Below are 111007 nucleotides of genomic sequence, written 5' to 3' on the forward strand. Positions count from 1 at the left end.
CCGCCGACAGCACGATCGCGATGCCCGACCCGAGCAGCACCGCGAGGGTGCCCTCGTCGGCCACGTCGGGGAGCCCGGCGAACGCGAGCTCGTTCATGAGCAGCGAGACCGTGAAGCCGATGCCGCCGAGCGCGGACACCACCACCAGGTCGCCGAACGTGAGGGGCGTGGTGCCCGGCTTCGGGCGGGCGATGAGTCCGCCGATGAGCCCGGCGAGGGTGATGCCCACGACCTTGCCGACCGGAAGGCCCACCAGGATGCCCCAGAACGCCGGGTCGAGCTCGCTCGGCGACACCTGCGGCACCGGCACCATCGCCGCGGTGAAGGCGAACAGCGGCAGGATCACTCCGTTCGACCAGGGCTCGAGCGCGTGCGCCGCGCGCCCGGCCGGACGCCGGGCCATGACGAGGCCGAGCGCCACGCCCGCGATCGTCGCGTGCACGCCCGACTGGTACACGAAGTACCAGGCGAGCACGCCCAGCACGATGAGCAGCGCCATGATCGGCCACTGCGGCCGACGCGAGAGGATCCAGCCCGACCTCGGCTTCATGAGCCTCGAGACCATGCCGAACAGGGTGATGGCGATGACGCCGAAGCCCAGTGCAGCCAGGTTGGCGTCGGTCGTGAAGAAGAACGCGATGATGAGGATCGCGATGAGGTCGTCGAGCACGGCGAGCGCGAGCAGGAACACCCGCACGCGGGTGGGCAGGAACCGTCCGAAGACGGCGAGCACGCCGAGCGCGAACGCGATGTCGGTCGCGGTCGGGATCGGCCAGCCGTCGACCGTCGGGGTGCCCGCCGTGAAGGCGAGGAAGATGCCGGCCGGAACGACCACGCCACCGACGGCGGCGATCGCGGGCAGCAGCGCCTTCGACAGCGAGTTCAGCTCGCCGATGACGAGCTCGCGCTTGAGCTCGACGGCGACGATGAAGAAGAAGATCGCGAGCAGCCCGTCGCTGACCCAGTGGCCCGTCGACAGGTCGAGTCGGAGCCACGGGATCTCGAGGTGCGCGTTCTTCAGGTCGACCGCGGCGGGGCCGATCGGGAGATTGGCGATGACGAGGCCGAGCACGGCCGCCACGAGGAGCAGCGCGGCGGCGAATCGTTCGGAGCGGAGGACGTTCATGCGACTCCCTGTCGGTGAAGTCTCGGTGCCACGGCGGTGCAGTACGTGCGGTACGACTTGCCGGGCGCGGAAGGGGGCGACGACGTTCGACGTCGGCCGACCAGCCTTCCCGGCACTCCGCCGCCAATCCTATCGAGGCGCCCTCTCGCAGCGCCTAGCATGGCGGAGACGGCGCGTCGGGGATTCGGCGGCCGCCGGAGGGAGCGAGCGTGGGCGACATCCGCAACGGGCCGCAGGCCGTCACACCCGAACCGATGCGAGCCGGGCCGGCGGATGCCTCGGCGCTCGACGAGCTCATCCGCACCGTCGCACTGCTGCGCGCCCCCGGCGGCTGCCCGTGGGACGCCGACCAGACGCACGAGAGCCTCGTGCAGTACCTCGTCGAGGAGAGCTGGGAGCTCATCGACGCGATCGAGTCGGGCGACCGCGACGAGATGATCGAGGAGCTCGGCGACGTGCTCTACCAGGTGCTGTTCCACGCCGACATCGCCGCGCACACGCCCGGCGAGGACTTCGACATCGAGGACGTCGCGGCGCACATGACCGCGAAGATGGTGTCGCGGCATCCGCACGTCTTCGGCGGCGACCGCACCGCCGAGACGGCCGACGACGTGGTGTCGTTCTGGGAGGACCTCAAGGCCGACGAGAAGCCGCACCGCACGAGCGTGCTCGACGGGATCCCACGCGGCATGCCCGCACTGGCCCTGGCGCAGAAGGTGATCGGCAAGGCCGAGAAGGCCGGGGTGGTCGTCGAGCCGGTTCCGGATGCCGCGGCGCCCGTCGCGCCCGCCACGGAGGACGAGCTGGGTCGCCTGCTGTTCTCGCTCGTGGCATCCGCTCGCTCGCAGGGACTCGACGCCGAGCGGGCCCTACGGCACGCCGTGCGCGGGTTCGAGGGGGAGGTGCGTGCGGCCGAGCGCGCCGCGGCCGACGCCGACCGCGCCGCGGCCGAAGCTGACCGCGCCGAGGCCGACGCCGACCGCTGAGTCGCGTTCAGTCGAGCCCGAGCCCGTCGCGCCACGTCGGGTGCGACGGCGTCCAGCCGAGCGAGCGCGCGAGGCGGTTGTCGGCGGCACGCCCCGGGGCGCCGGCCACCAGTTCGAGCGCGTCACTCGTGTAGCCGCCCCGCTCGGCGAGCACCGGACCCCAGTCGGCCAGTCGGGAGGGGTCGTCGTCGACCACGTTCACCGCGCCGGCCGGCCAGTCGAGGGCGAGCACGGTCGCCGCCACGGCGTCGTCGACGTGGATCCAGCTCGTGTGATCGGTCGTCGCCACCACGCGGCCCGCTCCCGCCTCGCGCGTGAGCATGCCGTCGGGCGCGTACCAGGTGCCCGCCCCGTAGAGGAGCCCGTATCGCAGCACGGTGCCGTGCGGCATCCGCGCGAGGTCCCGGTCGAGCGACTCGACGGGCGCGTAGACGGGGCCGCCCGTGACCGGGTCGACGGCTGCCGGCTCGTCCTCGGTCGCGGGTCGTTCGCCCGGCTCGTACCGCCAGGAGACGCTCTCGGCGATCATCCGGTCCACGCCGGCCTCGAGTGCGCCGTCGACGAGGTTCGCGGTGCCCTCCACGCGGAGGCGCGCGTTGCCCGCCCAGTCGCGACCCGACAGGTCGGTGAGCAGGTGCACGATCGCGTCGGGACGCGCCGCGGCGATGGCCTCGGCGACGGAGGCGGGATCGAGTGCGTCCATGGCGACCGGTTCGCCGCCGGCGTCGAGGATCGCGCGGCGCCGATCGGCGTGCCGGGTCGTGCCGACCACCGTATGGCCCGCCGAGACGAGGGCGGGGAGCAGTCGGGAGCCGAGGACGCCGGTCGCGCCGGCGATGAGCACGCGCACGATCGCGAGCCTAGGCGGGGCCGCGACGGTCGACAAGGGCAGCGCGGTGACGCGGCATCCGGCCTGCGACAGGCCGCCTGCACCGAAGCAACCGCTGCGGCATCCGCCATCGGAGGGGTCGCGCACAGCACCGCGGTCGGCGTACCGTCGGCTCAACGGATGGGGAGGCGCCATGGGGATCGAGGAGGAGCGGCTCGCCGAGTACTTCGACGAGTACGCCGCCGCGCTTCGGGAGTTCGACGCGGACGCCACCGCCGAGCTGTGGGGGCTGCCGGGGATGATCGTCACCGACGACTTCGCAGGCGCGCTCGAGAGCCGCGCCGACCTGTCGGCCGCGTTCGAGGCGTCGTACCCGCTCTATCGGCGCCTCGGCCTCGAGTCGGCGGTGCCCGAGATCCGCTCCATGACCGCGCTCACCGAGCTCATCACGATGGTGCGCGTGCGCTGGAGCTACCTCGACGGCGACGACGACGTGATCGTCACGACCGACTTCGAGTACCTCGTGCGCGACGACGCCGACGGGCTGCACGTGTACGTCGCCGTCGGCATCGACGAGGCCGACGCGCTGCAGCGGGCGGCGCGGACGCGCGGGGTCGACCTCGACCTGTTCGGGTGAGACACTCGGCCGAGCGCTCGCGCCGATCGGCCACGGCCGGCGGCCGCGTGCTGGAAGAATGGTCGGCATGGCCGCATCCGTCACCCCTCCGCGCGGCATGCGCGACTTCCTCCCCGCCGAGAAGGCCCGGCGTGAGCATGCGCTCGGCGTGATCCGCGGCGTGTACTCGGCGCACGGCTTCGACGAGATCGAGACGCCCGTCATGGAGGACTCCTCGCGGCTGCACGCCGGCCTCGGCGGCGACAACGAGAAGCTCGCGTTCGCCGTGATGAAGCGCGGCCTGACGCCCGACGACCTCGCTGCGGCCGCGGCATCCGGCGACGCGCTCTCGCTCGCCGACCTGGGCCTGCGCTACGACCTCACGGTGCCGCTCGCACGGTTCTACGCCACGCACCGCGCTGCGCTGCCGCCGGTGTTCCGGTCGATCCAGATCGCGCCGGTCTGGCGCGCCGAGCGCCCGCAGAAGGGCCGCTACCGCCAGTTCGTGCAGTGCGACATCGACATCATCGGCGAGGCCGGCCCGCTCGCCGAGCTGGAGCTGCTCACCGCGACCCTCGCCACGCTCGACGCCCTCGGCCTCGGCGGCTGCACGATCCGCATCAACGACCGGCGCATCCTGGCGGGCATCCTCGGCTCGTGGGGCGTGCCCGACGAGCTCCGCGAGCGGGCGCTCATCACGATCGACAAGCTCGACAAGATCGGGGTCGGGGGAGTGGCCGCGGAGCTCGCCGCGCTCGGCGTCATCGACGACCGCACGGATGTCGCGGCCGAGCTCGAGGCGCTGACCTCGGCCGACTGGCACCTGCACGACGGGGTCGTCCGGCCGCCCGCCTGGCTCGACCTCGACGCGTACCGCGACCTGCTCGCGCTGCGCGAGGCGCTGCCCGACGCGGCGATCGAGTTCGACCCCACGCTCGTGCGCGGCATGGGCTACTACACGGGCACGATCTTCGAGATCGCCCACCCCGATCTGGGCTACTCGCTCGGCGGCGGAGGACGCTACGACCACATGATCGGGCGCTTCCTCGGCCAGGAGGTGGCCGCGTGCGGCTTCTCGATCGGCTTCGAGCGCATCGTCGACCTGCTCGCGGTGCGCGACGAGGCGCGTCCCCGCGCGGTCGTGCTCGTGTACGACGCCGAGGTCGAGCCGGCGGCGCTCCTCGCGCTGAAGCACGAGCTCGTGGCATCCGGTGCCCGCGTGCGGTTCGAGCGCCGCGTGAAGAACCTGCGCGCGCTGCTCGACCGGGTGACCGCCGACGGCTTCGACGCGTTCGCCACGGTGACGACCGAGACGACGGATGCCTCGTCGCTCGCGTTCCGCGACCTCGGCGCGTAGCCGCCCCCGTCCCGCCCCGGCGCCACTCCCGCTCCGCCACCCCGCCGGCCGCTCGCCGCCCGCTTCGCACACCCGACACCGCTCGCTCCCATCCCCCATCTCCTCCGCGAGTGGGCGATGTTGGCGCTGTCGCGCGAGCGTGGTCGCCAACATCGCCCACTCGCGAGGGCTCACGCCGCGGAACGCGCGCTGCGCGCGCGGCGGATGCGTTCGACGACCACGTCGGGGTCGCCGACGAGCGCCCGATGCGTGACCCGGATGACGCGCCAGCCCGCATGCTCGAGGAGTTCACGCCGTTCGATGTCGCGCTCCCATCGCCCGGCTTCACGATGGCCATCGCCTTCGTACTCGATGGCGATGCGAAGTTCGGGATAGGCGAGGTCGGGATGCAGCGTGAGGCGACCTCCGGCGACCTCGACCGGGGGCGCGATCGCCGGTTCCGGCAGGCCCGCGGCGAGGATGAGCAGGCGAAGCAGGGTCTCGGGCCTGGACGCGGCGCCGACGCGCACGCGTGCCAGTGCCCAGCGCGCACTGTGCGCGCCGCGGCATCCGGAACCCTGCTCGACCGCTCGAGCGAGCTCATCGAGCGTCGCAAGCGGGCTCTCGCGGGCGCGACCGTGCGGCGCTCCAGTCACGAGGTAGTCGCCGATCGCCGTCAGGTCCTCGCGGCGTAGGGTCGCGGCCAGCTGGATCCAGGCGGTGGTGGGCGTCACGACGGGCAGGCCGAATCGCATCACGGTCGGGAACGTCCGCGCGGAGCGGTGGCCGATCACGCCGTCGGTCCGGGGCCGAGTCGGGCCCGGACTCAGGACGTGCAGCGGGTGCGGCGAGCTGTGACTCGCCGGCAGGGGAGCGCCGTACAACAACGCGGCGGTCGAGTGGCTGAACGCTTCGCCCGGCCGCAGCAGCGGCTCGTACGCGATGCAGGAGTCGACGATCGCGTCGAGATCCAGCCCGATGGAGCTCACCCCGGTGAACGGATGCTGGACGTGTCGTCCTCGAAGCCTCGCCTTGGTCGTCTCGAACGCGGCATGTTCGCTCGTGCGAATGGCCGCGCCCCGCGGCAAGGGCAGTCCTGGGAGGTCGCGCATGCGCACAGCGTGGCGCAACGACGATCGCGAGGTCGTCACCATTCCACAGGCCGAACGGCGGCAGGGAACGCGGATCCGGTCGTCCCACCGACGGGTGGGCGATCTTGGCGACGGTGGGCGAGAAGCTCCGCCAAGATCGACCACTCGCGAAGCCGGGGCCACGGATGCCGCGGGCGGATGCCGCACACCCGCGGCATCCGTCGGGCCGACGCCCGCGGCATCCGTCGACGCAGCGTCGCGCCCCGACCGCGGTCGAAACACGAGTCGTGAGCATTACTAGACTGGCCTGCGGATCACGACGGAGTCGTCCGACGCACACCCCCCATCACAGAGGAGTTCACTGTGGCATTCATCGAAGCTGTAGGCGCCCGCGAGATTCTCGACTCGCGCGGCAACCCGACCGTCGAGGTCGAGGTGCTGCTCGACGACGGCTCGCTGGCCCGTGCGGCGGTGCCCTCGGGCGCGTCGACCGGCGCCTTCGAGGCGTACGAGCTGCGCGACGGCGACAGCGACCGCTACCTCGGCAAGGGCGTGCAGAAGGCCGTCGACGCCGTGCTCGACGACCTCGGCCCCGCCGTCGAGGACCTCGACGCCGCCGACCAGCGCCTCGTCGACGCCGCCCTCATCGAGGCCGACGGCACCGACAACAAGAGCCGCCTCGGCGCCAACGCCATCCTCGGCGTGAGCCTCGCGGTCGCCAAGGCCGCCGCCGACTCGGCCGACCTGCCGCTGTTCCGCTACCTCGGCGGCCCGAACGCGCACGTGCTGCCCGTTCCGATGATGAACATCATCAACGGCGGCGCGCACGCCGACACCGGCGTCGACATCCAGGAGTTCATGGTGCTGCCGATCGGCGCGCCCACCTACTCCGAGGGCCTCCGCTGGGGCGTCGAGACCTACCACGCGCTGAAGAGCCTGCTGAAGTCGAAGGGCCTGTCCACCGGCCTCGGCGACGAGGGCGGCTTCGCGCCCGACTTCGCGTCGAACCGCGACGCGCTCGACTTCATCGCGGAGGCGATCGGCAAGGCGGGCTTCACGCTCGGCACCGACATCGCGCTCGGCCTGGATGTCGCGGCCACCGAGTTCTTCGAGAACGGCGTCTACCGCTTCGAGGGCAAGGACCGCACGTCGGCCGAAATGAGCGCGTACTACGGCGAGCTCGCCGCCGCCTACCCGCTCATCTCCATCGAGGACCCCCTCGCCGAGGACGACTGGGAGGGCTGGGCGGCGCTCACCGAGCAGCTGGGCTCGAAGCTGCAGCTCGTCGGCGACGACCTGTTCGTCACCAACCCGAAGCGCCTCGCCGACGGCATCGCCAAGCGCGCCGGCAACTCGATCCTCGTCAAGGTCAACCAGATCGGCACGCTGACCGAGACGCTCGACGCCGTGAAGCTCGCGCAGCGCGCCGGCTACACGGCGGTGCTCTCCCACCGCTCGGGCGAGACCGAGGACACGACCATCGCCGACCTCGCGGTGGCGACCGATTGCGGCCAGATCAAGACGGGCGCGCCCGCCCGGTCCGAGCGCGTCGCGAAGTACAATCAGCTCCTGAGGATCGAAGAAGAGCTCGGCGAGGCCGCGGTGTACGCGGGTCGCTCCGCGTTCCCCCGATTCACGGCCTGACCAGCCTGATCGTGACGGGGGCGGCCGTGGGGCCGTCCCCGTCGTGCTTCCCGGGAGAGTGAGGAGGGGCGATGCATCCGGATGCTCCGCGCCCTCCGCGCTCGTCGGGCGTGCCGCGTCGGCCCGCCAACGCCGACGCGCTGTCGTCGCCGCGCCCGAAGGCGAGCGCCGGGGGCACCACGGCCAAGCCGGGATCGTCCTCGGCCGGCAAGGCCGGCAAGACCGGCAAGACCGGCAAGACCGGCGGCGCGAAGACCCCGGCGGCCAAGGCCGCGAGCACGAAGGCCGCCGGCGCGAAGACGCCCGCCTCGAAGTCCGCGCCGAAGTCGAGCACCACGAAGCCCCCTCGCGGCCGCACCCGCCGCGGGGGCTCCGCCGGCTCGGGCGGTGCCGGCGGAACGGCCGGCGCCGACCGCGCGGGCTGGCTCAGCGGCATCCGATTCTCAGGCTTCTCCGTCATCATGATGGGAGTGCTCGTGCTCGCCGTGGTCGTGCTGGCGCCGACCATCGCGGCGTTCGCGCAGCAGCGGCAGCAGATCGCCGAGTTGCGGGCCTCGGTCTCCCAGCAGGAGGACGAGGTGCAGCGGCTGCGGGATGAGCGCGAACGCTGGAACGACGAGACGTTCATCATGACCCAGGCACGCGAGCGGTTGTACTACGTGATGCCCGGCGAGGTGAGCTACCTCGTCATCGACGACCGGACCGAGGCGGCCAAGGCGGATGCCGCCGCCGAGGTCTCGGCAGATGTGACCGAATCGAAGGGCGACTGGATGCGCACGCTGCTCGACTCCGTGATGACGGCGGGGCTCGCCCCGACGTCGACGGATGCCCCGGCGCCCGCCGAGGGAGGCGCGCGATGACCCGCCCGCCCTTCGAGCCCGTGAGCGAGCGCGACATCCGCATCGTGTCGGCGCAGCTCGGGCGGCCCGCGCGCGACGTCGTCGGCATCCCGGCACGCTGCGCGTGCGGGGCTCCGACCGTGGTCGCGACCGCGCCGCGCCTGTCAGACGGCACGCCGTTCCCGACCCTGTACTACCTGACGCATCCCGCGGCGACCGCGGCGATGTCGTTCCTCGAGGCCGGGCAGCTCATGGTCGAGTGCTCCGAGCTGCTGGCCTCCGACGACGAGGTGCGCGCGGCGTATGAGCGCGCCCACCGCGACTACCTCGCCGACCGCGAGTCCATCGGGGTGGTCGCGGAGATCGCGGGCATCTCCGCGGGCGGCATGCCGACGCGGGTGAAGTGCCTGCACGCGCTCGCCGCGCACTCCCTGTCGGCGGGGCCGGGCGCGAACCCGATGGGCGATCTCGCGCTCAAGCGCTCGCCGTGGTCGCCGAGCGTCTGCCAGTGCCCCGACTACGGCGTGGACGTGCCCGATCCGGCCGACCCCGCCGACGACGAGACCGGCGGTCGCCCGTGACCGCACGGGCTCGTCGCCCGTTCGCGGTCGTCGCGAAGGCCGCCGCGGCCGCCGTGGCGGCCACCGTCATCGCGCTCGCGGGCGCGGCACCGGCCCACGCCGACACGGTGCGCGACCTCGAGTACTGGCTCACCGACTACGGCTTCACGACGGCGTGGAACAGCTCGCAGGGCGAGGGCGTGACCGTCGCGATCATCGACACCGGGGTGAGCGGCGACGTCGCCGAGTTGCGCGGTGCCGTCGTCGGCGGCACGGATGTCTCGGGCCTCGGCACCCCTGACGGACAGACGCCCGTCGGCGACGACCCCGACCACGGCACCCTGGTCGCGTCCCTCCTCGCGGGTCGCGGCACCGGCGAGGGCAACGGTGTCATCGGCGTCGCCCCGAAGGCCGACCTCCTCTCCGCCTCGGTCGCGTTCGGGCAGGACACGGGCGCGGTGAAGTCGAACGACGACCAGATCGCCGAGGCGGTGCGGTGGGCGGTCGACAACGGCGCCGACGTCATCAACATGTCGCTGACGCGGAACACCCGCGACTGGCCCGAGAGCTGGGACGACGCGTTCACGTACGCGTTCGAGAACGACGTCGTGGTCGTCGCGGCGGCCGGCAACCGGGGGAGCGGCACGAGCGAGGTCGGCGCACCCGCCACGATCCCCGGCGTGCTCACCGTGGCGGGCGTCGACCGCGACAAGAACGCGAGCTTCGATGCCAGCTCGCAGGGCATCACGATCGCGGTGGCGGCCCCGAGCGAGGACCTCGTCGGCGCGCTGCCCGACGGCAGCTACGTGCAGTGGGACGGCACGAGCGCCGCGGCGCCGATCGTGTCGGGCCTGGTCGCCCTCATCCGCAGCGAGTACCCCGACCTCGACGCGGCCAACGTCATCGAACGACTCATTCGCACGGCCGATCCGCACGGGCAGGAGAACGTGCCCAGCCCGCTCTACGGTTGGGGCATCATCGACCCGGTCGAGGCGCTCACCGCCGACGTGCCCGAGGTCGACTCGAGCCCCCTCGGGAGCCTTGCCGAATGGATCACCATCCACCGGCGAGCGGATGCCCCGACCACCGCGCCCGACAGTGAGGAGCAGGCGATCGTGCCGATCGCCGATCCGCCCCCGCCGAGGTCCGACGGCGCGCAGACCCTCCTGCCCACGGCGTGGACGCTGGCCTATATCACGGTGCCGCTCTCGTTGGTCGCGGGGTTTGGTACGCTAGCAGCGCTGTTGGGCATCGGCGCCACTCGGCATTCCAGGCGGACTGTCCGCAATCGCGAGCAGTGATCGCACGCACCAGGCCGCACGCACCAGAAATATGAGGAGTCCATTCACCGTGCCCAAGATTCTCATCGTCGGCGGTGGTTATGCGGGGTTCTACACGGCGTGGAAGCTCGAGAAGTGGCTGCGGCCCGGCGAGGCCGAGGTCACGATCGTCGACCCGCTGCCGTACATGACCTACCAGCCGTTCCTTCCCGAGGTAGCGGCCGGCTCGATCGAGCCCCGTCACGCGGTGGTCGCGCAGCGCCGCCACCTCAAGAAGACCAACGTGGTCACCGCGAAGGTCACCCACGTCGACCACGCGTCGAAGACCGCGACGATCACGCCCGAGGTCGGTGAGCCGTGGGAGTTCGAGTACGACGTCATCGTCGTCACCGGTGGCGCCGTCTCGCGCACCTTCCCGATCCCCGGCATCGCCGAGAACGCCGTCGGCCTGAAGTCGATCGAAGAGGCCGTGTTCATCCGCGACCGGGTGCTCGACAACTTCGACAAGGCGTCGACCCTCCCGCCCGGTCCCGAGCGCGAGCGCCTGCTCACGTTCGTCGTCGTCGGCGGCGGATTCGCCGGCATCGAGGTCTTCGCCGAGCTGCGCTCGTTCGCCAGCTCGCTGCTCGAGTACTACCCGCAGATCACCTTCGACGAGACGCACTTCCACCTCATCGAGGCGATGGGCCGCATCATGCCCGAGGTGTCGCTCGAGACGAGCCACTGGGTCATCAAGCACCTCGCCCAGCGCGGCGCCGAGATCCACCTCGACACGCAGCTCACGAGCGCGGTCGACGGCAAGATCGAGCTCTCGACGGGTGAGACCTTCGAGACCGACCTGATCGTGTGGACGGCCGGCGTCATGGCGAACCCCGCCATCGTGCGCTCGAGCGACCTGCCCGTCGAGGAGCGGGGCCGCGTGCAGACCCGTGCCGACCTCCGCGTGGGCGACGAGGACGACTTCGTGCCCGATGCGTGGGCGGCCGGCGACATCGCCGCGGTCCCCGACCTCTCGGGCGGCGGCGTGGGCGGCTACTGCGTGCCCAACGCGCAGCACGCGGTGCGACAGGGCAAGCTCCTCGCGAAGAACATCGTGGCGGTGCTGCGGGGGGAGGAGCCGAAGGAGTACTTCCACAAGAACCTCGGTGCCGTCGCCGGCCTCGGCGTCGGCCAGGGCGTGTTCCAGTCGGGCAAGCTCGCGATCAAGGGCCTGCTCGCGTGGTTCGCACACCGCGGCTACCACGGCCTCGCCATGCCGAGCTGGGAGCGCAAGTTCCGCGTCTTCTGGGGCTGGTGGAACAACTTCTGGCTCGGCCGCGACATCGTGGGCCTGCCCGCCCTGCAGCAGCCGCGCGCCCAGTTCGAGCTGTTCGCCGCGCGTCCGAAGCCCGCGGCCTCGGCGCCCGCGCCCGCGCCGGTCGCGGCATCCACTGCCGCAGCGCCGAAGGCCGTGAAGGCCAAGGCGAAGCCTGCCGACGCCCAGCCAGCCGACGCGAAGGCGGCAGACCAGGAGCCCGTCGCCGCGAAGTAGGCGAGCCGCCCAGCGGCCCGCATGAGCGAAAAGGCCGGCGCGATCGAATCGCGCCGGCCTTCGCCGTGCCCGGCCGTCGGATCGGCGGTGGACCGCGAAGTAGTGTGGGTGCGTGGCGCCGGCCCTTCCGGCGCCGCGCTCCCGTAGCCCAATCGGCAGAGGCAGGCGACTTAAACTCGCTCGAGTCTGGGTTCGAATCCCAGCGGGAGCACCGCGACCGCGCTCCGTCAACCCGCTGCCGTTCGGCCGGAACCGGCGTTATCTTCGCGGCATGAAGGTCCTCTCCACGACATGGATCGTCGGCATCGCCGTCGGTCTCGTCTACATGCTCGGCATCGGGCTCTCCGGGCGGTGATCGGCGTGCGCATCCGGCAGCATTCACTCAGCATCTTCTTCGCCGTGCTCTTCGTGCTGGCGCTCATCGGCCAGTCGATCGCAGGGCTGATCTCCTTCAACGAGGACCAGCTCGCGCACGGCGCCGCAGTCGTGACCTGGCTCGACTTCGTGACGTCGTCGGAGTTCGTCGTCGACGTGGCCGAGAACTGGCAGTCGGAGTACCTCCAGTTCTTCCTCTTCATCTTCGCGACGATCTGGCTCGTGCAGGCCGGGTCGCCCGAGTCGAAGGAGGTCGGGCACGAGGGCATCGGCAGCGATGAAGACCAGAAGGTGGGCCGGTACGCCGAGCCGGAGTCTCCGTCGTGGGCGAAGGCCACGGGCTGGCGGCAGACGGTCTACAGCAACTCGCTCCTCATCACCATGGGCGCGATCTTCCTGCTGTCGTGGCTGGCGCAGGCGATCGCCGGGCAGACGGTGTTCAATGCGGAGCAGGCCGAGCACGGGCAGGACCTCCTCAGCTTCGGCGAGTACGTCGTCTCGGCGGACTTCTGGAACCGCACGCTGCAGAACTGGCAGTCCGAGTTCCTCGCGGTGGGCAGCATGGTGGCCCTGTCGATCGTGCTGCGCCAGCGCGGCAGCTCCGAGTCGAAGCCGGTCGGCACGCCGCATCACGAAGGAGCGGTGAGCGCCGAATAGGCGCGGCCCCCGGACGCATCCAGCGAGTTGCCGGCGCTGGTCGGGACCGCATAACGCCCTGTGCCGCGGGCGTCAAGCCGGTCCCGAACCCTCCCGCGCGGCGGCATCCTGTATGTCGTGATGACGATCGTGTACGCCGGGGGCGAGCTGCTGACCGGCGATGAGATTGCCGAGGCGTTGCTCAGCTACAGCCAGGCACTTGCACAGAGCGAGACGGCGTCGACGGTGGAGATCCCCACGCTCGACGACGACGGGGAGCGCCAGATGGTCAAGGTGCTCGTCGGGCCGGCCAGCCAGATCATGGCGAAGCCAGCCGACTCACCGTTCGGCGAGTTGCGCGACCCCGACGTGCTGGCGCATCTGGAGGCGATGACGGCACGCCTGCAGCCCATGCGAAACGTCCCGTCCACGGCATCGGCGGCCGACGACCTCCCCGATTGGGTCGAAGACCTCTGAGGCGAGCCGGTCACACGATGACGGATGCCGCAGCCCGGCCGGCCGCGGCATCCGCTCGTCGCGATTCGTGGTCCTCAGAGGATCGGCTTCCCTCCGGTGACGGCGATGCGGGCGCCCGACACGTAGCTGGCCTCATCGGAGGCGAGCAGCACGTAGACCGGCGCGAGCTCGGCGGGCTGCGCCGGGCGCTTCATCGGGACCTGCTGTCCGAAGCTCTCCACCTTCTCGGGCGGCATCGTCGACGGGATGAGCGGGGTCCACACCGGTCCAGGTGCGACGCTGTTGGCCCGGATGCCGCGCTCGGCGAGCAACTGGGCCAGGGACGCGGTCATGTTCGCGATGCCGGCCTTCGTCGCGGCGTAGGGGATCAGCGACGGCGACGGCATGTCGGAGTTCACCGAGGACGAGCCGATGATCGAGGCGCCCTCGCCGAGGTGCGGCAGCGCCGCCTTCACGAGGTGGAAGAACGCGCTCAGGTTGACCGCGATGGTGCGATCCCATTCCTCGTCGGGGATCTCCTCGAGCGTGGGGTGGTCCATCTGGAACGCGGCGTTGCTGACGAGCACATCGATGCGGCCGAACTCGGAGACCGCCTTGGCGATGACCTCCCGGCAGTGGGCGGGGTCGGCGAGGTCGCCCGAGATCGACACGGCGCGGCGCCCCGCCTCCTCGACGTGGCGGCAGGTCTCGGCGGCATCCTCGTGCTCGTCGAGGTAGCTCACGAGCACGTCGGCTCCCTCGCGCGCATAGGCGATCGCCACGGCCTTGCCGATGCCGCTGTCGGCGCCGGTGATGACCGCCACCTTCCCCTGGAGCCGCCCGGATCCCCGGTAGCTCTCCTCGCCGTGGTCGGGCTTCGGGGTCATCTCCTGCTCGGAGCCTGGAGGCTCCTGCTGCTGTGCCGGCTGGTTCATGTCGGTGCGCCCTTCTCGGTTCGTCGTGGGTCGTCTTGTTCATCCCACAAGCGCCCCACTTCGCCGACAACCGGGTTGACAGCCGGGTGTCAATCCCGCGACACGGCCGCGGCGCGCGGTTAGCGTCGGGGTGGGTCGTGCGCCCGGACGGCCCGGAGGGGAGACCAGTGTCTCGCAACGTTCGCGCCATGCGGTGCTCGCCCGAGGCGGTGTTCGAGGTCCTCGCCGACGGATGGCTCTACCCGGGCTGGGTCGTGGGCGCGTCGCGGATGCGGGCGGTGGACCGGGACTGGCCGGCCGAGCGCAGCGAGCTCCACCACTCGGTCGGCGTGTGGCCGCTGCTCATCGACGACGACACCGTGAGCCTGGAGTGGGATCCGCCACGCCGCGCCGTCGTGCGCGCCAAGGGGTGGCCCATCGGGGAGGCTCGCGTGACGATCGACGTGCGCGAGGGGTCGCGCGGATGCATCGTCCGGATCCAGGAGGAGCCGGTCGAGGGTCCGGGCAGCTGGATCCCGCGATTCCTCACGGACCCGATGCTCTACCTCCGCAACCGGGAGACCCTGCAGCGGCTGGCGTTCCTCGCCGAGGGGCGCGAGGGCGCCTCCCGGAGGCGCAGCGGGTGACCGACGTGGACGCGGTCGTCGTCGGAGCCGGGCCGAACGGACTCGCCGCGGCGGTCACGCTCGCCAGGTCGGGACTCTCGGTGCAGGTCTTCGAACGCAACGCGACGATCGGCGGTGGCGCGCGCACCTCCGAGGTCACGCTGCCCGGATTCCGGCACGACATCTGCTCGGCGGTGCATCCGATGGCCCTCGCGTCGCGATTCTTCCGCGAGTTCCAGCTCGCGCGGCGCATCGAGCTGCGGTTGCCGCCGGTCTCGTACGGGCATCCGCTCGACGGCGGCCGGGCCGGGCTCGCGTACCTCGACCTGGACCGGACCGCGGAGGCCCTCGGCCGGGACGGCGCCGCGTACCGCCGCCTGATGGCGCCGCTCGTGGCACGCGCCGACGACGTCGCCGGCTTCACGGGCAGCAACCTGCTCGGGATGCCCGCGCATCCGGTGACCGCGGTGCGGTTCGGCCTTCGGGCACTGGAGCAGGGCTCGCCCCTGTGGAACGCCCGTTTCGCGGAGGACGTCGCACCGGCGATGCTCACCGGGGTCGCGGCCCACACCATCCTGCCGATGCCGGGGGTCGCGCCGGCCGGGGCCGGACTCGCGCTCGGCACCTCCGCGCACGCCCGAGGCTGGCCGATCCCGGTCGGCGGGAGCCAGGCCATCGTGGACGCGCTCGCCGCCGACCTGCTGGCGCACGGGGGCCGGATCACCACGGATGCCGAGGTGACGGCGCTCGGCGAACTGCCATCCGCCCGCGCCATCCTCTTGGACGTGACCCCGCGGGCACTCCTCCGACTCGCCGGGCGCAGCGTGCCCGACGCCTACGCGCGGTCGCTGCGCCGCTTCCGCTACGGCAACGGGGTCGCGAAGGTGGACTTCGCCCTCTCGGGCCCCGTCCCGTGGGCCGCCCCCGGCCTCGCCGGAGCGGGGACCGTGCACGTCGGCGGCACCCGGGCGGAGATCGCGCGCGCCGAACGCGACGTGGCGCTCGGACGGCACAGTCGATCGCCGTACGTGCTCGTCTCGCAACCCTCCATCGTCGACGACTCGCGTGCGCCGGCGGGGCGGCACGTGCTGTGGACGTACACCCACGTTCCGCGCGGTTCGACGGTCGACCAGCAGGAGGCGATCACGCGGCAGATCGAGCGGTTCGCCCCCGGCTTCCGCGACCTCGTGCTCGCGGCAGCCAGCCGCACTGCGAAGGACGTCGAGCGGTACGACCCGAACTACGTCCTCGGCGACATCGCCTCGGGCACGCCGTCGATCGGACAGCTGGTTCGCCGACCGGTGTGCTCGCCCGACCCCTGGCGCACCGCCGTCCCCGGCGTGTACCTGGCGTCGGCCTCGACGCCGCCAGGGCCGGGCGTGACCGGCCTGAACGGGTGGTACGCCGCGCTGAGCGCGCTGCGGCACGAGTTCGGCGTGCGCGCGTTGCCGAATCTCTCGGTCGGATAATGCATGGTGGCGGATGACACATGGTGAGGAGCACCTGATGCACACGAGGAAGCTGGGCCAGGGCTTGGAGGTGTCGGCCGTCGGGCTGGGCGCCATGGGCATGTCGATGAGCTACGGTCCCAATCCGGGCGACCGGGACGACATGATCGGGGTGCTCCGCTACGCCGTCGAGCACGGGGTCACCTTCATCGACACGGCGGAGGTCTACGGGCCCTACGAGAACGAGGAACTCGTCGGCGAGGCGGTCGCCCCGATCCGCGACCAGGTGGTGGTCGCGACGAAGTTCGGCTGGAACATCGTCGACGGCCGGATGCAGGGCGTCGACTCCCGTCCCGAGCAGATCCGCCGTGTCGCCGAGGGGTCGCTGCAGCGCCTGAAGGTGGATGCGATCGACCTGTTCTACCAGCACCGGGTGGACCCCGACGTGCCCATCGAGGACGTCGCCGGCACGGTGGGCGAGCTCGTCGCCGAGGGCAAGGTGCGTCACTTCGGGTTGTCCGAGGCGGGCGCGGGCACCATCCGGCGTGCCCACGCCGCCTTCCCCGTCACGGCCGTGCAGAGCGAGTACTCGCTGTGGACGCGCGACCCCGAGGCGGAGGTGCTGCCGGCGTGCGCCGAGCTCGGCATCGGCTTCGTGCCGTTCAGTCCGCTGGGCAAGGGATTCCTCACGGGCACGGTCGCCCCTGACGCGACCTTCGCGCCCGACGAGATCCGCGCGCGCGTTCCCCGCTTCGCGCCCGAGAACCTCTCGGCCAACCAGGCCCTCGTCGACCACGTGCGGCAGCTCGCCGAGGCGCGCGGCGCGACGCCGGGCCAGGTGGCGCTCGCCTGGCTGCTCGCGCAGCACCCGTTCATCGTCCCGATCCCCGGAACCCGTCGTCGCGAGCGGGTCGACGAGAACGCCGGCTCGACGGCGATCGCACTGTCCGCCGATAACGTCGCCGAACTCGACGCGCTCGTGCAGCAGCTCGGCGTCGCCGGCAACCGCTACGACGACTCGGGCATGTCGATGGTCGGGCTGTGAGTCCGCCCGGGGGCAACCGCTGAGGAGGCCGTTGCGGTGCCCCGCCGACGAGGGGTCGCGCGCCGTCGCGCGAAGGGCCTAGCGTGAGCCCATGGGGGATCTGGGGGGTCAGGTCGGTGCGCCCGCGCTCTCGGCCGTGTTCGTGGTGGGTACCCGGCCCGAGGCCATCAAGATGCTGCCGGTCATCCGGGCCTTCAGCGACGGCGCGCACTTCCGCGCCATCGTGGTGTCCACGGGCCAGCACACCGAGCTCGTGGCCGACGTGCTCGCGCTCGGCGGCATCCGCCCCGACGTCACGTTCCCGCCCGGTGCGCCCGGCCGGACGCTGAACCGGCTGTTCGCCGACGTGCTCGAGGGCATGTCGGCGATGTTCGAGTCGCTGGGTCCCGGGCGCCCGTCGAACTACGGGGCACCGCCCGACGGCTACCCGGTCGCCTGCTTCGTGCACGGCGACACGTCGAGCGCCGCCGCGGCCGCGCTCGCCGCGTTCCACTCGCGCGTGCCCGTCATCCACATCGAGGCGGGTCTGCGAACGGATGACACCCTGTCGCCGTTCCCCGAAGAGCTGAACCGCCAGCTCATCTCGCGCATCGCCGCCCTCCACCTCGCGCCCACCTTCCGGAACGAGGAGAACCTCGTGCGCGAGGGGATCCCCGAGGGGAAGGTGTTCGTCAGCGGCAACACCGCCATCGACGCGCTGCTGTTCGCCGCCGAGCTGCCGGTGCCCTACGGCGTGCCCGCGCTCGAGGATCTCGAGGACGACGACGGACCCCGGCTCGTGGTGGTCACGGCGCACCGCCGCGAGAACTGGGGCGAACCGCTCGAACGCATCGCCACCGCCGTCGGCGTCCTCGCCGCGCAGTACCCCGACGTGCGCTACGTCGCGCCGCTGCATCCGAATCCGGCGGTGCAGGAGGTCATGCGCCGCCATCTCGAGGGACGGCCGAACGTGTCGCTCGTGCCGGCGATGGACTACGTGCGCTTCGCGCGGCTCCTCGGCCGGTCGACGTTCGTGATCAGCGACTCCGGCGGGATCCAGGAGGAGGCGCCGGCGCTCGGCAAGCCCGTGCTCGTGCTGCGCGAGAGCACCGAGCGCCAGGAGGGCGTGGAGGCCGGCACGGTCGAGCTCGTCGGATCGGACGTCGACCGCATCGTGGCATCCGCGGCCCTGCTGCTCGACGACCCGTTCGAGTACGCCCGGCGGTCCTCGACGTCGAATCCGTACGGCGACGGACACGCCTCGGAGCGCATCCTCCGGGTCTGCGAGCACATCGTGTTCGGCAGTGCCCCGCCGCAGCAGTTCGGGCCGGGCGTCGACCGCATGGAGGTGCTGCGCGGCGCTGGCTACCTGGAGGACACGGCCGGGTCGTTCGAGTGGCCGTCGGGTCGCGACGGGCTCGCAGAGGGACTGGGCGGCGTGGTCGATGACTGAGGATGCGCGCTGGTGGAACCTCTTCGCCGGGCTGCCGCCGGCCGTGCAGGTGGTGCTGTGGATCGCGCTCGCGGTGACGCTGACCTCCTTCTGGTCGATCTTCGCGCTCGCGTGGGCCGGCCGGAGGACCCGGCGACTGCGTGAGGGGGAGCGCTCGCCCGACCGACCCGGCGCCGACGACTTCCTCTGGGTCTTCATCGTGCCGGCGCTCGACGAGGAGGTGACCATCGCCGACAGCGTGGCGCGGCTCACGGCCGCGCGGGCGGCACGCAGCATCGTCCTGGTGGTCAACGACGGGTCGACCGACGGCACAGGCCCGATCCTGTCGGGCCTGGACGCGCCGAACCTGCGGGTGCTGACCCGGACTCCTCCCGAAGCGCGACTCGGGAAGGCGGCCGCGCTGAACGAGGCGTACCGCTACGTGCTCGAGGACGTGCTGGCGGAACCCGAGTTCGCCGGGATGGGGCACGATCGCGTCATCCTGGGCATCGTCGATGCCGACGGCCGCCTCGAGCCGCACGCGCCCGACCGTGTCGCGTGGCACTTCGCCGACCCGAAGGTGGCGGGCGTGCAGGTGCTCGTGCGCATCTACAACGCGAACCACTTCCTGACGTGGGCGCAGAACGTGGAGTTCTCGTCGTTCGGGCTCGTCTGCCAGGCGGGAAGGTCGGCGTGGGGCACGGCGAACATGGGCGGCAACGGCCAGTTCAACCGCCTCTCGGCGCTCGAGTCCATCGCCGACCAGGAGGGACCATGGCGACACCGCCTGACCGAGGACCAGGACCTGGGCGTGCGGCTCGTCCAGTCGGAGTGGACCGGCGCCCAGGAGAACGGCGCCGCCATCGACCAGCAGGGGGTGCCGCAGCTGCGCCGCCTGTTCCGACAGCGGGTGCGCTGGGCGCAGGGCGCGTGGCAGGCGCTCGGCATGGTCGGGGGCGTCGGCCGGATGCACCGCGGCTTCGTCGCGCGGACCGACGCGGTCTACTACCTCCTCACACCGCTGCTCCTCACGATCGCCGGCGTGGACTTCTTCGCCACGATCGTGCTCGCGATCGCCTACCAGGTGCCGGTCATCCCCGCCACGATCGGGTTCGCCCTGCTGTTCATCGCCTTCGGGTTCGGCCCCGGATTCCTCGCGCTGTACTTCCGGCGCCGCGGGGTCTGGGGCTTCCTCAGCTCGCTGGTCATCGCCCTGCCGTACACGGCGTACACGTGGATCATCTTCCCGGTCTACTTCGTGTCGCTCGCGCGGCACTGGTCGGGTCGCACCGGATGGACGAAGACGGCGCGGGAGGCCATCGAACCGGCCGCCGCCGCCTGACGCGCTCAGCCCAGGCGGTCGAGGCGCCGCAGGATGAGGCCCTCGCGGAGCGCCCAGGGCGACACCTCGAGCTCGTCGACCTTGAACGCCCGCATGGCCTCGGAGAGCACCACCGCGCCCGCGACGATCTGGAAGGTGCGGTCGGCGGTGATGCCGGGCAGCGCGGGACGTGCGTCGGCGGGGATCTTCGCGAGCCTGGGGGTCCAGTCGTCGAGGCCCTCACGGGTGAGCACGGAGCGCTCGGTGGAGCCGACGCCGTCCTCGACGCTGCCGGCCAACCGCGCGAGCGAGCGGATGGTCTTCGACGAGCCGACGACGTGATCGGGCGCGGGGAGCTCCCGGAAGGACCCCACGGCCTCGGCGAGCACCGCTCGGGCGTGGGCCCGCAACGCGGCGACCTGTTCGGTCGAGGGCGGGTCGTCGGGCAGGAACGCGATGGTCGAGCGTCCGGCACCGAGTGGGAGTGAGCGCGCGACATCCGGGATCTCGTCGATGCCCTGCGCGACCTCGAGCGAGCCGCCGCCGATGTCGAAGAGCAGGATCCGCTCGGCCGACCAGCCGTACCAGCGCCGCACGGCGAGGAACGTGAGCCGGGCCTCGTCGTCGCCCGACAGCACCTGCAGTTCGACGCCGGTGCGCCGCGCGACCAGGGCGAGCACCTCCTCGCCGTTCGTCGCCTCGCGGATGGCGGAGGTGGCGAACGCGAGCAGTTCGTCGATGCCCGCCTCCTTCGCGGCATCCGCTGCGCTGCCGATCGCCTCGAGGATGGCGCGGACGCCCTCGTCGCTGATGGCGCCGTCGGCTTCGAGGTAGCGCATGAGCCGGAGCACCTGCTTGTGCGACGCGGTCGGGATGGGGCGGGCACCGGGATGCGCATCGACGACGAGCAGGTGGACGGTGTTGGAACCGACGTCGAGAACCCCGAGGCGCATGGTGCGAGCGTAGCCGCTGGCGCGTGCGCGGTCGGCGGGTTTCGTGCATACTGGTCCAACTGGGACGATCGTCCCACTTCAGTCGGCGATGGAGTCGAGAGGAGCCGCGTGGTCCGCATCCCCGCGTCCGAGCGCCGCACCGCGCTCATCGAGGCGGCCCTGCGCGTGGTGTCGCGTCGCGGCATCGCCCAGGCCACGACGCGCGCGATCGTGGCCGAGGCCGGCATGAGCCTCGCGAGCTTCCACTACGCGTTCGACTCGCGCGACGAGCTCATCGACGAGCTCATCGTGACCGTGGTCGCGCGGGAGCAGCTCGCGGTCATCCCCGACCTCGTTCCCGGTCAGAGCCTCGCCGAGCTGCTCGAATCGGGCATCCTCGGCTACTTCGAGCACCTCAAGGCCGATCCCGAGCACGAGCAGGCGATGCTCGAGCTCACGCAGTACGCGCTCCGGTCGTCCGAGCGCAACGCCCTCGCACTCGCCCAGTACGCCAGGTACGTCGAGCTCGCCGAGCGCTCCCTCGAGCTGGCGGCCGACGTCGCCGAGATCGACTGGCGGCTGCCGGTCCGCGACGTGGCGCGCGTCCTCGTGGCGTTCACCGACGGACTCACCCTCACCTGGCTCGTCGATCGCGACGACGATGCCGCCCGGGCGGTCGCACGTGCGGCCGCCGATGCCCTCTCGAGAATGGCCGACCCCCGATGACGAGCCTCGACCCCGCCCCGCCCACCCCGGGGCATCCCGCGAGCGACCGGCAGCCGCTCGCCGCGCTCGCCGAACCGGTGCGCCGCGTCTCGGCCGGCTGGATCGGTGCCTTCGCGACCGTGTGGCTCGGCGTCTGGATGGCGCAGCTCACCCCGGTGCAACTGCTGCTGCCGGCGCAGATCGACGCGGTGCTGCACCCCGAGGACTGGGTCGACAGCGTGGTGGCGTTCGGCACGATCTCGGGCGTCGCCGCGGTCGCCACGATCATCGCCTACCCGCTCACTGGCGCCCTCTCCGACCGCACCACGTCGCGGTTCGGGCGGCGGCGTCCGTGGATCGTCGTCGGCGCGCTCGTGTTCGGGCTGTCGCTCGTCGCGCTCGGGCTCCAGACCGAGATCTGGGCGATCGGGGCCGCGTGGGTCGCGGCATCCGTCGGATTCTGCATCATGACGGCGGCGCTGACGGCGACCATCTCCGACCAGGTGCCGGTGAACCAGCGCGGCTTCGTGTCGGGCTGGATGTCGGCGCCGCAGGCGGTGGGCATCATCGTCGGCCTCCTGCTCGTGACCGAGCTCGTCACCGACCAGTCCCTGGGATACCTCCTGCTCGCGGTGATCCTCCTCGTGCTCGCGGTGCCGTTCCTGTTCCGCCATGACCAGCCGCTCGCGGCCGCGGAGCGTCGCCGGGTCACCGCGAAGGGCATCCTCGCCGGCTTCTGGATCAGCCCGCGCAAGTACCCCGACTTCGGCTGGACCCTGCTCAGCCGCGTGCTCGTGTCGGTCGGCAACGCGCTCGGCACGAGCCTCCTGCTGTACTTCCTGATGTTCCAGCTCGACGATCCGCACGCCGAGGACGACCTCATCGTGCTCACGCTCATCTACATGGTGTTCGTGATCCTCGCGTCGCTGCTGCTGGGGCGCCTCTCCGACCGCCTGGGCCGCCGCAAGGCGTTCGTGTTCCTCGCCTCGGGGCTCCAGGGCGTCGCGGCGCTGCTCCTCGCCTGCTTCCCCGACCTCACGGTCGCGATGGTCGCCGCCGGCATCCTCGGGCTCGGGTACGGCTGCTTCCTCTCGGTCGACCAGGCCCTCGCCACCCAGGTGCTGCCCGACGCCGCCTCGCGCGGCAAGGACCTCGGCATCATGAACATCGCCACGGCGGTGCCGCAGGCCGTCGGGCCGCTCATCGGCGCCGCGGCCGTGGTCGCCACCGGGTCCTTCGTGCTCGTCTTCGTGCTCGGCGCGATCTTCGCGTTCGCCGGGGCGCTCGCGGTCTCGCGCGTCAGGAGCGTGCGCTGATGACCCTCGACCTCGCCATGACGATCACGGGCACGGATGCCGCGCCCTGGCGTTCGCCCGAACGGTACTGGCCCGCCCTCAGCGCTGCCACCGCCGGGCTCGACGCACCCGTCGGCGCCCTCCACCTCGGGGCGCTGCGCCACAACGCGCACGACATGCTGCGCCGCGCGCACGGCACACCGATTCGCATCGCGTCGAAGTCCGTGCGCGTGCGCAGCGTCATCGAGGCGCTGCTGCGCCAGCCCGGCTACCGGGGGGTGCTCGCCTACACGCTCGCCGAGGCGCTGTGGCTCGCCGACACGGTCGACGACCTCGTCGTCGGCTATCCCACGGCGGAACGCGGCAGCATCCGTCGCCTCGCCGGCGACGCCGACCTCGCGAGCCGCGTCACCCTCATGGTCGACTCGCCCCAGCAGCTCGACCTCATCGACGCCGTGCTGCCGCCGTCGCAGCGCGAGGAGATCCGGGTCTGCCTCGAGCTCGACGCGTCGTGGCAGGCCCCGGTGCTCGGCCACCTCGGCGTGCGCCGGTCGCCCGTGCACGACCCGGCCGACGCGGGCGCGCTGGCCGCCTACATCGTGCGGCGGCCCGGCTTCCGGCTCGTCGGCATGATGTCGTACGAGGCGCAGATCGCAGGCGTCGTGAACCGCCCGGCGGGGCGCCCGGTCGACGGAGCGGTGAACCGCTGGATGCAGTCGCGTTCGCTGCCCGAGCTGCTCGAGCGCCGCGCCCGTGCGGTCGCGGCGGTGCGCGAGCACGCCGACCTCGAGTTCGTGAACGGAGGCGGCACCGGCTCGCTCGAGGCGACGGCGGCGGATGCCTCGATCACCGAGATCGCCGCGGGCTCCGGCCTCTTCGGCGGCCACCTCTTCGACGGCTACGCGCACTTCACCCCCGCACCCGCGGCGGCGTTCGCGCTCGACGTCGTGCGCTCGCCGAGCCCCGCCCACGCCACGATCCTGGGCGGCGGCTGGATCGCGTCGGGCCCGCCCGGGCCCGACCGGGTGCCGCGCATCGTCTGGCCCGAGGGGCTCGCGATGGTGCCGCGCGAGTCGGCCGGCGAAGTGCAGACGCCCGTCACCGGCGCAGCGGCCGGGCGCCTGCGTGCGGGCGACCGCGTCTGGTTCCGGCACACCAAGTCGGGCGAGCTGTCGGAGCACCTCAACGAGTTCGCCGTCGTCGACGGCGACGCGGTGGTCGACACCGTGCCCACCTACCGAGGCGAGGGGAAAGCGTTCCTGTGACGGCGAGCGGAGACCTGTGGCGCAACTGGGGCCGCACCGAGGCGGTGCGGCCGGTGCGGGTGGAACGGCCGGCCACGGCCGGGGCGGTGCAGCGGGCGGTCACCGCCGCCGCGGCATCCGGCCTGCGCGTGAAGCCCGTCGGCGCCGGCCACAGCTTCACCGGCATCGCGGTCGCCCCCGACGTGCAGCTCGACCTCGGCGACCTCACGGGCGTCATCGACGCGGAGGTCGCGACCGGGCGGGTCACGCTCGCCGCGGGTACCCGCCTGCACCAGCTGCCCGCCCTGCTCGCCCCCTACGGCCTCGCGCTGCCGAACATGGGCGACATCGACCGGCAGACCATCGCCGGTGCGACGTCCACCGGAACCCACGGCACCGGGCTCGGCTTCGGCGGCCTCGCGACGCAGATCGTCGCGGCGAAGCTCGTGACCGGCACCGGCGAGCTCCTCACCGTCAGCGAGACCGAGCGGCCCGAGCTGCTGCCCGCCGTGCGCGTCGGCCTGGGCGCCCTCGGCGTGCTCGTCGAGGTGACGCTGCAGCTGGTGCCCCGGTTCGCGCTCCACGCCGTCGAGCGCCCCGAGCCGTTCGGGCTCGTGGTCGACGAGTGGCTCGACCGGGTGCGCGCGCACGACCACTTCGAGTTCTACTGGTTCCCGCACACCGACACGGCCCTGACGAAGACGAACACCCGGCTGCCGGCCGACGCGCCTCGCAAGCCGCTCGGGCGCGTCTCGCGCTGGGTGGACGACGAGCTCGTCGCCAATGGACTGTTCGGGGCCGCCTGCCGCGCCCTCACGGTCGCACCCCGTCTCACTCCGCACCTCGCCTGGCTCACCGACAAGCTCAGCGGCAACCGCGACTTCACCGACTTCTCGCCGTCGGTGTTCACCAGTGCGCGCCGGGTGCGATTCCGCGAGATGGAGTACGCCATCCCGCTCGAGGCCGTGCCGGATGCGGTGCGCGAGGTGCGGGCGCTCATCGAGCGGAAGGGGTGGAACATCACCTTCCCGATCGAGGTGCGCGCCGCGGCATCCGACGACAACTGGCTCTCGACGGCGCACGGCCGGGACACCGGCTACATCGCGGTGCACCGCTACTACCGCGAGGACCCGCGGGAGTACTTCGCCGCCGTGGAGGAGATCATGCGCGGCCTCGGGGGCCGCCCGCACTGGGGCAAGATGCACACGCAGACGGGCGAGACGCTGCGCGACGTGTACCCGCGGTTCGACGACTTCGTGCGGGTGCGCGACGAGCTCGACCCCGAGCGCCGCTTCGCGAACGCCTACCTCGATCGGGTGCTCGGGGGCGTGTCGACGGATGCCGCGGCTACGGAGTCCGCCGACGCAGCGTGACCGATCCCAGCACGATCGAGCCGATGATCCACGCGATCACGACGAGGAGCTTCGTGATGATCCACGCGGTGTCCTCGTCGCCGGTCGAGACGGCATTCAGCGCGTCGATCGCGTAGGTGAGCGGCAGCCATCCGCTGATCGCCTCGAGGCCCGCCGGCAGTTGGTCGGTGGGCAGGAAGATGCCGCCGAGCAGCACCTGCGGGAAGACGAACACCGGCAGGAACTGCACCACCTGGAACTCGGTGCGGGCGAACGCGCTCGCGAGGAGGCCGAGGGCCGTGCCGAGCAGGGCGTCGCAGATGGCGACCGCGAACAGCAGCACCAGCGACCCCTCGATCTCGAGCCCGCACACCCAGACCGCGAACGAGACCGCGATCGCGGTCTGGAAGATCGCGAGGAACCCGAACGCGAGCGCGTAGCCGAGGATGAAGTCGCCCTTGCCGAGCGGCATCGAGAACAGTCGCTCGAGGGTGCCGCTGCGCCGCTCGCGCAGGGTCGCGATGCTCGTGACGAGGAACATCACGATGAACGGGAAGAGCGCCAGCATCGCCGGGCCGATCGAGGCGAAGGTGTCGGTGTCGGTGAACATCCAGGCGACGAGGCCGATGAGGAGGCTCGGCACCACGAGGAGCAGGCCGATGGTGCGCGGGTCGTGCCGGATCTGCGAGAGCACCCGGCCGGTGGTCGCGAACGTGCGCGCGAGGTTCATCGTGCCGTCTCCCGCCCCGACTCGGGTCGCAGGTCGGGTTCGCCGCGCTCGATGAGCCGCAGGAACCCGGTCTCGATGTCGTCGGTGCCGGTGGCCTCGAGCACCCCGGGCACGGTGTCGTCGGCGAGCAGGGCGCCGTCGCGCATGAGCAGCAGGCGGTCGCAGCGCTTGGCCTCGTCCATCACGTGGCTCGACACCAGCAGCGTGGCCCCGTCGGCGGCGAGCCGGTGGAAGAGGTCCCAGAGCTCGACGCGCAGCACGGGGTCGAGCCCGACGGTCGGCTCGTCGAGCACGAGCACCTCGGGGGCGCCGAGGAGGGCGGCGGCGAGCGACACGCGTCCGCGCTGGCCGCCCGAGAGCGCGCCGGCGAGGCGGTCGGCCACCGAGCCGAGGTCGGTGCGCTCGATGACGGCGTCGATGTCGGATGCCGGTGCGCCGAGGATCCGGCGGAAGTAGGCGAGGTTCTGCCGCACCGTGAGGTCGTCGTACACGCTCGCCTGCTGGGTGACGTAGGCCAGGCGGGTGCGGAGCTCCCGGGAGCCGGCCGGGAGGCCGAGCACCTCGATGCGGCCGGAGTCGACCACCTGCACGCCGACGATGGCGCGCATGAGGGTGGTCTTGCCGCTGCCGCTCGGTCCGAGGAGGCCGACGATGCGACCCTTCGGCACGGTCAGCGAGAGCCCGTGCAGCACCGGGATGCGGGAGCGGCGCACGTGCAGGTCGTCGACGACGATGGCCGGCGGCGCCGCGGCATCCGCGTTATTCACCATGTGCTGAATTGTGCGCGCGCACCGGGACGCTGTCAAGCACCGGACCGGTGCCCGTGAGGTGCCATTGCACCGCCGGACCGACGCGCGCCACGATCTCGTCGTCGCTCATGGACGCCACAGGATCGAACGCCAGGACGTAGCGCAGCATGATCACGCCCACGAGCTGCGAGGCGGCCAGCTGCGCTCGCAGTTCGGCGTCGGCCTCGTCGGCGATGCGGCCCGCCAGACGGTGCATGATCTCCCGGCGCAGGAACTCCCGGAGCATGCGCGCGACCGGGCCGTGCCCGATCGCCGAGCGCATGGCCGCCGTCGCCGCAGGACGCACCGCGGGGTTGTCCCACGCGACGAGCACCGTGCGCACGAGCCTGGCCCCGAGCTCCTCGAGGGGGCCGTCGAGCGCGCCCTGCACGAGGCGGTCGGGGCGCAGCGGCACCGCGACGACCTCCACCACGAGCGCCGACTTGTCCTCGAAGTAGTGGTGCACGAGCGACGGGTCCACCCCGGCACGGCGGGCGATCGAGCGGATGGACGCGCCCTCATAGCCGCGCTCGCCGAACTCCGCGGCGGCGGCGTCGAGGATCCGGGCCTTCGTGTCGTCGCGGTTCGCGCCTCGTGGGCGTCCGCGTCGTCGCGGCTCTGCACGCTGCTCCACACCGCGAGCCTACGCCCGGCGGTGCCCGCGGTTCCCTCCGAGTCTCATGGGAAGCCCACTGGTGCCCCCTGCCCGCTCGGTAGGATGAGAGCACCCCCGATCGTCGCTGGAGCGCTAGGAGTCCGTGCCATGGAATGGCTGATCCCCGTCATCATCGTCGTCGCGCTCGTGGTGATCATCGGGATCTACCTCTGGGCGACCTACAACTCCCTCGTGACCCTCAATGTCCGCGTCGACGAGGCGTGGAGCGACATCACGGTGCAGCTCAAGCGCCGGGCCGACCTCATCCCCAACCTGATCGAGGCGGTCAAGGGCTACGCGGCCCACGAGAAGTCCGTCTTCGAGAACGTCACCCGCGCGCGCGCCGAGACGCTGCAGGCGCAGGGGCCGGCCGAGGCGGGCGCAGCCGAGAACCACATGCAGCAGGCGCTGAAGTCGATCTTCGCGGTCGCCGAGGCGTACCCGCAGCTGCAGGCCAGCCAGAACTTCCTCCAGCTGCAGTCCGAGCTGGTCGACACCGAAGACAAGATCCAGGCGTCGCGCCGCTTCTACAACGGCGGCGTGCGCGAGCTCAACACGAAGATCAAGGTGTTCCCCAACACCCTGTTCGTGCGCGGCCTGGGCTTCCACGAGCGCGACTTCTTCGAGGTCACGGAGCCTGCGGCCATCGCAGAGCCGCCGCGCGTGCAGTTCTAAGGGCCGGCGTTGTACCGAGCGATCGCCAGGAACAAACGCAACACCGTCTTCATCATCCTGTTCTTCCTGGCCATCATCGGCGGGCTCGGATGGCTCGCTGCGTGGGTCTACCAGGACCCCACGATCGTGATCGTCACCGTCGTGATCGCGAGCGCCTACGCGCTGTTCCAGTACTTCACCGCCGACCGGCAGGCGCTCGCCATGTCGGGCGCGATCGAGTTGCGGAGCAAGGCCGACCACCCACGGCTGTGGCGCACCGTCGAGAACCTCTCCATCGCCACGGGCACGCCGATGCCGCGGGTGTTCGTCATCTCCGACCCGGCGCCCAACGCCTTCGCCACCGGCCGTGACCCCGAGCACGCCGTGGTCGCCGCCACCACCGGCCTGCTCGAGCTCCTGGACGACGCCGAGCTCGAGGGCGTCATGGCCCACGAGCTCGGGCACGTGCGCAACTACGACATCCGGCTGTCGATGATCGTGTTCGGCCTCGTCGTGGCAGTCGGGTTCATCTCCGACATGTTCGTGCGCATGACCTTCTTCGGCCGCAACAACAACAGCAACGGCAATCCGATCCTCCTGGTCGTGGGCCTCGTCGCCATGCTCATCGCCCCGCTCGTCGCCAGCCTGGTGCAACTGGCGGTCTCGCGTCAGCGCGAGTACCTGGCGGACGCCACGGGCGCGATGACGACCCGTCACCCCGACGCACTGGCGAGCGCCCTCGAGAAGCTCGAGCAGTACGGCCGGCCGATGCGACGCCAGAACACGTCGATGGCCCATCTCTGGATCGCGGATCCGCTGAAGCCGGGCGTGGTCGGCCGCCTCTTCGCGACGCACCCGCCGATCGCCGAGCGCGTGAAGCGGCTCGAGCAGATGGGCGGCGCCTTCTAGGCCGGTCGCCTGTCGTCGCGACTCACGCCGCCGACGCGAGCTCGGCGCGGAGGGCGGGCGCGAGGTCGCCGCGGTCGGCCACCTCGATGCCGTCGAGCCCCTGCCAGGCGGCCGCCCGCCACAGCACGGGCACGAGCCGCGCCGCGGCGTCGGCCGGGGCGCCGGACTCGGACCAGGCCGACTGCACGCGCAGCACCTTGGCCTTGCGGTCGCTCTTGAGGTCGACGCGGCCGACCACGTCGTCGTCGATGAGGACGGGCAGCGAGTAGTAGCCGAACTTGCGATCGGGTTCGGGCGTGTAGATCTCGATGCGGTAGTGAAAGTCGAACAGGCGCTCGGTGCGCGGCCGGAACCAGACCACGGGGTCGAACGGCGAGAGCACGGTCGCCCCCTCGACGCGGCGCGGCCGTCGCGCCTCGCGATGCAGCCAGGTCGGCGTCGGTCGCGTGCCGGTCGTCCACCCGGGCACCTGCACAGGGAGCAGCACCCCGGCGTCTTCGAGGTCGCGGATCGCCGCGCGCACGGGCGCGCGCTTCATGCGCCAGTAGTCGGCCAGGTCGGCCTCGGTGGCGATGCCGAGGGCGGATGCCGCGCGGCCGATGAGTTCGCGCACCGCGTCGGCCTCGGCAGGTGCCTCGCCGAGCAGCTCGGGCGCGAGCGCCTGCTCGGGCAGTGCATAGACCCGCTCGAACCGCCGCCGTTCGATGCAGACGACCTCGCCGACCCGGAACATCCACTCGAGCGTGCGCTTGACGTCGGACCAGCCCCACCACGGGCCGCGACGCTCGTTCGCGTCGTGCTCGATGTCGCTCGCCCGCATCGGCCCGTTGGCGCCGAGCTCGCCGCGCAGCCAGTCGGCGAGCGGACGGTTCTCGACGAGCCACCCGCCCCAGTCGCTGCCGACGCGGCGGTGCTCCTCGCGCCGGAACTCGAAGAGCGGCCACAGCTCGCGCGGGATGAACGCAGCCTGGTGCGCCCAGTACTCCACGGTGCGGCCCCGTCGGCCGGTGGTGAGGCGGTCGAGGACCTGCCGGTCGTAGTCGCCGATCCGGCTGAAGCCGGGGAGGTAGTGACTGCGCTCGAACACGTTGACCGAGTCGATCTGCAGCAGCCCCAGCCGGTCGATCACCGAGGCGACCTGGCGCGTGCCGGGTGACTCCGGCACGGGGCGACCGAAGCCCTGGGCCGCGAGGGCGATGCGGCGGGCGAGCGCGGGGGAGACGGTGTCGACCATGGTGCCCCGACCCTATACGCGACCACCGACGGCGCGCGCAAGCATGCCGTTCGCCGCATGCGGCCCGCCTAGACTGGAGCGATGACGGAGTCGGCGGGGAAGGCTCGGGGCGGGTTCATCGGCAGGCGCCAGGCGGGCGGCCGGGAGACGCCGCCCACGACGCGCCGGGACGCCTCCGAATCGGTGCCCTTCGGCATGCGCCTCGCCGCCGCCTGGTCGTGGCGCCTCCTCCTCGTCGGCGGCGTCCTCGCCGTCGTCATCTTCCTCATCATCCAGCTTCGGCTCATCGTCATCCCGCTGCTCGTGGCCGTGCTCCTCGGCGCGCTGCTCGTGCCGTTCTCGAAGTTCCTGCAGCGCCACCGCTGGCCGAAGTGGCTCGCCGTCACCGTCGCGATGCTCACCGCCCTGGTCATCGTCGGCGGACTGCTCGCCGTCGGCATCACGTTCATCGCCCGGGGCGCCAGCGACCTCGCGGAGCAGTCGGTCGTGGCGTGGGACGACTTCCGCGACTGGCTGCTGCAGGGGCCATTCCACATCACCGAGCAGCAGCTCAACGACTGGATGGCGCAGATCGCGTCCTCCGTGCAGGAGGACAGCGGCATCCTCGTGAGCGGCGCGCTCTCGCTCGGGTCGACGCTCGGGCACTTCCTCGCCGGCACGCTGCTCACGCTCTTCGCGACGCTCTTCATCCTGATCGACGGGCGGGGCATCTGGCGCTGGATCGTCGGCGTCTTCCCGCGCCGCGCACGGGCCGCCGTCGACGGCGCCGGGCTCGCCGGGTGGAACACGCTGCAGAACTTCGTGAAGGTGCAGATCCTCGTCGCCACCATCGACGCGATCGGCATCGGCCTCGGCGCGTTCTTCCTGGGCGTCCCGCTGGCGGTGCCCATCGCCATCCTCGTCTTCCTCGGCTCGTTCATCCCGATCGTCGGTGCGGTCGTGACCGGCGCCCTCGCCGTCTTCGTCGCCCTCGTCTACAACGGGCCGGTCATCGCGCTCATCATGCTCGGCATCGTGCTGCTCGTGCAGCAGGTCGAGGGCCACGTGCTGCAGCCGCTCATCATGGGCACGGCCGTGAAGGTGCATCCGCTCGGCGTCGTCGTCGCCGTCGCGACCGGTTCCCTCCTCGCCGGCATCCCCGGCGCCCTGTTCGCGGTGCCCGTCGCCGCGGTGCTCAACGTCATGATCAACTACGTGTCATCCGGGAGCTGGAAGGGCGACGCCGCCCCACCGCCCGACGAGGTGCGATCTCCGCTCTGGCGCACCGTGCCGCAGCGGCCGGGCTACCAGCGAGGAGAATGAACACGTGATCACCACCATTCCGGGGCCCGGCCTCGCCCAGTTCGAGGACGCGCGCGAGATCGTGGCCCGCGTGGCCCGCCGCACGCCGATGGAGACCTCCCGGTTCCTCGCCGACCGGCTCGGCGTGCCCGTGTACCTGAAGTGCGAGAACCTCCAGCGCACCGGCTCCTACAAGCTGCGCGGGGCGTACCACCGCATCTCGGCACTGAGCGCCGAGGAGCGCGCGCGCGGCGTCGTCGCGGCCTCGGCCGGGAACCACGCGCAGGGCGTCGCCTACGCGGCCCGCGAGCTCGGCATCCGCGCCACGATCTTCATGCCCGTCGGCGTGGCCCTGCCGAAGCTCGATGCGACCCGCCAGTACGGCGCCGACGTCGTGCTCCAGGGCGACTCGATCGGCGAGACCCTCGAGGCGGCCACCGCCTTCGCCGCAGAGACGGGCGCCGTGGTCATCCCGCCGTTCGACCACCCCGACGTGATCGCGGGTCAGGGCACGCTCGGCCTCGAGATCCTCGAACAGGCTCCGGATGCCACGACCATCGTCGTGCCGATCGGCGGCGGTGGCCTCGCCGCGGGCATCGCCAGCGCGGCGAAGCAGCAGGCCGCGCGCGAGGGCCGCACCATCCGCATCGTCGGGGTGCAAGCCGAGAACGCAGCGCCCTACGTCGCCTCCCTCGCCGCGGGGCAGCCCAGGCAGGTGCCGGTCGTGCCGACGATCGCCGACGGCATCGCGGTGTACCGCCCGGGCGAGCTCAACTTCGCGATCATCCGGGAGGCGATCGACGAGGTCGTCACGGTCTCGGAGGACGACATCGCCCGTGCGCTCCTGGTGCTCCTCGAGCGGGCCAAGCTCGTCGTCGAGCCGGCGGGCGCGGTCGCGGTCGCGGCCATGATGACGGGCGCCGTGCCGACCGACGGGCCCATCGTGGCCGTGCTGTCGGGGGGCAACATCGATCCGCTGCTCATGCAGCGCGTCGTCGCGCACGGCCTCAGCGCGTCCGACCGCTACCTGACGATCAGCGTCGGGCTGCCCGACCGGCCCGGCCAGCTCGCCCGCGTCGCGGGGCTGCTCGCCGAGGCGAACGCCAACGTCATCGAGGTGCTGCACACCCGGCACGGATCGGGGTTGCAGATCTCCGAGGTCGAACTCCGGCTCTCGGTCGAGACCCGCGGACCCGAGCACCGCGAGCATGTCGTCGAGGTGCTGCGCCGCGCGGGGTACGAGCCGCGGGTCGAGACCGACTGATCCTCGCTCCCCGTCACCGGGGACGCCCCGACGACGACGGCCCCCGCGCAGTGCGCGGAGGCCGTCGGATCGTTTCGGGCGGGATGCGTCCTACTGGCCGCCCCAGGTCTCGACGCCGGTGACCTCCACCGAGATCTCGCGCCCGTTCGGCGCGGTGTAGGTGGTGCGGTCGCCGACCTTCAGGCCGATGATCGCGGCGCCGAGCGGGGACTGCTCGCTGAACACGTCGAGCTCGGAGTCGCCGGCGATCTCGCGGCTGCCGATGAGGAAGGTCTCCTCGTCACCGGCGATGACGGCGGTGATGACAGTGCCGGGCTCCACGACGCCCGACGACTGGGGCGCCTCGCCGACCTGGGCCGTGCGCAGCAGCTCCTTCAGCTGGCGGATGCGCGCCTCCTGCTTGCCCTGCTCGTCCTTCGCGGCGTGGTACCCGCCGTTCTCCTTGAGGTCACCCTCTTCACGCGCGGCCTCGATGCGCTTGGCGATCTCCTCGCGACCATGCGTGGAGAGCTCCTCGAGCTCGGCTGCGAGTCGGTCGAAGGCCTCCTGCGTGAGCCAGGTGACGGTGGCGTCCTGCGCCATGGTGCACTCCTGAGATAGACGTGTCGCCCCGGCAGCTGCCGAGGCGAATGCCCCATATTAGGTGAGCCAGCAGCGCGAAATCAAACCCGTGTTCGCTTCGCGCGCAACGCGTACGGTGTCGGTGAACGTGCGCAGATGGCGGTCGGATGCCGGGATCTCGACGACCTTCCAGCCGACCACGGTGAAGTCCTCGTCGTAGGCCTGCACGATGCAGGCCGTCTCGTTGCCGGGCGGCACCGAGAGGGTCCAGCTGACCTCCACCGCGCGTTCGTCGTTGAGCAGCCGGTGACCGGTGTCGATGGCCTCGACCGAGGGCTTCTGGCCGTCGAGGCCCGCCCACACGACCCAGGCGATCAGCACGACCGCGAAGGCGATCGCCCCGCCGATCAGGAGCAGCCGGTCGCGGGTGCGATTGGTGCGGGTGCGACCGTAGCGTGCGGCGAGCGTGTCGGACTGCTGCTCGGACACGGCCACGGCTCCTTCCCACGTCGATCGTCTAGGCTTGGCATCCAGCCTAGCCGCCCCCGCGAAGCCGAAATCCGCTGCGAAAGTGAGTCCGATGCTCGTCGTGCCCGCCTGCCCCATCGACGGAGCGCACTCGTGATCGCCGCCGACCCGCGCCTCCTCGTCCAGGCGGCCGAGGAGGAGTTCGATCCGAACACCGTGACGCCCGGCATCTGGGGGTTCGTCCTCACGTTCCTCGTCATGGTCGTCGTCGTGCTGCTCGTGCTCGACATGGTGCGTCGCATCCGCCGGGTGAACTACCGCGCCGAGGTGCGGGAGCAGCTCGAGGCCGAGCGTCGTGAGGAGGAGCTCCACGAGCTCGAGGACGGCTTCGCCGGGCCGGATGCCGCGGAGCCCCCGATCGCGAAGGCGCCGCCGGCCGACGAGGCCCGGCCTGCGGCATCCGACGACGACGAGGGCCAGCCGCCCGTCCGCTGACGACCCGCGCGGCGGCGGTCCGACTCCCGTGCCGGGCCGCCGTCGGAGGGCTCAGCCCACGTGGTAGACGGGGTGCATCGCGATGATGAGCGTCGCCGTCCAGTGGCACATGAACGCCAGCACCGTGCAGGCGTGGAAGATCTCGTGGAACCCGAACCGGCCGGGCCACGGGTTGGGCTTCTTGAGGCCGTAGACGATCGCCCCGGCCGTGTACAGCAGCCCGCCCACGATCACGAGCACCATCATCGCCACGCTCGCCGCCAGCAGGTCGCCGAGGTACATGACCGCCGCCCACCCGAGCAGCAGGTAGAGGGGCACGTAGAGCCAGCGCGGCGCCATGATCCAGAACACGCGGAAGCCGATGCCGATGAGCGCGCCGGCCCACACGATGCCGAGCAGCAGCCACCCCTTGTCGGGCGGCAGGGCGAGGATCGCGAGCGGGGTGTACGTGCCCGCGATGAGCAGGAAGATGTTGGCGTGGTCGATGCGCTTCAGGATGAGCTTGGTTCGCGGCTTCCAGTCGAACCGGTGGTACAGCGCGGAGTTGCCGAAGAGCAGCATCGACGTGAGGGTGAAGACCGCCGACGCCCACTTCGCCGGGGCGCCCTCGGCGAGCACGATGAGCACCACGCCCGCGATGATCGTCACCGGGAAGGTGCCCGCGTGGATCCATCCGCGCCAGGTGGGCTTCACGTCGGCGGGCTGGGCCAGCGCGTCGTCGAGGAGCGGGATGTTGGGCAGGTCGGACCCGTGCTCGTCGCGGCTGACCGCGAGGTCCGACGTGTCGTCGGGCGCGACCGGGCGGCTGAGCTCCTCCGCGAGGTCGGCGGACTCGTGGCGGCGCTTCGGGGTCATGCACACAGCGTAGGCCAACGCCCGTCGTCCTCGGCTGTGAGTCCCCGCGACGGCGGAGCGGTAGCGTAGTGCCGTGCAGACCAGCGATCAGCCCCTCGGTCGCGGCATCCTCTATCGCCTCTATGGGAACCGCCTCCGGCGCGGACTCGACCCAGCCGCGCTGCCCCGGCACGTCGCCATGATCATCGACGGCAACCGGCGGTGGGCCCGGCAGCTCGGGTACGACAGCGCCGCGCACGGCCATCGCGCCGGCGCCGCGAAGATGCGTGAGTTCCTGGAGTGGTGCGACGACCTCGGCATCTCCGTCGTCACGCTCTACCTGCTCTCCAGCGACAACCTCGGCAACCGGCCCAGCGCCGAGCTCGCCGACCTGATCGAGATCATCGCCGAGCTCGCCGAGGAGCTCTCGCACTATCGCGACTGGCGGGTCCAGCACGTGGGGTCGGATGCCGGCCTGCCCGCGCCGCTCGTGGCCGCACTCGACGCCGCCGAGCACCGCACGGCCGACAAGCGGGGGCTGCACGTGAACCTCGCGGTCGGGTACGGCGGACGCAAGGAGATCACCGACGCGATGCGCTCCATCGTCGCGGCGCACCACGCCGAGGGGCGGAGCCTGGAGGACCTGGCCGAGCGACTCACCCCCGACCTCATCGGCGAACACCTGTACACCGGCGGCCAGCCCGACCCCGACCTGGTGATCCGCACGTCGGGGGAGCAGCGCCTCAGCGACTTCATGCTGTGGCAGGCCGCGCACAGCGAGTTCTACTTCGTCGAGGCGCTCGGGCCCGACCTCCGGCAGGTCGACTTCCTCCGCGCGCTGCGCGACTACGCGAAGCGCCACCGCAGATTCGGCGGGTGAGAACGCTCACACACCGGCTGGGGTCTGTCATGATATGGCTCGGAGAAGGGGGCGTACGTGACCATCGACGCATTCATCGCCGGGTTCACCGATGAGCCCGGGTACCTCGACTACGGCCGGTTCGGCCCGCTCGCGACCGCCGCCGCCGAGGAGTCCTTCGCGCTCACCCAGGTGCTCCAGCGCGCGCGCCACGGCAGTGTCGACGTGTTCGCCGAGCAGGACGCGCGGGTGCGCGCCGCGGCATCCGCGTTGCTCGGCTTCCCCGCGGACGCGATCGTGTTCCAGCCGAACACCTCGCAGGGGCTCATGCACGCCATGTTCGGGCTCACGGGCAGCGTGCTCCTCTCGCCCGGAGAGTTCCCGAGCGTGCCCATCGCGGCCGTTCGAGCACAGGAGGCGCTGCACGCCGTGCAGCCGGCATGGCTCGAGACCGACCACGGCAAGGTGACCCCCGGCCAGATCCGCGAGCAGCTGGAGTCGAACGTCGCGGCGGTCGCCGTGAGCCTCGTTGACTCCCGCACGGGCTACCTCTGCGACATCGAGGGCATCCGCCAGGTGATCGGCGACCGGCTGCTCATCGTCGACGCCATCCAGGGCTTCGGGGTCGTGGACGCGCCGTGGGAGGCGGCCGACGTCGTCGTGACGGGCGGCCAGAAGTGGTGCCGCGCCGGCTGGGGCACCGGCTTCATGGCGCTGTCGCCGCGAGCCCTCGAACGACTCACCCCCGTGTTCTCGGGCTTCACCGGCACCGAGGAGGCGGAGCCGTGGGACCACGTGCCGCCGCCCGCTCCGGGTGCCCGCGCGTACCGCGTGTCGAACCCCGACCCCATCGCCGAGGCCCGCTTCGCGGCCGCGCTCGAGGACATCGCGCAGGCCGGCGTGCCCGCGATCAACACCGCGGTGACGGAGCGGGTGAGCCGGGTGATCGAGCTGGCCGACGAGTTCGCCGTGCCCGTGGTGAGCTCACGCGACGAGCAGGAGCGCGCCGGCATCGTCGTGCTCGAGCCGCCGGCGGGACAGGTCACCTACCTGACCGCCTCGATGCACAACCATGGCGTGACGGCGACCACGCGGCAGGGTCAGGTGCGCCTCAGCGTGCACGCGGCCACCAGCGAGGAGACGCTCGACATGCTCCGCGCCGCGTTCGTGTCGTACGGCACGGCCGCGTCGTACTGAGCCGGGCCGCCTGCGCCGGCGCCGCGGCATCCGCTCGGCGACGCATGCACTCGTCCGCGGCATCCCGCCGTCGGCGTGTGAACACGGTGTGAACTGTTCGCGTGTCGGACCGACCGGTGTCGGATGCCCGACGTACGCTCAACCCATCGGGCAAGGTGTCCGATCGAGTCGGCTCGTGAACCGCTCGTAGGAGGATCGCCGGCCGGCGCGAGAGCCGAGCGGAACGCTCGGGGCAGGAGCGGTCGTGGCCTCACTCGAAACCTCCCAGTCCGTCGGTCGGTCGTCGAATCGAAAGATGCGGCCGGATGCCTCGGCGCCCACGGGCGCCGCGCAGTCCGAGCGGACGTACGTGCTCGACACCTCGGTGCTCCTGTCGGACCCCCGGGCGCTGTTCAGGTTCGCCGAGCACGCGGTGGTCCTTCCCGTCGTCGTCATCACGGAACTCGAAGCCAAGCGCAACGACCCCGAGATCGGGTACTTCGCGCGCCAGTCGCTGCGGATCCTCGACGAGCTGCGCGTCGAGCACGAACGGCTCGACTTCCCGATCCCGGTGGGCGACGGCGGCTCGCTGCGGGTGGAGCTCAACCACTCGAGCCCCTCGGTGCTGCCGAGCGGACTCCAGCTCGGCGACAACGACTCCCGCATCCTCGCCTGCGCGGCGAACCTCGCCAACGACGGCGTCGCCGTGACCGTGGTCTCGAAAGACCTGCCGCTCCGCGTCAAGGCCGCGTCGATCGGCCTCGATGCCCAGGAGTACCGGGCCGAGCTCGCCCTCGACTCCGGGTGGACGGGCATGGCCGAGCTGTCGCTCGGCTCCAACGACATGGCGAAGCTCTACGAGCACGAGCGCATGACGACCGACGAGGTGCAGGGCATGCCCGTGAACACCGGGCTCGTCATCCACTCCGAGCGCGGCTCCGCGCTCGGGCGCGTCGTCGGCGAGCGCGAGGTCCGGCTCGTGCGCGGAGACCGCGACGTCTTCGGCGTGCACGGTCGCTCGGCCGAGCAGCGCCTCGCGATCGACCTGCTCCTGGACCCCGAGGTCGGCATCCTCTCGCTCGGCGGTCGGGCCGGCACCGGAAAGTCGGCCCTCGCCCTCTGCGCCGGGCTCGAGATGGTGCTCGAACGCCAGCAGCACAAGAAGATCATGGTGTTCCGCCCCCTGTACGCGGTCGGTGGCCAGGAGCTCGGCTACCTGCCCGGCGACCAGGGCGAGAAGATGAACCCCTGGGGCCAGGCCGTGTTCGACACGCTCGGCTCCGTCGTCTCCGACAACGTGCTCGAGGAGGTCGTCGATCGGGGCATCCTCGAGGTGCTGCCGCTGACGCACATCCGCGGGCGCTCCCTGCACGACGCGTTCGTGATCGTCGACGAGGCGCAGTCGCTCGAGCGCAACGTGCTGCTCACGGTGCTCTCGCGCATCGGGCAGAACTCGCGGGTCGTGTTGACGCACGACGTCGCGCAGCGCGACAACCTCAGGGTGGGCCGCCACGACGGCGTCGCGAGCGTGATCGAGACGCTGAAGGGGCATCCGCTGTTCGCCCACATCACGTTGACCCGCTCGGAGCGCTCGGCCATCGCGGCGCTCGTGTCGGAGATGCTCGACGGGGCGGAGCTGACCTAGGCGGACGCGGACACCTCGCTCCCGGCCGCACCGGCGGAGGAGATCTGCGCAGAGGGAGGACCGGCGACCAGCCCTCCTCCTCCGCTCACGCGGATCTCGTCCCCCGGAGGCGACGAGACGGTGACGACGCAACGACGCGCGGGGGACCGCATGGCGCCACCGCGCAAGGGGGTTCCACCTTCGCCGCTGGCGCGCTTGGCTCGGAGCATGAGGGTGCCGCGGATCGAGTCGGAGGCGCTGAACGGTGCCACCTACAACCCTGAGCAGCGCCTGCTCACCGTGGAGTTCGAGTCGGGCTCGGTCTACGAGTACCTCGACGTGGAGCCCGAGCTGTTCGCCGAGCTCGAGGCGGCGCAGCCGCATCCGTGGCGGGTGGTCGGAGCGCGCGTGAAGGAGCACGACTACCGCCGGCTGCGGTGACGGGTGACGCAACGCGGAACGCCCGCCATGAGGGCGGGCGTTCCGGTGGAACAACGGAGCGTCGGCGGGTCAGGCCTGCGGCGGGCGCGTCATCGACAGCAGGTCGAGTGCGGCGTCGAGCTGCTCCTCGGTGAGCTCGCCCCGCTCGACGTAGCCGAGGTCGATCACCGCCTCGCGCACCGTGATGCCCTTGGCCACGGAGTGCTTCGCGATCTTCGCGGCGGCCTCGTAGCCGATGAGCTTGTTGAGCGGCGTGACGATCGAGGGCGACATGCCGGCGAGGGCGGTGGCGCGCTCGACGTTGGCCTCGAGGCCGTCGATCGTCTTGTCGGCCAGCACCCGCACCGAGTTGGCGAGCAGCCGGATCGACTCGAGCAGCGCGGTGCCCATCACGGGGATCTGCACGTTGAGCTCGAATGCTCCGGATGCCCCGGCCCAGGCGATCGTGGCGTCGTTGCCGATGACGCGCGCCGCGACCATGAGCACGGCCTCGGGCACGACGGGGTTCACCTTGCCGGGCATGATTGACGAGCCCGGCTGCAGGTCGGGGATCGACAGCTCGCCGAGGCCGGTGTTCGGGCCGGAGCCCATCCAGCGCAGGTCGTTCGCGATCTTGGTGAGGCTCACGGCGATGGTGCGCAGCGCCCCGGATGCCTCGACGAGGCCGTCGCGGTTGGCTTGCGCCTCGAAGTGGTCGACGGCCTCGGTGATCGGCAGCTCGGTCTCCTGCTGCAGGAGCTCGATCACGAGCTGCGGGAAGCCGGCGGGCGTGTTGATGCCCGTGCCGACGGCGGTGCCGCCGAGCGGGACCTCGGCGACGCGGGGGAGGGCCGAGCGCACGCGCTCGATGCCGAGGCGCACCTGGCGGGCGTAGCCGCCGAACTCCTGGCCGAGGGTGACGGGCGTCGCGTCCATGAGGTGGGTGCGACCGGCCTTGACGACACCGGCCCACTGCTCGGCCTTCGCCTCGAGCGCGACCGCGAGGTGGTCGAGCGCGGGGATCAGGTCGTCGATGAGCGCGGCGGTCACCGCGATGTGCACCGACGTGGGGAAGACGTCGTTCGACGACTGCGACGCGTTGACGTGGTCGTTGGGGTGCACGGGCGAGCCGAGCTTCTGCGTGGCGAGGGTCGCGAGCACCTCGTTCATGTTCATGTTCGACGAGGTGCCGGAGCCGGTCTGGTAGACGTCGACCGGGAAGTGCGTGGCGATGTCGTGCTCACCCGCGATGACCTCGTCGGCGGCCTGCTCGATGGCCTGCGCGATGGCGGGATCGAGCACTCCGAGGCGGGCGTTCGCCTGCGCCGCGGCCTTCTTGATGCGCGCGAGCGCCTGCACCTGCTGGACCTCGAGGCCGGAGCCCGAAATGGGGAAGTTCTCGACGGCGCGCTGCGTCTGCGCGCGGTAGAGCGCTGACGCGGGAACCCGCACCTCGCCCATCGTGTCGTGCTCGATGCGGTAGTCGGCGGCGTTGTCCACCACGGTGTGATCCCCTTCGGTTGCGTGCCGGGGCTCGGTTCGCGAGCCCGGGCCGGCGAGTGCCGCGAGTGCGGCGGTCAGATGCGTCCGACGACGATGTCGGTCTCGGCGCGACCTTCGACCAGGCGGTAGTTCGCGCCGACGATAGCCAGCGTACCCGCTGCGATCGCGTCGCTGATCATCTCGGAGCTCTCGAGGAGCTCGGCCACGGTGTCGCGCAGGTGCTCCCGGCCGACGTAGCTCGCGTCGACATCGGAGGCCGAGATCGGTGCTCCGGCCTCGACGCCTGCGACACGACGGACGGCGGGGACGATGCGGTCGACGAGGGTCGCGATGTGCGCGGGCAGCGGCGGTGCGTCGTCGCCCTGGGAGTCGATGGCGGCGCGGACGGCACCGCACTCGTCGTGGCCGAGCACGAGGATGAGTGGCACGCCGAGCACCCCGACCGCGTACTCGAGCGAGCCGAGCACCGAGTCGGAGATCACCTGTCCGGCATTGCGCACCACGAAGGCGTCGCCGAGGCCGACGTCGAAGATGATCTCGGCCGACAGGCGCGAGTCGCTGCATCCGAAGATCGCGACCAGCGGACGCTGCTGGTGGGCGAGGGACGTGCGGTGATCGACGTCCTGACGGGGGTGCTGCGGCGCGCCGGCGATGAAACGCTCGTTGCCGCGGCGGAGTTCACGCCAGGTGTCGGCCGGGGTGGTGGGGCGTTCCGTCGTCGGCTGCTCGCTCATGGCGGCTCCTCTCAGCGCTGGGCGTCGATGGCGGGAACGAGCGCGGTCGCGATCGTCTCGAACTCCTCGGGCGTGCCGGTGCCGAGCAGCACGAACGTGCTGTCGCCGGCCTCGGTGGTGAGGCCGTACCGGGCGTTGCCCACGTCGTCGCCGGTCTGGCGGTTGTCGTACACGGTCCACTCGACGCCGTCGACGGTGACAGTGCTCGTGGCGATGGTGCGGGCGAGGAGTTCGGCGACCCAGGTGGGGTTCGCCTCGAGGCCCTGGTACATGCCGATGTACTCGTCGCTCGGCGTGAGGTAGCCCGCGTACCACGCGGTCACCCCGTCGACGGAGGACTTGCGGAGCTCAGCGGCGTTGGCGCGCCACCCCTCGGGCAGGTCGGGCACGGCGAGCGGCACGTCGCTCACGACCTGCGCCTGCTCGGCGACGGCCGCCACGTCGATGTCGCGCTGCATCGCCGTGTCGCTGCGCGGCACCAGCAGCACGATGACGAGGACCACGAGGAGGCTCGCGGCCAGGGCGAGCACGAGGTTCTTCAGCGTCTGGCGCTGCCGGTGCTTGCGGGAGTTCTCGGCCTTGCGCGCCGCGGTCTCTTCGGGCGTCTCGGGCCGGCCCAGTTCGGCGACGACGCGCGGCGGCTTCGGTGCCGCCATCAGCGAGCGCTGCCGTCGTCGGATGCCGCAGGCGCACCGCGCCCGGACCCGGCCCGCGCGGCGTCGAGGCGTGCCTTCGCGCCGATCAGCCACTCCTCGCACCGTGCGGCGAGCGCCTCGCCGCGCTCCCACAGCGCGAGCGACTGCTCGAGGGTGGCTGAGCCCTGCTCGAGCTCGGCCACGACCTGCACGAGCTCGTCGCGCGCCTGCTCGTAGCTCAGCGAGGCGACATCCGTGGTGGGGGGCATACCACCCATTCTATTCGGCGGCACCGACTCTCTTCGGCGGTGCCGGCCGCAGCCCTACTCGGCCGCGCCGCTGCCGCTGTCGGCGGCGCCGGAGGCCGCGCGAACGACGGCGCCCGTCGACACGGCGCCGAGCGCGCCCTCGGCCAGGGTGAGCGTGAGGCGGGCACCCTCGGGGGCGCCGTCGGGGCCCCGCAGCACGTGCCCGTCGTCGCCCTGCACGATGGCGTAGCCGCGATCGAGCGTCGCCTGCGGCGAGAGGGCGCGCAGGTGTCCGCGCAGCTCGCCGACCCGCCCCGACTGCTTCTCGATGCAACGCTCGACGAGCTCGGCGCCGCGTGCCACCCACCTCGTGAGCTCCTCGGCGCGGCGGTCGACGATCCAGCCGGTGTCGGCGAGCACCGGACGGGCGCGGAGGTGGCCGATGCGGTCGATCTCGCGGCCGAGGATCGACGACAGGCGCATGCCGAGGCGCGCGCGCACCTGCTCGACCCGCACGAGCTCCTCGGCGACGTCGGGCACCACGCGCTTCGCGGCATCCGTCGGCGTGGAGGCCCGGAGGTCGGCGACCTCGTCGAGGAGCGGGCGGTCGGCCTCGTGCCCGATCGCCGAGACGATGGGAGTGGATGCCGCGGCGGCCGCCCGCACGACCCGCTCGTCGCTGAACCCCAGCAGGTTCTGGAAGTCGCCCCCACCGCGCGCCACGATGATGACCTCGACCTCGGGGTCGGCGTCCAGCCGGCGGATGGCATTGACGACCTCGGGCGCGGTGCGGTCGCCCTGCACGGACGCGTAGGCGGTGCGGAACTCCACGGCCGGCCAGCGCAGGCGGGCGTTGCGCAGCACGTCTTGCTCGGCGTCGCTGTCGCGCGCGGTCACGAGGCCGACGACCGCGGGCAGGAATGGCAGCCGCTTCTTGCGGCCCTGGTCGAACAGGCCCTCGGCGGCGAGCTGCGACCGCAGGCGCTCGAGGCGCTCGAGCAGGTCGCCCAGCCCGACGTGCTTCATGTCGTAGACCTGCATCGAGAGCGAGCCGCCCTTGACCCACCAACTCGGCTTCACGAGCAGGATCGCGTGATCGCCCTGCTTGAACTCCTCGCCGAGGCGGGCCTTCACCGACGACCACATCGTGAACGAGATGGTGGCGTCGGCGTCGAGGTCTTTCAGCTTGCCGTAGACGTTGCCCCCGGAGAGGCCCCACTGGGTGATCTCGCCCTCGACCCACACGGTGCCGAGCCGGTCGAGGTAGTCCTTGAGCTTGCCCGAGAGCAGCGCGACGGGCCACGGGTGCTCACGTGTGGCCGGTGCCTCCGTCATCGCGTCTCTCCCTGTTCGCCCACAGCCGATGGCCCCATCACGCCCACGTAGGATGGAATCCGTGACCTCTACGACGGATTCCCCACGGATCGGTCTCGGCATGCCTCGCGTGCCGGGCGTGCGCGGCCGGCTCAAGGATATCCCGGTCCCCGGACACAAGCGGGTGCTCCTCGCCGCCCCCCGGGGGTACTGCGCCGGCGTCGACCGTGCCGTGATCGCCGTCGAGAAGGCCCTCGAGCACTACGGCGCCCCCGTGTACGTGCGCAAGCAGATCGTGCACAACATCCACGTGGTGACCGAGCTCGAGCAGCAGGGCGCCGTCTTCGTCGAGGAGGTCGACGAGGTGCCGCCCGGCGCCCACGTCGTCTTCAGCGCGCACGGGGTCTCGCCCGCCGTCGTCAACGCCGCCGCCGACCGCGGCCTGCACGCCATCGACGCCACCTGCCCGCTCGTGACCAAAGTGCACCGCGAGGCCGTGCGCTTCGCGCGCGACGACTTCGAGATCCTGCTCATCGGCCACGAGGGCCACGAGGAGGTCGAGGGCACCGCCGGCGAGGCGCCCGAGCACGTGACCATCGTGAACAGCCCCGACGACGTGGCGAGCATCGAGGTGCGCGACCCCGACAAGGTGGTGTGGCTCTCGCAGACCACGCTCTCGGTCGACGAGACCATGGAGACGGTCCGGCGGCTGCGCGAGCGGTTCCCGAACCTGCAGGACCCGCCGAGCGACGACATCTGCTACGCCACCCAGAACCGCCAGGTCGCGATCAAGAAGGTGGCGACCGACGCCGACCTCGTGATCGTGGTCGGCTCGGCGAACAGCTCCAACAGCGTGCGCCTCGTCGAAGTCGCGCTCGAGTACGGCGCCAAGGCCGCCTACCGCGTCGACTACGCGAGCGAGGTCAAGCAGGAGTGGCTCGACGGCGTCGAGACCGTCGGCGTGACGAGCGGGGCATCCGTGCCCGAGGAGCTCGTGAAGGAGTTGCTCGACGCCCTCGCCGACGCCGGCTACGGCGACGTCGCCGAGGTCAAGACGGCCGAGGAGGACCTCATGTTCTCGCTGCCGAAGGAGCTGCGCCGCGACCTCGCGGGCAACCGCGACGCACGGGCGCTCGGCGGCCGGACGGCCGCGCCCCGCGCGTGACCGCCGCAGCCTGACCAACCGCATTCGAACGCCCCGGCGACCCTCGGTCGCCGGGGCGTTCGCCGTCCGCGGACAGCGGGCGACCTCGCTTGCGGAGTGAGCGCTCACTCATTATTCTCGCTCGCATGCCCACCACCGTGCGAACCACCCGTGCGAAGCCGATGTCCGTCGATGAGCGCCGTGCCTCCATCGCGCGCGCGACCCTGCCGCTCCTGGTCGAACTCGGTCGCGACGTGACGACCAGGCAGATCGCCGAGGCCTCCGGCGTCGCCGAGGGCACGCTCTTCCGCGTCTTCGACGACAAGGAGGCGATCATCGACGCCGCGGTCGAGGAGTTCCTCGATCCCGAGCCCTTCCGCGCGGCCCTCCGGCAGATCGACCCGACGCTGCCGCTCGAGCTCAAGGTCGAGCTCATCCTCGACCGGTTCCTCGACCGCTTCACGGGGATCTTCGGCGTGTTCGCGGCGCTCGGCGGCAAGCCCCGCCCACCGCAGTCGGCAGAGCCCGAGGTCATCTTCGGCATCTTCGAGGAGCTGCTGGCCCCCGACCTCGAGGCGCTCCGGGTGTCGCCCGCCGACGTCTTCAAGTTCGTGCGGCTCGTCGCGTTCGCCTCGGCGATGCCGCACTTCGGTCCGACCACCGGGCTCGACGTCGACACGCTCGCGCACCTCGTCGTGCACGGCATCGCGCGCGAGTCCTCCGCCGGCCCCGCGCCATCCGCCGGCCCCGCGGCATCCGCCACCCACTCCACCGACGAGGAGTCCGACCCATGCTGATGAAACTGCTCGGCCGCCATCTGCGGCCCTACTGGGCGCTGCTCGCAGCGGTCGTCGTCTTCCAGCTCGCGCAGTCCATCGCGTCGCTCTACCTGCCCACCCTCAACGCCGACATCATCGACGAGGGCGTGGCGAAGGGCGACACGGCCTACATCGTCTCGACCGGCGGCGTCATGCTCGGCGTGACCCTGCTGCAGGTCGCCTGTGCCATCACGGCCGTCTACTTCGGCGCCAGGGCGGCCATGGGGTTCGGGCGCGACGTGCGGTCGGCCGTGTTCCGCCGGGTCGGCGACTTCTCGGAGCAGGAGGTGTCGCGGTTCGGGGCGCCGAGCCTCATCACCCGCACCACGAACGACGTCATGCAGGTGCAGATGCTCGTGCTCATGGGCTGCACCATCCTCGTGTCGGCGCCCATCCTGGCGATCGGCGGCGTGATCATGGCGCTCCGCGAGGACCGGGCGCTGTCGTGGATCATGGTCGTCGCCGTGCCCGTGCTGCTCATCGCGCTCGGGCTGATCATCTCCCGCATGGTGCCGCTGTTCCAGTCCATGCAGAAGCGCATCGACGGCGTGAACCGGGTGCTCAGGGAGCAGCTCACCGGCATCCGCGTCATTCGCGCGTTCGTGCGCGAGGGCGTCGAGGGCTCGCGCTTCGAGGAGGCCAACGACGCGCTGACCGACACGGCGTTGCGAGCCGGCCGGCTGTTCGCGCTCGTGTTCCCCGTCGTGATGCTCGTGCTGAACGTCTCGAGCGTCGCCGTGCTCTGGTTCGGCGCGTTCCGCGTCGAGGACGGCTCGATGCAGATCGGCTCCCTCACCGCCTTCCTCAGCTACCTGATCCAGATCCTCATGGCGGTCATGATGTCGACGATGATCGCGTTCATGCTGCCCCGTGCCGCGGTGTCGGCCGGCCGCATCGGCGAGGTGCTCCAGACCGCCCCGACCGTGGCCGACCCCGAGTCGCCGGTGATGGCGCTCACCGCGCCGGGCACCGTCGAGTTCCGGCACGTCGAGTTCGCGTACCCGGGCGCCGAGGAGCCGGTGCTGCACGACGTCAGCTTCACGGCCCGACCGGGCGAGGTGACGGCGATCATCGGCTCGACCGGCGCCGGCAAGACGACCATCGTGAACCTCATCGCCCGGCTCTTCGACGCCACCGGCGGCAGCGTGCGCATCGGCGGCGTCGACGTGCGCGACCTCGACCCAGACCTGCTCAACGCCCAGCTGGCCCTCGTGCCCCAGAGGCCCTACCTCTTCGCCGGCACCGTCGCCTCGACGCTGCGATACGGCGATCCGGATGCCACGGACGCCCAGCTGTGGGACGCACTCGAGGTCGCGCAGGGTCGCGACTTCGTCGCGGCGATGCCCGGGCAGCTCGACGCGCCCATCGCGCAGGGCGGCACGAACGTCTCGGGCGGCCAGCGGCAGCGGCTCTCGATCGCCAGGGCGCTCGTGAAGCGACCGCCGATCCTCGTGTTCGACGACTCGTTCTCGGCGCTCGACACCGCGACCGACGCGCGACTGCGGGCTGCGCTCGCCCGCACGCGGTCGCACACCACGATGATCGTCGTCGCCCAGCGCGTGGCGACGATCGTGAACGCCGACCGGATCCTCGTCGTCGACGACGGCCGGATCACGGCGACCGGAACCCATGAGGAACTGCTCGCGACGAGCGAGGCATATGCCGAGATCGTCGAGAGCCAGCTGAGCGCGGAGGCCGCGGCATGAGCACATCGAAGACCCCGGGCCCCTCAGCCGCACCGTCGACTGCGGCGACCCCCGCGCCCGCAGCGCCCGCGCGCCTGCCCATGCCGCCGCGTCGCGGCCCGATGGGCGGCGGCCCGTTCGGCGGCGCCGGCATGCCTACCGAGAAGCCCGCGTCGTTCTGGCCGTCGGCGAAGCGCCTGCTCGGCCGACTCCGCCCCGAGCGGCCGCTCGTCGTCGCCGTGATCCTGCTCGGGATCGTGAGCGTCGTGTTCACGGTGTTCGGGCCGAAGCTGCTCGGCCAGGCCACGAACATCATCTTCGAGGGCTTCGTCTCCTCGCAGATGCCCGCCGGCGCGACGAAGCAGCAGGTCGTCGACCAGCTCCGCGCGTCGGGCGACACCAGCCAGGCCGACATGGTGCAGGCGATGACCCTCACCCCCGGCCACGGCATCGACTTCAACGCGCTCGCCATGGTGCTCGGCTGGGTCCTCGTGCTCTACGTGCTCGCGTCCCTTTTCTCGTGGGCGCAGGGCTACGTGCTGAACGGTGTCACGCAGCGCACCGTGTACCGCCTCCGCGAGGAGGTGCAGGCGAAGATCCACCGGCTGCCGCTGTCGTACTTCGACCGGATGCAGCGCGGCGAGCTGCTCTCGCGGGTCACGAACGACATCGACAACATCTCGCAGTCGCTGCAGCAGACCATGAGCCAGCTGCTCACCTCGCTGCTCACCGTGATCGGCGTGCTCGCCATGATGTTCTGGATCTCGCCGCTGCTCGCGGTCATCGCCCTCGTGACCATCCCGCTCACGATCCTCATCACCACGGTCATCGCCAAGCGCTCGCAGAAGCAGTTCATCGCGCAGTGGGCGCACACCGGCACGCTGAACGCGCGCATCGAGGAGGCCTACTCGGGCCACGCCCTGGTGCGGGTGTTCGGGCGGCGCCGGGAGGTGGAGCACGAGTTCACCGGCAAGAACGAGGAACTGCACGACGCGAGCTTCGGCGCCCAGTTCGTGAGCGGCATCATCATGCCGGCCATGATGTTCGTGGGCAACCTCGTGTACGTCGCCATCGCCGTGGTGGGCGGGCTCATGGTCGCCGCCGGCACCATCAGCCTCGGCGACGTGCAGGCGTTCATCCAGTACTCGCGCCAGTTCACGCAGCCGCTCAGCCAGCTCGGCTCCATGGCGAACCTGCTGCAGTCGGGCATCGCGAGCGCCGAGCGCGTGTTCGAGCTGCTGGACGCCGACGAGCAGACGCCCGACCCCGTCGAGCCCGAGGCCGGGCCTGCAACGGATGACGCGCAGTACGCGGCATCCGGCCGGCTGGTCTTCGACGACGTCTCGTTCAGCTACGACCCCGAGAAGCCGCTCATCGACCACCTGTCATTGACGGCGGAGCCGGGCCAGTCCATCGCGATCGTCGGACCGACGGGCGCCGGCAAGACCACCCTCGTGAACCTCATGATGCGGTTCTACGAGCTCGACGACGGCCGCATCACGCTCGACGGCGTCGACATCACCCGGATGACCCGCGACGCGCTCCGCTCACGCATGGGGATGGTCCTGCAGGACACGTGGCTGTTCACGGGCACGATCCGCGAGAACATCGCCTACGGCCGGCCCGGTGCGACCGAGGACGAGATCATCGACGCGGCGAGGGCCACCTACGTCGACCGCTTCGTGCGCACGCTGCCCGACGGCTACGACACGGTGCTCGACGACGAGGCATCGAACCTGTCGGCCGGCGAGAAGCAGCTCATCACGATCGCGCGGGCGTTCCTGGCGCAGCCAGCCGTGCTCATCCTCGACGAGGCGACGAGCTCGGTCGACACCCGCACCGAGCTGCTGCTGCAGAACGCGATGAACGCCCTGCGCCGCGACCGCACCAGCTTCGTCATCGCGCACCGGCTGTCGACGATCCGCGACGCCGACCTCATCCTCGTGATGGAGGACGGACGCATCGTCGAGCAGGGCACGCACGGCGAGCTGCTCGCCGCCGACGGCGCGTACACGCGGCTCTACGAGGCGCAGTTCGCGGCGCCCGCCGAGGAGGTCGAGTCGGTCGAGGAGCCCACGGGCGTGCCGGGCGTCATCGCCGGCGAATCCGACGAGGAGGCAGCCGAGGCGGCGTCGCAGCCGGTCAGGAGCTGAGGCGGCACGATCGAGGCCGGCGCTCCGGGGCTTCCCCCGGCTCGCCGGCCTCGGTCATGCGTGCCGCCGGAGACTCAGGTGCGCGTCGCGGTGAGCTGGTCGATGAGCGACGGGTCGCCGCTCAGGGCGATCGCGGTGCACACGAACAGGGCGATGGCCGCGAGCACCCCCGCGGCCAGCGGCAGCCAGAACGACGGGCGGCGGGCGCGGATGAGCGCGACCGACCCGACCGCGGCGACCACCCAGATGACCACCTGCACGATCGAGCCGATGAGGATGAGCCCCGGGATCTCGGGCCCGGGCGTGTAGGGATCGATGCCCTCCTGCGTGTGGAGGAGCTGCAGCGACTGGGGCAGCGCCTGCAGCACGCCGACCGACAGCCAGGCGCCCAGCACGCCGATGACGAGCAGCAGGATCGTCACGGCGCGGTCGGCCGGGCGCGGCGGGCGGTGCTCGCGAGCGGATGCCGCGGCGACGGCGTGCGCCGACGGCGTGTGGGGCACCCGCGGAGCGGGCGGGGCCGTCATCTGCGGTGCCGGGTCGGACGTGGTCTCGCCGGGCGGCGGAGTCCACGTCCAGCCTTCGGGCGCGTACTCCCCGTACTGCGGGCGCGGCCGCTCGTCGCGCGGTGCGGGCGGGGGCGTGGGAACGCCCCCGGGGGTCGACCTGGGGGCCGACTCGTCGGGGGTGCCCGCGGCGTGCTCTTCCGGCATCCGGAACCTAGGCGCTGATCGACTGCCCGGCGGAGCCGAGCTGCCTCGTGGACTCACCGACGCGCGCGGCCATCGCCGACTCGGCGACCTTGCCCCAGGCACGCGGGTCGTAGAGCTTCTTGTTGCCGACGGAGCCGTCGACCTTGAGCACGCCCTCGTAGTTGGAGAACATGTAGCCGGCAACGGAGCGCGTGAAGGCGTACTGCGTGTCGGTGTCGATGTTCATCTTCACGACGCCGTTGGCGACCGCGGTGGCGATCTCCTCGTCGGTCGAGCCGGAGCCGCCGTGGAAGACGAGGTCGAGGGGCTTCGGGCCGGTGCCGTACTTGGCGGCGAGGCCGTCCTGGATCTCCTTGAGGAGCTCGGGCTTGAGCTTCACGTTGCCGGGCGCGTAGACGCCGTGCACGTTGCCGAACGTGAGGGCGGCCATGTAGCGGCCCTGCTCGCCGAGGCCGAGCGCCTCGACGGTCGCGATGGCGTCGTCGAGGGTCGTGTAGAGGTGCTCGTTGATGTCGTGGCTGACGCCGTCCTCCTCGCCGCCGACGACGCCGATCTCGACCTCGAGGATCGCGTTGATCGCCTTCATGCGGGGGAGGATCTGCTTGGCGATCTCGAGGTTCTCGTCGAGGGGCACGGCCGAGCCGTCCCACATGTGCGACTGGAAGATGGGGTTGCGGCCCGCCTTGACCTCCTCCTCGGAGGCGGCGATGAGCGGGTACACGAAGTCGTCGAGCGCGTTCTTCGGACAGTGGTCGGTGTGCAGGGCGACCGTGATCGGGTAGGACTTCGCCACCTCGTGGGCGAACTTCGCGAACGCGAGGGCGCCGGTGGCGCGGGCCTTGACCGTGTGGCCGGCGAAGTAGTCGGCGCCGCCCGTGGTGACCTGGATGATGCCGTCGGAGCCCGCCTCGGTGAGGCCCTGCAGCACGGCGTTCAGCGTCTGCGAGGAGGAGACGTTGAACGCCGGGAAGGCGAAGCCCTTCGCCTTGGCGGTGTCGAGCATCTCGGCGTACTGCTCCGGGGTTGCGATGGGCATGGTGCTCCTTCGAGGTCACGTCAGGGTTCGCGTCCGAGTCTAGCGAGGTGGCGAGGAGTGCTCATGAGTCGCGGATGCCGCGGCCGCGCGTCGTCCGTGCGGTCGGCGATGGGGGAGGATGGCCCGATGCATGACGACACCACCGTCTTCCCTCCGCAGCTCCGCGCGGCGCTCGCCGCCGCCGTTCGGGCGGCCGCCGACGCGGCGGTCCCGCTCGTGGGATCCGGTGACGCCGACGCCGTCGACGCGGCCGCGGTCGACGCCCTGCGCGTGGCGCTCGCCACGGTGCCGGCGGCGCTGCGCGTGGTCGCCGGCGAGGGCGAGAAGGACGGGGCGCCCATGCTCGAGCCGGGCGAGCGCTTCGGCACGGGCGGCGGACCTGAGCTGGACCTCGTCGTCGACCCGGTCGACGGCACCCGCCTGGCGGCGGCCGGCCGGCCCGGTGCCATGGCGATCCTCGCGGTGGCGCCGACCGGATCGTTCCTCGACCTCGGGCCCGCGTACTACCTCGACAAGCTCGTGCACGCCGGCCCCGACGCCGGCCTCAGCCTCGGCGACCCGGTTCCCGACCTGCTGGCGCGGCTCGCCGAGGCACGCGGCGTGCCGGTACACGAGCTCCGGGTGGCCGTGCAGGCACGGCCCCGAAACGCCCGCCTCGCCGCGGAGGTCGAGCGCGCCGGGGCGCGACTGCGCGCGTTCGAGCACGGCGACATCGAGCGCGTCGTGCACGCCGCGGCATCCGGTGGCTCGCTCGACCTGCTGCTGGGCGTGGGCGGTGCACCCGAGGGGGTGCTCGAGGCGGCCATCGTGCGCGCCCACGGCGGCGTCATGCAGGCCCGCTTCGCCCCGCAGTCGCGGCGCGAGGTGCGACGCCTCGCGGACGCCGGCATCGACGTCGACCGCGTGGCGAGCCTCGACGAGCTCTGCGCCGCACCGGCGTTCGTGGCCGTGGCACCGGTCACGGCGAGCGCACTAGGCCCGGCCGCGACCGCGCTCGTCGAGGTCGTCGGCGGTCCGCTGGCCGAGGCGCTGCCGTCAGGCCGGCAGGGCCGGCGCGCGGCGCAGCCGTTGCCCCAGGGTTAAGAAGCTCGATTCTTTCGGCGCCGTTCAGCCCGAATCCATCACGGCGACGACGCCGGATCCCTAGGCTTGGAGCGCGGGCGTCACCCTGCCCGCGCGACGGCCGCGATCGCCGGGGCCGATGACACAGCGTCCGGGAGGACCCTCCATGGTGAGCACCGATACGGCAACCCTGTTCCTGCACCCCGACCGCAACATCGCGCTCGAGCTGGTGCGAGCGACCGAGGCGGCCGCGATCCGCTCGTCCCCCTGGATCGGACGCGGCGACAAGCTCGCCGCCGACGGAGCCGCCGTCGACGCCATGCGCGCCTTCCTCGGCACCGTCAACTTCGACGGCGTCGTCGTGATCGGCGAGGGCGAGAAGGACGCGGCCCCCATGCTCTTCAACGGCGAGCGGGTCGGCAACGGCCGTGGCCCCGCCTGCGACATCGCGGTCGACCCGATCGACGGCACCTCGCTCACCGCCGCGGGCCGCCAGAACGCGCTCTCGGTCATCGCGGTGGCCGACCGCGGCACGATGCTCGACGCGTCATCCGTCTTCTACATGGACAAGATCGTGACGGATGCCTCGGGCATCGGCGTCGTCGACATCCGGAACCCCATCGGCGAGAACCTGCGCGCGCTCGCCGCGGCGAAGGGCAAGGAGGTCGGCGAGCTCCGCGTCGCCGTGCTCAACCGTCCCCGCCACGAGCAGCTCATCGCCGACATCCGCGCGGCCGGCGCCGGCACGCGCCTCATCAGCGACGGCGACGTCGCGGGCGGCATCAACGCCGCGCGCTACGAGTCGCGCATCGACATGTGCGTCGGCGTCGGCGGCAGCCCCGAGGGCATCACCACGGCGTGCGCGATCAAGGCGCTCGGCGGGTTCATGCAGGGCCGGCTCGCCCCGAAGGACGACGCCGAGCGGGCGCGCGGCGAGGCGGCCGGGCTCGACTGCGACCAGGTCTACGAGCTCGACGACCTCGTGCGCAGCGACAACACGTTCTTCGTCGCGACCGGCGTGACCGACGGTGAGCTCGTCGACGGCGTGCGGCGCAAGGGGCCGATCATCCGCACCGAGAGCATCGTGCTGCGCGGTCGGTCGGGCACGATCCGCCGCATCGTCGCCGATCACCACGTCGAGAAATGGCTCGACAAGACCGACCGCTGACCGGATGCCGCGGGCGGATGTCCGCGGCGCACGCGAGAATGGGCCGATGACCGACGCGACCACGCTGCCGCGCGCCCTCCGCCCGTTCTGGTCGGGCCAGTACCGCCTGCTCGTCGCGGCGCTCGCCGCGTCGCTGCTGTCGGCCGGAGCGTGGCTCGTCGCATCCGTGTGGCAGGTCGTCGAGCTCGGCGGTTCGCCCATCGACCTGTCGTACGTGGCGGTCGGGTCGAGCCTGGGCCTGGTGCTCGCCGTGCTCATCGGCGGCGTCGCGGCCGACCGCATCCCGCAGCGGCGCATCCTCATCGTCGTCGAGATCGTCCGCGGGCTCGCGTTCGCCGTCGCCGCGGTGCTCGCGGCCACCGGGGTGATCGAGGTCTGGCACATCGCCGTGCTCTCGTTCGTGCTCGGCCTCGCCGACGGCTTCTTCTACCCGGCGTACTCCGCGTGGCTGCCGGCGATCCTGCCGGCCGGGCAGCTGCTCGCGGCGAACGGCATCGAGGGCGTGCTGCGCCCGGCGGTGATGCAGGCGGCCGGCCCCGCGCTCGCGAGCCTGCTCATCGCCGTGCAGGCGCCGTGGCTCGCGTTCGCTGCGGTCGCCGTGCTGCAGGTGGTCGCCGCGATCGTGCTCGCCGTGATGCGCACGACGCCCGTGCGCCGCGACCTCGACGAGGTGCGGGCGCATCCGGTGCGCCAGTCGTTCATCGACCTGCGCGACGGGTTCGCCTACCTGCTGCGCACCAGGTGGCTGTTCGCCACGCTCGTGTTCTCGATCGTCCTGGTCTTCCTCATCATGGGGCCGATCGAGGTGCTCCTGCCATTCGCCGTGAAGGACCAGACCGGCGGCGGCGCCGGCGCGTTCGCCCTCGCACTCGGCGCGTTCGGCCTGGGCGGCGCGGTGGGCTCGCTGACCGTCGCCTCGCTGCGCCTTCCGCGCCGGTACCTCACGCTCATGATCCTGGCGTGGGGCGTCGGCTGCGTGCCGCTCGCGATCATCGGGCTCACCTCGTGGCTGTGGGTCATGGTGATCGCCCTGTTCATCGTCGGCGTGCTGTTCGACGGCGCCCAGGTCGTCTGGGGCACGCTGTTGCAGCGGCGCGTGCCGCCCTCGATGCTGGGCCGGGTCTCGAGCCTCGACTTCTTCGTCTCGCTCGCGCTCATGCCCATCTCGATGGCGGTCGCCGGTCCCGTCGGCGAGGCGATCGGGCTCGCTCCGGCGTTCCTCATCGCCGGGCTGGTGCCGCCGTTCCTCGCGTTCGCGACGCTGGCGCTCGCACGCCTGAAGGACGACGAGCTGGCGCATCCGCTCGACGGTCACGCCGACGTCGACGCGGTGACCGGGGCCGAGGCGGCGGCCGGGTTCGAAGCGCCGGCGGACGAGCCGCACCAGCAGGCGGAGCCGCACCCGCGGGCCGAGCCCCGCCCGGTGGCCGAGCCGCACCCACGGGCGGAGCCGTCGCGCCGCGCCGATCCGGAGCCCGGCTGACCGTTGCAGGGGCTCGACCTGGCGACGACTCGCGTGCGAGTCTGGTCGCGAGCGAAGGAGGGGCCGCATGGTCACCGTTCGAGATGCATTCCCCGGGTTCAGCGTCGACGACATCGCCGTGGCGCGGGAGTTCTATGGCACCAAGCTGGGCCTGCCCGTCGAGGACGACGCGATGGGCGCGTTGCAGGTCATCCTGCCGTCGAGCCAGCGGGTGTTCGTGTACCCGAAGCCGAACCACGAGCCGGCGTCGTTCACGATCCTGAACCTCATGGTCGACGACATCGATCGTGCGGTCGACGAACTCAACGAGGCCGGCATCGAGACGAAGATCTACACGGCGCCCGACGACTTCGGCACCGACGAGCGCGGCATCGCGCGGGGGAGCGCGACCGGCCAGGGGCCGGACATCGCCTGGTTCCGCGACCCCGCGGGCAACGTGCTCAGCGTGCTCGTCGGGTAGCGGCGAGCGTCAGTCGCGAGCGACGGCGTCGGGCGACTCGAGCTGTCGGCGGATCTCGGGGTCGAGGTCGGCGCCGGTGCCCGAGACGAGCTCGAAGGCGGTGAGTTCGCGGGGCGCCTCCTCGATGCCCCGCAGGGGCGCGAGCACCTTCGACTCATCGAGGGCGCCGAGCTTGCGCGCGGTCGGCAGCACCTGGCGCTCGAGCGAGCCCACGAAGGCGTTGTAGTCCTTCACGCTGCGCTCGATCGTGCGCCCGAGCTTCTCGATGTGGCTCGCCGTGGTGGCGAGGCGCGAGTAGAGCTCGCGGCTCAGGTCGAACAGGGTCTTGGCCTCATTGGTCAGCACGTCCTGCTGCCAGGAGAACGCCACGGTCTTCAGCACCGACCAGAGCGTGACGGGCGAGGCGAGGGCGACGCGCTTCGAGAACGCGAACTCCATGATGCTCGGGTCGGTCTCGAGGGCGGCGGAGACGAGCGACTCGCTCGGGATGAACGCGATGACGAGCTCGGGCGAGGCGTCGAGCCCGTTCCAGTAGCCCTTCGAGCCGAGCGCCGTGATGTGCGCGCGCACCGCCTGCACGTGCTGCTTCATGAAGTCGGCGCGGCGGGCGGCCTCGGCCCCGGTCGCGGTCGCGGGGATCTGGCTGGCCTCGAGGTAGGCGTTGAAGGGCACCTTGGCGTCGACGGCGATGGACTTGCCGCCGGGCAGGCGCACGACCATGTCGGGCCGCCCGTGGCCGGAGTCGCTCGAGATGCTGGACTGCACGTCGAAGTCGACGCGCTCGAGGAGGCCCGCGGCCTCGACCACGCTGCGGAGCTGCGTCTCGCCCCAGACCCCTCGCGTGCTGTTGGAGCGGAGGGCTGAGGCCAGCGCCTCGGCGGTCGAGCGCAGCCGCTCCTCGGACTCGGCGGCCGACTTCAGCTGCTGCGACAGCTCGCCGTGCTGGAGGCTGCGCTGCGACTCGAGCTGGGTGACCTTCGACTGCATCTCGGTGAGCGACTGCTTGACGGGAGCCAGTGCCTGGAGCACGCGGCTCTCGGCCTGCTCCCGCGCCTCGCGGGCCTGCTGCTCGGCGCGGTGCTGCTCGACGAGCTCGCGCTGCTGCTGCTGGGCGGCGAGGATCTGCTCGCGCAGCGCCTCGGCGGTGGCCTGGGTGGCGGCGAGCTCCTCGCGGAGCAGCGACTTGGCCGCCTCCTCGCCGACGCGCACCTCGGCGAGCTGCGCCTGGTGACGCGCCTCGATGAGCGCGGGGTCTTCGGCGACGGGCGCCGTCGGCGTGCGCCTCGACGACCAGACGGCGACCGCGAGGCCGCCGAGGACGGCGCCGACCAGGAGGCCGATGAGGAGTGCGAGGAGGTCCATGTCCACAGTGTCGCAGCGGCCGCCGACATCGCCCGGGCACTGCCCCGGCCGGGCGCGGATGCGCCCGTGCCGCCGCTACTGCAGCGCCATCGGGCCGTGCATCGCCCGCTGCTCGCCCGTGGCGACGGGACCGATCGCCCCGAACCGCACGCGCGTCACGTGCGCGAGGCCGTCGAGGTCGTCGACCTCGTGGCGCTTCGCGGCGTGCACCACGATCGCGGCGCACGCCTCGGCGTCGGCGAGCGCGTCGTGGTGCGAGAAGTCCTCGAAGCCGGCGGCCATCGCCGCGACGGGCAGCCGGTACGACTCGAGGTGATACGTCTTGCGGGCGACCTGCAGGCTGCAGAGCGAGCGATAGTCGGGCACGGCCACGCCGATCGCCTCGGAGGTCTTCGCGATCACGGCCATGTCGAACCCGGCGTTGTGGGCGACGAGCACGTCGTGCCCGGCGAACTCGCGCAGCGCGGGCAGGTGCTCGGCCCAGCCGGGGGCATCCGCCACCATCTGCGGCGTGATGCCGTGGATGCGGATGTTCCACTCCGAGAAGTCGTTGTGCGGGAACGGCGGCCGGATGTACCAGTGCACCCGGTCGACCACCCGCCCGTCGCGAACCTTCACCAGCCCCACCGAGCAGGCCGATGCGCTCGACGAATTGGCGGTCTCGAAGTCGATCGCGGTGAAGTCCACTGGCACGCGTGCATCGTCGCACGCGGTTCCGACACGGCCGGGCGCGTCGCGCCGCGCGTCGGCGATCGGCGCCGAACGGGTTGACGGATGCCGCGGCCAGGGCGTGGAATGGCACCGGAACCGCCGCGACGACGGCGTGCCTCGAGGCGAGGAGACCGGATGACCGACCTGCCCCCACCGGTGGCGGAGGCGTTCGCCGCCACCAACGCCCGCGACCTCGCCCGCTTCGTCGCCGCCTTCGACGACGACGGCGTCATCGACGACTGGGGCCGCGAGTTCCGCGGTGCCGAGGAGATCGCCGAGTGGAGCCGCCGCGAGTCGATCGGCGTGCAGCAGACCTTCTCGGTCACCGACGTCCGGGTGGGCGGGAGCGAGGTCGTCGTGCTCGCCGACGTCGGCGGCGGCGGGTTCACCGGCCCGTCCACCTTCACGTTCCGGCTGACGCCCGACGGGTCGGCCATCGAGCGCATGGCGATCACGGCATGACCGACGCACCCACTCCCGAATCCGGTGCCGCCTCGGCTGCGGCATCCGCTCCCGTCCCTGACGCGGCGAACGCACCGGGCCTCGTCGCCGACCCCGCAGACCCCGCGACCGTGCGCAGCGCGCGCTCGTTCGGCGCCGCGGCATCCGTGTACCACCAGTCGCGGCCCGGCTACCCGGTCGAGGCGGTCGCCTGGCTGGTCGGCGACGCGGTTCGGGTGCTCGACCTCGGCGCCGGCACGGGCAAGCTCACCGAGGCGCTCGTCGCGCTCGACCGCGAGGTCATCGCGGTCGACCCGGTGGAGGAGATGCTCGAGGAGCTCGAGGTCGCCGTGCCGGGAGTGCCGCGCATCCTCGGCACGGCGGAGGACATCCCCATCGAGGACGACGCCGTCGACGCGGTGGTCGCGGGCCAGGCCTGGCACTGGTTCCAGCCCGACCGTGCGGTGCCCGAGATCGCTCGTGTGCTGAAGCCTGGCGGCGTGCTCGGCCTCGTCTGGAACAGCCGCGACACCAGCGTCGACTGGCTGCGGCAGGCCGGCGAGATCATGCACGAGCGCCACGACGCGAGCGCCACGTTCGAGAGCTACGTGCAGATCGGGCCGCCGTTCGGCGAGATCGAGGAGCACACGGTGCAGTGGAGCGGGCGGATGTCGCGCGCGCGGTTCCTCGACCTCGTGCGGTCGCGCAGCTACTTCATCACGGCGCCGGCCGAGGAGCAGGCGGCCACGATCGCCGCCCTCGAGACGCTGCTCGCCACCCACCCCGACCTCGCGGGGGCCGAGGACCTCGCGGTCCCCTACCTGACCCGCTGCTTCCGCGCCCGCCTGGACTGACGACCGGACGAGTGGATGCCGAACCCGCGGTTCGGAGCATGCGAGCGCGGGTTCGGCATCCACTCGACCGGCAGGTACTCAGGTCTCCAGCAGGTCGGCGGTCGCGCGGAGGATCGCGATGACCGCGGCGGTGCGCTGGTCGGATGCCGCGACGACGGCCGCCGGCACGGACTTGCCGTCCCCGGGGCCACCGGCGACGAGCGGGCCACCGGCGACGAGTGCACCGCCGGGCTGCGCCACGCCGCCGGGCTGCGCCACGCCGCCCGGCTGCGGAGCGCCGTCGGCAGCCACGGCCGACGCGCTCGCCGTGCCGAGCAGGATGCGCCCGCCGAGCACCTCGTCGCCGTGGAACTCGGGCGTCTGACGGCGGTTCTGGCCGAACTCCTCGACGACGGATCGCACGAAGTCCCGATTCGAGACGGCGCCTGCGCCCGTGGCGAGCAGCGGCAGCGCCCGCCGCGTGAAGTCGCCCTGCCCGTTCGACTCCCAGGCGACCTCGGTGGCGCGGCAGGCGCTGAACAGCACCTCGCGGCGCACCCCGGCGGCACGCGGGGCGGTGGGCGTGACCGTCTCCGATCCGAGCACGCGCGCGATCGCGGCATCCCGGACCGGATCCGGCTCGGTCGACCCCGTGCCGACGCCTCGGTCGGCGCGGTACGCGGCCTCGTCCGCCCGGCTGAGCTCGACCGAGCGCGGGAGGGCATCGCCGATCGGCGTGAGGTCGACGCGCGGCGCCCGGTTCGCCGAGCCCGAGTGGCAGCTGTCGAAGAACGCCGTGAGGCTGACACCCTCGGGGATCACGTCCCAGATGCGGGCCAGGTCGTCGTCGATGATGAGGCGGCCCGCAGCGCGGAAGTCCACGGGGCACAGGGCCTCGTCCTTCGACTCGTCGCCGTCGTCCTCGTCGCCGTCGAGGTCGGGGACGAACGTGCCGTGCCCCGAGTACTGCACCGCCAGCACGTCACCCGGCACGGCGCTGCTGACGAGTTCGAGGATGCCCCGGAGGATCTCGTCGCGGGTGGCCGCGGCATCCGTCAGCTCGGACACCTCGAACTGCTCGCCGCGCAACGCCTCGGCCCACGCGTGCGCGTCGGCCACGCAGCCGTGCAGGCGGTCGCCCTCGTCGGGATACGCGTCGACGCCGATGCACAGCGCGCGTCGTGCACCCGTCCCGGGAGCGGCTGGGAGCCCGGGCGCACTCGGCGCCTCCGCGGAGCGCGAACCTCCGGTCGGGGACGGCAGGTCCTCGAACTCCGGCCACGGCAGGATCGCCCGCGACTGCGCCGACGGGAACGGCGTCACGTCGGTGACGCCGGCGATGCGGCGGGCGACGCTCTCCATCGTCGGGCCGTCGTTGTCGAAGCCGCCGTGCGAGGTCGCGGTGCTCGCCGTGCGCAGGCCGACGGCGTGCGGCGCCAGCACGAGCTCGCCCTTGGGGGCCGGCCCCTGGAAGAACTCCGCGAGGTCCACGTCGCGCAGGAGGAACTTCGCCATGCCGAGGATCGGTGTCGCCTTCTGCGGCTCGAACGATGCCGAGACCAGGTAGAGCAGCGACTTGTTGTAGATGCGTACGCACGTGTCGGCGCGCTCGGCCTCGTCGTCCATGGTGAAGATCGCGACGCGCTCGATCTTGCCGCTGCGGGCGTGCGGCATGAGGAGCTTCGAGAAGGTGTCGACCCGCACCGCGGGCGCCAACAGGTTGAGCGAGGCGATCGCCGGGACATCCGCTTCGAGCGCGGCCGGCAGCAGGTGGGAGTGGAAGATCGAGCCCGCGCTGTGGCCGATGGCGTGCACCTCGACCTCGCCGGGGTGCTCGGTCATCCACTTGCCGAGGGCGCGCACGAACTGCTGCGCGCCGCCGCCCTTCACGGATGCCGCGGCCGCGTCGACCTTCATGTCGTTCCAGATCCCGCCGCCGCCGAGCAGCCGTGCGGCCACCTCGAGGAATCCGTCCTTCGCCTCGTCGGCCCAGCCCCGGCGGCCGCCCGACGCCCAGCGGCGCAGCGAGTCCCAGATCGCCGTGCCGAGCCCGGTCTCCCACACGAAGTGGATCGGGTAGACGCCGTTCTCCTTCCACCACGCGACCTGGTGCTCGGCGATCGCGAAGCCCGACTCCTTGTCGACGAGTCCGCCGTGCGCGTAGAGCGCGATCGGCACCGGGCCGGGCTGGTGCGCGGCGACGAAGGCCGGAAGGTGCGTCGAGAAGATCTCGTCGATGTCGGCCGCGGTGGTGCGGAAGTCCTTCACGGTCTGCGCCGTGGAGGCCGCGCCTTCGGCGAGCCTGCCGTCCTCGAGGGTGATCACATGGGGCCTCAGGCCGGCGAGGGCGGCGGCCGTCAGGGTCGGGGCGCCGCGTTCCGCGGACGGCGCGGCCGCCGGCGGTGCGGGCGAGGCGGTCGCGGGCGGCGGGGGAGCGGACGGGCTCGGCGGGCGTGCGGCGTTCATGGGTTCGGTCCTTCCGGGATCGGCTGGTGGGGCGGGGTCGGTGCGGGCGGGGTCGGGTCGGGCGCGGTCGGGTCCGGTGCCGGCACGGCCGGCTGCTCGACGCGGATGCGCGCGCGAGGGTGCGCGTACACGGCGTACGCGAGCTCCGAGAGGTCCGCGTCGGCGCGGGCTGCGGCGCGCGCCGCGCGCGTGGCATCCGCGATCGTGGCGTCGTCGTCGGCGAGCGCGAGGTAGAAGGCCTCGACGAAGGTGGATGCGGGGTCGTCGCCGACCGCCCACGAGCAGCCGACGAACGCGGCCGCGCCGCCGCGCAGGAAGGCCTCGGGGAACCCGCCGAGCGACGCCGGCCCCGAGGGCAGGCGGCCGATGTCGCAGGCGTTCAGGAAGACGAACGGGCCCGTCGCCGCGGCATCCGCCGGCCCGCGATCGGGCAGGTCGCGACGCAGCTCGCCGTCGGAGTAGCGCGCGAGCGGCAGGTCCTCGGCCTCGCTGAACGCGGCGAGCAGCAGCTCCTGCGCCGCCGGGGTGCCGTCGCTCCATCGGCCGTGGCCGGCGAAGTGCAGCAGGTCGAAGCCGTCGCGCATGAGCCCGGCGATGCCATCGGCGTCGTCGGGGTCGATCGTGGTCGCCGAGAACCGTCGCTCGAGGAAGCCGCGCTCCTCGGAGGTGTGCGTGAGCCGCAGCCGCTGGTCGGCGTAGTCGGGGCACACGAAGCGCACCCGGTCGGGTGCCACGGCGAGTTCCGTGGGGTGTGCGGTGTCGTACACCCAGCGGGTGAGCCCGTAGGCGCTCAGGAAGCGCGGGCGACCGTCGTCCTCGACGCCGGCGGGCGGGGGCAGGTGCACGATCTCCCACGGGATGTCGAGCTCGCCGGCGGTCTGCACGATCAGCCCGTCGAGCGGGTCGGCCGGGTCGGCCGCGGCATCCCACAGGAACTCGAGGACCTCGGCGCTGAACAACGCCCGCGCGAGGCCCATGCCGAGCTCGCGCAGTCGCCGCGTGCCGTGCTTCGCGCGCGCGTCGCGATCGAGCAGGTCGCCGAGCTCCGACCGGATGCCGCCGATGCGCCGGTACGTGCGGGCGATGAGGTCGCCCTTGTCGGCCAGGTGGGTCGTGCATTCGCGCGCCTCGCCGCCGATCGCGACGCGGATGCGCAGGGTCGAGTCGGTGCCGACGATCGACTCGTCGATGCGGATGCTCGGCAGCGCCACGAGCTCGGGGTCGGGTTCGACGACCTCGGCCGCGACGCCGGCCGGCGACGGTTCGGCCCCCGCGTCGGCCGCGACGACCTCCGCGCAGAGCCGCAGGGTCGCGAGGGGGAGGTCGGCGCCCTGGCGCACGACGAGCGAGACCTCGCCGTTGCCCGGGAACGGTGCGACGACGCGGAAGCGGTGCTCGGCGACCTCGGCCTCCGCCCGCGGCAGGCGCACGGTGATCGTCTCGTCGTCGCCCACGAGGCGGAATCCGCGCAGGGCGATGGTCACGGTGAGGTCGCGTGCGGCGTCGATGCGGATCGACTGGGTCGTGCTGCTGGTGCCGGCGGATGCCTCGAGCCGGCGCCTGCTGAGCCGGAACCGCACCTCGACCTCGGCGTCGACGGCGACGCGCCGCGGCATCTCGGCGTGCACGTGCGCCAGGGTGCGCGGCGACGGGGGTTCCTCGGGGGCCGGACCACCGCCGCCGCTGACGACGGGACCGGGAGCCGGTACGGGCGCCGGCGCGGGTGCGGGTGCAGGGCTGGGGACGGACGGTGCGGGCGCGGGCGCGGGGAACGGGATCGACCGCGACAAGGGCGGCGGCGCCGCCTCGACCGGGGGCGCCGCGGCATCGGGCGCCGGCTCGGCGGCCGCTGCATCCTCAGGCGGCTCGGCCCCGACCGGCGGCGGCCCCGCTTCGACATCGACGCGCGCGGCGTCGTACCGTCGGGCCAGCTCCTCGGCCTCGGCCTCGGTCGCGCACTCGACGGCGACGACGAGCCCGACCGCGCCGCCGACGCGGAACGGCAGCGCCACCTCGAGCGCGTCGCGGTCGTCGCCCGTCGGCCGGAACGTGCAGAGCAGGTCTCCCAGCCGCACGAACACCACCACCCGGCGCAGGTCGACGGCGGGATCGAGCACGAGCAGCAGCACGGGTGCGTCGCCGCCGGTGCCCACGAGACCGGCTCGGGCGAGCTCGCGTCCGTCGGTGGGGAGCGCCCAGCCCCCGGCATCCGGTGCGCCCACGATCCGCACGGCGCCACGCGCGCCGATCGCGGCGAGCGCCGGCGTCATCGCCCGGCCCTCCACGCGCGGCATCCGCGCGTTCGCCTGCCCATGGCGGACATCGCCGCCCCCCTCGCGTGCGTCGTCGCCGCTCGAAACTGAGTGACGCTCGATTCCCTCTGCGCGCAGCATACGACCGCGGGGAACACGCGCACCAGCGTTCGCGCGCTCGTTCAGTGCGGTCCCGGATGCCGCCGAGGGTCCGCACTGAGCGCCGGCGTGGCCCCGACCGCCGACCGCGGTGCACGAGCGGGGGAAATGCCCCGGTGAGCCGCCGGGTACGATAGACCCCCGTGGCTCTCACTATCGGCATCGTCGGCCTGCCCAACGTCGGCAAGTCCACCCTGTTCAACGCGCTCACCAAGAACCAGGTGCTCGCGGCGAACTACCCCTTCGCGACGATCGAACCGAACATCGGCGTGGTGAACCTGCCCGACCCGCGGCTCGAGACGCTCGCCGGCATCTTCAACTCCGAGCGCATCCTGCCTGCCGCCGTGTCGTTCGTCGACATCGCCGGTATCGTGCGCGGCGCGTCCGAGGGCGAGGGCCTCGGCAACAAGTTCCTCGCGAACATCCGCGAGGCCGACGCCATCGCGCAGGTCGTGCGCGGCTTCGAGGACTCCGACGTCGTGCACGTCGAGGGCACCGTCGACCCGAAGTCCGACATGGAGACCATCAACACCGAGCTGATCCTCGCCGACCTCGAGACCCTCGAGCGCGCCATCCCGCGCTTCGAGAAGGAGGTCAAGGGCAAGAAGCTCGACCCGTCGGTGCTGACCGCGGCGAACGAGGCGCTCGAGGTGCTGCAGAAGGGCACGCCGCTCTCCGCGGCATCCGTCGACCTGGAGCCCGTCAGGGAGCTCGGCCTGCTCACCGCGAAGCCGTTCATCTACGTCTTCAACGTCGACGAGGCGGTGCTGACGGATGCCGCGCGCAAGGCCGAGCTCGCCGCGCTCGTCGCCCCCGCCGAGGCCGTCTTCCTCGATGCGAAGATCGAGTCCGAGCTCATCGACCTCGACCCCGCCGACGCCGCGGAGCTGCTCGCCTCGACCGGCCAGGAGGAGTCGGGCCTCGACCAGCTCGCCCGTGTGGGCTTCGAGACGCTCGGCCTGCAGACGTACCTCACGGCCGGCCCGAAGGAGTCGCGCGCGTGGACGATCCACAAGGGCTGGAAGGCCCCGCAGGCCGCGGGCGTCATCCACACCGACTTCGAGCGCGGCTTCATCAAGGCCGAGGTCATCTCGTTCGCCGACCTCGTCGCCACCGGCTCGGTCGCCGAGGCCCGCGCCAAGGGCAAGGCCCGCATGGAGGGCAAGGACTACGTCATGCAGGACGGCGACGTCGTGGAGTTCCGCTTCAACGTCTGATGCCGCGCTGACGCCACGTCGTCACGCTTCTCGCTGCGTCAAGTCCCTGCCGGCCGCGCCCGGTGTGTGAGAGATTGCTTCTCACAAGAGAGCGGGTGTCCCGTGGGGCGATTCATCTATGCGAACGTCTCGACGGCCGAAATCGACGATCGGACCCTGGCGCACCTGCAGGTCGTCATCCTGCGGAAGATGGAGCAACGGCAGTCCTTCCCGATGACGCTGAGCGCGCCCGGGCGAACGGTGACGGCGTGGATCTCACCGTCGACGCCACTTGAATTCGTGTACTTCGGCAACCGTCGGCCCAGCCTGAACGAAGCGTGGCTGGTGAAACTGGAGGAAACCGCCAGTTCCGTGCTCGGCTTGACGATCGTGCCCGAGCCCTCCGCGAGGTGAGTCCGCCCGTTCGGCGCCTGCTCCAGCGAGGCTCGGCTGCTCAGCGACCCTGGCGCTTCTTGTACGGCTTCGGCTGGCCCTTCACAATGGGCGCGCGGCCCTTGCCCTTCGAGGCCTTCGCCTTGCCGCCGGCCTTCGCGACGGGCTTCTCGGGGGCAGCGGGCGCCGCGGCGATCTCGTTCCGAGCCTCCTCGAGGAAGAGCACACCGACCTTCGTGAGCTGGGTCTCGCCCTGCCGGGTGAACAACGGCTGCCCGATCTCCGCCTCGAGCTTGTCGATCGACGAGTAGAGCGACGCGAGCGGGATGCCGAGCTTGTCCGCGGCGCGCGGGAAGTGCAGCTCCTCGGCCACGGCGACGAACCGTCGAAGCAGGGTGATGTTCACGCGGAGCCTTCCGTCGGTCGGCGCGAATGCCGGCCCGGCTTCAGGGTACGCGAGTCGACATCATCGTTCGAGCTCGTCGCCGCGGAAGCAGCCGACGACGTGATCGTTCACCACGCCGATCGCCTGCATGAAGGCGTAGGCGCTGGTCGGACCGATGAACACGTATCCCTCCGCCTTCAGGCGCCGGCTCAGCGCCTCCGACTCGGGGGTGTGCGAGGGCACGGTGGCCCCCGGTGACGGGCGCTGGTGCTCGCGCGGTCCGGTGCCAATCGCCAGGTCCGCGAGGGCGAACTCCGACGCCGCCACGACCGCGGCATTGCGGAGGGTCGACCGGATCTTCGCCTCGTTGCGGATGATCCCGGGATCCTGCAGCAGCACGGCGACGTCGGCGTCGTCCATCCGCGCGACCCGCGCCGGATCGAAGTCGTGGAAGGCGGCCCGGAACGCAGCGCGCTTGTGGAACACGGTGAGCCATCCGAGGCCGGCCTGGAAGATCCCGAGGGTGAGCGCCTCGAACACGGCGCTCTCGGTCCCACCCGGCGTGCCCCACTCATGGTCGTGATAGGCGAGGAGGGCCTCGTCGCGCTCATGCGCGGTGGCCCACGCGCACCGGCTGCGCTGGTCCGCGCCCGTCGAGGCGGTGCCGGACGCCCAGTCAGACATGGCCACGCTTGGCCGACGAACGGGTGTCGGCCGGCTCGGGACGCGGCGCACCGGCATCCGGAGCCTTGGTGATGGCATTCAATGAGAGCTCCTCTGCATCGATGGCTCGAAGGACGAACTTCACCGCGGTCTCGGGGAACCGGCCCTCGCTCCTGGCGACGAGGACGGCCTGGCGTTCCTCGGTGATCATCTCGCGCCGAAGCCGCGCGTACGCGGCCAGGAAGGACTCGGAGGACGGATCGGCCACCGGATGTGCGAGCGAGTCGGAGATGAGAGTGGCATTCGCACGCAACTGCGAGACGACGCGCTCCTCGTCGGCCTCGCCCGTCTCCAGTTCGAGCCGGGCGAGTCCTGCCGCGTGCGCCTCCGCCATCAGGGTCTCGCGTTCCATCTGCTCCTGGGCGGCGTTGGGCGGCGGCAGGTGCAGGCGCCGGACGAGCAGGGGGAGCGCCAACCCGCTGACGAGGGTGGCGACGACGATGACGAAGGCGACGAACTGCAGGAACTCCCGGTCGGGTGTCATCTCGGGGAGCAGGAACACGGCCGCGAGGGTGACGACGCCGCGCACGTTCGCCGCGGCGATGACGACCGCGTTCTTCCACTGCACGTGCTGCCGGCGCAGCCGCCGCGGGCCTCGTCGGAAGAACCAGGCGACGGCGAGCACGAACACGAACCGGGAGACGACGAGCGCCACGAACACCACGCTGCAGATGCCGATGGTCGCCCAGAGGCCAGGGCCGGTCCGGACGGCGCCCTGCAGGATGCTCGCGAGGTTGAGCCCGATGAACAGGAACACGGCGTTCTCGAGGAGGAACTGGATGGTCCGCCAGTTCACCGACTCGGCGATCCGCGCCTCGGCGGACTGCACGACCGGCGACCGGTACCCCAGGTACAACCCCGCGATGACGACGGCGAGCACCCCGGAACCCAGCACGGCCTCCGCGGCGATGAAGGCGAGGTACGGCGTGATGAGGGCGAGGCTCGTGTCGAGGACGGGCGATCGGAGGCGCGAGCGGATGAACGCCATCGTCCAGCCGATCGCCAGGCCGACGGCGACGCCACCGACGACGGCCAGCAGGAACGCCCCAGTGACGAGCAGCGGGCTGAGCAGCATCGTCATCGCGGCGATCGCGGCGTTGAGTGCCACGAGCGCCGCGGCGTCGTTCAAGAGGCTCTCGCCCTCGAGCACGGTGACGACCCGTCGTGGCAGCGCGAGGCGGCCGGTCACGGAGGTGACGGCGACGGTGTCCGTGGGCGCGATGACCGCCGCGAACGCGAACGCGGCGGCGAGCCCGATGGCAGGGAGCAGCAACGACGTCGTGAACCCGACGACGACCACCGTGAAGGCGACCGTCCCGACCGAGAGGATGAGGATGCTGTCACGTCGCCGGCGCACGTCGAGGAACGAGGTCCGCACGGCCTGTGCGAACAGCAGCGGAGGCAGCACGCCGTAGAGCACCAGCTCGGGCTCGACGCGCACGACCGGGACGACGGGGATGAACGACGCGATCCCGCCGACGACGACGAGCACGACGGGCGCCGACCAGTTCAGGCGGCGGGTCAGGCCCGTCACCGAGACCGTCACGACGACGAACGCGACGGTCCAGACGACGGCGCTCACCGGGTTCATCCGCGCGGCGTCCCGTCGGACCATCCGACCGTCACACGGCGGGGGATGTGCTGCGGGCAGTTCCAGTCGAAGGCCACCACCGTGACGACGAATGCCGCCTCCACCGTCGCTCCGGCTTCGGCGGCGTCGGCGAGGCGGGCGACGAGGTCGCCGTCGTCGCTCGCGCCGTCGTCGCCGCCTGCGTGCGCTCGCGCGACCCGCGCCATGCCGAACAGCTTCAACCGGCGGCGGGCGGTATAGTCCACGCCGATCAACGAGACCCGGTCGTCACCGTCGAGGTTGCCGGTGGAGACGTGCTGGAGGTTGCCGCGGTAGTCGGCCCACGCGATGGTGTGCCGATCGAGCACCTGGATGAAGCCCGGCGGGCCGCCCCTGAACTGCACGTACGGCCACCCCGTCTCCCCGACCGTGGCCAGGTAGAAGCCGTCGAGGGCGCCGAGGAACTCGGACTCACGCGGGCCGAGCGGGTCGTGGCCGGATGCCGCGAGCCCGCGTTCGGCGATGCGGGCGTAGAACTCCGCGCTCCCGTAGTCCGACTGCACGCGCCGGACGTCGTCCGTGAAGGCGATGCATCCGTACTGTGCACTCATCCCGGACCCCCGCTCATCCCGCTCCCTCGCTGCTCACCTCGACCCCGCCGCCGGCTCAGTCCACGTGCACGAACGTGGCCAGCGACTGCGTCGGGTCGACGAGGTAGGTCGAGAGCATCATCCCCGTGCCCGGGCCGAGGTCGCGCGCGTTGTGGGCGGTGCGCGGCGGCATCAGGAACGGGTCGCCCGCGTTCAGCAGCAGGGTCGGCGCACCCTCGATCCGCATCTCCACGGTGCCGGCGAGGATATAGCCGATCTCCTCACCCGGGTGGGTGTGCCAGCCGGACTCGACCCCGACCGGGATCTCGGTGAGCACCTGCACGATGTCCCTGCCCGGGATCGACGAGGCCTGGTGCTGCAGTTCGGTGCGCTTCAGCTTGGTCGCCAGCTCGTCGACCGGCTCCGCCTCGCTCATCGCGACTCGCCGACCTTCTCGAGCGCCCGGAGGATGACGTCGGTCACCGGTTCCGGCTGGGAGACCATGATGAGGTGCGAGCCCTCGAGCTCGAGCAGCTCGGCGTTCGCGCGGCGCGCCATGGAGAGCAGCACGTCGGAGCCGGCCGCCTTGTCGCCGGTGGCGACGACGGACCAGGTCGGCAGGTGCTTCCAGGCGGGCCGTCCCGACTTCTCGTCGAACGCCGAGGCGGCGATGGGTCGTTGCGATACCGCGAAGGCGTTCGCCTGCGCCTCGGGGAGGTCGGCCGCGAACACCGCAGGGAACTTCGCGATGTCGACGTACAGCTCGATCGCCGTCTCGTCGCCGACCCCCGTGGGGAACTGCGCCTGGACGAGTGCCGGTCCGAGGGCGCTGTCGCGGGAGGTTCCCTCGGCCTCGCCCAGGGCCTCGTTCTCCTCAGGGGCGAATCCCGACACCAGCACGAGTCCCTTCACGTTCGACGCCTGCGTGGCGGCGTTGGAGATCACCGCACCTCCGTAGGAGTGCCCCACAGCGAGCACCGGGCCGGGGATCTGGGAGATCACGCTCGCGATGTAGTCGGAGTCGGAGCGGAGGCCTCGCATGAGCAGCCCCGGTGCGCGAACGGGAACGCCGGCGGCGAGGAGTCGCTCGATGACGGGGACCCAGCTCCCCGCGTCGGCGAATGCGCCGTGCACGAGCACGACGGTCGTGGGTTCTGATGTGGTGGCCATCTTCGTCTTCCTTCAGTCGGACAGTGGTGGGTGGAACGTGGTGGGTGGCTCCGGCGGAGCGCCGGGCACCATGGCGATGCAGTCGATCTGCACCGCGAAGCCGGGCAGTGCGACCCCGACGGTGGTGCGGGCGGGGAGGTGCGCGCCGAACGCACCGGCGTAGACCTCGTCGAACTCCGGCAGGGCGTCGAGGTCGGTAAGGAAGACCCCGCACTTGACCACGTCGTCGAGTCGTGCGCCGGCGGATCTCAGGATCGCCGCGAGGTTCTCCAGCACGGCCTGGGTCTGCTCGATGATGGTGCCGCCGACGAGGGTGCCGTCGCGGGTCGGGCTCTGGCCCGACACGAACACGAAGCGCCCCTCCGCCACGACGGCGGCGACCGACACGTGCGCGCCGGCGTGCGCGCCGGCGTGCGCGCCGGTGTGCGCGCCGGCACTCGTCCCGGCACCCGCCCCGGCCACTCGAGCGACGTCCACCGGCGGGACGCCTACCCGGCCGCCGGTGCGCTCGCGGCGGCGGCCGCTTCGCGGATGAGGGCGACGACGCTCGCGGCCTCGGGCACGCCGACGCTGTGCGAGCCGCCCTGCAGCTCGACGGTGCGGCGCGAGCCTGCGCGTTCCGCCATGAACCGGTGACTGGCGGCCGGGATGTTCCGGTCGTCGGACCCGAAGAGGAACCACGAGGGGATCGATTTCCACGCCGGTGTTCCGGATGCCTCGTTCAGGGCCGCCTCGACGATGGGCCGCTGGGTCACCGCCATGACCGCCGCATCCCGTTCCGACGAGTCGGCGGCGAACTGCGCGCGGTACTTGTCCTGCACGATGTAGAGGTCGTTCCCGCCGTCGGGGAGGGCGACCGCCGTCAGCGTGTCGCCGAGCGTCCCACCCTCGTAGCGTCCCGCGAGCTGTGCGGCGCTCTCTCCCTCGTCGGGCGCGAAGCCCCCGATGTAGACGAGGGACCTGACGGATGGGTTTCCGGTCGCGGCGTTCGTGATGACCGTGCCGCCGTAGGAGTGGCCCACCAGCACGATGTCGCCGGCGACGTCGCGGAGGACGGCGCGGAGGTACTCGGCGTCCGTGCTCACGCCGCGGAGCGGATTGGCGACCGCGATCACGGGGAAGCCGTCGTCGAGCAGCAGCGTGACGACGCCGGCCCAGCTCGAGGACTCCGCGAAGGCGCCGTGGACGAGCACCACCGTCGGCCGGCTCGGGGACGGACTCGTGATGCTCATGGAGACTCCTTGCGCTGGCGCCGAACGGGGAAGCCCCCAGCCTCACCGCCGATGCGGCCGGCGTCGAGCCCGCCAGCACCACTCTTCGCATGGGGGCGAGCGTGAAGGCGGACCTCGTCCGGGGCGGGTGACCCGGTTGCGGGGCTGCCGCTCAGGGTGCCGCGAGCGGGAAGGTGGCGACGAGCGTCGTGCCGCGCCCCTTCGGGCTGCGTACCCTGACCGATCCGCCGAGCACCTCTGCGCGGTCGACGAGCCCGGTGAGCCCGGATCCTCGAGCGGGATCGGCGCCGCCGCGTCCGTCATCGGTGACGGTCACCTCCAGGTGCCCGTCGCGACACCGGAGCTCCACCTCCACCCGGGTGGCGCCGGCGTGCTTGCCGGCGTTGGCCAGCGCTTCCGAGACCACGGAGTACGCGGCGACCTCGACGGGGTCGGCCATCCGGGGGAGCGGCTCGATCCGCAGCTGCGCCGGGACAGGCGATCGACGGGCGAGGGCACGAACCGCGGGGGCGAGTCCGCCCTCCGAGAGGATCGCGGGATGCAGCCCCCTGGACAGTTCACGCAGGTGCTCCAGGGTGTCGGCGAGCTGCGTGGCGACGCCGGCGAGCCGGGCTCGCGAGGACTCGAGGTCGGCCGGCAGGGACTGCTCCACCACGTGCAGGTCCAGCGCGATGCTGACGAGCCGTTGCTGGATGCTGTCGTGCAGGTCGCGCTCGAAGCGTCGACGGGTCCGGTCCGCGGTCTGCACGATTCGCGCCCGTGACGCGACGAGCTCCGATCTCGACTTCATGTTGCCGATCGCGGTGGCGAGGAGTTCCGTGAACTGTCCCATCCGAGCCTCGGTGTCGTCGGGCAGGCGCTCGGGGCCGCTGGTGACGACGACGATCGCTCCCCAGAGCTGGTTCTCCACGATGACCGGGCTCGCCACCGCGCACGTGATCCCCTCGCGTCGACTGAGCTCGGCGAGGCCCCCGACGGCGTAGTCGAAGTCCTCCTGCCGGGCGGGGCGGCGAGTGCGCCAGACCTCCGCCGCGGTGTTGTCGCCCTGGAACGGCAACCGCTGGTCGACGTAGGCGGTCATGTCCGGGGCGCCCCAGGCGGCGAGCACCGTGATCGTCTCGTCGGGCTCGTACCGCAGCATCACCGCACCCTTCGCGTCGAGCAGGACCGCGACCTCGCGGACGATGGTGGCGGAGGTGACGGGCCACTCCTCCCGGGCGACGACCGTGGCCACCCGGCGGAGCGCCGCCTGCTCGTCGGCCAGAGCGCGAAGCGCCTCCCGGGATTCCAGGTTGGCGAGGGCGACCGCTACGAGGTCCGCGAACTTCGCCATGCGCCGGTCCGTGTCCGCGGGGAGCGGCGAGTCACGGACGGAGCCGACGACGAGGGCGCCCCACACCCGTCCGGCGACGAGGATGGGGACTCCCACCGTCGGGAGCCCCGCCTCGAGCGATCCCCAGCGTGCGAGGAACGTGGTGGCGCCGTTCGCCTCATGCCGGAGCATCTCGGCACCCGGGGCGCCGAGGAGCCGGCCCAGCTCCTCCGCGACGGCCGCGAACACCTCGTCGGTCGGCGCCTCGCGGGCGACGAGCTCGGCGACGCGGAGCAGCGCCGCCTGGTCGGCCGCGAGCTCCGTGACGGCGGCCCGGGCGGTGGTGTTCGCCACCGCCGACGTCACGAGCTCGGTGAAGTCCGCCAGCAGGCGTTCCGTCTCGGGGGCGAGCGGCCGGTCGCCGGCGGAGTGCACGAGGATCGCGCCCCAGGCGTGGTCCTGGAACGGCACGGGCACGCCGACGGAGGACGTGACTCCGTGCCGATGCCTGGTGATCGTCGATGCGGTGTCGTGCACGGCCCGCGGGTGGTCCTCCCGGACGGGGGCCCGTGCGCCGAAGAGATTCCGGGCGAGGTCGTCGACCGCGAGCGGCCAGCGGTCCAGGTCGACCATCCGGTCGCGCCGTGCGGCCCACGCGCCGACGACCATGGGACGGTCATGTCCCTCGAACTGCAGGATCTCCAGGAAGTCCGCGCCGACCGAGGCCGCCACATGGCGTGCGACGCTCTCGAGCACGACCACGGCCGGGGTGCCCTGCGCGATGAGGCCCGCGGTGTTCCGAAGGGCAGCCAGCTCGGCGGCGAGCACCTCGCTGTCCTGGGGGACTTGCTTCACCTGGCACCTCGATATGGGCGAACCTGTTGTCTCGAACCCCGTGCACGCTCAGACTGGCACAGATGCCGAGATTCGTTCAGGGGACGTGATGCCGGGAACCCGGGTGATCATCGCGGACGACGACGTCCTCCTCAGGGAAGGACTCGCGAGCCTGCTCACCCATTCGGGGTTCGACGTGGTGGCACAGGCGCCCGACGCCGCCCGGCTCCCCGAGCTCGCGCGGGAGTACCGCCCCGCACTGCTGATCATCGACATCCGGATGCCGCCCACGCACACGCTCGAGGGACTGGTGGCGGCGACTGCGGTACGGGCCGCCGACCCGTTCATCGGGATCGTGGTGCTCTCGTCGTACGTCGAGGTCCAGCACGCGATCGAGCTGCTCGGAAGCGGGCCTCGAATCGGGTACCTGCTCAAGCAGCGGGTCACGATGGTGCAGGAGTTCGTGGCCGCCCTGGAACGGGTCGCCGCCGGGGAATCCGTCGTGGACCCCGCGCTCGTGCAGGAGCTCGTGCGCGCCCAGCGGTCGACCGACCCGCTCGGGGAGCTCACGGCTCGCGAGCACGAGGTGCTCTCCCTCATGGCGCAGGGCCGCTCGAACGTCGGCATCGCCCGCGTCCTCCAGGTCTCGGAGGGCACCGTCGAGAAGCATGTGCACCGCATCCTCGCCAAGCTCGGCCTCGGCGATGACGACGCGTCGGCGCACCGGCGGGTCCTCGCGGTGATCGCGTTCCTCGACGCCGCCTGAGCCCGACCGTGTTCGGGCGCGGTGCTCGCGGCCGCCGAGCTCGGCGGTCGGTCTCGCAAGATTGGCAGGCATTCACGCCGTCCCGCCGCGCGATCGATGCGAGCGTGGACCCATGATCACCATCCACCTGCGCTACGAGATCGACCCACACAAGCTCTCCGACTTCGAGGAGTACGGCCGGCGATGGATCCACCTCGTGAATCGGCTCGGCGGCACGCACCACGGCTACTTCCTGCCGAGCGAGGGCGACAGCGATGAGGCGTTCGCGCTCTTCACGTTCCCGTCGCTGGCGGAGTATGAGCAGTACCGCACCGCCGCGACGACCGACCCCGAATGCGTGGAGGCCAACCGGTTCGGCGCGGAGACGCGCTGCTTCCGGCGCTACGAGCGGAGGTTCCTGACCCCGATGTTCGACTGAGGCGCTCCACCGCCCCGCGCGCGAGGAATTCCGTCGTTCCGTGCAAGACTCGCGGCAGATCCGACACATACCCGGTGTGAGGATCGCCAGCACCGCAGCCGACACCGACGCGACCGAGGGGGTGGCGATGCCCGAGGGCGCCGACCAGCCCGCGACCTCCGACGAGGTCGCCTGGTTCACCGCCGTCGTGCGCGAGCACTCGACGGCCCTCGTCCGCTACTTCGCCCGCCGGGGGCCGCGGCAGGACGCCGAGGACCTCGCGGCCGACGTGTTCGCGACGGCCTGGCGCCGCCGCGCCGACGTGCCACCCGAGGCGGTGCTGCCCTGGCTCTACCGCACGGCCGGCTTCACCCTCGCGAACCACCGGCGCAAGACCGTCGACCTCGCCGTCGACGAGGTGCCCGAGTCGGGGGCGGTGCGCGTGAGCGACGACCCCGAGCTGAGCGCCCTGTTCGATGCCGAGCTGCGTGGCGCGCTTGCGAGCGTCGGTGAGCGCGATCGGCAGATCCTGCTCCTGCACGCGTGGGACGGCCTCGACGGCGCCGAGCTCGCCGAGGTGCTCGGCATCTCCCGGTCGGGGGCGGATGCCGCGCTCTCGCGTGCCCGCAAGCGCCTCCGCGAGGCGTGGGGCGAGCGGCTGTCCTTCTAGCGCGACACGGCACGGCACGCGCGCGGGTCCTTCGGCGTCGGGTGCAAGGTTCCGGCCTCGCCGGACATATCCGTCTATGAACGAACGTCACGGAGGGTGATCGACATGCATGACGACAACGAGCTCGACCCGGTGGCGCGGCTCCGCGCCGCTGATCCCGCTGCGTCGGTCGAGCCCCGCGCCGGGTTCGCCGACGAGGTCGTCGCCCGGGCGACCGCTGCGTCGGCGGATGCCGCAGCCGCCACCGCAACGTCCACGACGGATGCCTCGCCGGCCGAGCCGTCGCCCGTCGCCGACCTGGCCTCCGAGCGTGCGCGCCGCCGCCCGACCTGGGTCGCCATCGCGGCGGTCGCCGCCTCGCTCGTGGTCTTCAGCGGAGCCGGCTACGCCGTCGGAGCCTCGACGAACGGGTTCACGAACGTCGCGGGCGCCGCAGCCCCGCCCATCTCGCTGCAGGGCGCCGCCGACGGCGCGACCACCGAGCAGAGCACCCTCCAGGACGGCGCGATCGCGGGAGCCGCGCCCGATCAGGCCAAGCGTTCCGCATCCGGCGCGAGCGGCATGCTCTACCCCGGGTTCGGGCGCAACAGCTTCCGCTCGTCGGGCCTCTCGACGGCGTCGGGCAGCGCGCCCGGCTACGGGTACGACGCCCGCGGTGCCTCGAACGCCGAAACGGTCGGTGCGCTGGCCGCCGCCCTCGGCGTCACGGGAACGCCCCAGCTGAAGGACGGCGCGTGGACGGTCGGTCCCCAGGACGGCACCGCCCCGTCGCTCTACGTCGGGCTCGACGGCACGCTCAGCTTCTCCTACTCGGATCCGCTCCTGAACCCCTGGAACTGCGCGACGACCGACACCGGCGCGGGCACGGAGGGCACCGACGGCACGGGCGAGGTCGCCCCCGTCGATCCCTGCGAGCCGCCGACCGTCGGCCTGCCGTCGGAGGACGCCGCGATCGACGCCCTGCGGTCGCTCATCGCCTCCGTCGGACGCGACCCCGGTGCCTTCGAGTACACCTCCGAGACGTGGGAGGGCGCGGTCACCCGTTCGGCGCAGGCCTGGCCCGTCGTCGACGGGCAGCGCATCGACCAGTCGTGGAGCCTCGAGCTGACCGACGGCGGCATCGTGAGCGCCTACGGCGCGCTCGCCGAGCTCGTGAACCTCGGCGACTACCCGGTGGTCAGCGAGCAGGAGGCGTTCGAGCGGCTCTCCGACCCCCGGTTCGGCGCGCAGGTGACCGCGATGCCGCTCGCCATCCGCGAGCAGGGAATCGAGACGGCCGACGGATGGACCGCGACTCCCGAGTGGGTGCCGCCGACCGAGCCGCCGGCGACGCCGGCCGACGGGGCATCCGTCGCCTGGCCCGTGAACGACGTCGAGATCGTCAGCGCCCGCCTCGGCCTCGCCAGCCAGTGGCAGCCCGACGGCAGTGTGCTCGTCGTCCCGGCCTACGAGTTCACGGATGCCGCGGGCGGCACCTGGTCGGTCATCGCCGTCGCCGATGCGAAGCTCGACTTCGCGTCGGCGGAGTGATCGGGGACTGACCGGGTCTGTGCCATCCCGGTCGGCCGCGGCATCCGGAACCGGCACGGCCTGTTCACGAGCGCGATCCCGTGGAAGGCTGGCGGCATGCCGGAATCACCAGAGGTGCAGGCGCTCACGGAGGAGCTCGCCGAGCGGTTGACGGGACGCGCGCTCGCGGGGGTCGACGTCGTCGAGTTCCGCACGCTGAAGACCCGGGCACGCACGCCCGAGACGCTCGTGGGCGAACGGGTGACCGGCACCGCCCGCCACGGCAAGCATGTCGACGTGGCCTTCGGTGCGGCGCACCTCGTGGTCTCGCTCGGCCGCCACGGCTGGGCGCGATGGGGCGCTTCCGGCGACGAGGCCGATCTGCCCGACGACGCGCCGCCCACGCTCGTGGTGCTCGAGTTCGACGACGGCTCGACGCTCGAGCTGACGGATGCCGGTGACTGGGTCTCGCTCGGATGCTTCGTGGTCGACGACCCGGCCGCGGTGCCCGCCGTGGCGAAGCTCGGTCCCGACCCGGCCCACCCCGACTTCTCGCGGGCGCAGTTCGACGCGGCGGTCGCCGGTCGTCGCAAGCAGGTGAAGGCCGTGCTGCAAGACCAGGAGTCGCTCGCGGGCATCGGCAACGCCTACTCCGACGAGATCCTGTTCACAGCGAGGATCTCGCCCGTCGGGCACGCCGCCGCGTTGACCGCGGATGAGGCCGATCGGTTGTTCGCCGCCACCGTCGGGACGATCGGCGACGCCATCGAGGCCCAGCGGGGCGTGCCGATCGCGGAGCTCAAGGCGGCCAAGGTCGCGTCAATGCGAGTGCACGGCCGGGCGGGCGAGCCGTGCCCGGTCTGCGGCGACACCATTCGCGACTTCTCGTTCGCGAGCACCACCGCCCAGTACTGCCCGACCGACCAGACGCACGGCGAGCTGCTGGCGCTCAAGTGAGGCGCGATCGCCGGAGACGATCGAGCCCTGTCGGCGGGCGGCGGCGCGGGCTAGGGTCGAGGCATCCCGCGACGGCGCGGGGGTGGGGAGCAGACCATGACCGATCACGTCTACCGGGTCACCGAGATCGTCGGCACATCGGGCGAGAGCATCGACACCGCGATCCGCAACGCCATCGGGCGGGCGACCTCGACCCTTCGCAACGTCGACTGGTTCGAGGTCGTGTCGACGCGCGGCGAGGTCGCCGACGGCAACGTCGTGCACTTCCAGGTCACGCTGAAGGTCGGGTTCCGGCTCGAGGAGTAGTCAGGCCGCGCCGGTGATCGAGGCGAGGTGCTCGTCGGGGCCGCGGCGCACCCGGCTGACCGCGTCGGGCGCGGCGGTGAACCGCCCCGGCCGCCCGTCGTCGTCGCGGTAGGCGACGCGGATGCCCCGGCCGACGCGGGCCACCTTCGTGACCTCGAACGTGCGGCCCGAGGCGCTGACGAGCGTGTCGCCCACCCGCAGGTGACGAGTCTGTCGCAGCTCCAGGACCTCCATAGTGAGAGTGTCTCAGGAGCCACCGACATCGTGTCGGGCACCGGCGTCCGGCGCCCTGAGCTGCGGTCGCGCGCCCTCAGCCGGCCCCGCCGCTCCGCTTCGAGAGCTTCTCCTGCAGCGCCGCCTCGTCGCCGACGAACCAGATCTGGTCGCCGCGGTTCGACTCCCACACGAAGTCCCGCAGGGCGTTGCTCTCGGCGAGATGCTCCGAGATGTCGCCGACGACCGCGAGGCGCAGCCTGTAGTTCACGAGCTTCTGCGTGATCTCGCCCGCGATCCCCGTGCTCAGCCGGAAGAACTCGGGGTCGAGGCGCGACACCGGCACCACGACGAAGTTCGCGTGGTGCGACCAGGCGGAGCCGACGAGGTCGTTGGCGTCATCGGGCGTCGAGATGAGGTCGCCCTCGGGCTCGAGGTGGAGCATCCGGATGTCGCTGCCGTCGTCGATGAACATGCGACGACCCTAGCGTCGAGCGCCCGGTCGCGCACCGGGTACTCCCGCCGGGCCGCCGGGCGCGCCGGCCACCACGCCGCGCCGGCCACCGCGTCGCGCGTCAGCCGGCGTCGAGGCAGGTGACCTGGTTGATCCAGCCGTACCCGTAGTCGTCGTGCCCGAAGACCACGACGGTCGCGTCACCGGCGGCCACGTCGTGCTTCTCCACGATCTCGGTGGAATCGGGCGCGATGGCGCTCGCGTCGTTCGAGAAGCCGAGCTGCACTTGCAGGGCCTCGCAGTCGGCCTCGGCGAAGAGGGCCGCCTGCCAGCAGCCCTGCTCGTACTCGCTCGGGCATTCGTCGAGGTACCGGCCATCGGCGTAGAACTCGATCGCCGCGGGGAACGCGAAGTAGGTCTCGTCGGCCTCCATCCGTTCGACGCCGGGCTCGTCGTCGTCGGCGTTCTCGGACTCGAGCGCGCGTGACGCTGATTCTCCCGCCTCGCCGACCAGTCGCAGCGCGCCGAGCGTGCCGAGCGTGATCAGCGCGAGCAGCGCGACGACGCCCACCGCGATCGCGGCGATCGCCCAGCCGGGAAGTCGCCGCCGCTGGGCCGGGACGGCGGCCGGGGCTCCCAGTTGCGCGTGCAGCGTCGCGCGGGCCTGCTGCAGGGTCGTCGCCCATTCCTCGGCCTGCGCGCGCCCCACGGGATCGGGGTAGAGCGACGGATGCCGCGCCGCGGACTCGCCCGCGAAGGCGCGTTCGACGAGCTCGGGGGTGAGTGGGGAATCAGGGGAGATGCGCAGCACCTGCCGCGCCGTGAGAGCGTCCACAGCGTGATCGTATGGCCTGCGGACGTCAGTCGTGCAGGATCGCCTGGAACAGGTCGTGGTCCTGCCAGCGGCCGGCGATCTGCAGGTAGCGGGGTGCGAATCCGATGCGCTCGAATCCGTTGCGCTCGAGCACGCGCTGCGAGGCGGCGTTGTGCGGCAGCGTCACCGCCTGCACCCGGTGCAGGCCGAGCTCGTCACGCGACACCCGGAGGACCTCGCGCACCGCCGACGTGGCGAGCCCCCGGCCGTTGCTCGCGCCGTCCACCCAGTACCCGAGGTGCGCGCTCTGGAACGGGCCGCGGATGATCCCCGAGATCGTGAACCGACCGATGATGCGCCCGGTCGACCGCTCCTCGAGCGCCAGCGGCAGGGACGCCCCGGCGACGGCGCTCGCGAGCTGCGCATCGAGGTCGGCGGCCTGCCCCTCCTCGGTGAAGAACGCGTCGTCGCGCACCGGCTCCCACGGGGCGAGGTGCTCCCGGTTGCGGTCGTACGCGGCGGCGAGGGCGGCCGCATCGCCGGCGTCGAGGAGGCGGAGCGCGACGTCGTCGGCGATCGGGACGGGACGGATCATCCTCCGATCCTACGAAGCGTGCCCGCCGGTCGGGTGACGATGTCGCCGGTCGGTGAGACGATGGGCTGGTGCCTGAGCTTCCCGAGGTGGACGCGCTCGTGGGCTTCCTCCGCGAGCGGGCGGTGGGTCATGCCGTCGCCGGGGCGACCGTCGCGGCGATCTCGGCGCTGAAGACGTTCGATCCGCCGCTGCAGCAGCTCACCGGGGCGACGATCGTGGCCGCGAGCAGGCACGGCAAGTTCGTCGACCTCGCGGTGGGCGACCTGCACCTCGTGTTCCACCTGGCCCGCGCCGGGTGGCTGCGGTGGTACGACGAGCTCCCCAAGACCGTCATCCGGCCGGGCAAGTCGCCCATCGCGCTGCGCGTCCGCCTCGACGACGGCGCGGGATTCGACCTGACCGAGGCGGGCACGAAGAAGTCGCTGGCGGTCTACGTCGTTCGCGACCCGGCCGAGGTGCCCGGCATCGCCCGGCTCGGCCCCGATCCGACGGCGCCCGACTTCACGCTCGACGACTTCGCGGGCATCCTCGCCGGCCGTCGCACCCAGATCAAGGGGCTGCTGCGCGACCAGTCGGTGTTCGCCGGGGTCGGCAACGCCTACTCCGACGAGATCCTGCACAACGCGCGCATGTCACCGTACGCGCTCGCCGCCAAGTTGAAGCCCGACGAGGTCGACCGCCTCTACCACGCGCTGCGCGACACGCTCTCCGATGCGATCGCGGCCGCGGCGGGGCGGCCTCCCGAGCAGCTCAAGGACTCCAAGCGCACCCGCATGCAGGTGCACGGCCGCACGGGCGAGGCGTGCCCCGTGTGCGGCGACATCGTGCGCGAGGTCATCTTCGCGGACTCGACCTTCCAGTACTGCCCGACCTGCCAGACGGGCGGCAAGCCGCTCGCCGATCGCGTGCTCTCCCGCCTGCTCAAGTGACCCGGCTGCGCAGCGTCCGGCCGTGATGTCGGATGCCGCTGCCAGACTCGTCGCGATGACCGACGCACTCCACACCGAACGCCTCCTGCTCACGCCGCTCACCCTCGACCACCTCGACGACTACCACCGGGTCTACAGCGACCCACGCACCTGGCAGCACCTGCCGACCGGCCGGCACACGAGTCGTGGGCAGTCGGCGCAGGCGATCGAGCGCTCGATGCAGAGCGTCCGCACCTCGGGGTTCGGGCATTGCGCGGTCGTGCTCCGTGCGCCCGTCGGCACGCTCGGTCCGGGCTCGTTCGTCGGGTCGGCGGGCGCGTCGATGATGCCGTTCGGCGCCTGGAACCTCGGCTACCGGCTGGCGCCCGAGGCGTGGGGGCACGGCATCGCGGGCGAGGCGGCGGCGCTCTCGCTGCGTGCTGCTCGCCGGGCGCAGCCCGATGCCGCGGTGACCGCCCGCGTGCTCGCGAACAACCCCGCGTCGGTGCGCGTGCTCGAACGACTCGGGCTCGAGCTCGCCTGGCAGGGCGCGTCGAGCGATGCGCCGAGGGGTGCCGACGACACCACGCATCTCGAACGGCTGGTCTTCACCGACCGGCCCGTCGACGACGACACCCTCCAGGCGGTCATCGCACTGGGCTGACGCCACGCGCGTGCGAACGGGCGGCCGGCGGATCGGCCCGCCGCCCGCCCGTTCAGGCGTTGGTCGTCAGATGCGACGACCGGTCTCGGTGTCCCGGCGAGCGGCGGCGTCCGCGGCGGCCGTGCGCTCGTCGGTGGTCGTCGTTCGATCGTCGACGACCCGATCGTCGCGCACGGCGGCGTCATCGGCAGCGACGGCCGTTCGGTCGTCTGCCGCGACCGTCGTGCGGTCGGTGCCGGCAGCCGTCGTGCGGTCGGCGGCGACCGGGGCGGTCGTGGCCGCTCCGTCGCGCTCGCGGCGGTCGTCCGCGGCCGTCGCGTCCCGGTCGGACGAGACGTCGGGGTCGACCTCGTCGGCCTTGCGCAGGCGCTCCTCGGCCTCGGTCCGCAGCTGCTGGGCGTCCGACTCGTGCGCCTCGCGCTCACGCGACAGGCGCTCGGCCTCGAGCTGCGCCTGCATGGCGTTCGCCTCCGCCTGCTTGGCGGCAGCGTCGGCACGCGCGGCGTCCGCCTCGCGCTCGCGCCGCGCGACGTCCGACTCGTACGCGTTCTGCCGCAGCTCGGCCGCCTTCTTCCGCTCCGCCTCCAGATGGGCTTCACGCCGTCGCCGGCTCGTCATCAGCACCGCGACCACGATGATCGCGATGACGACGATGACGCCGACGATGATCCAGATGATGGTGCTGGTGTCCACAGGGAACCGCCTCCTCGAATCGGGTCGGCCCCAGCCAATCCATCGTGACGATGGTCCGCAATGCCTTGCGCTTCGGCATCGAGTGCGGGATCATCCCGCCGCGCGCGCGACCTCCGTGACATTCGCAAACCGGGGCTGACCCGCGAGAACTCCCTCGACCAGTCGCTCGAGCGTGGCGAGTCCGTCGGGTGAGGTGACCGATTCCAGGTGCCCTTGCACGGAGGCCACGCGCGGCGCACGGAGGGCGTGCACCACCCCGCTCGCGGCATCCGAGGCCACCTCGAGGCCCAGCCGCGGCGTCGTGGAGCCCGCGGGTGCGAGGGCTGCGAACGTGTTGTAGAACCCGATCGCGGCCGTCTCGCCGAAGACGTCGACCTCGAGCTGCACGCCCTGGCGCGGTGACGGCAACGGCGCGATCGGCAGCCCGGCGAGATCGGCGAGCACCTGGTGGCTCAGGCACACCGCCAGCATGGGCCGCCCGGACGCCAGTCGCGCCGAGATGAGTGCCCGAAGCCGTTGCAGGCGAGGATCGCCGGCGTCGCGCGGGTCGCCGGGGCCTGGGCCGAACACCACGAGGTCCTCGGATGCCTCGGCGGGCGCCTCGTGCCACGGCACGACCCGCGCATCCACCCCCAGGTGCCGCAGCTGGTGGGCCAGCATCGTGGTGAAGTCGTCGCCGGCGTCGATGACGATGGCGCTCGCGGCGCGGGTCGGCGCCGGGGCCTGCGGGGTCCGCCAGAAGGCGGCGAGCCGGTCGTTGCGGGCGTCGAGCAGCGTGCCGAGGCGGTCGTCGTTGAGGGTGCGCCTCGGTGCGGCCACGCGAGGCAGTGCGCCGAGCGCGGTGAGCACACCGGCCGCCTTCGCGCGGGTCTCGGCGACCTCGCCGGCGGGATCGGAGTGCCGCACGAGCGTCGCCCCCACGGGCACGCGGACCCGGCCCGTCCCGTCGAGGTACGCGGTGCGGATGAGGATGGGCGCGTCGAGGTCGTGGCCGCCGCGGCGCGGGGTGAAGCGGGCGAGCACGCCGCCGTAGTAGCCGCGGGGCGTCGGCTCGTGGCGGGCGATGACCGCGCAGGCGTTGCCCATCGGCGAACCGGTGACGGTCGGGGCGAACATCGTGAGCCGCAGCACCTCTCGGGGGTCGAGCGTCGAGCGCCCCTCGAGCAGGTACTCGGTGTGGGTGAGGCGCGACATCCGCTTCAGGAAGGGACCGCGGATGCGGCCGCCGTCGGGGCACACCGCGCTCATCATCTTGAGTTCCTCGTCGACGACCATCACGAGCTCCTCGCGCTCCTTGACGTCGTCGAGGAAGGCCAGCAGGGCGGCATCGTCGGGCTCGCCGTCGCCGTCGCCGTCGCCGTCGCGGTGGCCGCTGACGCCGTCGCCGTGCCGGAACGTCCCGCTGATGGGATTCATCGAGACGAGCCCGTCGATCGACGACACATGGCGCTCGGGTGTCGCGCCCGCCGCCGCGAGTCCCGGCGTGCTGATCGCGAAGGTCCAGTAGGCGCCGCGCTCGTGCTCGAGGAGCTGCCGGAGCCAGCCGAGCACCGCGGTCGCCGGCGCGGCATCCGTGGACCCGGTGAAGTCGCGCCGGATGACGAAGTTCGCGCCCTCGCCGCGCCCGATCTCGTCGTCGATGACGCGGCGCACCGCCTCGGCGTAGTCGTCGTCGCTCACGTCGACCGCCAGGTCGGCGACGACCACCGGATGCCGCGGCAGCAGCTCGATGGCCTGGTCGACGGGGACCGCCTCCCGTTCCCGCACGACGAGGCACCGGATCGACGCGTCGTCGTCGTGGGCGGCGTACCCGCGTTCGCGCACCTGGCGGAAGGGCACGAGCGCCAGCACCTCCGCGTCGCCGAGCGGGATGTCGACGAGGCGATGCGCGTCGACGACCTCGCCGACGAGCACGTCGAGGGTCGGTTCGTGCTCCCGCCGGATGACGGCGAAGGGAGGCGCCTCAGCGGCGGACGCGGCGAGGAGCGAGGAAAGCAGGCGAGTCATGTCGGTCTCCGGTCGGGCCCTCGGCCGGAGCATCCCGCTGCACACGCGAAACGACCGCCCTCGGGCGGTCGTCGTACGTCGAAACGCAGGGAGTCCGCCTAGGAGGCGGGCCACCAGGTGCGGATCGACGCGGTCATGTCGAGCACTCTAGGGCATGCCGCCGCTCGGCGCACCTGATCGGCGACGACAGTACGATGCGGTGGTGCCTGCAGAACCGGACCCCGCCCTCGTGGCCAGACTGCGCGCGGCGGGGTGCGTCTTCGCCGAGGACGAGGCCGCCCTGCTCACCGAGGCCGTCGGCGGACGACCCGATGCCCCGGCCGAGCTCGAGCGCCTCGTCGCCCGCCGGGTGGCGGGGGAGCCGCTCGAGCAGCTGCTCGGCTGGGCCGAGTTCGCCGGCCGCCGCGTCCTCCTCGAGCCCGGCGTGTTCGTGCCGCGACGGCGTACGGAGGTGCTCGCGGGTGAGGCCGCCCGCCTCGCGCTGGCGGTGCACGAGCAGGGGCGCACGCCGGTGGTCGTCGACCTGTGCTGCGGCGCCGGGGCGATCGGCGCGGCGGTGGCGGATGCCGCGGGGCCGGTCGAGCTCGTCGCCGCCGACATCGACCCGGCCGCCGTCAGGGCCGCGCGCCGCAACCTCGAGCCGCTGGGTGCGCTCGTGGTCGCCGGCGACCTCTTCGACGCGCTGCCGGGCGAGCTCTGCGGGCGCGTCGACGTGCTCGCCGTCAACGCGCCCTACGTGCCCACCGCCGAGATCGCGATGATGCCTCCCGAGGCGCGCGACCACGAGGCGCACGTCGCCCTCGACGGCGGCGACGACGGGCTCGACGTGCACCGGCGCGTCGCGGCATCCGCTCGGGCGTGGCTCGCTCCCGGCGGGTCCGTGCTCATCGAGACGAGCCGTCGCCAGGCAGCGACCACCGAGGCCCTGCTCCGCGCCGGCGGGCTCTCGACGACGATCGTGCGCGACGACGAGCTCGCGGCCACCGTCGCGATCGGCCGCCGCGCGCCGAACGACTGAGCTCCGGGCGGAGGTCGGCGGTCGGCGGGCGGCTGCGCCCGGTCAGCGGTCGGCGCCCGGTCGGCCGCCGTGGCGATCACGATGGGCGTCGGCCAGGATCGCCTGCACCGCGGCATCCGTCGTCTGCCGGAAGTCGAGGTAGTGCATGCCGACGGACATGAAGCCGTTCGGCGTGCTGAGGCAGACCACCTCGTCGACCTCGGGCATGGCCGCGAGCTCGGCGACGCTGTCGGGGGCGCCGACGGGCATCGCGAGCAGCACGGATGCCGCGCCCAGTTCTCGCGCGACGAGGCTCGCCACGCGGGCGGTCGCACCCGTCGCCACGCCGTCGTCGACGATCACCGCCGTGCGGCCGGCCAAGTCGACCGGCGGTGCATCCCCGCGGAAGAGGAGCAGCCGTGCCTCGACCTCGGCGCGCTCGCGCCGCTCGACGGCGGCGAGCTCCTCGGCTGAGACGCGGCCCTGCACGAGCACGTCGTGGTTGAGCACGCGCGCACCGCGCTCGCCGATGGCGCCCATCGCGAGCTCGGGCTGGCGCGGCAGGCCCAGCTTCCGCACGACGAGCACGTCGAGCGGCGCGCCCAGCGCCAGGGCGACCTCGGCGGCGACGGGCACCCCGCCACGCGGCAGGCCGAGCACGACCGGATCGACGAGGGCGCGAACGAGCGGGCGCTCGGCGAGGACGCCCGCGAGGCGGCGACCCGCGTCGCGTCGGTCGGTGAAGCGCTCACTGGACATCGCGTGCCGCACCCACTCGCGCCTCGGCTCAGCCGGCCGGCCGACCGCGTCAGATCCCGTCGACGAGGGCGTTCCGGAGCGGCTCGCTGAGCGACGGTGGCACGTCCACCTCGACGGCGAGCGCCTGCAGGGCCTGTCCGTAGTAGACGCGGGCCGCGGCGGCCACGGTGATGTCGACGATCTGGCGGTCGCTGAACCCGGCCTCTCGAAGGCGCAGGCTGTCGGCGTCGGTCATGCCGGCCGAGTCGCGGGCCAGCTGCTCCGCGAAGCGCATCATCTCCACCTCGGCGTCGGTGAGGCCGGCATCGGTGTAGTCGAGGGCGATGCGCTCGAGCTGGGACTCGTCGAACACCTTCAGCGACTTCTGGCCGTGGGCCAGACGGCAGTGACGGGAGCCCGTGCCGAGCGCCGCGGCGAGCGTCACGAGCTCGAATCCCCGGAAGCCCAGCGACTCGATCGTCGAGGCCGTGAGTGCCCGGAAGGCCGCGTACGCCGCCGGGTTCACCGCCATCGCCGTGGTGTGCGTCGCGACATGGCCGAACGCCGCGCGATCCTCGGCGTAGTAGCGCTCCAAGCCCTCGGGCGCCTCGTCCTCGGGAACCGCCCTGATGATGGTCATCGCACCCCCTGGCACTTGTGACCGTATGCACCTCAGGCCTAGCGTGCGCTGTTCGACGCGTCAAGCCCTGTCACCTCGGAAGGGCGCCGCCTAGCGTTGATGACGTGGCACCGGACACCGACGAGGCGACTCGTCGAACGCGCATCGCGCGGCCGGTGAGAACACCGGAACGCCTGAGCGACGACTGAGGGGTCGACGCACAGGGCGGGGGAGCGGGTCGGATGACTGGGGGTCATCCGACCCGCGTTCTCACCGTTCCCGAGTGAAGTTCGCGTATCAGGCCCCGTCGCCTATGCTGAGTGGACCCTCCCCCACGAACGGGGGAACCCGTTCAGCACAGGGATTCGACGGCGACTCGACGCCGTCGGGCTTGGAGTGTCCGTGGGGCGTCATAGTGTCAAGGCCCCGGCAAGGAAGCCGGGGCGCGCGCTCGTCTTTTCCATCATCGCCGCCGTGGCCATCGTCGGCATCGTCGCATCCGGGGTCTACCTGTGGGTCGGCGGTCACCTTTCCCCGCTCTTCGCGGCCGCCGAGAGCGGCTGCGCCGAGACCGAGCAGATCGTGGTCGTCGCCGACACGTCCATCGCGCCGGCGCTCACCGACCTCGCGAAGGACTACGACGCGTCGTCCGACGCGTGCGTCGAGACCGTGATCAAGTCGCAGGACTCGGCCGACACCGCCGCCGTCATCGCGTCGGGCGGCGCCGATGCCGACGCGTGGGTTCCCGAGTCCAGCGTCTGGGTCGACCGCATGGCCGCGACCGCGGCGTCGCTCGGCCAGACGGCCCCCGAGGTCGAGGTGGGCGAGCCGATCGCCTCCACGCCCGTGGTGCTGGCCGCCGCGGCCACGACGGCGGCCGAGGTCGCGAGCGAGCCGGTGACCTGGACGAGGGTGCTGGGCGGCGGCCTGCCGACCATCCTCCCCGACCCCGAAGCCTCCTCGGCGAGCCTCGCCGGGCTCATGGCGCTGCGCGGCCACTCCTCGCCCGACGACCCGCGGCAGTTCGCCGGGGCCATGATCGAGCTCGGCAAGACCATTCCCGCCTCGACGAGCGCCGCGTTCGGCGCTCTCGCGGCCAGCCAGCAGCCGAGCGTGGTGCTCACGACCGAGGCGCAGGTCGCCGACTACAACCTCGACGAGCCGGCTGAGACGCTCGTGGCGGCGTATCCCGCCGATGGCACGGTGCTCCTCGACTACCCGTTCGTGCAGCTGCCCGCCCCTGTCGACCCCGACGGGACGGCGTCGGCCGACAGCACCGCGGATGCCGCGGAGGCGCGCACGGAACTGCTCACGGCGTTCGCGGACGCGGCCCGGGCCGACACCGAGCGGCTCGCCGCCGCCGGGTTCCGCGCCGGCGACGGGTCGGGCACGCTCGACATCCCCGGACTGGCCGTCGACGGCCCGGCCGCCGCGGCGGCGCAGCTCGACCCGGCCGCGCAGCTCGAGATCCTCCGTGCGTGGGCCGTGCTCACCCTGCGGTCGCGCATGCTCGCCGTCATCGACGTCTCGGGCTCGATGGAGGAGCCGGCCGAGAACGGCCTGCGCCGCATCGACATCTTCCAGCAGGCCGCCATCGGCGCCATGGAGAAGTTCTCGGGCGAGGTCGAGATGGGCGTGTGGGTCTTCTCGACCGCGCGCAACGGCGACCTCGACTACGAGGACCTCAGCCCGATCGCACCGCTGGCCGACCTCGCGCACAAGCAGGAGATCGCGGGGATCATCCAGTCGCTGCCGGCCCGACTCGGCGGCGCCACCGGCCTGTACGACACGACCCTCGCGGCGATGAAGCGGGTGCGCGAGACGTACGACCCGGAGAAGGTCAACTCGGTGCTGCTCATCACCGACGGCAAGAACGAGGACGAGAACGGCATCGACCTCGACACGCTGCTCGCCGAGCTCGCCAAGATGGACGATCCGTCCAAGCCCGTGCCGGTGATCATGATCGGCTTCGGCCCCGACACCGACCTGGCGGCGATGCAGCGCATCGCCCAGGCGACGAAGGGCGCTGCCTACTCGGCATCGCGTCCCGAGGACCTCAGCACGGTGCTCGTGGATGCGCTGTCGCAGCGCACCTGCCGCCCGAACTGCGGCTGAGCGTCGCCGTCGGCCGATGAACGTCGGTCGCCGAACATGACGGTCGGCCCCCGAACACGACGAAGGGCCCGGTTCTCGAACCGGGCCCTTCGTCATGCGCCTCCGCGGATCACGCCTCGGCGGGCTCCTCGAACACGGCATCTTCACGCGCGTGCGTCATCATGTCGGCGGGCTTGCGCACGAAGAACGAGCCGACGATGGCGAGGAGCGACAGGATCGCGCCGACCAGGAATGCCGAGCGGATGCCGGCGGTCTGGGCGACCTCGGCGGATGCGCCCGTCGCGGCGACGGCGACGGTGCCGGCGGTCATCACTGTCACGAAGAGCGCGGTGCCCGCGGCGCCCGCGACCTGCTGCACGGTGCCCACGATCGCGGAGCCGTGCGAGTAGAGGCGCGGTTCGACCGAGCCGAGCGCCGAGGTGAACAGCGGCGTGAACATGAAGGCGAGACCCGTCGACAGCGCGACGTGCGCCGCGAGCACGAGCCACGGCGACGTGTGGTCGGTCACCATCGTGAGCGACCAGAGCACGCCGCTCACCACGATGCTTCCGGGTACGAGCAGCGGCGTCGGCCCGTAGCGGTCGAACAGCCGGCCGACCGTGGGTCCGAAGAGTCCCATGATCAGGCCACCGGGGAGCAGCAGCAGGCCGGTCGCCAGCGGCGTGAGGTGCAGCACGTCCTGCATGTAGATGGGGAGCAGGATGATGGTGCCGAACAGCGCCGCCATCATCACCACCATGAGCCCGACCGAGATCGAGAAGTTGCCCGAACGGAAGGTGCGCAGGTCGAGCAGCGCCCGCTCTCGTCGCTGGAGGAGCAGCTGCCGCCAGATGAACCCGCCGATGCCGAGGACGCCCACCACGAGGGAGACGACCATCGCGGCAGGATGCTCGATGCCGCTGACGACGCCGCCGACGAGGCTCAGCCCGTAGACGAGGCCGCCGAAGCCGAACGCCGAGAGGATGACCGAGAAGACGTCGATGGGGATGGCGCGCGGCTCGCTGACGTTCTCGACGCGTCGGATGCCGATGACGAGCATCGTCAGCGCGATCGGCAGCACCAGCCAGAACATGAACCGCCACGACAGGAAGCTCAGGATCAGGCCGGAGATCGTCGGGCCGATGGCAGGTGCGACCGACATGACGATCGACACGCGGCCCATGAACCGGCCGCGATCGGCCGCCGCCACGAGCGTCATGAGCGTCGTCATGAGCAGCGGCATCATGATGGCCGTGCCGCTCGCCTGCACCACGCGGGCGAGGAGGAGCACTTCGAAACCCGGAGACAGGGCGGCGATCAAGGTGCCGGTCGAGAACAGCGACATCGCGGCGATGAAGATCGGCCTCGTCGCGAATCGCTGCAGCAGGAAGCCGGTGATGGGGATGACGACCGCCATCGTCAGCATGAAGGCGGTGGTCAGCCACTGCGCCTGCGAGATGGTGATGCCGAGGTCGGTGACCAGGTGGGGGATCGCCACGCCCATGATCGTCTCGTTGAGGATGACGACGAACGCGGAGGCCAGGAGCAGCCAGATGACGCGGTTGTTCCGCGCGCCGTGGAGCGCCTCGACGTCGGAGTCGGTGTGTTGGTGAGTGGCGGCCGCGTCGAGGCGTGCGGCCTCGGGCGCAGTCAGGTCTGGAACGGCGCGTTCGGTCACGGAGAGGCATCCAATCGATCTCGGCGCAGAGCGGCGCCGGGGGGAGTTGCGTCGAATGTGTGTGTCAACCTGCGTCGGACGACGCACTATTCCCGATCGGCGAGATGGATCGGAACGTATGAATCGTGCGGCGCGGCGGGCTACGGAGCGGGCGAGGGACCGTCGGTCGGAGTGGGCTCGGGGAGCCAGCCCTCGAGCTGCTCCTCTTCGGGAGCGACCTCGTCTTCGACCCGCTTCTCGCCGACCTCGAGATCGGCGTCGTCGTCTGCGGGAATGGCACTTGGATCGGTCATGACTCCACGATATTGCGGACCGCTGACACTGCGCGGGCGACCGCGGCCGCAGCGTCCGCGATCTCGTCGGCCGTCGTCTCGGCGCCCAGCGTGAATCGCACGGCCGTCTGCGCGAGGTCGGCCGGGATGCCGATCGCCGTGAGCACATGCGACGGCTCGTCGCTCCCCGCGGCACACGCCGACCCGCTGGAGCAGACCACCCCGTCGCGCTCGAGCTCGAGCAGCACCGCTTCGCCGCTGGTGCCCGGGAAGACGAACGACACCGTCCCGGGCAGTCGCCGCACGGGGTCGCCGGTCAGCACGGCGCCCGGCACCGCGGCGACGACGCGTGCGGCGAGGTCGGCGCCCAGCCCGCCGACGCGGGTCGCGGCATCCGCCCGCTCGGCCTCGGCGAGCCGCAGCGCGGTGGCGAACGCGACGGCGCCCGCAACGTTCTCGGTGCCCGAGCGACGTCCGCGCTCCTGTCCGCCGCCGTGCAGCACCGGCTCCAGCGGGATCCGCCCGCGCACGATGAGCGCGCCCGTGCCCTTCGGCGCGCCGACCTTGTGCCCGGCGAGCGAGAGGGCGTCGGCGCCCAGCCCGTCGAGCCCGAGGGGAAGCCAGCCGGCCGCCTGCACGGCATCCGTGTGCATGAGCGCACCGGCGGCATGGGCGACCGTGGCGAGCTCGGCGACGGGCTGCACGGTGCCGATCTCGTTGTTCGCGAGCTGCACGGAGACGAGCGTCGTGTCGTCGCGGATGCGTCGGGCGAGCGCCGCGGGATGGACGGAGCCGTGCTCGTCGACCTCGAGCATCTCCACGGTGAAGCCGTGCACGCGGGCCAGGTACGCGGCCGACTCGAGCACCGCCTCGTGCTCGATCGGGGACACGAGCACGTGGCGGCCGCGCGGGTTCGCGAGCGCCATGCCCTTCACCGCGAAATTGTCGGCCTCGGTGCCGCCGCCCGTGAAGACGACGTCCCCCGGGCGGACGCCGACCACGGCGGCCACCTCCGCACGGGCCGCCGCGAGTGCACGCGCGGCCTCGTCGCCGAGCCCGTGCCGGCTCGACGGATTGCCGAACGACCCCGTGAGGTACGGCCACATCGCCTCGAGCGCCTCCCGGCGCACGGGCGTCGTCGCGGCGTGGTCGAGGAAGATCACGGCGCCGCCCCCGAGGCATCCGACGCCGCCGCCGACGCCGAGATCACCACGTCGAGCCCGAGGTCGAGGGCTCGCGCCGAGTGCGTGAGCGCGCCCACCGAGATGACGTCGACGCCGGTCGCCGCGATCGCCGCGACCGTGTCGAGCGAGACCCCGCCAGATGCCTCGACGACCGCTCGACCGGCGATCCGCTGCACGCCCGTGTGCAGGTCGTCGAGCGAGAAGTTGTCGAGCATGATCGTGTCGGCGCCCCCGGCGAGCACGGCGTCGAGCTGGTCGAGCCGGTCGACCTCGACCTCCAGGTGGGCGGTGTGCGGCATCCGCTCGCGCGCCTCGCGCAGCGCCGTCGCGAGGTCGCGGCCCCCGGCGGTCAGTACCGCGAGGTGGTTGTCCTTCGCCATGATCGCGTCCGAGAGCGAGCGGCGGTGGTTGCGGCCGCCCCCGTCCCGCACGGCCTGGCGCTCGAGGCTGCGCAGGCCGGGCGTGGTCTTCCGGGTGTCCACGATGCGCGCGCCCGTGCCCGCGATGGCGGCGACGTAGCGTGCAGTGAGGGCCGCGACGCCCGACATGCGCTGCACCAGGTTGAGGCCGACGCGCTCGGCGGTGAGGATGCCGCGGGCGGGCCCCTGCACGCGGGCGAGCACCGCTCCCGTGTCGAACGCGTCGCCGTCGGCGGCGAGCGCTTCGACGACGATGCGGGGGTCCACGAGCCGGAACGCCGCGGCGAACACGTCGATGCCGCTGAGCACGCCCGGCTCACGGGCGACGAGGTCGGCCGCGGCCGTGGCATCCGCGGGGATCAGGGTCTCGCTCGTGAGGTCGCCCCAGGGCGCGTCCTCGTCGAGCGCGGCCGTGACGATGCGGTCGATCTCGCGGCGGTCGGTCATCAGGCGGCCTCCTCGAAGGCGGTGCGTGCGGCGGCGTGCGCCGTCGCGTGGGAATCGCGAGCCGACGTGGCGCCGATGCCGGCGGCATCCGCGGCGGTCGCCGGGTCATCCGTGCGGAAGTGCGCGCCGACGCTCTCGGTACGCGCCAGCGCCGCGGCCACGGTGAGCCGCGCGAGGTCGAGCAGGTTGCGGTCCTCGGCCGAGCGGCGGTCGAGCCCGTCGGGTGCGCGCCAGGCGTCGAGCCGAGCGGATGCCGCGGCCAGGCCTGCCGCGTCGCGCTCGAGTCCGACGTGCTCCCACATGAGGGCCTGGAGTTCCTGCCGGTCCACGACCTCCTGCGCCGAAATGGAGGAAGAATCGGCCGACACGCCGCGGCCGACAGCGGGGCGGCCGGTGTGTCGCGCCGGAGTTCCTGCGAATGGGACCCGAGACGGCGCCGCTGACGCACTGGGGGCGGTCGGGGAGGCGGTCGCGGCATCCGGCCAGGCGTCGTCGAGCGAGCGCGCGGCCCGGTCGGCGAACACCGCCGCCTCGAGCAGCGAGTTCGACGCGAGCCGGTTGGCGCCGTGCACACCGGTGCGTGCGGTCTCGCCGACGGCCCACAGCCCCGGCAGGCTGGTGCGGCCGTCGAGGTCGGTCGCCACGCCGCCCATGGCGTAGTGCGCCGCGGGCGTCACCGGCACGGGCTCGCGTCCCCACGCGAAGCCGGCCGCGCGGCAGGCGGCGTCGAGGCTCGGGAACCGATGCGCGAGGAACTCCGCACCGAGCGCCGTGGCGTCGAGGAGCACGGGCTCGCCATCCTGCTCGGCCACGCGCCGCCACACCGCGCGCGCGACCACGTCCCGGGGTGCGAGCTCGGCACGGGGATCGACGTCGAGCATGAACCGTTCGCCGTCGCGGTCGCGGAGCACCGCGCCCTCGCCGCGCACGGCCTCGGAGATGAGCGGAGTGCCGGGCGCCGCGAGCGCGGTGGGGTGGAACTGCACGAATTCGAGGTCGGCCACCGCAGCGCCGGCGCGCCAGGCGGCGGCCACGCCGTCGCCCGTCGCCACGTCGGGGTTCGTCGTATACCGGTAGAGGCATCCACTGCCGCCGGTCGCGAGCACGACCGCGTCGGCGGCGAGGTCGACGACGGTTCCGGATGCCGCGAGCACGCGGGCCCCGACGGCCCGCCCTTCGCGCACCAGCAGGTCGGCGAGCATCGTGCCCTCGTGGATCCGCACGGCCCGGCGCCGGACCGTGGCGACCAGAGCCGACTCGATCGCCGCCCCGGTCGCGTCACCGCCGGCGTGCAGGATGCGCGCGCGGGAATGCGCCGCCTCGAGCCCGCGTTCGAGGCCCGACTCGCCGCGATCGAACGCCACCCCGAACCGGATCAGGTCGCGCACGCGAGCGGGCCCCTCGTCGCAGAGCACGTGCACGGCCGCGGGATCGGAGAGGCCGGCGCCCGCGGCGATGGTGTCGTCGTAGTGACGCTCGGCCGAGTCGTCGGGGAACAGCGCCGCGGCGATCCCGCCCTGCGCGTGCCTGGTGTTGCCGTCGGCCAGCTCGGCCTTCGTGACGAGCTCGACGGTGTGCCCGGCGTCGGCGGCTTTCACTGCGGTCCAGAGGCCCGCGATTCCGCCGCCGACGACCAGCACGTGCGCCATGGTCAGGCTCCCGTCACCGCTGGGGCCGGCGGCTTCGCGGCGAGCATCCGCTCGAGCGCGAGTCGGGCCGGGTCGGCGACCGCCTCGGGCACCGTGATGCGGTTCACCACGCGACCCGCGACGAGTTCCTCCAGCACCCAGGCGAGGTAGCCGGGGTGGATGCGGTACATCGTCGAGCAGGGGCAGACCACCGGGTCGAGGCAGAAGATCTCGTGCTGCGGGTACTCCGCCGCCAGCCGCTGCACGAGGTTGATCTCGGTGCCGATCGCGAACGTCGAGCCCGCGGGGGCGGCCTGGATGGCCTTCACGATGAAGTCCGTCGAACCCGCGGCATCCGCTGCATCGACGACCGCCATCGGGCACTCGGGGTGCACGATGACCTGCACGCCGGGGTGCGTCTCGCGTGCGGTGGCGATCTGGTCGACCGTGAACCGCTTGTGCACCGAGCAGAAGCCGTGCCACAGGATGACGCGTGCGTCCTCGAGTTCGCCCGCCGTGCTGCCGCCGAGCGCCTTGCGCGGGTTCCACATCGGCATCTGCTCGAGCGGCACGCCCATGGCCTTCGCGGTGTTGCGGCCGAGGTGCTGGTCGGGGAAGAACAGCACGCGCCGCCCGCGCTCGAACGCCCACTCGAGCACCGTGCGCGCGTTCGACGAGGTGCAGACGATGCCGCCGTGGCGGCCCACGAAGCCCTTCAGCGCCGCCGAGGAGTTCATGTAGGTGACGGGGATCACCGGGACGCGACCGTCGGCGTCGGCGGCGTCGAGGTCGCCGTACACGTCGGCGAGCTGCTCCCAGCACTCCTCCACGCTCGACTCGTCGGCCATGTCGGCCATCGAGCACCCGGCGGCGAGGTTCGGCAGGATCACGGCCTGCTCGGGAGTGGAGAGCAGGTCGGCGGTCTCGGCCATGAAGTGCACGCCGCAGAACACGATCGCCTCGGCGTCGGGACGGGTGAGCGCCGCGTTGGCGAGCTGGAATGAGTCCCCCACGAAGTCGGCGTGCTCGATCACCTCGTCGCGCTGGTAGAAGTGGCCGAGCACGACGACGCGGTCGCCGAGCGTCGCCTTCGCGGCGCGGATGCGGTCGTGCAGCTCGGCGTCGCTCGCCTCGCGGTACTCGGCGGGAAGCTGGCCCTGGCGCGGCGACCCGGTGGGGATGACGTCGCCCATCGACGAGCCGGGTCCGTACCCGGCGGGGCCGGCGTCGAACTCCCACGGGCCCTTCGCCAGCTCGGGCGCGCAGGCGGCGCCCGACGCCGCGCCGGTCGTGATGAGCCGGATGGTGCGATCGACGGATGCCGCCGCGCGCGTCGCGCCCGCGTCGCGGACGGGGGGAGGAGGTGCGATGGTCATGGGTTCGTCCTCTGCAGTGCGGGTGGTGCGGTGATGGCGGGGGCAACGGATGCCGCGGGGCCGGCGCCCGTGTCGAAGCGGTAGAGCGCGGGCGGGCGATGCGGCGTGCCCGCGAGGCGTCGGCCCGTGTCGACGAGCGTGCCGGAGGCCTCCATGGTGCGGCGGAAGTTCGCCGGGTCGAGCCGGCGGCGCAGCACGGCCTCGTGCACGCCCCGCAACTCGGCCATGGTGAAGGTGTCGCCGAGCAGCGCGTGCGCGATGCGGGAGTACTGCAGCTTGGTGCGCAGCCGCCAGAGCGCGTAGTCGATGATCTGGCGGTGGTCGAACGCGAGGTCGGGCAGCGCGTCCTCGTCGAACCACTGCACGTTCTCGTCCGAGACGGCGCGCTCGACCTCGTCGGAGTGCACGAGCGCCCAGTACACGACCGACACCACCCGCTCGTCGGGGGAGCGGTCGGGGGCGCCGAACGTGTACAGCTGCTCGAGGTAGCGCGGGGCCAGCCCGGTGGTCTCGCCGAGCGTGCGCGCGGCCGCCTCGTCGAGCGCCTCATCGACGGGGAGCCAGCCGCCGGGGAGCGCCCAGCGACCCGCGCCGGGTTCGCGGAGGCGTCGCACGAGCGGGATGCGGAGGCTCGGCGAGGCCGCGCCGGCGTCGGGGCTCAGGGCGAAGATGACCGTGGAGACGGCGAGCCGCGCCTGCGCGCCGCGATCGTGCTGCTGCGACATCCGCTGCCCCCTCTCGCCCGACCACCTTAGAGTCAGTGTGACCCGAAGTGCTGGGATCAGCTTACAGTCACGATGACACGAACGCCAATCGTGTGACGCCGCCGGTCGCCGCCGCTCCCGCGGTGCCTCCGCAGTCCACCACCCGAACAGCGAAGCATGGCGTGGTCGTCTGCTGACCCGCCGACTCGGTGGGCGCCGTTGAGCGGATGCCCCGACTGCGACGGAGCCCGGACTCAACGCCCGCCGCGCTCCCGAAGACGGGCGACGACCCGCTCGACCAGCACGGCCGAGAGCCGTCCCTCGGCGTCGGGCACGTCGTTCGCGCTCACGCGCAGGACGAGCCATCCGATGTCCTGCAGGCGCTCGTACCTGGCGATATCGCGGCGGAACTGCTCGGGTGTGCGGTGGTAGTCGCCCTCGTACTCGATCGCGATGCGGGCCTCGGGGTACGCCAGGTCGACCGTCGGCTCGAACGGAGCAAGCCGGGCGTGTTCGACCCGGTGCGCGACGACCGGTTCGGGCAGCCCGTGCGCGACGAGTCGGAGGCGAAGCAGGGTCTCGCGCCGCGAGAGGGGACCGCGTCGCACGTGGCCGAGCGCGTCACGGAGCTTCCCCACGCCGGTGCCCCCACGGCGTAGCGTCACCGCATCCCGGAGCGTCGCGATCGTGGCGGCGGGCGGTCGACCGCCCGCCCCCGCGCGCCCGGTCACGAGGAAGTCGCCCGCGGCGACGAGATCCTCGAGACCGAGCAGGCCCGCCAGTTGACACCAGGTCGTTGCCGCATCCGTCATGCGCATCGTGGCCGTCGCCACCGTTCCGGTCCTGCCGCGGTCGAGCTGGTGGCCGATCACGCCGCGCACTCTCGGCTGCGGATCGCCGGCGAAGACCGAGACGTGCAGCCGGGTGTCCAGTTCCACCCGGCGAGGCAGCGGCACACCGCCCAGGATCGCGGCGGTGGTGTGGCTGAAGAACTGCGTCGGCGGCATCCGCGCTGCATAGGCGGCCGCGAGGTGCTGCACGTCGAGTGGGAGTCCGGCGTGCAAGCGGGCGCCGCGGAATGGGGACCGGAGGTCGGATGCCTCGAGGCGGCGTCGGCTCGCGCCGAGCTCGAGGGCGCTGCGGAGGGCGAAGGCGGGACGCACGGCGAGCTCGGGTGGCAGGGCAGCTGGGCGGCGCATCCCGGAATCGTCGCCCGTGGACGTGCTGCATGTCCCGGATTCTCCACAGGCTGGTCCGCTCGTCCGGACCCGTCTGCGCGGCACCGCAGTCCACCACGCACTCGCCGTGGGTTGCGGGGGTGGCCTGCTGACCCGGCCACCCGGACTCGGCTCAGGGCCCGCGCAGGCGGCATCCGGGAGCGGGTGGGTTAGGATCGGCGTACAACCTCACACCGGGCCATCGACGCATCGCGGGAGAGCCGGGCAGCGCCCACCAGCACTGGCCGGCACCGAAGGAGCAAGCCTCCCCGCCAATCTCTCAGGTCGCACATACCGCGATGACAAGGCCGCTCTGAAAAGTGGATGCCGCGACCGCGGCCTCCCGCCGACGGTGAAAGCCGAGCGCCCCACGGGTGCGACGCGAAGCTCTCAGGCCCATGACAGAGGGGGAGTTCTCAAGCGGCATCCGCCGACCGCCCACGCGACTCTGGAGAACTCGTGACCGACCCCGGAACGACCGACAACGGCACCACCGACACAGGCACCACCGAACGTCGGAGCCCCCTCGACGAGGTGCACCGCGCCGCGGGCGCGAGCTTCACCGACTTCGCCGGATGGCAGATGCCGGTGCGCTACTCCAGCGACCTCGCCGAGCACCACGCCGTGCGCGAGCATGCCGGCCTCTTCGACCTGTCGCACATGGGCGAGATCATCGTGGTCGGCCCCGAGGCCGCCGAGTCGCTCGACTACGCCCTCGCCGGCAAGCTCTCGGCGATCGCGCTGGGCCAGGCCAAGTACTCGCTTCTCCTCGACCGTGACGGGGGCGTCATCGACGACCTGGTGGTGTACCGAACTGGTGAGGACCGCTACATGGTGGTCGCGAACGCGTCGAACCGCGAGGTCGTCGCCGAGGAGCTGCGCGACCGCACCTCGCCGTTCGACACCGAGGTGTTCGACGAGAGCGACGACATCGCGCTCATCGCCCTGCAGGGCCCCGACGCGCTCGAGGTGCTGCAGCAGACGCCGGGCTTCGGCATCCAGGGTCCGGGCAACGACGAGGACGACTTCGTCACCGCCCTTGCGAACCTCAAGTACTACCGGGCGATCGCCGCCGAGTACGAGGGCCAGCCGGTGCTCGTCGCACGCACGGGCTACACCGGCGAGGACGGCTTCGAGCTCTACGTCGCGCCCGACGTGGCGGCACGCATCTGGGACGCCCTGCGCGAGACCGGCGGCTCCCGCGTCGTGCCGTGCGGACTCGCGAGCCGCGACACCCTGCGCCTCGAGGCGGGCATGCCGCTCTACGGCCACGAGCTCGGTCGCGACGTCCTGCCGGTGCAGGCCGGCCTCGGCCGCGTGGTCGCGCTCACGAAGGAGGGCGACTTCGTCGGTCGCACCGCGATCGAGCAGGGCCCGGCGACGGATGCCCCGGTGCTGGTCGGCCTCGCCGCCGAGGGTCGTCGAGCGGCCCGCGCCGACTACGAGGTCTACGACGGTGCGGGCGAGGACGCCACGCGCGTCGGCGTCGTGACGAGCGGCGCCCTGTCGCCGACGCTCGGCCACCCCGTCGCCATGGCGTTCGTCGCGCCCGAGGCCGCCGAGCCCGGCCGCGAGCTCTTCGTCGACGTGCGCGGAACGCGGGTCGCGGCATCCGTCGTCGCCCTGCCCTTCTACAAGCGCCAGGCCTGAGCGGCCGCCCACCGACGCCGCGCGCCCCGACCACCAGCACCAGCCGCACCGCCACCGCCACCGCACCGCCACCGCGAGGAGAATCCCATGACCGACCAGACCGAACTCCAGTACACCGAAGAGCACGAGTGGGTGCTCGTCGAGGGCGACACGCTCACGATCGGCATCACCGACTACGCCGCCGAGAAGCTGGGCGACGTCGTCTACGTCGACCTGCCGGCCGCCGGCACCGCGATCACCTCGGGCAAGGTCGTCGGCGAGATCGAGTCGACGAAGTCGGTCGGCGAGCTGTTCGCGCCCGTCGACGGCGAGGTCGTCGAGGCGAACCAGGCCGTCATCGACGCGCCCGAGCTCGTGAACAGCGACCCGTTCGGCGAGGGGTGGCTCATCAAGGTCACCGCCAGCGCCCTCCCCAAGCTCCTCAGCCACGCCGAGTACCGCGCCCTCGTCGGCGAGTAAGGATCCACCCAGCGATGAACACCTCCTCCGCCTACGACGCCGACGCGTTCGGCCGCCGCCACATCGGCACGACCCCGCACGACCACGAGTGGATGCTGGCCGCCCTCGGCTACGACTCGCTCGACGCGCTCATGACGGCGGCGGTGCCGACGGCGATCCGCATGGGGGAGGTGGTCGACTCGGTGATCCCGCCGGCCGCCACCGAGCGCGAGGCGCTCGCGGAGCTGGCCGCACTGGCGGAGCAGAACGCGGTGCGCACGTCGATGATCGGCCTCGGCTACTTCGGCACGATCACCCCGTCGGTGATCCAGCGCAACGTGCTCGAGAACCCCAGCTGGTACACGGCGTACACGCCCTACCAGCCCGAGATCTCCCAGGGCCGGCTCGAGGCGCTCATCAACTTCCAGACCATGGTCTCCGACCTCACGGGCCTCGACACCGCCAACGCGTCGATGCTCGACGAGGGCACCGCGGTCGTCGAGGGCATGCTGCTCACGCGCCGGGCGTCGAAGTCGGCCTCGAACCGCTTCGTCGTCGACGCGGACGCGCTGCCGCAGACCCATGCGCTGCTCGCGTCTCGTGCCGAGGCCGTGGGCATCGAGCTCGTCGTCGCCGACCTCGACGAGGGCACGGATGTCGCCGCCCTCGGCGAGCACTTCGGGCTCTTCGTGCAGTACCCGGGCGCCTCGGGTCGCGTGTGGAACCCGGCATCCGTCATCGCCGCGTCGAAGGCGCAGGGCGCGCTCGTCGTCGCCGCGGCCGACCTGCTCGCGATGGCGCTCCTCACGAGCCCGGGCGAGCTCGGCGCCGACGTCGCGGTGGGCACGTCGCAGCGCTTCGGCGTGCCGATGGGCTTCGGCGGTCCGCACGCCGGCTACATGGCGGTGCGGAAGGGCCTCGAGCGCCAGCTCCCCGGCCGCCTCGTCGGCGTCTCCCAGGATGCCTCGGGGCACCCCGCCTACCGGCTCAGCCTCCAGGCGCGCGAGCAGCACATCCGCCGCGAGAAGGCGACCTCGAACATCTGCACCGCGCAGGTGCTGCTCGCCGTGATGGCGTCGATGTACGCGGTGTACCACGGGCCCCGCGGCATCCGGCACATCGCCCTCTCAACGGCGGCGAAGGCGAAGGCGCTCGCCGATGCGCTCACCGGCTATGGCCTCACCCTCGCGCACGACGCGTACTTCGACACCGTGCGGGTGCATGTGCCCGGCCTCGCCGCCAACGTCGTCGCCCGCGGACGCGAGCTCGGCCTCAACCTCTGGGAGGCCGACGAGGCCACCGTGCACGTCGCTGTCGACGAGACGACGACCGCCGACGAGCTCTCTCGCGTCGTCGAGGCGTTCGGCTTCGACCCGCGCATCGAGGTTCCCGTGTCGCTGCGCGAGCTCCCCGCGAGCCTGCCCGAGTCGCTGCGCCGCACGAGCTCCTACCTCGAGCATCCCGTGTTCAACACGCACCAGTCCGAGACGCAGATGATGCGCTACCTCAAGCAGCTCGCCGACCGCGACTACGCGCTCGACCGCGGCATGATCCCGCTCGGCTCGTGCACCATGAAGCTCAACGCGGCCACCGAGATGCAGTCGGTCACGTGGCCCGAGTTCGCGAACCTGCACCCCTTCGCCCCCGAGGCCGATGTCGAGGGCACGCTCTCGCTCATCGAGCAGCTCGAGAACTGGCTCGCCGAGGTCACGGGCTACGACACCGTGTCGCTGCAGCCGAACGCCGGCAGCCAGGGCGAGCTCGCGGGCCTCCTCGCGATCCGCGGCTACCACCGCGCCAACGGCGACCTGGATCGCGACCTCTGCCTCATCCCCTCCAGCGCGCACGGCACGAACGCGGCCTCCGCCGTGCTCGCCGGCATGCGCGTGGTCGTCGTGGCCTGCGACGAGCTCGGCAACGTCGACCTCGACGACCTGCGGGCGAAGATCGCCGAGCACGCCGACCGCATCGCCGCGCTCATGATCACCTACCCGTCGACGCACGGCGTCTACGAGCACGAGGTGAAGCAGATCACGCAGGCCGTGCACGACGCCGGCGGCCAGGTCTACGTCGACGGCGCCAACCTGAACGCGCTGCTCGGCTTCGCCCGGTTCGGCGACTTCGGCGGCGACGTCTCGCACCTCAACCTGCACAAGACCTTCTGCATCCCACACGGCGGCGGCGGGCCCGGCGTCGGACCGGTCGCGGCCAAGGCGCACCTCGCGCCCTACCTGCCCGGGCACCCGCTCGCGCAGCGCGCCGACCACTCGGGCGGCGTCACCCACGACGGCGGGCCGGTCTCGGCCGCGCCGTACGGCAGCCCGTCGATCCTGCCGATCTCGTGGGCGTACGTGCGCATGATGGGGTCCGAGGGCCTCAAGCAGGCCACCGCCGCGGCCGTGCTCGCGGCGAACTACGTCGCCGCGCGCCTGCGCGACCACTTCCCGGTGCTCTACACGGGCGACAACCACCTCGTCGCCCACGAGTGCATCCTCGACCTGCGTCCGCTCACCGCGGCCACCGGGGTCACCGTCGACGACGTCGCGAAGCGCCTCATCGACTACGGCTTCCACGCGCCGACCATGTCGTTCCCCGTGGCGGGCACGCTCATGGTGGAGCCGACGGAGTCGGAGGACCTCGCCGAGCTCGACCGCTTCGTCGAGGCGATGATCGCGATCAAGGCCGAGGCCGACGCGGTCGGTCGCGGCGAGTGGCCGGTCGAGGACAACCCGCTCCGCAACGCGCCGCACACGGCCGAGTCGGTCATCGCGGGGGAGTGGACGCACCCCTACACGCGCGAGCAGGCGGTGTACCCGGTGCACGCCCTCGTGCGCAACAAGTACTGGGCGCCGGTGCGCCGCATCGACCAGGCTTACGGCGACCGCAACCTCGTGTGCGCCTGCCCGCCGGTCGAGGCGTTCGCGTAGCGAAGCGGAGCGAATGCCGACCGGAGAGTACAGCGGGCCCACGCCGCGACGAAGGAGCGGCGTTCGCATAGCATCGGTCACCTGCCCGCGCGGGTGAACCGAACCCGCCGCGGTCTCGTGGTCACGGCAGGAGGTGACGGATGCCGCTGGAGGACGACCGCAGGCTGGTCGCGCTCTACGACGCCCACGCGCCGTCGATCTGGCGGTACGTGGTGCACCTCACGGGCGACGCCGCCGGAGCCGACGACATCGTGCAGGAGACGCTGCTGCGCGCGTGGCGGAGCCCGCGCATCCTCGCGCAGGAGCCCGCCTCGACGCGGGCGTGGATGTTCACCGTCGCCCGCAACCTCGTGATCGACGAGGCGCGCAGTGCCCGGAGGCGGCATGAGATCGGCGTCGCCGAGACGCCCGAGCGCGGGCTGGGCGACGGCACCGACGCGCTGTTCGAGAGCCTGCTGGTCGAGGAGGCGCTCGCGGGCCTCGACCTCGAGCACCGCGCGGTCATCGTGCACGCCTACTACGGCGGATGCAGCATCGCCGAGGTGGCGCGGCGGCTCTCGATCCCCGAGGGGACGGTGAAGTCGCGGCTGCACTACGGGCTGCGTGCGCTTCGCCTGGCGCTCCAGGAGAAGGGGGTGACGCGATGAACGGCGAACACGAGCGCTACGCCGACTGGGATGCGGCGTACGTGCTGGGCGCGCTGTCGCCGGCCGAGCGCCGCGAGTACGAGGGTCACCTCGAGTCGTGCGACGCATGCCTGCGGTCGGTCGCCGAGCTCGCACCCATGCCCGGTCTTCTCTCCCGACTGACGCCCGAGCGCGCCACGGCACTGCTCGACGCCGAGGCGCCGCCAGCGGCCGCGCCGAAGCCCGAGCTGCTCGACGCCGTTCGGCTCGAAGCGCGCCGCCGCGGCATCCGTCGCCGTCGCCGTGGCTGGGCCGTCGCAACCGTCGCGGCCGCGGCCGTCGTGGTGCTCGCCGCGCTGTTCGTCCCGCTCGCCTTCAGCCGCCCCGCGCCCGGCGGGCAGACGGTCGCATTCGACACCGTCGCCGACGTGCCGGTGACCGCGACCGCGGTGCTCACCCCGGTCGAGTGGGGCACGCGCATCGCCCTCGACTGCACCTACGAGACCGATGCGTCGGATGCCGCGGACGCGCCCGAGGGCGGATGGCCGTACGCCCTCGTGGTGGTGGACCGCGACGGCAATCGCACCCAGGTGTCGAGCTGGCGCGCGATGCCCGGCGCCACCGCGCGGCTCCAGGCGGCCACGGCGGTCGACGTCGAGGACATCTCGTCGCTCGAGATCCGCGGCGTCGAGAGCGCCCGCGTGCTCCTCACGGCGGAGCCCGGCGACGGGTGACCGTTCGCCGCCGCGCCTCGTGCGCGGACGGGGCGACGCGGGTCATGGCGGGCGGCCGGCCGCTCCGTGCTGCGGTCGCGGCTACGCGGGGCGCGGTGCGGCGTGACGCCCGCGCTGCGCGTAGGTCCGGCCGGCGGATGCCGCGACGAGGCCCGTGCGGCGCTCGATCACGCGCCGCTCGGCCTCCCGCACCTCCGCCTCCGTGGTCGCGGTGCGCCGATCCGTGCGGCGTGCGGCGAGGCCCGCCGTGGCGAACGCGTGTGCGAGGCTCATCGTCCCGTTCCCATCCGCGCGATCGTCGATCGACCGCGACGGGACCGATGTTCCCGGCGGCCGGGATCCGCCGGATCCGGGCGGTCCCGATGTCGCACCCCGGGAGTACACTGAGGTTCTCTCGTCTAGGGGGTGCGCATGGTCTCCGCCGATCTCCTCGCAGTGCTCGCCACAGCCGGCTTCATCGGCCTGTTCGTCGGCACGTCGGTCCTCGCCGGGCGCGGTCTCGGGCTCGAGCAACGCGCGGGGCTCCTCGAACGCCGAGATCCGGGCACGGCGGCCGCGCTCCGCCGTGCGCAGTCGATCACCGACTTCGCCAGCGGCACGGTGTTCGGCGACGAGGGCTTCGGCGCCGTGTGCACGCCCAGCCGGAAGAGCTGGCACGACATGGCCCGGGTGCGGGCGACCGACTCCGACCTCCGCGTCGAGGTTCCCGAGGAGACGCTGCCGCCGATGCCGGCCACCGTCGTCGCCCTCGCCCGCAGCGAGCACGTGCCGCAGGCGCCGCGCACGCGGCATCCGTCGACCGACGCGCCGGTCAGGGCTCAGGCGGCGGCGAAGAGCCCCGGCCACCAGCCGACGGCCAGGGGATAGCCCACGAACGACACGATGTCGATGATCCAGTGCGCGATCACGAGCGGCATCGTGCGACCCCACCGTGCGTAGCACCAGCCGAACACGATGCCCATCGCGACGTTGCCGACGAACGGGCCGAAGCCCTGGTAGAGGTGGTAGCTCCCGCGCAGCACCGCGCTCGAGAGGATGGTCGCCCACCGTCCCACGCCGAGTTCCGCGAAGCGCGTGAAGAGGTAGCCGACCACGATGACCTCCTCGGTCAGCGCCGCCTCGAGCGCGCGGAACACGAGGATGGGCACCGTCCACCAGAGCCAGTCGGCCGGTGACGCCTGCACCGCGACGGTGAGGCCGAGCGCCCGCCCGAGCGCATACAGCGCCAGCCCGGGCACGCCGATCACGAGCACCAGCAGCACGCCGGATGCCGCGTCGCGGCCGGGCTGGGTGAAGTCGAGGCCGATGCGGCGGAACGGGCTGCGGCCGGGCTGCCACAGCAGGTAGAGCACGAGCGCCACCGCGAAGAGCCCGAAGAAGACGTCGAGGAACTGGTAGGTGAAGTCGAGCCACTCCCGCGTGGACCGCGACGGATTGAGCGCGACGCTCTGGTCGCCGAGTGCGCGCTCCTCGGTGAGCTTCGCGATCAGCGACACGATCGAGTAGACGGCGGACGCACCGAGCGAGAGCCCGAGGACGATCACGACCTCGATCCGCAGGCGCCATGCAGTGGACATGCGGTAATCCTCGCACGCGCCTCGTGCGCGCAAGAATCATGCGCCCTCACGCGGTTTTACGGCTTCGTGTCACCCGCTACATTGCGCGTCGGTAACGGTTTCCCTCTGGGTTTGCTTCCGTGCAAGCCGCTTCATAGTCTCGATCTACTAGCGCTCCAGTGCGACCAGAAGTCGTGCTGTCGACGCACATCTCACCAGGAGGAACATTGAAGATCAAGAGATTTGGCGTTGTCGCCATTGCTCTTGCGGCCGCGGGAGCGCTCACGCTCTCGGGCTGCACCAGCGGTGACGCCTCGTCGTCGGCCGGCGCCGGCGACACCAGCGCCGTCATCACCACGAACGGTTCTGAGCCCCAGAACCCGCTGGTCCCGACGAACACCAACGAGACCGGTGGTGGCAAGATCCTCGACGCGATCTTCGCGGGCCTGATCTACTACGACGCCAAGGGCGCTCCCGTCAACGACGTCGCCGAGTCGATCGAGACCGACGACGCGCAGAACTACACCATCAAGCTCAAGGCCGACCAGAAGTTCTCGAACGGCGAGCCGGTCACGGCCAACTCGTTCGTCGACGCCTGGAACTACGGCGCACTCCTCTCGAACGAGCAGCTCTCGAGCTACTTCTTCGAGTCGATCGAGGGCTTCAGCTACGACGAGGACTCGGAGCTCACGGGCCTCGAGGTCGTCGACGACACGACCTTCACGGTCAAGCTCAAGCAGCCCGAGTCGGACTTCCCGCTGCGCCTCGGCTACTCGGCGTTCTACCCGCTGCCCGAGTCGGCCTTCGAGGACATGGAAGCCTTCGGTGAGAACCCGGTCGGCAACGGCCCCTACATGCTCGACGGCGAAGGCGCCTGGAAGCACAACGAGAAGATCGACCTCGTCGTGAACCCCGACTACGACGGCCCGCGCAAGCCGGCCAACGGCGGGCTCGACATCGTCTTCTACGCCACGCAGGAAGCGGCCTACGCCGACCTCCAGGGCGGCAACCTCGACGTGCTCGACGCCATCCCTGACGGCGCGCTGTCGACCTTCCAGGACGAGTTCGGCGACCGCTCGGTCACGCAGGCCGCGGCGATCTTCCAGTCGTTCACCGTCCCCGACCGTCTCGCCCACTTCGGTGGCGAGGAGGGCAAGCTCCGTCGCGCCGCCATCTCGAAGGCGATCGACCGCGAGGAGATCACCGACGTGATCTTCTCCGGCACCCGCACCCCGGCGCACGACTTCACCTCGCCGGTCATCGACGGCTACTCCGAGGACATCCCCGGTTCCGAGGTGCTCGACTTCGACGCCGACGAGGCGAAGAAGCTGTGGGCCGAGGCCGACGCGATCGCCCCGTGGGACGGCACCTTCCAGATCGCCTACAACGCTGACGGCGGCCACCAGGCCTGGGTCGACGCTGTGGCGAACCAGCTGAAGAACAACCTCGGCATCGACGCGTCGGGCGCTCCGTACCCGACCTTCGCCGAGGTCCGCACCGCGATCACCGACCGCACCATCCAGACCGGCTTCCGCACCGGTTGGCAGGCCGACTACCCGGCCCTGTTCAACTTCCTCGGCCCGATCTACGCGACGGGTGCCGGCTCGAACGACGGTGACTACTCGAACCCCGAGTTCGACGCCCTGCTCAAGGAGGGCCTCGCGCTCACTGACCTCGACGCCGCGAACGAGAAGTTCCAGCAGGCGCAGGAGATCCTCTTCAAGGACCTCCCCGCGATCCCGCTGTGGTACTCCACGGTCAACGGCGCGTGGAGCGAGTCGGTCGACGACGTCGAGTTCGGCTGGAACTCGGTGCCGCTGTACTACCAGGTCACCAAGAGCGAGTAATTCTCGTTCTGGGGCACTCCGGGTTTAGACTCTGAGGCGCCCGTGGGGGGGGGGGGCACATGTCAACAATCACGAACAGCGGGGCCTGATCCATGGCCGGCTACATCGTGCGCCGACTGCTTCAGGCGATCCCTGTCCTGCTCGGCACCACCTTCCTGATCTACTACATGGTCTTCGCAATGCCCGGAGACCCGATCGTCGCCCTGTTCGGCGACAAGACGCCGCCGCCGCAGGTGCTCGAGCAGCTGCGCGAGCGCTACCACCTGGACCAGCCGTTCATCGTCCAGTACCTGATCTTCCTCGGCAACATCTTCCGCGGCGATCTCGGCACCTCGTTCTCGGGTCAGCCCGTCTCCGAGATCCTCGCGACGACGTTCCCGGTCACGCTCCGCCTCGCCGTCATCGCCGTCTTCTTCGAGATGGTCTTCGGCATCTCGGTCGGCCTCATCTCCGGCCTCCGCAAGGGCGGCATCTTCGACGCGAGCGCGCTGGTGGTGAGCCTCATCCTCATCTCGCTCCCGATCTTCGTGGTCGCCTTCGTGGCGCAGTACATCTTCGGCATCCAGTTGGGGTGGTTCCGCACCACGGTCGGTCCGGGTGCTCCAACGCAAGACCTGATATTGCCGGCGCTGGTGCTGGCGACCATCAGCTTCGCCCAGATCACTCGACTGACGAGGGCGTCAGTCATCGACACGGGCACGCAGGACTTCGTTCGCACCGCCGCGAGCAAGGGCCTGTCCCGCAGCCGGATCGTCCCCGTGCACATCCTGCGCAACTCGCTCATCCCCGTCGTCACCTATCTCGCCGTCGACTTCGGCGTGCTGATGGTCGGCGCGACGGTCACCGAGGGCATCTTCAACGTGCCCGGCGTCGGCCGCACCCTCTACCAGGCGATCATCCGCGGAGAGGGACCCACCGTCGTCTCCTTCGTGACCGTCATGGTGCTGATCTACCTCGTGGTGAACCTGCTGGTGGATCTGCTGTACGCCGTTCTCGACCCGAGGATCCGCTATGCCAAGTAACATCACCAGACCAGACCAGCAGCACTTCGTCGCTCCGCTTGAGGAGACCCCGCTCGTCGCGATCGACAAGGTCAAGACGGAGGGCAAGCCCACCAACCTCTGGATCGACGCGTGGAACGACGTGCGCAAGCGCCCGATGTTCTGGATCTCGTCGGTCCTCATCGTGCTCGTCGTCGTCGTCGCCCTGTTCCCGGGCCTGTTCACGCAGGTCGCCCCGAACAACGACTGCCAGCTGTCCAACAGCAACGGCGGCCCCGCCGACGGCCACCCGCTCGGGTTCACCAAGCAGGGCTGCGACATCTACTCGCGCATCATCCACGGCACGTCGACCTCGCTGTCGGTGGGCATCATCGTGACCGTGCTGGTGTTCGTGCTCGGCATCGTCTTCGGCGCCTTCGCGGGCTTCTACGGCGGCTGGATCGATTCGGTCCTCTCGCGCCTCGGCGACATCTTCTTCTCGATCCCCTACATCCTCGCGGCCGTGGTCATCATGTCGGTGTTCTCGCAGTACGCGAACGTGTGGGTGATCTCACTCGCCATCGGCATATTCGCGTGGCCGGCGACGGCCCGCGTGCTGAGAGCGGAGATCCTCAGGGTGAAGAACGCCGACTTCGTGATGGCCGCGACGGCGCTCGGCGTCTCGCGCTTCCGGATCCTGGTCCGTCACGTGCTCCCCAACTCGATCGCCCCGGTCATCGTCATCACGACGATCTCGCTCGCCGCGGCCATCGTCGCCGAGGCGACGCTGTCGTTCCTCGGCGTCGGCCTGCCCTCGAGCACCATGTCCTGGGGCAATGACATCAGCGCCGCCCAGACCGACCTCCGCACGGCGCCGCAGGTGCTGATCCTGCCGTCGGTCGCGCTGTCGATCACCGTGCTGAGCTTCATCATGCTGGGCGAGGTCATCCGTGACGCGCTCGACCCGAAGGCGAGGGCCCAGCGATGACCGAGATCGTGAACGGAAGCAACGTGCAGCAGCGCACCGCGGTCGATGTCGGGGAGCGCCCGCTCCTCGAGATCAAGGACCTCCAGGTCGGATTCACCACCCAGGACGGCCTGGTCAAGGCCGTCGACGGGGTGAACATCACCCTCTACCGCGGGCAGAGCCTCGCGATCGTGGGGGAGTCCGGTTCCGGCAAGTCCACGACCGCGCACGCGATCATCAACCTCCTCCCCGGCACGGGTCACGTGTCGGGCGGCCAGATCCTCCTCGACGGGCAGGACCTCACCAAGGCCTCGCCCAAGGAGATGGAGGGCATCCGCGGTCGGAAGATCGGCTTCGTGCCCCAGGACCCGATGTCGAACCTCAACCCCGTGTGGTCGATCGGCTTCCAGGTCGAGGAGGCCATCAAGGCCAACGGCATCGCGACCGGCCGCAAGGAGGTCAAGCAGCGCGCCATCGAGGTGCTGAAGCAGGCCGGCCTGCAGGACGCCGACCGGCGCCTGAAGCAGTTCCCGCACCAGTTCTCGGGCGGCATGCGCCAGCGCGTGCTCATCGGCATGGGACTCGCTGCCGACCCGCAGCTGCTCATCGCCGACGAGCCAACCTCGGCGCTCGACGTCACCGTGCAGCGCGTCATCCTCGACCACCTCGAGTCGCTCACCCGCGAGCTCGGCACGACCCTGCTGTTCATCACGCACGACCTCGGCCTCGCCGCGGAGCGCGCCGAGCAGCTCGTGGTCATGTACAAGGGCAAGGTCGTCGAGTCGGGCCCGTCGGCGCAGATCCTGCAGAACCCGCAGCACCCGTACACGCAGCGGCTGGTCGCCGCGGCGCCGAGCCTCGCCTCGCGCCGCATCCAGGCCAGCGGCAGCATCGCCGCGGCGGAGTCGTCCATGGCGTCCGACGCGTCGCACGCCGCCGGTGACACCATCGACCTCATCGCCACGGCCGAGGCCCGTGCCGAGGCGCTCGCGGCTGCGGCATCCGCTCCGCCCGCGATCATCGTCGAGGACCTCACCAAGGTCTTCAAGATCCGCGGTTCGGGCGAGTTCACCGCGGTCGACAACGTGTCGTTCCAGATCCCGAAGGGCACCACGATGGCGCTCGTCGGCGAGTCCGGTTCGGGCAAGTCGACGGTCGCGAAGATGCTCCTCAAGCTCGAGAATGCGACGAGCGGCAAGATCGTGGTCGGCGGGAAGGACCTGGCGAGCGTCACCGGCAAGGAGCTCTTCAACCTCCGCAGCCGGATGCAGCCAGTGTTCCAGGATCCGTACGGCTCGCTGAATCCACTGCGGAACATCGGCAACACGATCGCGGAGCCGCTGCACACGCACAAGGTCGGCACGAAGGCCACGCGCCGCGCTCGGGTGCTCGAGCTGCTCGACCAGGTGTCGCTGCCGAGTGCGCTCGTCAGCCGGTACCCGAATGAGCTCTCGGGCGGCCAGCGTCAGCGCATCGCGATCGCGCGGGCGCTCGCGCTGAAGCCCGAGATCCTGGTGCTCGACGAGGCGGTCTCCGCCCTCGACGTGCTGGTGCAGGCGCAGATCCTGCGCCTGCTCGCGGACCTGCAGGCCGAGCTCGGGCTCACGTACCTGTTCATCAC

Annotated in this window: 110 protein-coding genes, 1 tRNA gene and 2 riboswitches (1 of these 113 cut by a window edge); of the genes, 61 read left to right on the forward strand and 50 right to left on the reverse strand. The window is 71.9% G+C overall.

Going from position 1 to position 111007, the window contains the following annotated elements; all coding sequences use genetic code 11:
- The coding region (gene nhaA, locus AC1DZA_RS14285) for a Na+/H+ antiporter NhaA (protein ID WP_476773235.1) at positions 1–1126 on the reverse strand (1126 nt) is incomplete at its 3' end.
- Between the two features lie 254 nt (positions 1127–1380).
- On the opposite strand from nhaA, the gene AC1DZA_RS14290 reads away from it, so the two are divergent.
- Positions 1381–2112, forward strand: coding sequence for a MazG family protein (locus AC1DZA_RS14290; protein ID WP_476763671.1), 732 nt, complete (start codon positions 1381–1383; stop codon positions 2110–2112).
- A gap of 7 nt (positions 2113–2119) precedes the next feature.
- Here the strand turns inward: AC1DZA_RS14290 and AC1DZA_RS14295 are convergent, their stop codons facing one another.
- Positions 2120–2962, reverse strand: coding sequence for an NAD-dependent epimerase/dehydratase family protein (locus tag AC1DZA_RS14295; RefSeq protein ID WP_476773236.1), 843 nt, complete (start codon positions 2960–2962; stop codon positions 2120–2122).
- Between the two features lie 172 nt (positions 2963–3134).
- Between AC1DZA_RS14295 and AC1DZA_RS14300 the strand changes: the two genes are divergently transcribed.
- Together AC1DZA_RS14300 and hisS are read left to right on the forward strand one after the other, a co-directional pair.
- A complete protein-coding gene (locus AC1DZA_RS14300; RefSeq protein WP_476773237.1) occupies positions 3135–3578 on the forward strand; it encodes a DUF6841 family protein in 444 nt (147 codons plus the stop codon).
- A gap of 67 nt (positions 3579–3645) precedes the next feature.
- Positions 3646–4914 carry a histidine--tRNA ligase gene (gene hisS / locus AC1DZA_RS14305; RefSeq protein ID WP_476773238.1) on the forward strand — a complete coding sequence of 423 codons (1269 nt, stop codon included), beginning with the start codon at positions 3646–3648 and terminating at the stop codon, positions 4912–4914.
- A gap of 170 nt (positions 4915–5084) precedes the next feature.
- Here the strand turns inward: hisS and AC1DZA_RS14310 are convergent, their stop codons facing one another.
- Positions 5085–6005, reverse strand: a complete 921-nt coding sequence (locus tag AC1DZA_RS14310; protein ID WP_476773239.1) for a DUF559 domain-containing protein — start codon at positions 6003–6005, stop codon at positions 5085–5087.
- A gap of 342 nt (positions 6006–6347) precedes the next feature.
- Between AC1DZA_RS14310 and eno the strand changes: the two genes are divergently transcribed.
- The 8 genes from eno (at position 6348) to AC1DZA_RS14350 (ending at position 13326) form a co-directional block, all read left to right on the forward strand.
- Positions 6348–7628 (forward strand): phosphopyruvate hydratase, encoded by a 1281-nt coding sequence (gene eno, locus AC1DZA_RS14315; protein WP_309980017.1) that lies wholly within the window; start codon positions 6348–6350, stop codon positions 7626–7628.
- A gap of 71 nt (positions 7629–7699) precedes the next feature.
- Positions 7700–8488 carry an FtsB family cell division protein gene (locus AC1DZA_RS14320; protein ID WP_476773240.1) on the forward strand — a complete coding sequence of 263 codons (789 nt, stop codon included), beginning with the start codon at positions 7700–7702 and terminating at the stop codon, positions 8486–8488.
- Positions 8485–9048: a DUF501 domain-containing protein gene (locus tag AC1DZA_RS14325; protein WP_476773241.1), complete on the forward strand. Its 564-nt coding sequence runs from the start codon at positions 8485–8487 to the stop codon at positions 9046–9048. Before AC1DZA_RS14320 ends, AC1DZA_RS14325 begins: the two co-directional genes overlap by 4 nt.
- The gene (locus tag AC1DZA_RS14330) at positions 9045–10328 is read left to right on the forward strand and encodes a S8 family serine peptidase (protein ID WP_476773242.1); all 1284 of its coding nucleotides are present in this window, start codon (positions 9045–9047) and stop codon (positions 10326–10328) included. Before AC1DZA_RS14325 ends, AC1DZA_RS14330 begins: the two co-directional genes overlap by 4 nt.
- A 49-nt stretch (positions 10329–10377) precedes the next feature.
- Positions 10378–11838, forward strand: a complete 1461-nt coding sequence (locus AC1DZA_RS14335) for an NAD(P)/FAD-dependent oxidoreductase (RefSeq protein WP_476761822.1) — start codon at positions 10378–10380, stop codon at positions 11836–11838.
- A 137-nt stretch (positions 11839–11975) separates the two neighbouring features.
- A tRNA-Leu gene (locus tag AC1DZA_RS14340) sits at positions 11976–12049 on the forward strand.
- 149 nt (positions 12050–12198) lie between these two features.
- Complete coding sequence (locus AC1DZA_RS14345; RefSeq protein ID WP_476773243.1) at positions 12199–12870, forward strand: DUF6766 family protein; 672 nt, start codon at positions 12199–12201, stop codon at positions 12868–12870.
- Positions 12871–12990: 120 nt separating this feature from the next.
- Entirely contained in the window at positions 12991–13326 is a 336-nt protein-coding gene (locus AC1DZA_RS14350; RefSeq protein WP_476773244.1) for a hypothetical protein, read from the forward strand.
- 74 nt (positions 13327–13400) lie between these two features.
- Here AC1DZA_RS14350 and AC1DZA_RS14355 read toward each other — a convergent pair whose 3' ends face one another.
- Positions 13401–14240 carry an SDR family oxidoreductase gene (locus AC1DZA_RS14355; protein ID WP_476761819.1) on the reverse strand — a complete coding sequence of 280 codons (840 nt, stop codon included), beginning with the start codon at positions 14238–14240 and terminating at the stop codon, positions 13401–13403.
- 167 nt (positions 14241–14407) lie between these two features.
- Between AC1DZA_RS14355 and AC1DZA_RS14360 the strand changes: the two genes are divergently transcribed.
- The 5 genes from AC1DZA_RS14360 to AC1DZA_RS14380 all read left to right on the forward strand — a co-directional run bounded on the left by AC1DZA_RS14360 (position 14408) and on the right by AC1DZA_RS14380 (position 20091).
- Positions 14408–14866 carry an SRPBCC family protein gene (locus AC1DZA_RS14360; protein WP_476761818.1) on the forward strand — a complete coding sequence of 153 codons (459 nt, stop codon included), beginning with the start codon at positions 14408–14410 and terminating at the stop codon, positions 14864–14866.
- The gene (locus AC1DZA_RS14365) at positions 14863–16314 is read left to right on the forward strand and encodes a phytoene desaturase family protein (RefSeq protein ID WP_476773245.1); all 1452 of its coding nucleotides are present in this window, start codon (positions 14863–14865) and stop codon (positions 16312–16314) included. Before AC1DZA_RS14360 ends, AC1DZA_RS14365 begins: the two co-directional genes overlap by 4 nt.
- Before the next feature lie 37 nt (positions 16315–16351).
- The gene (locus tag AC1DZA_RS14370) at positions 16352–17338 is read left to right on the forward strand and encodes an aldo/keto reductase (protein ID WP_476773246.1); all 987 of its coding nucleotides are present in this window, start codon (positions 16352–16354) and stop codon (positions 17336–17338) included.
- Between the two features lie 91 nt (positions 17339–17429).
- Positions 17430–18770 carry a non-hydrolyzing UDP-N-acetylglucosamine 2-epimerase gene (gene wecB, locus AC1DZA_RS14375; protein ID WP_476773247.1) on the forward strand — a complete coding sequence of 447 codons (1341 nt, stop codon included), beginning with the start codon at positions 17430–17432 and terminating at the stop codon, positions 18768–18770.
- Complete coding sequence (locus AC1DZA_RS14380) at positions 18763–20091, forward strand: glycosyltransferase family 2 protein (protein ID WP_476773248.1); 1329 nt, start codon at positions 18763–18765, stop codon at positions 20089–20091. The genes wecB and AC1DZA_RS14380 overlap by 8 nt, the downstream gene beginning before the upstream one ends.
- Positions 20092–20096: 5 nt before the next feature.
- Here the strand turns inward: AC1DZA_RS14380 and AC1DZA_RS14385 are convergent, their stop codons facing one another.
- Positions 20097–21023, reverse strand: coding sequence for a Ppx/GppA phosphatase family protein (locus tag AC1DZA_RS14385; RefSeq protein ID WP_476773249.1), 927 nt, complete (start codon positions 21021–21023; stop codon positions 20097–20099).
- Positions 21024–21131: 108 nt separating this feature from the next.
- Between AC1DZA_RS14385 and AC1DZA_RS14390 the strand changes: the two genes are divergently transcribed.
- Genes AC1DZA_RS14390 through AC1DZA_RS14405 form a run of 4 tightly spaced genes read left to right on the forward strand, consistent with a single transcriptional unit; the run spans position 21132 to position 25619 of the window.
- On the forward strand, positions 21132–21728 hold the full coding sequence (locus AC1DZA_RS14390) for a TetR/AcrR family transcriptional regulator (RefSeq protein ID WP_476773250.1): 597 nt from the start codon (positions 21132–21134) through the stop codon (positions 21726–21728).
- Entirely contained in the window at positions 21725–23023 is a 1299-nt protein-coding gene (locus tag AC1DZA_RS14395) for an MFS transporter (RefSeq protein ID WP_476773251.1), read from the forward strand. The genes AC1DZA_RS14390 and AC1DZA_RS14395 overlap by 4 nt, the downstream gene beginning before the upstream one ends.
- On the forward strand, positions 23023–24267 hold the full coding sequence (locus AC1DZA_RS14400) for an alanine racemase (RefSeq protein ID WP_476773252.1): 1245 nt from the start codon (positions 23023–23025) through the stop codon (positions 24265–24267). Before AC1DZA_RS14395 ends, AC1DZA_RS14400 begins: the two co-directional genes overlap by 1 nt.
- Positions 24264–25619, forward strand: coding sequence for a D-arabinono-1,4-lactone oxidase (locus AC1DZA_RS14405; RefSeq protein ID WP_476773253.1), 1356 nt, complete (start codon positions 24264–24266; stop codon positions 25617–25619). Before AC1DZA_RS14400 ends, AC1DZA_RS14405 begins: the two co-directional genes overlap by 4 nt.
- Here the strand turns inward: AC1DZA_RS14405 and AC1DZA_RS14410 are convergent.
- Genes AC1DZA_RS14410 through AC1DZA_RS14420 form a run of 3 tightly spaced genes read right to left on the reverse strand, consistent with a single transcriptional unit; the run spans position 25594 to position 27750 of the window.
- Positions 25594–26328, reverse strand: a complete 735-nt coding sequence (locus AC1DZA_RS14410) for an ABC transporter permease (protein ID WP_476761121.1) — start codon at positions 26326–26328, stop codon at positions 25594–25596. The two genes, AC1DZA_RS14405 and AC1DZA_RS14410, sit on opposite strands and share 26 nt — an antisense overlap.
- Positions 26325–27098 (reverse strand): ABC transporter ATP-binding protein, encoded by a 774-nt coding sequence (locus AC1DZA_RS14415; RefSeq protein ID WP_476773254.1) that lies wholly within the window; start codon positions 27096–27098, stop codon positions 26325–26327. The genes AC1DZA_RS14410 and AC1DZA_RS14415 overlap by 4 nt, the downstream gene beginning before the upstream one ends.
- The gene (locus tag AC1DZA_RS14420; RefSeq protein WP_476773255.1) at positions 27088–27750 is read right to left on the reverse strand and encodes a TetR/AcrR family transcriptional regulator; all 663 of its coding nucleotides are present in this window, start codon (positions 27748–27750) and stop codon (positions 27088–27090) included. Before AC1DZA_RS14420 ends, AC1DZA_RS14415 begins: the two co-directional genes overlap by 11 nt.
- A 129-nt stretch (positions 27751–27879) precedes the next feature.
- On the opposite strand from AC1DZA_RS14420, the gene AC1DZA_RS14425 reads away from it, so the two are divergent.
- Together AC1DZA_RS14425 and AC1DZA_RS14430 are read left to right on the forward strand one after the other, a co-directional pair.
- The gene (locus AC1DZA_RS14425; RefSeq protein WP_476761118.1) at positions 27880–28446 is read left to right on the forward strand and encodes a LemA family protein; all 567 of its coding nucleotides are present in this window, start codon (positions 27880–27882) and stop codon (positions 28444–28446) included.
- 9 nt (positions 28447–28455) lie between these two features.
- Positions 28456–29334, forward strand: coding sequence for a M48 family metalloprotease (locus tag AC1DZA_RS14430; protein ID WP_309979979.1), 879 nt, complete (start codon positions 28456–28458; stop codon positions 29332–29334).
- Positions 29335–29356: 22 nt separating this feature from the next.
- On the opposite strand, the gene AC1DZA_RS14435 is transcribed toward AC1DZA_RS14430, so the two are convergent.
- Positions 29357–30568, reverse strand: a complete 1212-nt coding sequence (locus AC1DZA_RS14435; RefSeq protein WP_476773256.1) for a winged helix-turn-helix domain-containing protein — start codon at positions 30566–30568, stop codon at positions 29357–29359.
- 81 nt (positions 30569–30649) lie between these two features.
- On the opposite strand from AC1DZA_RS14435, the gene AC1DZA_RS14440 reads away from it, so the two are divergent.
- Both AC1DZA_RS14440 and ilvA read left to right on the forward strand, forming a co-directional pair.
- Complete coding sequence (locus AC1DZA_RS14440) at positions 30650–31870, forward strand: AI-2E family transporter (protein ID WP_476773257.1); 1221 nt, start codon at positions 30650–30652, stop codon at positions 31868–31870.
- Between the two features lie 4 nt (positions 31871–31874).
- On the forward strand, positions 31875–33113 hold the full coding sequence (gene ilvA, locus AC1DZA_RS14445; protein WP_476773258.1) for a threonine ammonia-lyase: 1239 nt from the start codon (positions 31875–31877) through the stop codon (positions 33111–33113).
- A gap of 90 nt (positions 33114–33203) precedes the next feature.
- Here the strand turns inward: ilvA and greA are convergent, their stop codons facing one another.
- Positions 33204–33695 (reverse strand): transcription elongation factor GreA, encoded by a 492-nt coding sequence (gene greA / locus AC1DZA_RS14450; RefSeq protein ID WP_309979971.1) that lies wholly within the window; start codon positions 33693–33695, stop codon positions 33204–33206.
- A 57-nt stretch (positions 33696–33752) separates the two neighbouring features.
- Positions 33753–34163 (reverse strand): DUF4307 domain-containing protein, encoded by a 411-nt coding sequence (locus tag AC1DZA_RS14455; protein ID WP_476773259.1) that lies wholly within the window; start codon positions 34161–34163, stop codon positions 33753–33755.
- A gap of 132 nt (positions 34164–34295) precedes the next feature.
- On the opposite strand from AC1DZA_RS14455, the gene AC1DZA_RS14460 reads away from it, so the two are divergent.
- Entirely contained in the window at positions 34296–34637 is a 342-nt protein-coding gene (locus AC1DZA_RS14460) for a hypothetical protein (RefSeq protein ID WP_476773260.1), read from the forward strand.
- 51 nt (positions 34638–34688) lie between these two features.
- Here AC1DZA_RS14460 and trhA read toward each other — a convergent pair whose 3' ends face one another.
- A complete protein-coding gene (gene trhA, locus AC1DZA_RS14465) occupies positions 34689–35492 on the reverse strand; it encodes a PAQR family membrane homeostasis protein TrhA (RefSeq protein WP_476773261.1) in 804 nt (267 codons plus the stop codon).
- A gap of 73 nt (positions 35493–35565) precedes the next feature.
- Here trhA and AC1DZA_RS14470 point away from each other — a divergent pair, with 73 nt between their 5' ends.
- From AC1DZA_RS14470 to AC1DZA_RS14485, 4 genes are all read left to right on the forward strand, one after another.
- Complete coding sequence (locus AC1DZA_RS14470; protein ID WP_309979966.1) at positions 35566–36351, forward strand: isoprenyl transferase; 786 nt, start codon at positions 35566–35568, stop codon at positions 36349–36351.
- A 57-nt stretch (positions 36352–36408) separates the two neighbouring features.
- Entirely contained in the window at positions 36409–37527 is a 1119-nt protein-coding gene (locus AC1DZA_RS14475) for an aminotransferase class V-fold PLP-dependent enzyme (protein ID WP_476761110.1), read from the forward strand.
- Positions 37528–37822: 295 nt separating this feature from the next.
- Complete coding sequence (locus AC1DZA_RS14480) at positions 37823–39151, forward strand: PhoH family protein (RefSeq protein ID WP_309980200.1); 1329 nt, start codon at positions 37823–37825, stop codon at positions 39149–39151.
- 207 nt (positions 39152–39358) lie between these two features.
- Positions 39359–39571, forward strand: coding sequence for a KTSC domain-containing protein (locus tag AC1DZA_RS14485; RefSeq protein ID WP_476761109.1), 213 nt, complete (start codon positions 39359–39361; stop codon positions 39569–39571).
- A gap of 69 nt (positions 39572–39640) precedes the next feature.
- On the opposite strand, the gene AC1DZA_RS14490 is transcribed toward AC1DZA_RS14485, so the two are convergent.
- The 5 genes from AC1DZA_RS14490 to xseA all read right to left on the reverse strand — a co-directional run bounded on the left by AC1DZA_RS14490 (position 39641) and on the right by xseA (position 44005).
- Positions 39641–41053 carry a class II fumarate hydratase gene (locus AC1DZA_RS14490; protein WP_476773262.1) on the reverse strand — a complete coding sequence of 471 codons (1413 nt, stop codon included), beginning with the start codon at positions 41051–41053 and terminating at the stop codon, positions 39641–39643.
- A gap of 74 nt (positions 41054–41127) precedes the next feature.
- Positions 41128–41787, reverse strand: coding sequence for a carbonic anhydrase (locus AC1DZA_RS14495; RefSeq protein ID WP_476773263.1), 660 nt, complete (start codon positions 41785–41787; stop codon positions 41128–41130).
- 11 nt (positions 41788–41798) lie between these two features.
- Complete coding sequence (locus AC1DZA_RS14500; RefSeq protein WP_476773264.1) at positions 41799–42443, reverse strand: DUF4245 domain-containing protein; 645 nt, start codon at positions 42441–42443, stop codon at positions 41799–41801.
- Positions 42443–42691, reverse strand: a complete 249-nt coding sequence (locus AC1DZA_RS14505) for an exodeoxyribonuclease VII small subunit (protein WP_309979955.1) — start codon at positions 42689–42691, stop codon at positions 42443–42445. The genes AC1DZA_RS14500 and AC1DZA_RS14505 overlap by 1 nt, the downstream gene beginning before the upstream one ends.
- A gap of 54 nt (positions 42692–42745) precedes the next feature.
- Positions 42746–44005: an exodeoxyribonuclease VII large subunit gene (xseA, locus tag AC1DZA_RS14510; protein ID WP_476773265.1), complete on the reverse strand. Its 1260-nt coding sequence runs from the start codon at positions 44003–44005 to the stop codon at positions 42746–42748.
- Positions 44006–44105: 100 nt separating this feature from the next.
- On the opposite strand from xseA, the gene AC1DZA_RS14515 reads away from it, so the two are divergent.
- From AC1DZA_RS14515 to AC1DZA_RS14530, 4 genes are all read left to right on the forward strand, one after another.
- On the forward strand, positions 44106–45149 hold the full coding sequence (locus AC1DZA_RS14515) for a 4-hydroxy-3-methylbut-2-enyl diphosphate reductase (RefSeq protein ID WP_476773321.1): 1044 nt from the start codon (positions 44106–44108) through the stop codon (positions 45147–45149).
- Between the two features lie 125 nt (positions 45150–45274).
- On the forward strand, positions 45275–45925 hold the full coding sequence (locus tag AC1DZA_RS14520) for a TetR/AcrR family transcriptional regulator (protein ID WP_476773266.1): 651 nt from the start codon (positions 45275–45277) through the stop codon (positions 45923–45925).
- Positions 45919–47652, forward strand: coding sequence for an ABC transporter ATP-binding protein (locus AC1DZA_RS14525; protein ID WP_476773267.1), 1734 nt, complete (start codon positions 45919–45921; stop codon positions 47650–47652). The genes AC1DZA_RS14520 and AC1DZA_RS14525 overlap by 7 nt, the downstream gene beginning before the upstream one ends.
- Entirely contained in the window at positions 47649–49784 is a 2136-nt protein-coding gene (locus tag AC1DZA_RS14530; protein ID WP_476773268.1) for an ABC transporter ATP-binding protein, read from the forward strand. The genes AC1DZA_RS14525 and AC1DZA_RS14530 overlap by 4 nt, the downstream gene beginning before the upstream one ends.
- A gap of 74 nt (positions 49785–49858) precedes the next feature.
- Here AC1DZA_RS14530 and AC1DZA_RS14535 read toward each other — a convergent pair whose 3' ends face one another.
- Positions 49859–50497 carry a DUF6264 family protein gene (locus tag AC1DZA_RS14535; protein WP_476773269.1) on the reverse strand — a complete coding sequence of 213 codons (639 nt, stop codon included), beginning with the start codon at positions 50495–50497 and terminating at the stop codon, positions 49859–49861.
- Positions 50498–50504: 7 nt separating this feature from the next.
- Positions 50505–51533 carry a class II fructose-bisphosphate aldolase gene (gene fbaA, locus AC1DZA_RS14540; RefSeq protein ID WP_476763808.1) on the reverse strand — a complete coding sequence of 343 codons (1029 nt, stop codon included), beginning with the start codon at positions 51531–51533 and terminating at the stop codon, positions 50505–50507.
- Positions 51534–51659: 126 nt separating this feature from the next.
- Here fbaA and AC1DZA_RS14545 point away from each other — a divergent pair, with 126 nt between their 5' ends.
- The 4 genes from AC1DZA_RS14545 to AC1DZA_RS14560 all read left to right on the forward strand — a co-directional run bounded on the left by AC1DZA_RS14545 (position 51660) and on the right by AC1DZA_RS14560 (position 55706).
- Positions 51660–52616: a fructose-bisphosphatase class II gene (locus AC1DZA_RS14545; RefSeq protein WP_476773270.1), complete on the forward strand. Its 957-nt coding sequence runs from the start codon at positions 51660–51662 to the stop codon at positions 52614–52616.
- A 145-nt stretch (positions 52617–52761) separates the two neighbouring features.
- Positions 52762–53763, forward strand: coding sequence for a class II fructose-bisphosphatase (glpX, locus tag AC1DZA_RS14550; RefSeq protein WP_476763849.1), 1002 nt, complete (start codon positions 52762–52764; stop codon positions 53761–53763).
- 46 nt (positions 53764–53809) lie between these two features.
- Positions 53810–55246, forward strand: a complete 1437-nt coding sequence (locus AC1DZA_RS14555; protein WP_476773271.1) for an MFS transporter — start codon at positions 53810–53812, stop codon at positions 55244–55246.
- 67 nt (positions 55247–55313) lie between these two features.
- Complete coding sequence (locus AC1DZA_RS14560) at positions 55314–55706, forward strand: VOC family protein (RefSeq protein ID WP_476773272.1); 393 nt, start codon at positions 55314–55316, stop codon at positions 55704–55706.
- Between the two features lie 9 nt (positions 55707–55715).
- On the opposite strand, the gene rmuC is transcribed toward AC1DZA_RS14560, so the two are convergent.
- Positions 55716–57068, reverse strand: a complete 1353-nt coding sequence (gene rmuC / locus AC1DZA_RS14565; RefSeq protein ID WP_476773273.1) for a DNA recombination protein RmuC — start codon at positions 57066–57068, stop codon at positions 55716–55718.
- A gap of 75 nt (positions 57069–57143) precedes the next feature.
- Positions 57144–57761, reverse strand: a complete 618-nt coding sequence (locus AC1DZA_RS14570; protein ID WP_476763237.1) for an exonuclease domain-containing protein — start codon at positions 57759–57761, stop codon at positions 57144–57146.
- A 153-nt stretch (positions 57762–57914) separates the two neighbouring features.
- On the opposite strand from AC1DZA_RS14570, the gene AC1DZA_RS14575 reads away from it, so the two are divergent.
- Both AC1DZA_RS14575 and AC1DZA_RS14580 read left to right on the forward strand, forming a co-directional pair.
- Positions 57915–58241: a nuclear transport factor 2 family protein gene (locus tag AC1DZA_RS14575; protein WP_476773274.1), complete on the forward strand. Its 327-nt coding sequence runs from the start codon at positions 57915–57917 to the stop codon at positions 58239–58241.
- Entirely contained in the window at positions 58238–59074 is an 837-nt protein-coding gene (locus tag AC1DZA_RS14580; protein WP_476773275.1) for a class I SAM-dependent methyltransferase, read from the forward strand. Before AC1DZA_RS14575 ends, AC1DZA_RS14580 begins: the two co-directional genes overlap by 4 nt.
- 78 nt (positions 59075–59152) lie before the next feature.
- Here the strand turns inward: AC1DZA_RS14580 and AC1DZA_RS14585 are convergent, their stop codons facing one another.
- A complete protein-coding gene (locus tag AC1DZA_RS14585; protein WP_476773276.1) occupies positions 59153–61519 on the reverse strand; it encodes a caspase family protein in 2367 nt (788 codons plus the stop codon).
- Complete coding sequence (locus AC1DZA_RS14590; RefSeq protein ID WP_476773277.1) at positions 61516–63813, reverse strand: DUF7363 domain-containing protein; 2298 nt, start codon at positions 63811–63813, stop codon at positions 61516–61518. Before AC1DZA_RS14590 ends, AC1DZA_RS14585 begins: the two co-directional genes overlap by 4 nt.
- Before the next feature lie 260 nt (positions 63814–64073).
- On the opposite strand from AC1DZA_RS14590, the gene ychF reads away from it, so the two are divergent.
- The gene (gene ychF, locus AC1DZA_RS14595; protein WP_476773278.1) at positions 64074–65147 is read left to right on the forward strand and encodes a redox-regulated ATPase YchF; all 1074 of its coding nucleotides are present in this window, start codon (positions 64074–64076) and stop codon (positions 65145–65147) included.
- A gap of 102 nt (positions 65148–65249) precedes the next feature.
- Positions 65250–65540, forward strand: a complete 291-nt coding sequence (locus tag AC1DZA_RS14600) for a DUF7882 family protein (protein WP_476761861.1) — start codon at positions 65250–65252, stop codon at positions 65538–65540.
- Between the two features lie 40 nt (positions 65541–65580).
- Here the strand turns inward: AC1DZA_RS14600 and AC1DZA_RS14605 are convergent, their stop codons facing one another.
- From AC1DZA_RS14605 to AC1DZA_RS14645, 9 genes are all read right to left on the reverse strand, one after another.
- Complete coding sequence (locus AC1DZA_RS14605; protein ID WP_476761860.1) at positions 65581–65925, reverse strand: LysR family transcriptional regulator; 345 nt, start codon at positions 65923–65925, stop codon at positions 65581–65583.
- Positions 65926–65985: 60 nt separating this feature from the next.
- Positions 65986–66588, reverse strand: a complete 603-nt coding sequence (locus tag AC1DZA_RS14610) for a DNA-3-methyladenine glycosylase I (RefSeq protein ID WP_476773279.1) — start codon at positions 66586–66588, stop codon at positions 65986–65988.
- Positions 66581–68218, reverse strand: a complete 1638-nt coding sequence (locus AC1DZA_RS14615) for a cation:proton antiporter (RefSeq protein WP_476773280.1) — start codon at positions 68216–68218, stop codon at positions 66581–66583. The genes AC1DZA_RS14610 and AC1DZA_RS14615 overlap by 8 nt, the downstream gene beginning before the upstream one ends.
- Complete coding sequence (locus AC1DZA_RS14620; protein ID WP_476761857.1) at positions 68215–68808, reverse strand: pyridoxamine 5'-phosphate oxidase family protein; 594 nt, start codon at positions 68806–68808, stop codon at positions 68215–68217. Before AC1DZA_RS14620 ends, AC1DZA_RS14615 begins: the two co-directional genes overlap by 4 nt.
- Positions 68809–68863: 55 nt before the next feature.
- A complete protein-coding gene (locus tag AC1DZA_RS14625; RefSeq protein ID WP_476773281.1) occupies positions 68864–69223 on the reverse strand; it encodes a cupin domain-containing protein in 360 nt (119 codons plus the stop codon).
- Positions 69220–69957, reverse strand: coding sequence for an alpha/beta fold hydrolase (locus tag AC1DZA_RS14630; protein ID WP_476773282.1), 738 nt, complete (start codon positions 69955–69957; stop codon positions 69220–69222). Before AC1DZA_RS14630 ends, AC1DZA_RS14625 begins: the two co-directional genes overlap by 4 nt.
- Before the next feature lie 12 nt (positions 69958–69969).
- Entirely contained in the window at positions 69970–70434 is a 465-nt protein-coding gene (locus AC1DZA_RS14635; RefSeq protein WP_476773283.1) for a RidA family protein, read from the reverse strand.
- A gap of 11 nt (positions 70435–70445) precedes the next feature.
- On the reverse strand, positions 70446–71189 hold the full coding sequence (locus AC1DZA_RS14640; RefSeq protein ID WP_476761853.1) for an alpha/beta fold hydrolase: 744 nt from the start codon (positions 71187–71189) through the stop codon (positions 70446–70448).
- A gap of 151 nt (positions 71190–71340) precedes the next feature.
- A complete protein-coding gene (locus tag AC1DZA_RS14645; protein WP_476773284.1) occupies positions 71341–73356 on the reverse strand; it encodes a GAF domain-containing protein in 2016 nt (671 codons plus the stop codon).
- Between the two features lie 88 nt (positions 73357–73444).
- Between AC1DZA_RS14645 and AC1DZA_RS14650 the strand changes: the two genes are divergently transcribed.
- From AC1DZA_RS14650 to AC1DZA_RS14675, 6 genes are all read left to right on the forward strand, one after another.
- On the forward strand, positions 73445–74101 hold the full coding sequence (locus AC1DZA_RS14650; RefSeq protein WP_476773285.1) for a LuxR C-terminal-related transcriptional regulator: 657 nt from the start codon (positions 73445–73447) through the stop codon (positions 74099–74101).
- A gap of 112 nt (positions 74102–74213) precedes the next feature.
- Entirely contained in the window at positions 74214–74519 is a 306-nt protein-coding gene (locus AC1DZA_RS14655) for an NIPSNAP family protein (protein WP_309979902.1), read from the forward strand.
- Positions 74520–74595: 76 nt separating this feature from the next.
- Entirely contained in the window at positions 74596–75168 is a 573-nt protein-coding gene (locus AC1DZA_RS14660; protein ID WP_476773286.1) for an RNA polymerase sigma factor, read from the forward strand.
- 105 nt (positions 75169–75273) lie between these two features.
- Positions 75274–76698 carry a hypothetical protein gene (locus tag AC1DZA_RS14665; RefSeq protein ID WP_476763507.1) on the forward strand — a complete coding sequence of 475 codons (1425 nt, stop codon included), beginning with the start codon at positions 75274–75276 and terminating at the stop codon, positions 76696–76698.
- Positions 76699–76794: 96 nt separating this feature from the next.
- Positions 76795–77634 carry a DNA-formamidopyrimidine glycosylase family protein gene (locus AC1DZA_RS14670; protein WP_476763508.1) on the forward strand — a complete coding sequence of 280 codons (840 nt, stop codon included), beginning with the start codon at positions 76795–76797 and terminating at the stop codon, positions 77632–77634.
- Positions 77635–77730: 96 nt separating this feature from the next.
- Positions 77731–77940 carry a dodecin gene (locus AC1DZA_RS14675; protein WP_476763509.1) on the forward strand — a complete coding sequence of 70 codons (210 nt, stop codon included), beginning with the start codon at positions 77731–77733 and terminating at the stop codon, positions 77938–77940.
- Here the strand turns inward: AC1DZA_RS14675 and AC1DZA_RS14680 are convergent, their stop codons facing one another.
- From AC1DZA_RS14680 to AC1DZA_RS14695, 4 genes are all read right to left on the reverse strand, one after another.
- Positions 77941–78174 carry a hypothetical protein gene (locus tag AC1DZA_RS14680; protein ID WP_476763510.1) on the reverse strand — a complete coding sequence of 78 codons (234 nt, stop codon included), beginning with the start codon at positions 78172–78174 and terminating at the stop codon, positions 77941–77943.
- Positions 78175–78250: 76 nt separating this feature from the next.
- Positions 78251–78628, reverse strand: coding sequence for a DUF4180 domain-containing protein (locus tag AC1DZA_RS14685; protein ID WP_476773287.1), 378 nt, complete (start codon positions 78626–78628; stop codon positions 78251–78253).
- A 100-nt stretch (positions 78629–78728) separates the two neighbouring features.
- Positions 78729–79442 carry a hypothetical protein gene (locus AC1DZA_RS14690; RefSeq protein WP_476773288.1) on the reverse strand — a complete coding sequence of 238 codons (714 nt, stop codon included), beginning with the start codon at positions 79440–79442 and terminating at the stop codon, positions 78729–78731.
- Between the two features lie 25 nt (positions 79443–79467).
- On the reverse strand, positions 79468–80016 hold the full coding sequence (locus AC1DZA_RS14695) for a GNAT family N-acetyltransferase (protein WP_476773289.1): 549 nt from the start codon (positions 80014–80016) through the stop codon (positions 79468–79470).
- Between the two features lie 68 nt (positions 80017–80084).
- Between AC1DZA_RS14695 and AC1DZA_RS14700 the strand changes: the two genes are divergently transcribed.
- Both AC1DZA_RS14700 and AC1DZA_RS14705 read left to right on the forward strand, forming a co-directional pair.
- Positions 80085–80945 carry an Fpg/Nei family DNA glycosylase gene (locus tag AC1DZA_RS14700; protein WP_476762887.1) on the forward strand — a complete coding sequence of 287 codons (861 nt, stop codon included), beginning with the start codon at positions 80085–80087 and terminating at the stop codon, positions 80943–80945.
- 55 nt (positions 80946–81000) lie between these two features.
- Positions 81001–81588: a GNAT family N-acetyltransferase gene (locus tag AC1DZA_RS14705; RefSeq protein WP_476762888.1), complete on the forward strand. Its 588-nt coding sequence runs from the start codon at positions 81001–81003 to the stop codon at positions 81586–81588.
- A 66-nt stretch (positions 81589–81654) separates the two neighbouring features.
- Here the strand turns inward: AC1DZA_RS14705 and AC1DZA_RS14710 are convergent, their stop codons facing one another.
- A complete protein-coding gene (locus AC1DZA_RS14710) occupies positions 81655–82281 on the reverse strand; it encodes a hypothetical protein (protein WP_476762889.1) in 627 nt (208 codons plus the stop codon).
- A gap of 90 nt (positions 82282–82371) precedes the next feature.
- Positions 82372–84288 carry an anthranilate synthase family protein gene (locus AC1DZA_RS14715; protein WP_476773290.1) on the reverse strand — a complete coding sequence of 639 codons (1917 nt, stop codon included), beginning with the start codon at positions 84286–84288 and terminating at the stop codon, positions 82372–82374.
- Positions 84289–84490: 202 nt separating this feature from the next.
- On the opposite strand from AC1DZA_RS14715, the gene AC1DZA_RS14720 reads away from it, so the two are divergent.
- Positions 84491–85306, forward strand: coding sequence for a putative protein N(5)-glutamine methyltransferase (locus tag AC1DZA_RS14720; RefSeq protein ID WP_476773291.1), 816 nt, complete (start codon positions 84491–84493; stop codon positions 85304–85306).
- Positions 85307–85348: 42 nt separating this feature from the next.
- On the opposite strand, the gene AC1DZA_RS14725 is transcribed toward AC1DZA_RS14720, so the two are convergent.
- A complete protein-coding gene (locus AC1DZA_RS14725) occupies positions 85349–86056 on the reverse strand; it encodes a phosphoribosyltransferase (protein ID WP_476773292.1) in 708 nt (235 codons plus the stop codon).
- A gap of 37 nt (positions 86057–86093) precedes the next feature.
- Positions 86094–86663: a carboxymuconolactone decarboxylase family protein gene (locus AC1DZA_RS14730; RefSeq protein ID WP_476773293.1), complete on the reverse strand. Its 570-nt coding sequence runs from the start codon at positions 86661–86663 to the stop codon at positions 86094–86096.
- Positions 86664–87116: 453 nt separating this feature from the next.
- Between AC1DZA_RS14730 and AC1DZA_RS14735 the strand changes: the two genes are divergently transcribed.
- A complete protein-coding gene (locus tag AC1DZA_RS14735) occupies positions 87117–88757 on the forward strand; it encodes a VWA domain-containing protein (RefSeq protein ID WP_476762752.1) in 1641 nt (546 codons plus the stop codon).
- 109 nt (positions 88758–88866) lie between these two features.
- Here the strand turns inward: AC1DZA_RS14735 and AC1DZA_RS14740 are convergent, their stop codons facing one another.
- From AC1DZA_RS14740 to AC1DZA_RS14775, 8 genes are all read right to left on the reverse strand, one after another.
- Positions 88867–90414, reverse strand: coding sequence for a DHA2 family efflux MFS transporter permease subunit (locus tag AC1DZA_RS14740; RefSeq protein ID WP_476762753.1), 1548 nt, complete (start codon positions 90412–90414; stop codon positions 88867–88869).
- A gap of 140 nt (positions 90415–90554) precedes the next feature.
- Positions 90555–90707, reverse strand: coding sequence for a hypothetical protein (locus tag AC1DZA_RS14745; RefSeq protein WP_476773294.1), 153 nt, complete (start codon positions 90705–90707; stop codon positions 90555–90557).
- Positions 90704–91849, reverse strand: coding sequence for a cysteine desulfurase family protein (locus AC1DZA_RS14750; protein ID WP_476773295.1), 1146 nt, complete (start codon positions 91847–91849; stop codon positions 90704–90706). Before AC1DZA_RS14750 ends, AC1DZA_RS14745 begins: the two co-directional genes overlap by 4 nt.
- The gene (nadC, locus tag AC1DZA_RS14755) at positions 91846–92736 is read right to left on the reverse strand and encodes a carboxylating nicotinate-nucleotide diphosphorylase (RefSeq protein ID WP_476773296.1); all 891 of its coding nucleotides are present in this window, start codon (positions 92734–92736) and stop codon (positions 91846–91848) included. The genes AC1DZA_RS14750 and nadC overlap by 4 nt, the downstream gene beginning before the upstream one ends.
- Positions 92736–94385, reverse strand: a complete 1650-nt coding sequence (gene nadB, locus AC1DZA_RS14760) for an L-aspartate oxidase (RefSeq protein WP_476763563.1) — start codon at positions 94383–94385, stop codon at positions 92736–92738. The genes nadC and nadB overlap by 1 nt, the downstream gene beginning before the upstream one ends.
- Before the next feature lie 2 nt (positions 94386–94387).
- The gene (gene nadA, locus AC1DZA_RS14765) at positions 94388–95740 is read right to left on the reverse strand and encodes a quinolinate synthase NadA (RefSeq protein WP_476773297.1); all 1353 of its coding nucleotides are present in this window, start codon (positions 95738–95740) and stop codon (positions 94388–94390) included.
- The gene (locus AC1DZA_RS14770; protein WP_476762799.1) at positions 95737–96465 is read right to left on the reverse strand and encodes an NUDIX hydrolase; all 729 of its coding nucleotides are present in this window, start codon (positions 96463–96465) and stop codon (positions 95737–95739) included. The genes nadA and AC1DZA_RS14770 overlap by 4 nt, the downstream gene beginning before the upstream one ends.
- 233 nt (positions 96466–96698) lie before the next feature.
- On the reverse strand, positions 96699–97643 hold the full coding sequence (locus AC1DZA_RS14775; protein ID WP_476773298.1) for an endonuclease domain-containing protein: 945 nt from the start codon (positions 97641–97643) through the stop codon (positions 96699–96701).
- A gap of 221 nt (positions 97644–97864) precedes the next feature.
- Positions 97865–97968, forward strand: a riboswitch (glycine riboswitch).
- Positions 97969–98076, forward strand: a riboswitch (glycine riboswitch).
- A 44-nt stretch (positions 98077–98120) separates the two neighbouring features.
- Between AC1DZA_RS14775 and gcvT the strand changes: the two genes are divergently transcribed.
- From gcvT to AC1DZA_RS14800, 5 genes are all read left to right on the forward strand, one after another.
- Entirely contained in the window at positions 98121–99311 is a 1191-nt protein-coding gene (gene gcvT, locus AC1DZA_RS14780) for a glycine cleavage system aminomethyltransferase GcvT (RefSeq protein WP_476773299.1), read from the forward strand.
- Between the two features lie 87 nt (positions 99312–99398).
- Positions 99399–99770 (forward strand): glycine cleavage system protein GcvH, encoded by a 372-nt coding sequence (gcvH, locus tag AC1DZA_RS14785; RefSeq protein ID WP_476773300.1) that lies wholly within the window; start codon positions 99399–99401, stop codon positions 99768–99770.
- Positions 99771–99784: 14 nt separating this feature from the next.
- Positions 99785–102676, forward strand: a complete 2892-nt coding sequence (gene gcvP, locus AC1DZA_RS14790; RefSeq protein ID WP_476773301.1) for an aminomethyl-transferring glycine dehydrogenase — start codon at positions 99785–99787, stop codon at positions 102674–102676.
- Between the two features lie 140 nt (positions 102677–102816).
- Positions 102817–103323: a sigma-70 family RNA polymerase sigma factor gene (locus AC1DZA_RS14795; RefSeq protein ID WP_476773302.1), complete on the forward strand. Its 507-nt coding sequence runs from the start codon at positions 102817–102819 to the stop codon at positions 103321–103323.
- Complete coding sequence (locus AC1DZA_RS14800) at positions 103320–104036, forward strand: anti-sigma factor family protein (protein ID WP_476773303.1); 717 nt, start codon at positions 103320–103322, stop codon at positions 104034–104036. The genes AC1DZA_RS14795 and AC1DZA_RS14800 overlap by 4 nt, the downstream gene beginning before the upstream one ends.
- 81 nt (positions 104037–104117) lie before the next feature.
- On the opposite strand, the gene AC1DZA_RS14805 is transcribed toward AC1DZA_RS14800, so the two are convergent.
- The gene (locus AC1DZA_RS14805; RefSeq protein ID WP_476762532.1) at positions 104118–104309 is read right to left on the reverse strand and encodes a hypothetical protein; all 192 of its coding nucleotides are present in this window, start codon (positions 104307–104309) and stop codon (positions 104118–104120) included.
- A 138-nt stretch (positions 104310–104447) separates the two neighbouring features.
- On the opposite strand from AC1DZA_RS14805, the gene AC1DZA_RS14810 reads away from it, so the two are divergent.
- Positions 104448–104903, forward strand: coding sequence for a hypothetical protein (locus AC1DZA_RS14810; RefSeq protein ID WP_309979838.1), 456 nt, complete (start codon positions 104448–104450; stop codon positions 104901–104903).
- Here the strand turns inward: AC1DZA_RS14810 and AC1DZA_RS14815 are convergent.
- Positions 104855–105613 (reverse strand): CPBP family intramembrane glutamic endopeptidase, encoded by a 759-nt coding sequence (locus AC1DZA_RS14815; RefSeq protein ID WP_309979837.1) that lies wholly within the window; start codon positions 105611–105613, stop codon positions 104855–104857. The two genes, AC1DZA_RS14810 and AC1DZA_RS14815, sit on opposite strands and share 49 nt — an antisense overlap.
- A 206-nt stretch (positions 105614–105819) precedes the next feature.
- Here AC1DZA_RS14815 and AC1DZA_RS14820 point away from each other — a divergent pair, with 206 nt between their 5' ends.
- From AC1DZA_RS14820 to AC1DZA_RS14835, 4 genes are all read left to right on the forward strand, one after another.
- Entirely contained in the window at positions 105820–107439 is a 1620-nt protein-coding gene (locus AC1DZA_RS14820; protein ID WP_476773304.1) for a peptide ABC transporter substrate-binding protein, read from the forward strand.
- A 92-nt stretch (positions 107440–107531) separates the two neighbouring features.
- Positions 107532–108461 (forward strand): ABC transporter permease, encoded by a 930-nt coding sequence (locus AC1DZA_RS14825; protein ID WP_476762528.1) that lies wholly within the window; start codon positions 107532–107534, stop codon positions 108459–108461.
- Positions 108451–109407: an ABC transporter permease gene (locus AC1DZA_RS14830; RefSeq protein WP_476762527.1), complete on the forward strand. Its 957-nt coding sequence runs from the start codon at positions 108451–108453 to the stop codon at positions 109405–109407. Before AC1DZA_RS14825 ends, AC1DZA_RS14830 begins: the two co-directional genes overlap by 11 nt.
- Positions 109404–111007: the 5' portion of a dipeptide ABC transporter ATP-binding protein gene (locus tag AC1DZA_RS14835; protein ID WP_476773305.1), read on the forward strand. 169 nt of this gene lie beyond the right edge of the window; 1604 of the gene's 1773 nt are visible here — the first part of the coding sequence; the start codon lies at positions 109404–109406; its stop codon lies off the right edge, out of view. The genes AC1DZA_RS14830 and AC1DZA_RS14835 overlap by 4 nt, the downstream gene beginning before the upstream one ends.

The organism is Agromyces sp. P2_B3 (assembly GCF_056404815.1).

What these genes read in the sequence shown, in the direction of transcription:
- AC1DZA_RS14385 (WP_476773249.1), bottom strand. Translation starts at nt 21,023, where the DNA reads ATGCGCCTCGGGGTTCTCGACGTCGGTTCCAACACCGTCCACCTGCTC.
- AC1DZA_RS14685 (WP_476773287.1), bottom strand. Translation starts at nt 78,628, where the DNA reads ATGTTCATCGACGACGGCAGCGACATCCGGATGCTCCACCTCGAGCCC.
- AC1DZA_RS14370 (WP_476773246.1), top strand. Translation starts at nt 16,352, where the DNA reads ATGCACACGAGGAAGCTGGGCCAGGGCTTGGAGGTGTCGGCCGTCGGG.
- AC1DZA_RS14395 (WP_476773251.1), top strand. Translation starts at nt 21,725, where the DNA reads ATGACGAGCCTCGACCCCGCCCCGCCCACCCCGGGGCATCCCGCGAGC.
- AC1DZA_RS14545 (WP_476773270.1), top strand. Translation starts at nt 51,660, where the DNA reads ATGCATGACGACACCACCGTCTTCCCTCCGCAGCTCCGCGCGGCGCTC.
- AC1DZA_RS14670 (WP_476763508.1), top strand. Translation starts at nt 76,795, where the DNA reads ATGCCGGAATCACCAGAGGTGCAGGCGCTCACGGAGGAGCTCGCCGAG.
- fbaA (WP_476763808.1), bottom strand. Translation starts at nt 51,533, where the DNA reads ATGCCCATCGCAACCCCGGAGCAGTACGCCGAGATGCTCGACACCGCC.
- AC1DZA_RS14775 (WP_476773298.1), bottom strand. Translation starts at nt 97,643, where the DNA reads ATGCGCCGCCCAGCTGCCCTGCCACCCGAGCTCGCCGTGCGTCCCGCC.
- AC1DZA_RS14590 (WP_476773277.1), bottom strand. Translation starts at nt 63,813, where the DNA reads ATGCCGCGCGTGGAGGGCCGGGCGATGACGCCGGCGCTCGCCGCGATC.
- AC1DZA_RS14485 (WP_476761109.1), top strand. Translation starts at nt 39,359, where the DNA reads ATGAGGGTGCCGCGGATCGAGTCGGAGGCGCTGAACGGTGCCACCTAC.
- AC1DZA_RS14800 (WP_476773303.1), top strand. Translation starts at nt 103,320, where the DNA reads ATGAACGGCGAACACGAGCGCTACGCCGACTGGGATGCGGCGTACGTG.
- AC1DZA_RS14520 (WP_476773266.1), top strand. Translation starts at nt 45,275, where the DNA reads ATGCCCACCACCGTGCGAACCACCCGTGCGAAGCCGATGTCCGTCGAT.
- AC1DZA_RS14795 (WP_476773302.1), top strand. Translation starts at nt 102,817, where the DNA reads ATGCCGCTGGAGGACGACCGCAGGCTGGTCGCGCTCTACGACGCCCAC.
- AC1DZA_RS14580 (WP_476773275.1), top strand. Translation starts at nt 58,238, where the DNA reads ATGACCGACGCACCCACTCCCGAATCCGGTGCCGCCTCGGCTGCGGCA.
- AC1DZA_RS14630 (WP_476773282.1), bottom strand. Translation starts at nt 69,957, where the DNA reads ATGGCCACCACATCAGAACCCACGACCGTCGTGCTCGTGCACGGCGCA.
- AC1DZA_RS14770 (WP_476762799.1), bottom strand. Translation starts at nt 96,465, where the DNA reads ATGTCGCAGCAGCACGATCGCGGCGCGCAGGCGCGGCTCGCCGTCTCC.
- greA (WP_309979971.1), bottom strand. Translation starts at nt 33,695, where the DNA reads ATGGCGCAGGACGCCACCGTCACCTGGCTCACGCAGGAGGCCTTCGAC.
- AC1DZA_RS14425 (WP_476761118.1), top strand. Translation starts at nt 27,880, where the DNA reads ATGGAATGGCTGATCCCCGTCATCATCGTCGTCGCGCTCGTGGTGATC.
- wecB (WP_476773247.1), top strand. Translation starts at nt 17,430, where the DNA reads ATGGGGGATCTGGGGGGTCAGGTCGGTGCGCCCGCGCTCTCGGCCGTG.
- glpX (WP_476763849.1), top strand. Translation starts at nt 52,762, where the DNA reads ATGGTGAGCACCGATACGGCAACCCTGTTCCTGCACCCCGACCGCAAC.
- AC1DZA_RS14805 (WP_476762532.1), bottom strand. Translation starts at nt 104,309, where the DNA reads ATGAGCCTCGCACACGCGTTCGCCACGGCGGGCCTCGCCGCACGCCGC.
- AC1DZA_RS14610 (WP_476773279.1), bottom strand. Translation starts at nt 66,588, where the DNA reads ATGTCTGACTGGGCGTCCGGCACCGCCTCGACGGGCGCGGACCAGCGC.
- AC1DZA_RS14560 (WP_476773272.1), top strand. Translation starts at nt 55,314, where the DNA reads ATGGTCACCGTTCGAGATGCATTCCCCGGGTTCAGCGTCGACGACATC.
- AC1DZA_RS14665 (WP_476763507.1), top strand. Translation starts at nt 75,274, where the DNA reads ATGCATGACGACAACGAGCTCGACCCGGTGGCGCGGCTCCGCGCCGCT.
- AC1DZA_RS14715 (WP_476773290.1), bottom strand. Translation starts at nt 84,288, where the DNA reads ATGACTCGCCTGCTTTCCTCGCTCCTCGCCGCGTCCGCCGCTGAGGCG.
- gcvH (WP_476773300.1), top strand. Translation starts at nt 99,399, where the DNA reads ATGACCGACCAGACCGAACTCCAGTACACCGAAGAGCACGAGTGGGTG.
- AC1DZA_RS14675 (WP_476763509.1), top strand. Translation starts at nt 77,731, where the DNA reads ATGACCGATCACGTCTACCGGGTCACCGAGATCGTCGGCACATCGGGC.
- AC1DZA_RS14440 (WP_476773257.1), top strand. Translation starts at nt 30,650, where the DNA reads ATGACGGAGTCGGCGGGGAAGGCTCGGGGCGGGTTCATCGGCAGGCGC.
- AC1DZA_RS14350 (WP_476773244.1), top strand. Translation starts at nt 12,991, where the DNA reads ATGACGATCGTGTACGCCGGGGGCGAGCTGCTGACCGGCGATGAGATT.
- AC1DZA_RS14640 (WP_476761853.1), bottom strand. Translation starts at nt 71,189, where the DNA reads ATGAGCATCACGAGTCCGTCCCCGAGCCGGCCGACGGTGGTGCTCGTC.
- AC1DZA_RS14525 (WP_476773267.1), top strand. Translation starts at nt 45,919, where the DNA reads ATGCTGATGAAACTGCTCGGCCGCCATCTGCGGCCCTACTGGGCGCTG.
- AC1DZA_RS14355 (WP_476761819.1), bottom strand. Translation starts at nt 14,240, where the DNA reads ATGAACCAGCCGGCACAGCAGCAGGAGCCTCCAGGCTCCGAGCAGGAG.
- AC1DZA_RS14400 (WP_476773252.1), top strand. Translation starts at nt 23,023, where the DNA reads ATGACCCTCGACCTCGCCATGACGATCACGGGCACGGATGCCGCGCCC.
- AC1DZA_RS14745 (WP_476773294.1), bottom strand. Translation starts at nt 90,707, where the DNA reads ATGACCGATCCAAGTGCCATTCCCGCAGACGACGACGCCGATCTCGAG.
- AC1DZA_RS14415 (WP_476773254.1), bottom strand. Translation starts at nt 27,098, where the DNA reads ATGGTGAATAACGCGGATGCCGCGGCGCCGCCGGCCATCGTCGTCGAC.
- AC1DZA_RS14585 (WP_476773276.1), bottom strand. Translation starts at nt 61,519, where the DNA reads ATGAACGCCGCACGCCCGCCGAGCCCGTCCGCTCCCCCGCCGCCCGCG.
- nadB (WP_476763563.1), bottom strand. Translation starts at nt 94,385, where the DNA reads ATGGCGCACGTGCTGGTCGTCGGCGGCGGAATCGCGGGCCTCTGGACC.
- nadC (WP_476773296.1), bottom strand. Translation starts at nt 92,736, where the DNA reads ATGACCGACCGCCGCGAGATCGACCGCATCGTCACGGCCGCGCTCGAC.
- AC1DZA_RS14325 (WP_476773241.1), top strand. Translation starts at nt 8,485, where the DNA reads ATGACCCGCCCGCCCTTCGAGCCCGTGAGCGAGCGCGACATCCGCATC.
- AC1DZA_RS14500 (WP_476773264.1), bottom strand. Translation starts at nt 42,443, where the DNA reads ATGGCGGCACCGAAGCCGCCGCGCGTCGTCGCCGAACTGGGCCGGCCC.
- hisS (WP_476773238.1), top strand. Translation starts at nt 3,646, where the DNA reads ATGGCCGCATCCGTCACCCCTCCGCGCGGCATGCGCGACTTCCTCCCC.
- AC1DZA_RS14575 (WP_476773274.1), top strand. Translation starts at nt 57,915, where the DNA reads ATGACCGACCTGCCCCCACCGGTGGCGGAGGCGTTCGCCGCCACCAAC.
- AC1DZA_RS14320 (WP_476773240.1), top strand. Translation starts at nt 7,700, where the DNA reads ATGCATCCGGATGCTCCGCGCCCTCCGCGCTCGTCGGGCGTGCCGCGT.
- AC1DZA_RS14705 (WP_476762888.1), top strand. Translation starts at nt 81,001, where the DNA reads ATGACCGACGCACTCCACACCGAACGCCTCCTGCTCACGCCGCTCACC.
- AC1DZA_RS14535 (WP_476773269.1), bottom strand. Translation starts at nt 50,497, where the DNA reads ATGCCGGAAGAGCACGCCGCGGGCACCCCCGACGAGTCGGCCCCCAGG.
- AC1DZA_RS14495 (WP_476773263.1), bottom strand. Translation starts at nt 41,787, where the DNA reads ATGAGCGAGCAGCCGACGACGGAACGCCCCACCACCCCGGCCGACACC.
- rmuC (WP_476773273.1), bottom strand. Translation starts at nt 57,068, where the DNA reads ATGGACCTCCTCGCACTCCTCATCGGCCTCCTGGTCGGCGCCGTCCTC.
- AC1DZA_RS14655 (WP_309979902.1), top strand. Translation starts at nt 74,214, where the DNA reads ATGATCACCATCCACCTGCGCTACGAGATCGACCCACACAAGCTCTCC.
- AC1DZA_RS14830 (WP_476762527.1), top strand. Translation starts at nt 108,451, where the DNA reads ATGCCAAGTAACATCACCAGACCAGACCAGCAGCACTTCGTCGCTCCG.
- AC1DZA_RS14505 (WP_309979955.1), bottom strand. Translation starts at nt 42,691, where the DNA reads ATGCCCCCCACCACGGATGTCGCCTCGCTGAGCTACGAGCAGGCGCGC.
- AC1DZA_RS14290 (WP_476763671.1), top strand. Translation starts at nt 1,381, where the DNA reads ATGCGAGCCGGGCCGGCGGATGCCTCGGCGCTCGACGAGCTCATCCGC.
- AC1DZA_RS14615 (WP_476773280.1), bottom strand. Translation starts at nt 68,218, where the DNA reads ATGAACCCGGTGAGCGCCGTCGTCTGGACCGTCGCGTTCGTCGTCGTG.
- AC1DZA_RS14625 (WP_476773281.1), bottom strand. Translation starts at nt 69,223, where the DNA reads ATGAGCGAGGCGGAGCCGGTCGACGAGCTGGCGACCAAGCTGAAGCGC.
- trhA (WP_476773261.1), bottom strand. Translation starts at nt 35,492, where the DNA reads ATGACCCCGAAGCGCCGCCACGAGTCCGCCGACCTCGCGGAGGAGCTC.
- AC1DZA_RS14730 (WP_476773293.1), bottom strand. Translation starts at nt 86,663, where the DNA reads ATGACCATCATCAGGGCGGTTCCCGAGGACGAGGCGCCCGAGGGCTTG.
- AC1DZA_RS14815 (WP_309979837.1), bottom strand. Translation starts at nt 105,613, where the DNA reads ATGTCCACTGCATGGCGCCTGCGGATCGAGGTCGTGATCGTCCTCGGG.
- AC1DZA_RS14435 (WP_476773256.1), bottom strand. Translation starts at nt 30,568, where the DNA reads ATGGTCGACACCGTCTCCCCCGCGCTCGCCCGCCGCATCGCCCTCGCG.
- AC1DZA_RS14380 (WP_476773248.1), top strand. Translation starts at nt 18,763, where the DNA reads ATGACTGAGGATGCGCGCTGGTGGAACCTCTTCGCCGGGCTGCCGCCG.
- AC1DZA_RS14515 (WP_476773321.1), top strand. Translation starts at nt 44,106, where the DNA reads ATGCCTCGCGTGCCGGGCGTGCGCGGCCGGCTCAAGGATATCCCGGTC.
- AC1DZA_RS14680 (WP_476763510.1), bottom strand. Translation starts at nt 78,174, where the DNA reads ATGGAGGTCCTGGAGCTGCGACAGACTCGTCACCTGCGGGTGGGCGAC.
- AC1DZA_RS14695 (WP_476773289.1), bottom strand. Translation starts at nt 80,016, where the DNA reads ATGATCCGTCCCGTCCCGATCGCCGACGACGTCGCGCTCCGCCTCCTC.
- AC1DZA_RS14480 (WP_309980200.1), top strand. Translation starts at nt 37,823, where the DNA reads ATGCGGCCGGATGCCTCGGCGCCCACGGGCGCCGCGCAGTCCGAGCGG.
- AC1DZA_RS14650 (WP_476773285.1), top strand. Translation starts at nt 73,445, where the DNA reads ATGCCGGGAACCCGGGTGATCATCGCGGACGACGACGTCCTCCTCAGG.
- AC1DZA_RS14410 (WP_476761121.1), bottom strand. Translation starts at nt 26,328, where the DNA reads ATGAACCTCGCGCGCACGTTCGCGACCACCGGCCGGGTGCTCTCGCAG.
- AC1DZA_RS14620 (WP_476761857.1), bottom strand. Translation starts at nt 68,808, where the DNA reads ATGAGTGCACAGTACGGATGCATCGCCTTCACGGACGACGTCCGGCGC.
- AC1DZA_RS14825 (WP_476762528.1), top strand. Translation starts at nt 107,532, where the DNA reads ATGGCCGGCTACATCGTGCGCCGACTGCTTCAGGCGATCCCTGTCCTG.
- AC1DZA_RS14530 (WP_476773268.1), top strand. Translation starts at nt 47,649, where the DNA reads ATGAGCACATCGAAGACCCCGGGCCCCTCAGCCGCACCGTCGACTGCG.
- AC1DZA_RS14810 (WP_309979838.1), top strand. Translation starts at nt 104,448, where the DNA reads ATGGTCTCCGCCGATCTCCTCGCAGTGCTCGCCACAGCCGGCTTCATC.
- AC1DZA_RS14310 (WP_476773239.1), bottom strand. Translation starts at nt 6,005, where the DNA reads ATGCGCGACCTCCCAGGACTGCCCTTGCCGCGGGGCGCGGCCATTCGC.
- AC1DZA_RS14300 (WP_476773237.1), top strand. Translation starts at nt 3,135, where the DNA reads ATGGGGATCGAGGAGGAGCGGCTCGCCGAGTACTTCGACGAGTACGCC.
- xseA (WP_476773265.1), bottom strand. Translation starts at nt 44,005, where the DNA reads ATGACGGAGGCACCGGCCACACGTGAGCACCCGTGGCCCGTCGCGCTG.
- AC1DZA_RS14555 (WP_476773271.1), top strand. Translation starts at nt 53,810, where the DNA reads ATGACCGACGCGACCACGCTGCCGCGCGCCCTCCGCCCGTTCTGGTCG.
- nadA (WP_476773297.1), bottom strand. Translation starts at nt 95,740, where the DNA reads ATGACCATCGCACCTCCTCCCCCCGTCCGCGACGCGGGCGCGACGCGC.
- gcvP (WP_476773301.1), top strand. Translation starts at nt 99,785, where the DNA reads ATGAACACCTCCTCCGCCTACGACGCCGACGCGTTCGGCCGCCGCCAC.